Genomic DNA, 111,628 nt, shown 5'->3' with positions numbered 1-111,628 from the left:
CTGTATCCGCATCCGTATGCGCTGGCGATCGGATCGCTGGCGCTGTTGCCGTGGTGCGCGGTGCTCATCGTCATGCTGTCGCACGGGCTGATCGCGTTCGACACCCGGCGCAACGATGCGCGCCCCAACGTGGCGATGGTGCTGATGCTGCCGGGCATCGTGCTTGGCCTGCGCGCCATCCTGGACGTCCACGTGCTCGACGCCATGCCGGTGCTTGTCTACGGTTTCATCGCGGGCCTGCCGCTGGTGCTGGTGGCATGCACGATGGCGCCGCGCGATGCGGCGAAGCCATGGGGATTCCCGCTGATGTTGCTGCTGCTGGTCGCGCTGCCGTACGGCGGCGGCGGACTGCTGCTCGCCGATGTCGGGCTCGATCACCAGCCCGCGCAGGAGTTTCCCACCCAGGTACTGCGCAAGTACATCTCCACCGGCAAGCATTCCTCGCCGCATCTGGTGCTGGCGCCGTGGGGTCCGCAAGTGATGGGCGAGGACATGGCGGTGAACCGCGCCTACTACGCGCATGTCGACGAGGGCGCGAGGGTGTGCATGAGCCTGCACCCGGGCGCGTTCGGCGTGCGCTGGTACGCGTTGGGCGATTGTGCCGCCGCGCCGACGGCCGCGGCCACCCGGGCGCCCTGATCGCGCCGTTCAAGCCATGACGTGCGCCCCATCGACGATCGCGATGTCGCCCGTCCGCAGCGCGGCGCGGGTGGCATCGTCGCTGGCCGGCGTAACCGGGCGGCTGAGATCCCACAGCAGGCTGGCGCGAAAGCCGAGCTCCACGGCGTCCTGCGCGGTCCACAACACGCATACGTCGCGCGCCAGTCCGCACACGAACACTTCGTCCACGCCGCGCTCGCGCAACCAGCCGGCCAGGCCGGTGCTGGCGCGCGCGCCGGCCGGGCCATGGTTTTCGCGGAAACCGCTGTAGGAATCCACGGCCGGGGCGCTGCCCTTGCGGATCACCGCGTCCAGCGTCGACCAGTCGACCGCGGGGTGCAGCGCCGCCCCCGGGGTGTCCTGCACGCAATGATCCGGCCACAGCGTCTGCGGCTGGCTGTTGAGCGCGATCTGCTCGAACGGCGCACGCCCGGGATGCGAACTGGCGAATGACCTGTGGCCAGCCGGATGCCAGTCCTGGGTGGCCACGACGTGGGAAAACAGGCGCGAGCGCAGCAGGCGGTCAATGCCCGGCACGATGGCGTCGCCCTCATGGCAGGCCAGCGCACCGCCGGGCATGAAGTCCGGCTGCACGTCGACCACGATCAAGGCGGCACGGGGCGAAAGGGTACGGCTCATGCTGGTCTCCGCGAAAGGCAGGCGGAGTCTAGCGCGGCACGGCCATGGCCAGCCGGCGGCCGCAGGCATAATGCGAGGGACATCCATCGAAGGAAGCCGTCACCACATGCATTACGACCAGAGCTGGATGGGCTACGGCATTGTCGGCGGATGGGAAGCCGGAGCCCTGTCCGCGCTGGCGGGGCTGCTGCTGTTCGGCCTGTTCCACTGGGTGGGCCGGCGCAGCGGCTGGAGTTACGGCCCGCAGATCGGCTGGTCGTTCCTGCTGGCGATGCTGCTCACCGTCAGCGGTGATCTGTGGGATCTGTTCTATTTCAACTACGCACGGCTGCAGTCACTGCAACTGCTCAAGGCGAAACTCGCGCAGGTGCACGACCCGGACGGCATCGGCACGCGGGTGCTGTGCGAGCTGCTGGGCGTGACGGCTGGGATCTATGTCGGCTGGCTGCTATGCCGCCGCCGGCATGGTGATCGCCGGCCGGATTGAGGCCCGGGCTGTGGGGCGCCGGCAGGGCTGGCGAAGCTGGCGGCAAGCGGGAACACCCGCATGAGGAGGGGCGCACGACCGGCGCGGCGCAGCATGGCTAAAGCAGCGGATCGAACAGCCGCGCCACGTGCATCGCCACCCGGCGCAGGTAGGGCGCGTCGCGGTAGTCGCATTCGTCCACGGCACGGGCCTGGCTGAAGTCCGCGGTCAGCATGGCGGCCACATCGGCGGCGAAACCCGGGTCGACCGCCAGGGCGGCGACCTCGAAGTTGAGCCGGAACGAGCGGCTGTCCAGGTTCATGCTGCCGATGGCGGCGGTGTCGCGGTCGATCAGCATGACTTTCTGATGCAGAAACCCGGGCTGGTAGCGGAACACGCGGATGCCGGCGCGTACCGCGTGATGGGCATGCAGGGTGGAGGCCAGGAACACCGTGTGGTGGTCGGGCCGCGACGGGATCAGCACGCGCACGTCGACGCCGCGCAGCACGGCCAGTTGCAAGGCGGCGCGCACGGCGTGGTCGGGCACGAAGTACGGCGTGCTCAGCCACACGCGCTGACGCGCCGCGTTGATCGCCGCGGTGAAGAACAGCGAGCCGGTTTCCTGCGGATCGGCCGGCCCGCTGGCCACGATCAGCGCACTGGCATGGCCGTCGGCCGCCGGGGTCGGCAACAGCGGCGGCGGCGCGCCGGTGATCCATTGCCAGTCCTGCGCGAACAGTTGCTGGAGATCGCCCACCGCCGGTCCCTGCAGCTCCAGCTGGGTGTCGCGCCAGGGCGCCAGCGGGGACTTCAGGCCGAGATATTCGTCGCCTATGTTGAGCCCGCCGACGAACGCGCACGCGCCATCCACCACCACGATCTTGCGGTGGTTGCGGAAGTTCAGCTGCAGGCGGTTGCGCCAGCGATGCGTGGCGAACGGGTGGATCGCCACGCCGCCGGCGCGCAGCGTATCGACGTAGCGCTGCGGCAGCGCATGGCTGCCGATGCCGTCGAACAGCACGCACACGCGCACGCCCGCCGCCGCGCGTTCCAGCAGGATCTGCTGCAGCCGCCGGCCGAGCGTGTCGTCGTGGATGATGAAGAACTGCACCAGCAGGCAATGCCGGGCCGCGGCCATGGCCGCCAGCATGGCGTCGAACGCCGCGTCGCCGTCGATCAGCAGGCGCAGACGGTGGCCGCTGCGGAACGCGCGGCCCTGCAGCGCGCCGATTGCCGCGAAGCGGGCGCAACCCGGCTCGATCGGCGCATCCGGGGTTGCGGGAAGCGTGCGCGGCGGCGTTGCCGGGTACGTGGTGCGATAGCCGAGGAAGCGGCTGGAACCCAGATACAGGTAGGGCAGCAAGGTAAGGTAGGGCAGCAGTATCAGGCCAAGTGCCCAGCCGATCGCCCCCTGCGGCGTGCGCGTGTGCATCACCGCATGCATCGCCGCGAACACGCCGAGCAGGTGCAGCAGGACGATGCCGGAGGTGAGCGCGCTGGCGGTCATCGCGGCGCGGCGGGCCGGTCAGGGGGCCAGCAATTGATCGGCCAGGTGGCGTGCCTGCTGGCGAATCTCCGGCATCGCGGTGGACTCCCACAAGGTGCCGCGCAGCAGACTGCCGATGGCGAAAACATGGGCCCAGTGCGTCGGCGCTTCCCGGGTGCCATCGCGCTGCAGATGGCCGTCCGTATCGGCCAGCACACCCAGGCCCAGCGGGTCGGCCGCGATGTGCGCGTTGGTCAGCAGCTGGCTGATCAGCCGATGCGGGGTCCGCCGCACATCGGTGTTCAGGCCAACGGTCTGGATCACCAGATCGGCGGCCAGCGTTTGGGAGTGGCCGGCGTGGTCCAGGTGCAGCACCACGCCATCGCCGGCCACATCGACCGATTGCATGCGACCGCGCCGGCGCTGCAGCCGGCCGTCCCGCTCGAGTGCGGTGAGCGCGTCGCGGATCTGCGGCGGCATGCGGTGGCGAACGCGCTCCCAGGCCCAGCGCGCGTGGCGCATGAAACGCGCGCGTTGCTCCAGCGGCAGTTCGGCCCACAGGCCTGCGGAATGCGGACGCAGGCTGTCGACGATGGCGCGCCATCCGCTGCCCTCCTGCGTGGTCGCCTCGCGCAGCAGGTGCAGCCAGTGGCGGATGTCCGGCGTGTCGCGCATCGCCTCCACCAGTCCGGCGCTGTCGTCGGCCGGCGCGCTGGCGGCATGCAGGTGCGCCTCCGGCAGCAGGCCGTGGCGCGAGATCGCGGTGAATGTGGTCTGCGGCCAGTGCGCGGACAGTTCCAGCAGCACGTCGACCGCGGTCAGGCCCAGCCCTAGCACCACGACGTTGCGCGGCGGTTGCGGCCAGGCGGCGCGGTCGGCCAGCAGGCGCCACGGATCCACCACGTAGCGGCCGCTATCCAGCGCCGCCGCGCTGACGCCCGGCAGTGGCTGCGGCGGCAGCGCGCCCAGCGCCAGCACGGCGGCATCCACACGACGGCTCTCCTCGCCATGGATCACAGTGACGCCATCGCGTTCGGGTACCAGCGCGTCGGCGGCGAAAGGAATGATGTTGACGTCATGGCCGTGCGCCTTGCCCTGTTGCAGCGCGCGCGCCACCTCGGCTTCGAGGTAATCGCCGTAGCGGCGGCGGGGCAGGAAGTCGGTGCCGGCAATGGCCGGGTCATCGCGCTGCGCGAAATCCAGAAAACCGCGTGGCTTGCCGGCGAACATGCTCATCGACGCCGCCCGCACGTTCAGCAGGTGGCGCTCCGACGCGGTGCCATAAGCGACCCCGCGCGCGGAAGCTTCGCCGCCCGTATACCAGTCCAGGTGCAGCGACTGCGGCGACTGGCGCTCCAGCAATTCGCTGAGCAGCGTGGCGGCCGCGGCACCGCCGCCGATGATGGCGACCCGTCGAAACATGGAATCCCTCGGTTGAGTATCGTGCCGGTCAGTGCTGCAGGCGGCCGGCGAGGGCGCTGCGTTGCGGTTGGGCGATCCATCGCCCGGCCGGCTCCGCCTGTTCATAGGCGAAGTACTCCGCCAGATCGCCCCCGTAGACGTGGAGCGTGAGCGCCGCGTCGTAACGGGACAGGTTGCGGCAGCGATGCGCGCAATTCTGGTCGCCCTCGAACCAGGTGCCGTCTCCCGGCCCCAGCCAGTCGCGGCCCTGCATGCGCAGCTCGCCCGAAAGCGGATCGCGCGTATACGACTGCACTTCCACGGCGCCGTGCAGGGTCATCTCCAGGCCCCACAGCCCCGCGTGATCGTGCACCGGCGTGTGGTGATTCGGCGGCCATGCCATCACCAGCACGCTGATCGGCGGCTTGCTGCGTTCGGCCAGCAGCCAGCGCTCGAAGCCACGCTTGCGCGCAAGCAGCGGCGCCAGTCGCGTGGCCAGCGCGGCTGCATCCTGATGTACCACGCGGCCCAGCTCGCGCGCCATCGAGGCGAGGTCGGGCGATCCGGCGGCGGCATGTTCAAGCGCTATCGCGCGCAGGGTTTTCAGGGAGTGAAGATGCTTGCCCATGCGTGAAACCTGGCAGGGTGAATGGGCGCCAGTGGAGCATGCATATCGTTAAAGACGCGTAAGCCGAGGGGCCTCCGCGGCCCTGCCGACGTCGACGGTCGCGTCGGCAGGGAAAGCGTGGCCCGGATGGCCGCTGCATGTCATTCGCGCAGGTTGAAGTTCACCGGCACGCGGGCCCACGCGCGCACCGCGCGCCCGTCGACCATCGCCGGCTGGAAGCGCCAGCCCGCCAGCACCTGATCGCACGCGCTGCGGTCGAGCAGGGCATGGCCGCTGCCGTGCTCCACCAGCACCTGCAAAGGCTTGCCGCTTTCATCCACCAGCACGCGCAACAGCACCGCCCCATGCATGCGCTGGCGCAAGGCCACGGCGGGGAAGTGCAGCGGCGCCGAGCGATAGGCCAGGCTGGCCTCCACCGGCGCAGGCACCGCCGGGCCCGGTATGGCGTGGCCGGGCACCAAGGTGGGTTCGCTGTGCGGCGGTGCAGCGAGGCTGCCCTGCGCGGTGGGCGTCACCAGCGGCGGGCCGAGCGGCAGCGCGACCGGGTGAGCTTGCGGCAGCGCGGGTGGATGCGGCAGCGGCTTCAACTCGATCGGCGGCGGGGGCGGCAGAGCCGGGGGCGCCGTAATCAGGCGAACCTGCTGGACCGCGGCGGGCTGCTGGATCAGGGCGAGTTGCGCCGGGGTGATCGGCCGCGAGGCGATCACGAGCACGGCGAGGTTGAGTGCGATCGCAGCGCTGAGCGCAGCGATGCGTGCACTGTCGGGATGGGTACGATGAGCAACGGCCAGGCTTGCGGACGACATGGGCGACCTCCTGACAACGATGGGGTTGTGGCGGCAGTCGCGCTGCCTGAGCAGGGGGATCGCGCTGTCGCGATGGCAGCGTATGCCCGTCAGGCGCGCCCGTGCAAGTGGACGGATGGACGGCCATCGTGTGGCGACGGCAGCTGGGCCTGCGTGGGCTGGCAGGGCAGGACCCGACGGACCGGGACGCTGCGCCGCAAAAGATTTCGCCCGACCTCGCCGGCGGCGCGGCAGTTCCTGCAACAATCCGGGTTTCGGCAGTGGGCCGCGCAGACGGGAGAGCGACGCATGGGCATGATCAAACGGGCCTGCATGCTGGCGCTGATGTGCGGCGGGATGCTGCTGGGCGCGCCGGTGCGGGCCGGCGATCTTTCCTGCAAGATGAGTTTCCGGTTGTCCGGCTGGTCGGTGTTCTACAAGGCCGCCGAGACGCAGGCGCTGACCAAGGGCAACGTGCCGCTGGCGCTCAGCAGCGAGGGCAGCGGCTGGAACCTGGGCGTGGCGTCCGGCGCGTTCATCATCAAGTAGGCCGGCGTCGGGCGCCGTCCGATGTCGCCAGGAGCGATTCATGTCCCTACCATCCGGCGCGGTGATCCCGCGCTACCGTTTAGGCGACGAGCTCGCCAGCAGCCTCATCCATGGCGTCGGCATCGCGCTGAGCATCGCCGGGCTGGCCGTGCTGGCGGCAGTCGCCGCGCTGCATGGCAATGCGCTCACCGTGGTGGCCTGCGCGGTGTTCGGCACTTCGCTGGTGCTGCTGTACACCGCCTCCACCCTGTACCACTCGATTTCCGTGGCGGCGGCCAAGCCGGCGTTGCGTGCGCTCGACCACATCGCGATCTACGTACTGATCGCCGGCACCTATACGCCGTTCACCCTGATCGCGCTGCCAGGCGCCTGGGGCTGGAGCCTGTTCGTGGCGGTGTGGACGCTGGCGCTGGCCGGCAGCGCGCTTGAGCTTGGCCTGCTCAAGCGCTACCACAAGCTGGCGGTGCTGCTCTACGTGGGCATGGGCTGGATCGGCATGGTTGCGTTCGAGCCGCTCAGCAAGCACTTGCAGGCCGGCGGCACCGCGCTGCTGCTCGCCGGTGGCCTGGCCTATACGCTGGGCGTGCCGTTCTACCTGTGGCGGCGGCTGCCGTACCACCATGCGCTGTGGCATGTGTTCGTGCTGGCCGGCAGCGTGCTGCATTTCCTGGCGGTGCTGCTGTACGTGATTCCCGGCGCGCCGGCGTGAGCGTGCCGGTGACACTCGACGTCATGCGTGGCGAGCTTGAGGATGCGGCAGCGCATCTGGGCAGGCTGCACGACCTGCGCATCAGGCCGATGTTCGGCGGCCTGATGGCCTGGCTCGATGAAAGGCCCTGCGCCTGGCTGACGCCCGAAGGGCTGGCCCTGAAGCTGGCCCCCGCCGATCAACCGGCACTGCTGCAGCTGGCGGGGGCATCGCGGCTGATCGCCAAGCCAGGTGCGGCGCCGAGCCGGCACTACATCGTGCTGCCCGCGTCGCTGAGCCGCGACACCGTGCAACTCGCCGGTTGGCTGGCGAAGAGCGCGCGTGCGCCGGCGAGTTCGCGACCCTCCGTGTCGTCGCCGAGGCGGCATCGCTGACGCCGCGCCGGCATGCGGGTGGCAACGGCCGCAGGGCCATCGCCGCGCGATGATCGATCAGGGTTTGCGTCGTGCCGGCACGAACTGGGTGCGCACCGCTTCGGCAAGCTGTTGCGGTGGCAGCAGGCCCTGGCCGATCACGAAATCGTTGAATGCCATCCGGTCGAATGCCGGCCCCAGGGCCTGTTCGGTCTGCAGACGCAGTTGCTGCAGGCGCATGTAGCCGTAGAAATAGGCGGTGGCCTGGCCGGGCGAATCGAACGTGTAGCGATTGATCTCCTGCCGCGCCAATGCCTCGGACAGGCCAACGTCATGAACCAGCACGTCATGCGCGCGTTCGGGCGTGATCAGGCCCAGGTTGAGCATCGGGTCGAGCCAGGCGCGCGCCGCGCGCATCAACCGGTTCTGCAGCGCGATGAACTGACCCGCCGGCGGTTCGTACGGCAGCATTTCCGCCTCGGCGTACAGCGCCCAGCCTTCCACGTTGACGCTGTTGAACGCGAACAGGCTGCGCGCCAGCGACACGCCGCGCTCGACCATCGCGGCGAACTGCAGTTCGTGCCCCGGCCGGCCCTCGTGCGCGGTGAGCGTCCACGCGGCCGCCTTGAACGTGAAATCGTCGTAGGCCTGGCTCTTGTCGCCGGTCGTACCCGGGTTGCCCATGGTCAGCACGAAAGTGCCCTGCTCGCCGTGGTTGTTGACGAACGGCGGCGGGTCCATGTGCGGTGCAGGCACCTGTGCCGCCTCGGCCTCCGAGGCCAGGCGCATCTGCATCTTGCGTTGCGGCAGGGTGACGATGTGTTCTCGCCGGATGATCTGCTCGATGCGCCCGAGCACCTCGTGGTACCACGGCACCACCCGGTCCTTGCCGAGCTGCTGTTTCTTCAGCGCCTTCAACACGTCGCGGTAATCGGTGGCGTCGATGCCTTCGGCCTTCGCCACGGTCGGAGCCAGCACCTGCAGCATGCCGCGCAGCTCGACGAACTCCAGTTGCGCCTGCTGGATCAGCTGCTGCGGTGGAATGTCGATGCCGACCTGCCTGAGGTTGTAGGCATAGAGCGGTTCGGGCAGGCGGAAATCGGTGCGGGCGCGCGGCAGCACGGTGCTGCGTACCCAGCTGTCGTACGCCTTCAGCTGCGTGTCGAGCGCATCCAGCGCGGCCTTGCCGTCGGCATCGTCAAGCTTGTACTTGGCGAACAGCTGGCGGATGCCGTCGACATAACGCCGGCTGTTGGCCAGCTTCTGTTCCACTTCGCCCCTGTAGGGACCGAGCAGCGCCTTGTCGCCGAGCCTGGCGGTGGTCTGTGCCCTGGCCAGGTCGGTGATGGGCGTGCAGCCCGGTGCCTTGCCGACGTAGCACTGAAGCCGCTTCAGCGCGGAGGGGCGCCGCGCGGCGGCGACGTCGTCCTTCAGCAGTCCAAACTCGCCGCTGAAAACCAGCTGGCCGACATCGTTGTAGGGCAGCAGGTATTTCCGGTTGAGATCGATGCCCTCGATCTGCTCGTCGGCGGCCTTGACCAGAATCTGCAGGTCCTGCCGCACATTGATGTCCTGCTCCGCGGCCAGCCGTGCCTGCAGCTTTCCCTTCGCGGCGACCAGTGCGGCGCGCGAGCGTTCGTCCACACCCGGCTTCAGATCGGCCACCTTGTCGTCGTAGCCGGCCACGCCAAGTTGCGATGCGGATTCCGGGCTGAAGCGCACGATCTCGTCGAGCAGGATCTTCGAATCAGCGTCGCTGCGTGCGATCCATGCGGGCGGTGCGGTCTGCGCGCGCGCTGCACCGGCAGCGACAAGCGTGGCGGCTAAGGCGACAACGAGGCGTCTGGACATGAGGTGATGGCTCCCTTGGATGGCTCACCCTAAATGGCTGTCGCCATGCACGCCATGTGCCGAAGGTCGGGGCGAAACAAGTTCACGCCGCACTTAGCCGAACAGCATCGCCAGTCCGAACAGCCCCACCATCACGAACGAGAGCACCAGCTTGATCAGCGTGCCGAACAGCAGGCCTAGCCAGGTGCCGATGCCGACATGCGCCGATCTCAGCACGCTGGTGCCGGACGCCAGCTCGCCGGCGAGCGCGCCCACGAACGGGCCGAACAGCAGGCCGGGGATGCCGAAGAACATCCCGACCAGGGTGCCAAGGCTGGCGCCCCACAGGGCCAGCTTGCTGGCTCCCACGCGTCTGGCGCCGAGCGTGCTGGCAACGAAATCCACGATGACCCCGACGCCGCCCAGCGCACCGATGATCAACAGCCACCACAGGCCCAGGTGCTGATAATCGTCCAGCGCCGCCACCAGCCAGATCCCGCCGAACAGCATCGGTATGCCCGGCAGCGTCGGCAGCACCGAACCGGCCAGGCCGCCCACGATCAGCAGCGCAGCGAGCACGTACAGCGTGATTTCCAGCATGGAGGACCGTCGCGTGATCTGGCGGCGCAGTTGCCGCAGGTCGCACAACCATAACCGGTTGGGACACTATGGCGGCCAGTGGCGTGCCGTTCGCGCCCATCGGAATCCCGTGGATACTGCCCAACCCATCCTGCTCAAGGCCGACGAACTGGGCCGCATCGAGATCATCGAACGCGACGGCATGCGGATGATTCGCCGCGACGTCGCCGCGGCCCGCTGGTGGGCACGACTGTTCGCCCGTCGCGCGGCGGCGCGCGAAGCGCGCGCCTTGATCCGCCTGGCGGCTATCGACGGGGTCCCCGCGCTGCTGGGCTGGGATGGTCGCGAACTGTTGCGCGGCTACATCGTCGGTGCGCCGATGCAGCAGGCGCAACCGCGGCAGCGCGGCTACTACCGCGACGCGTTGCGCCTGCTCGCGCAGTTGCATCGCCGCGGCATCGTACACAACGATCTGGCCAAGGAGCCGAACTGGCTGGTGCGCGCGGACGGTTCGCCGGCCCTGGTCGACTTCCAGATCGCCTGGACGCGCGGGCGCCGGGGGCGGTTGTTCCGCCTGCTGGCGCGCGAGGATCTGCGTCACCTGCTCAAGCACAAACGCACCTATTGCGCCGCGGCGCTCAGCGCGCGGCAGCGGGCGATCCTGGAAACCCCGGCACTGCATTCGCGTTTGTGGCGCGCCACCGGCAAGCGCCTGTACAAGCTGATCGCCCGGCGCGTGTTCGGCTACTGGGACAACGAAGGCCAGGGGCGAGTGCGCGATTGAAGCCGTGCCGCCTCACTTCTCGACGAAGGCGCGCTCGATCACGTAGTCGCCCGGCTCGCGCGTGCGTGGCGAGGGCTGGAAGCCGCGGCCCTCGAGCAGGCCGCACAGGTCGTCCAGCATCGCCGGGCTGCCGCACAGCATCACGCGGTCGGTTTGCGGGTTCAGCGGCGGCAGGCCGATCGCCTCGCTCATCACGCCGTCGACAATGGCGTCGGTGATGCGGCCGCGATGTCGAAACGCCTCGCGCGTGACGGTGGGGTAATAGATCAGTTTCTCGCGCACCAGCTCGCCGAGGTACTCGTGCTGCGGCAGTTCGTGTTGCAGATAGTGCGCATAGGCGAGGTCCTCGATGCGGCGCACGCCGTGGGCCAGCACGACGCGGTCGAAGCGCTCGTAGGTCTCCGGGTCGCGCACGATGCTGAGGAACGGGGCCAGGCCGGTGCCGGTGCCGAGCAGGTACAGGTTCTTGCCGGGCTTCAGATCGTTCAGTACCAGCGTGCCGGTGGGCTTGCGCGTGACGATCAGCGGATCGTCCGGCTTGAGGTGCTGCAGGCGCGAAGTGAGCGGGCCGTTGGCGACCTTGATCGAGAAGAACTCCAGGTGTTCCTCCCAGCTGGCGCTGGCGATGGAATACGCGCGCATCAGCGGACGGCCGTCCGTTTCCAGCCCGATCATCACGAACTGGCCGCTGTCGAAACGGAAACCGGGATCGCGCGTGGTGCGAAAGCTGAAAAGCGCGTCGTTCCAGTGCCGCACGTCGATCACGTGCTCGGTTGCCATTGCCACCATGATGGGGTCGTCTCGTGGTTGCCGCGTGGAGCGGGGAAATCTGCCTGCTCAGCCACCCGGCGTTCCGGCGGCGAGACTGGAGGGGGAGGTGTCGCCGCCGCGCGTCTGCGAGTGTCCGCATGGCCGCGATGACGACGGCCTAAGGATACGCGAGCGGGTGTTCGGGCGGGAGTGCCGGTGCCGTAACCGGCGTCTGTCCGGGGTGCTGCCGGCGATGCAACGCTTCGAGAGTGGCCAGGCATCAAGCCGGCCGAGCCTGTCACTTCGCCGGGGACATTCTTGAACTACGACGTTGAAGCTGCGCATACTTCCATCGTTGCTCCGGCTTGGCGCGCCACGGCCAGATCGGAAGGGATTACCGAGGGGGATTCCGTTGCGCGCCGTTGATGGCGCGTCGGGTTTCTTGATGGTGACTTCGGGGACGGATGATGCCGATGCTCGGCCAATCCCAGGCAATCCAGGCAATACGCGCGCAACTGCAGCGCTACGCCAGTTGTGATGTGCAGGTGCTGATCGAGGGCGAGACCGGTACCGGCAAGGAGCTGGCGGCGCGGGAAATCCATTACGCCAGCGCGCGTCGCGACCATCCGTTCGTACCGGTCAATTGCGGCGCGATACCCGACAGCCTGATCGAGAACGAGCTGTTCGGCCATGATCGCGGGGCCTTCACCGATGCCAAGGGTGCCCAGCCCGGGCTGATCGATCACGCGCGCGGCGGCACGCTGTTCCTGGATGAGGTCGATGCGCTCTCCGACAAGGGCCAGGTGACCCTGTTGCGCTTCCTGCAGGACAACGAGTACCGGCCCGTCGGCGGCGGCGCCGCGCGCGTGTCGGATGCCCGCATCATCGCGGCGACCAATGCCTGCCTTGAGCAACAGGTGGCGGCCGGGCGATTCCGCCGCGACCTGCACTATCGCCTCCATGCGCTGTATCTGCGGTTGCCGCCGCTGCGCGAGCGCGACGATGACGTGGCCCTGCTGGCCGCGCACTTCATCGAAGCCGTGGCGGCGCGACTGCATGGGCCGGCCAAGTGCTGGGGCGAGGACGCGATGCAGGCGCTGGCCGCGTACGCCTGGCCGGGCAATGTGCGCGAACTGGACAATGTCGCGCTGCGTGCCTACATGTGTGCCGACGGGGCCGTGATCGGCCTGGCCGAACTGCTCGCGGCGGAGCCGGCGTTCGCCGGGACGGCGGCCATCCCGGACTGCCGCGCGAATGCGCCGTCGCTCGGTTTCAGCGCCGCCAAGACACACGCCATCCGCAAATTCGAGCACGACTACCTCACCGATCTGATGCAGCAAGCCGGCGGCAACATCAGTGCCGCCGCTCGCCTGTCCGGTACCGAGCGCCGGCAGCTCGGCAAGCTGCTGCGCAAGCACGGCATTGGCACGCAGCAGTTTCGTCCCCACTGACCGGCGTCGATCCATCCGCCAGGGCCGTGTGCGACCCGGGTGCAATTGCTCCCATTGCGCCTGCAAATCGGGTCAGTCCTGACCCGGAGGTCCGCCACGAACGCGACCAGGATCGCGGCGTCAGGCCGTTTCGGCCGATCCCACGACTGGCATGTTCATTGCCAGCGTCTCCGTGTGTGCAGAGAGGTGTCATGACGAAACAACCGTGCACAGAGACCGCGGAAGACCAGGGTGAGATCGAATCTTCGGTACTCGCGTATCTGCACCGTCACCCGCAAGCCGCGGACACCCTGCGCGGCATCGTCAACTGGTGGTTGCCGCAACAGCGTTATGAAAGTGGCTGCCAGCGGATCGAGCGGGTGCTGAGCGAGCTGGTGGCCCGTGGCGTGCTGCGACGCGATCCACTGCCCCACGGTGATGTGCTGTACGCGCTGAACCGTCCCGCTGGGCCACCGCAGTCGCCGTGACTGCATCGAGCGTTTCCACGACGGAGGACCGATCCCATGCCATCTGCGCTCACCTATCCGGGCGTCTACATCGAGGAAATCCCCAGCGGCGTGCGCACGATCACCGGGGTGTCCACGTCGATCGCGGCCTTTGCCGGCTGGGCGCCGCTCGGCCCGACCGATCGTGCGGGGCTGGTGCTCGGCTTCACCGATTTCGCGCGCAAGTACGGCGGCCTCGACAGCCGCAGTGTGCTCGGCTACGCGGTCAACCAGTTCTTTGCGAACGGCGGCCAGCAGGCCTACATCGTGCGTCTGGTCGACGCCACCGCGAAGGCGGCCAAGGTGACCCTGGACGGCAAGCTGCTGCTCACGGCCCGCAGCGAAGGCCTGTGGGGGAACGACTTCGCCGTCGTCATCAAGAAGTCGACCTTCGATGCCGCGAGGTTCCGCCTGACCGTGGCGAAGTGGTCGGCCGATCCGGCCGGGGTGGCCGTGGAGGTATTCGACAACCTGTCGATGAAGTCCGATGACGCGCGCTTCGTCACCAGCGTGCTGGCGAATCAGTCGGCTTATGTCACCGCCGCCGTGCAGGGTGGTGCCACCGATCCGCCGGCGGATACTGCCGCCGGCAACATTCCCGACGCGGCGAAGCTGACGGGGGGCATCGATGGCGCGGTGCTGGCGCCGAACGATCCCGCGTTCGAGACCGCGCTGCAACCGGTATCCGGCACCGGTGGCCTGTATCAGCTCGATCGCGTCAACCTGTTCAATCTCCTGTGCGTGCCCGGCGAAACCAGCGCCGGCGTGATCTCCAGCCTGCAGAAGTTCTGCCGCGACCGGCGTGCGTTCCTGATCGCCGACAGCGCCGACGGCGCCACCCTCGACGCGCTGGAGAACGGCCCCGGCGGCATCACTGGCGACGATGCGATCAACGCGGCGTTCTATTACCCGTGGATCACCGCCGCCGACCCGCTGCAGCAGAACCGACCGCGCGCGTTTCCGCCGTGCGGTTTCGTGGCCGGCATCTATGCGCGCACCGATGCCACACGCGGCGTGTGGAAGGCGCCCGCGGGCAGCGAGGCCAGCGTCACCGGCGCCCTGGGCGTCAGCGCGATGCTCACCAACAACGAGAACGGCGTGCTCAATCCGCTGGCGATCAACTGCATCCGCACCTTCCCGGTCTACGGCACCGTGGTCTGGGGCGCGCGCACCTTGCAGGGCAACGACGAGCGGGGCTCGGAGTGGAAGTACGTGCCGGTGCGGCGCACCGCCCTGTTCATCGAGGAGAGCCTGTACCGCGGTACCCAGTGGGTGGTGTTCGAGCCGAACGACGAACCGCTGTGGTCGCAGATCCGCCTCAACGTGGGCGCCTTCATGCAGAACCTGTTCCGCCAGGGCGCGTTCCAGGGCAAGACCCCGAACGATGCGTACTTCGTGAAGTGCGACAAGGAAACCACCACGCAGAACGACATCAACCTCGGCATCGTCAACATCGTGGTCGGCTTCGCGCCGCTCAAGCCCGCCGAGTTCGTGGTCATCCAGCTGCAGCAGATGGCCGGGCAGATCCAGACCTGAGGACACATCCATGGCTCAGTTCAGCGTCAATGCGCAGCGCTTCGATCCGTACAAGAACTTCAAGTTCCGGGTGAAGTGGGACGGCCGCTACGTGGCCGGCATCAGCAAGGTGTCGGGCCTGAAGCGCACCACCGAGGTGGTCAAGCACCGCGAGGGCGGCGACCCCAGCAGCACGCGCAAGTCGCCCGGGCGCACCGAGTACGAGGCGATCACCATCGAGCGCGGCGTCACCCACGACACCGAGTTCGAGAAGTGGGCGAACAAGGTGTGGAACTTCGGCGCCGGGCTCGGCGCGGAAGTCTCGCTGAAGGACTTCCGCAAGGACCTGATCCTCGAGGTCTACAACGAGGCCGGCCAGCTCGCGCTCGCCTACAAGCTGTATCGCTGCTGGGTCTCGGAGTACCAGGCGATGCCGGACCTGGACGCGAACGCGAATGCGGTGGCGATCCAGCACCTGAAGCTCGAGAACGAGGGTTGGGAGCGCGACGTCGGCGTGCCGGAGCCGGCCGAGCCGAGCTTCACCGTACCCGCCGGCTGAGCGCCATGCACACGCCCACGCCCGCGCAGCTGCTGCAGGTCTGGGAACGCGGGGGCGACCCGTCCGCCGCGGCACGCGGACTGTTGCTGCTCGGCTGCAGCTGCGACGAATACTCCGCCGAAACGCAGGCGGCCTTGCCGCTGGGCCGGCGCGATGCGCTGCTGCTGGAGTTGCGCGAGCGCCTGTTCGGCGCCGCGATCGACGCGGTGGCGACATGCCCGCAATGCGCGGCCACGGTCGAGGCCACGTTCCGCTGCGATGACCTGCGGCTGCCGGATGCGGAAGCCGCCGCTACGCTGGAACATGCCGCGCACGGCATCCGCGTGCAGTTCCGCCTGCCCGACAGCCGCGACCTGCTGGCATTGGAAAACTGCGGCGATGCCGGGGCCGCGCGCGCGCTGCTGCTCGAGCGTTGCGTGCTCGCCGCGCAGCGTGGCGGCGAAGCGCGGGAGCCGTGCAGTTTGCCGCACGAGCTGCAGGCGGAGATCGCGCAGGCGATGGCGCAGGCCGATCCGCAAGCCGACCTGCAACTGGCGTTCCGCTGCCCGGACTGCGGTCACGAATGGCAACCGTTGTTCGATATAGCGCGCTTCCTGTGGCAGGAGCTGCACGCCTGGGCGCTGCACATGCTGCGCGAGGTGGACACGCTGGCGCAGGCCTACCACTGGGCCGAGGCCGACATCCTCGCGCTGAGCCCGCGCCGCCGCCAGGCTTACCTGGAGCTGTGCACGCCATGAGCGATTTCCTCGACCGGCTGGCGGCACGCGCGATCGGCAGCGAAACCACGCTGGCGCCGCGGCTGCCATCGCTGTTCGAGCCGCTGCAGCGCGCGCCGATCATGCCGCCGGCCGATGTAGACGAGGCGCCGCCGGACCGGCGCAATACCGCACCTGCCATGCGCGCGGTGCCGGTGGAGGCGCCGACAAGTGTCACGCCCGCGAGCACGTCGGCGCCGCCGGCCGCAGTGCCCGTCATGCCCATCGAGCACGTGGCGGCGGCGGGGTCGGCAAGCGCTGCCACGAGCGCAGCGCGGCACGCCTCGGCACCGTTGATCGTCAGCGAGCGGGCCGCCACGCCCGCCGTCGACCGTCCCGCAGCGCCATCCGTGTCGGTGCGTCCGGCCATGCCCGCATCGCCGCTGCCGGTCCAGCCGCAGCGGGCGCGCGTCGCGCCGGATCGGCAGGAAACGGCGCGGACGCCGGCGTCGAACGGCGTGTTGTTGCCCGCGCCTGCGCCGGTGTTTGCCGTAACGCTTGCGGCGCCCGCACGACCCGGGCGCACCGTCGCCGCGCGGGCCGCGTCGGCGCGAACCGAAGGCAAGGCTGATGCAGCGGGCGAGCCGGTGGTACACGTCAGCATCGGCAGGCTCGAAGTGCGCGCCGCGCCGGCCGCCGCCGCGGCGTCGCGGCGGCGCGACGGTCCGCAGCCCGGCAGCCTCGATGAGTACCTGCGCCAACGCGGCGGCAAGGCCTCGCCATGAGCAACGTGCTGGCGATTGCCGCGACCACGCGCACGCTGCGCAACCTGCTGCTGGCGCAGGTGCCGGTGCTGGATGCGGAACTGAGCGACCTGGAAGTGACCCTGCAGCCGCCGGACGTGGCGCGCAGGGGCATAAGCAAGGCGCAGCTCAACCTGTTCCTGTACCAGGTGGTCGCCAATGCCGCCTGGCGCAACCTCGACCTGCCCGGGCAAGTGCGTCCCGGCGAGACCGCGCCGCCGCCGCTGGCGCTGAACCTGCACTACGTGATCACCGCCTGGGGCCGCGGCGAAAACGACAACGATGCGATCAGCCACCGCGTGCTGGCCGCCGCGATGAGCACCCTGCACGACCGCGGCGTGCTCGACGGCAACGACATCCGCAATGCGCTGCCAGACAACGACCTGGCCAGCCAGGTCGAGCGCGTGCGGGTCACCCCGCTGGCGCAGAGTGTGGACGAGCTGTCCCGGCTGTGGACCGCGTTCCAGACCAACTACCGCGCCTCGGCCGTCTACGAGGCGGCGGTGGTGCTGATCGACGGCCAGGCGGCGATGCGCGCGCCGCTCCCGGTGCTGCGGCGCGGACCGCAGGATCGCGGCGTGATCGCCGCCGCGTCCGCCGCCGCGGTGCTGGACGCGCTCGACTACCCGCGCCATCAGGCTGCCGTGCGCCTCGGCGAGGACATCGTGCTGAACGGTCGCCGGCTCGTGACGGATCACGCGCTGGCCCGCTTCAGCAGCCTGCGCCTGGACGTGCCGATCGATCTCGCGCCGCTGCCCGGCGACGCGGCCGGCACGTTGCGCGTGCATCTCGCCGACACCGCCGACGATGCCGACGCCGTCGCGCGCTGGGCGCCGGGCATCTACACCGTGGCCCTGCTGGTGCAGCCGCCAGGACTGCCGCCGTTGCTCAGCAACGAGCTGCCGCTGGTGCTGGCGCCGCGCATCACGCTCGGCTCGCTCGCCGCCGCGGCCGGCGACTTCGCCTTGAACCTGACCTGCACGCCACGCATCCGCGACGGCCAGCGCGTGTTCCTGCTGTTCGGCGATCGCCTGCTGGCGCCGGCCAGCCTCGGCAATCCGGCCGATACGCACCAGCCGACCGCGCTGGTCTTCCAGCTCACCGGCGTGGCCGCGGGCAGGTACACCGTGCGCCTGCGCGTGGATGGCGCCGACAGTATCCCGGTCGACTTCAGCGGCAGCGCGCCCGTGTTCGCCGTGGACCAGCAGGTGGTCGTGTCATGAACGACTACGCAGCCTGGCTGGAAGCGAACGACCATTACCTCGCCGCGGCGCTGGCGGATCTGCGCGCGCGGTTGCAGCGCGCCGCACAGTCGCAGGACGTCTCCGCCGCGGCCGCCCCGGTGCCGGTCGCGGCAGCCACCGCGCTGATGGAGTCCGCGCCGGCGGTGAGTGCGCCGAGCGGGCCGCGGCATTCCTGGTTCGCGCGGATGTTCAGCAGCCAGCCGGCGCGCGCGCCAGTGAAGGTCATCGGTCCACCGCCGCCGGCGCAGCCGATCGTCGTCGAAGTGCCCGATGCCGGCACGGCAGCAACCGATGCCGCGGCGTCGCCAGCCAACAGCGTCGCCGATGACAGCAAACACACACCGGCACTGAGCGTGCTGGCGAGCCGGCTCGGCCTGTCCGCGTTCGAACGCGAGCTGCTGTTGCTGTGCATCGGCATGGAACTGGACACGCGTCTGCCTGCGCTGTGCGCACTGGCCCAGCACGATCCCGCCAGGCCGTATCCCACGTTCGCACTGGCCTTTGCGGTACTGGACGAGCCGAGCTGGGATGCCTTGTCGCCGGAGCGGCCGCTGCGCTACTGGCGCCTGCTCGACATCCACCAGCCCGGCGCGCAGCCGCTGATCGGTGCGGCGCTCGGCGCCGACGAGCGGGTGGTCAACTTCGTCAAGGGCATGAACTACCTGGACGACCGGCTGACGCCGCTGCTCACCGCATTGCCGCCGGCCACGCTGCCGCCGTCGCAGCAGGCGATCGCCGACCAGCTGCTGGACAGCCTGCACCACGTGCCGCCGGGCGAGCCGCTGCCGCTGGTGCAACTGCTGGGCAGCGACAGCGTCAGCAAGCAGGCGATCGCGCAGGCGATCGCCGCCGCGTTCGGCGCGCAGGCGTACCGACTCTCGGCCGAGCTGTTGCCCGCCGCGACCGCCGAACAGGAAATCCTGCTGCGGCTGTGGCAGCGCGAAAGTCAGCTGCTGCCGCTGGCGCTGTACCTCGACGCCGCCGAGGTCGAGCGCGGCGACGCCACCGCCATGCTGGTCAAACGCTTCCTTGCCCGTGCCGGCGGACTCACCTTCGTCGATGCGCGCGAACCGTGGGCGAGCGCGTCCACGCATGCGCTCAGTGTGGACGTGGCCAAACCCACCGCGGTCGAGCAGCGCGCGCTGTGGCAGCGGCTGCTCGGCGACGCTGCCGGCGCGCAGCCGCAGCAGCTGGCCGGCCATTTCGATTTCAACCTGGGCCGCATCGAGCAGATCGCGCACGGTGCGCTGGCGGCGGCCGAGGGCAAGCCCGCCGCGCTGGCGCGGACGCTGTGGCAGGGCGCGCTGGCGCAGACGCGGCCGGCGCTGGACCAGCTCGCCCAGCGGATCGAGCCGAAGGCCGGCTGGGACGACCTGAAACTGCCCGACAGCGAGAAGGCCCTGCTGCGCCAGATCGCCGACCAGGTCGGCCAGCGCACGACCGTCTATGACGACTGGGGTTTCCGCCAGCGGATGAATCGCGGGCTGTCGATCAGCGCGCTGTTCACCGGCGAAAGCGGCACCGGCAAGACCATGGCGGCGGAAGTGCTGGCGCGCGAACTGGGCCTGTCGCTGTACCGCATCGACCTGTCGGCGGTGGTCAGCAAGTACATCGGCGAGACCGAGAAGAACCTGCGCAAGCTGTTCGACGCGGCCGAGGACGGCGGCGCGATCCTGTTCTTCGACGAGGCCGACGCACTGTTCGGCAAGCGCAGCGAAGTGAAGGACAGCCATGACCGCTACGCCAACATCGAGGTGAACTACCTGCTGCAGCGGCTGGAGTCGTTCCGCGGGCTGGCGATCCTGGCCACCAACATGAAGGGCGCGCTGGACAGCGCGTTCCTGCGCCGGCTGCGCTTCGTCATCAACTTCCCGTTCCCCGGCACGGCCGAGCGCCGCGCGATCTGGGCCTCGGTGTTCCCGGCGCAGGCGGCGGTGGGCGCGCTGGACTTCGACCGGCTGGCACGGCTCGCACTCACCGGCGGCAGCATCCAGGGCATCGCCCTCAACGCCGCATTCATGGCGGCCAAGGCTGGCGTGTCGATCGGCATGCCGCTGCTGCTGGATGCCGTGCGCACCGAATACCGCAAGCTGGACAAGCCGATCAACGAGGCGGACTTCCGCTGGCTGGAAAGCGCCGGAGGCAAACCGTGAGCATCGAGCTGCACATCGAGCGGCTGGTGATCGACGAAGCCGCGCTCGGCGGCGAGCGCGCTGCAGACGTGCGTGCCGCGATCGAGCGCGAGCTGGCCCGGCGGCTGGCGCAACCCGGCGCCGTCGACGCGCTGCGCGGTCTCGGCGCAGTGGCCACGCTGCCGCCGGCGACGCTGCCGACTGCCGGCCACCCGCACGAGCGCCTCGGCGTGCGCATCGCGACGGCGGTGCAGCATGGCCTCGGCATCCCTCCCGCCGCGCGCGTCGCGGGCAAGGAGCAGTGACATGAAAGCGATCCCCAAACCCCGCCCCGACGGCATCGTGCGTTTCGGCAAACGGAAGGCCAAACGCGACGACCGCAACCTGCTGTTCGCCACGCTGCTGAAGGCGCCGCCGGTGCTGCCGGCCGAGTACGACTTCGACGTCGTGCACCACGGCATCCCCACGCCGATGTTCGGCAACGACCAGTACGGCGACTGCGTGATCGCCGGCCGCGCGCACCAGACCCTGCGCTTCGAGAAGGCCGAGCAGAACAAGCTGATCGCGATCGGCGACAACGACGTGCTGCACGAGTACTTCGGTGAAACCGGTGGAACGGACAGCGGCCTGGTCGTGCTCGATTCGCTGAAGGAGTGGCGCAAGCAGGGCTGGCTCGCCGCGAAACGGCGCTACAAGATCAAGGCCTTCGCGCAGATCGACCAGGTCAAGCGCAGCGAGGTCAAGCGCGCGGTGTTCATGGACATCGGCGTGGGCCTCGGCTTCACCCTGCCAGACGCGGCGCTGACCCAGTTCTACGCCGGCAAGCCGTGGGCGGTGGTGAGCGGCAAGGCCGGCCAGCCGAACCCGCGCAACGGCCACTACGTCTACGTGCCCGGCTACACCAGGAGCGGCCCGGTCTGCGTCACCTGGGGCCGCAAGCAGCAGATGAGCTGGGCCTTCCTCGTCAAGTACTGCGACGAGGCCTACGCGGTCATCGACGCGATCGACACCGCGAAGAAGAGGCGAGCGTTGGATGCGAAGAAGCTCGATGCGTTCCTGGGTTCGCTGAATGCGAAGGCGGCGGCGCACGGCGCGGCGAAGCCCGCAACCACGACCCGCCAGCGCGTAACGCACGGGCCTCGGCATGACTGAGCACATCGCCAGCGTCGCGGCAAAGCCGTCTGCGCCGGCGGCCGCCAGCAGCCCGCTGCAGCGCAGAGGCGCCTGCGGCAACCATGTACGCGACGGCGGCGTCTGCCCGCGTTGCCTCCCCGGAAGCGGGTTCCTGCAGCGCCGAATGGCGATCGGACACAGCGACGATCCGCTGGAAATCGAGGCCGACCGCATGGCCGGCCAGATGCTTGCCCTTCCCGGGGGATTCCGCAGGCCGCTGTCGCAGCCTCGCCCGCGGCCGATATCCATTTCGCGATTGCCGCGCGCGCAGCCCCCGTTGCCCGCCAGCGTGGAACGGTTGCTCGCCGAAGCGGGTGGTCCGCTGCCGCCGCTGCTGCAGCAGGACATGGAACATCGCTTCGGCCACGACTTCTCGCAGGTGCGCGTACATGCCAGTCCGCTGGCGGAGCGATCCGCGCGCGAGGTGCATGCACAGGCGTATACCGTCGGGCACCACATCGCCTTCGGCAGCGGCCGCTACATGCCGGCGACTGCGGAGGGTCGGCATCTGCTCGCCCACGAACTGACCCACGTCCTGCAGCAGGGGACGGGTCCGGCGATGGCGCTGCAGCGCGTGCCGGATGCCGGCGTGGAAGCACCCGCCGGCGACGCGCCGCTGCAGGACGCGCCGACGACTCCGGACGCGTCGAGCCAGGGCGTCTCGCCGCCGGGCGACGCGGCTGCGGCTTCCGGCGCCCCCGCCGCGCCGGCGCCGCCGACCCGTGTCCCGGCCAACGAGGACGAAGCCAGGCAGGACACCGACAAGGTTTTTCCCACCGATGCCGACGTCGGCGCGGCGATCTCGGGCCTGCCGGAGGTCGTCAGAAAGGAGCTGGGCGCGGACCCGGGCTACCAGCGCAAGTTCCTCTACCGCACGTCGATGTATCTGGGTGCGCACCCGCGGCCCGTCGAGCATTTCAAAGGGATCGCCGAGTTCCAGTTCGCCGACCGGACCAAGCTTCATCTGCATGTCGATGCGATCAGCCATCTGCTCGATGTGCAAAGCGTGATCGGCGCGAAGAACATGCCGTCCACCGGCACCGGCTTTGCCCTGCGCGACCTGATCCGGCGCAGCGACGTGCCGCCGCCCGGACTGATGGTGCATGCGGTGGGCTACGCGATGGATTTTCGCGCCGCGCTCAATCCGCATTTCAAGGATGCGCGGCTGGTGGCCGTGCAGGCGCTCTACACGCCGGGCCCGACCAACTTCCGCATGGCGACCGGAGCCTGGACCACCCGCCGCGACACGATCAAGAAGATGGGGCGCGGGGAACTGGCCGAGAACTCGCAGGAGCGCACCGACTTCATCACGCGGTTCCGCCAGGAGGGAGCGAAGGACCTGCTGGGAAATTTCATCATCACCCATGAGCTGGCGGCGACGGATCTGGCCAGGCTGAAAGCGCTTCGTGGCGAGTACCTGCAGCTGCTTGCCCGGCGGCGGGATTTTCTCAAGGAGGCGGCAGCGGCGAAGCGGAAACTGAAAAGGGGCGAATCACTCGACCCCGGGTTGTCCGACATCATCGGCGCCGTGCTCGGCCCCGGCAACGAACGCGAAAAGCTCCTCGCCGAGAAGCTGCGGATCATGCAGGCCCGCCGCTCGATCATCGAAAGGACGCGCGCCATTCTCGTCGGCCTGATCGGCAAGGCCGATACCGACATCCAGGCCATGAAGGCCATTCCTCATGTGGCGGAGACCGACAAGGAGTACGCGGCGGCGCTCGACAGGCTCGGCCAACGCAAGGCCGCGGCCCATCGCGCCGTGCTCTCGGCCGAGCGGGCAGCGGCGAAAGCCACGGCCGAACTGAACCGGCACGCGCGAGCGGCCGAGCGCCTCAAGGCCCGGATCCGGACCGAACGGAACGCCAGCCGCCGCGCGAGGCTCGAATCGCAGGAGCAAACCGAGGCCGCGGCGCAATCCAGTGCGTTCGGCGACGCCCTCTCCGCCGTGGTGAAGCGAAGGTTGGCGGTAAGCGCGGAGGCAAGCGCGGGCGAGGACCTGGACGAGGCGAAGGCGGTCAAGGGCAAGCGCCGCTGGCTGGGCCAGCTGGAAGATCTGCAGCGTGGGTTGTCCGTCGATGATTTCGACGTGAGGCTGGTGTTCGGTATTGGCGACAAGGATGCCGAGGCCGACAAGGCGGTGCGCGACCCGTCGCTGATCCAGCTGTTCTCCAAGGGCTTCTTCAACGTCGATCCGCCCGCGCCCGCGCCCGCACCGACGGCTGCGCCCGCCGCAGGCACGAGCGCGCGTGCCCGCCCGGCGGGTGCGTCGACGCCATTGCACGGGTTCGATCTGCACTTCATGGAGGAAATGGCCAAGCACGGTTTCGACCAGGGCTCGCAATGGGAGGCCGGCGGCGTCGACTCCATGCATTTCGAGTTCGCCGAAGGCGTCGACAAGCTGCACTTCCCGTCCGACGCCAAGGGCGGTTCGCCGAAGGCCGCGGCGCCTTCCAGCGGAGGCACGCCATGATGCGGCTCGCAGGCGCGCCCATGGCGGACACTTCAGCCACGGCGCACAAGCACGACGCGCCACGGGGCGGACATGGCTGAGCGCCTCGCCCATGCCGCGATCGGGCCAGCCGCGCTCGCGCGGGTCGCAGGCATGCGGCTGCAGCGCAAATGCGCCTGCGGAACGCACACGTCGCACGGCGGCGAATGCGCGGATTGCAAGGGCAAGCTGCAGCGCCTTGCCGGCAGCTCGGCGCAGGCGGGGTTGTCGCCGCCGAACGTCGAGGCGGTGCTGAACCAGCCGGGGCAGCCGCTGCAGGGCAGCGCCATGGCGTTCTTCGAGTCGCGCTTCGGGCACGACTTCAGCCGTGTACGCGTGCACACCGACCGGGACTCCGCCGACTCGGCCAGGGCCGTTGCCGCACGCGCCTATACGGTGGGCGAACACATCGTGTTCGGCGGCGGGCAGTACGCCCCGGATTCCAGTGCGGGCCGCTTGCTGCTCGCGCACGAGTTGACTCACGTACTGCAGCAGCGCCCCGGCTTGAAGCGGGCGCCGGCGCGCGATCATGCCATTGCCGCGATGGCGGTGAGTCACGCCAGCCAGGGAACCTTGCGCAGGCAGCCTTATCCGGGCGCGATCGGCCGCTGCCACGCGATGGGCGTGCCATGCCCGGCACCGTATTTCCATCACGGTTCGGTCGGCCGGCTGGTGGATTGCCATGCGGCCGCCACGGCAAACCTCCCATTGGCCATATCGCCTGGCGTCTGCGTCTACCACTTTGTGGACGGCAAAGTCTGCGCGTGCGTGCTGGTCGGCTCCAAGACGTCGGCCATGTGCACCTTCACCTTCTGCGACCAGGCCGGGCCGGGCAGCGCGGACATCGACCCCAGGGGCGTGGCGGATCGCGCGGTGGCTATGGCTGCCGAACAGCGCGGCAACGCAGGTGGCGCGGAGCCAGCGGGTGCCCCTGTCTCCGGCGCCACCGCACCCATCGCGCAGGCGCAACTGGAGATCGGTGCGGTCGACGATCCGCTGGAGTCCGAAGCCGATCGCGTCGCGCACCGGATTGTCGATGCCGTGGAGCGGCCCCGTGCCGTGGCGCCTGCGCGAGCAGCGCCGCCGATGCGGACCGCGCTGCCGGTGTCTCCACCGGACGAGCGCATGCCGCGCTCCGGTTCCGCCCGGCTGTTGCGCCGCATCCCCGACCTCACCGGCGACCACGGCGACGACGAGCATCGCTCGCGTGGCGGCACGTTGTCCTACCGCGATGCGACCGAGTTGCTGGCGTGTGTGCGGATCATGGGCGAAGCGAACATGGACTATTGCCGCGAGCAGGTGCTCGGCGAAAAGCCGCCGGCGCCGCCACGCTTCACACAGGTGCCTGGCATCACCTCGCCGCAGCCGCGCGGAACACAGGTACGCCCCGACGGCTCGACCAACTTCCCGGTCGGCAACGTCGACACCACGTTCAAGCCCGACGCACAAAGTACCGATCCCAAGCTCGCCGGGGGCGCGGAAACACGCATCGAGCTGAGCTGGGGCGGCATCCACTACGAGACGAACCCGGCCGGGCGAATCAAGTCGTTCACCGGTCCCGGCATCGCCCAGGCAAGCATCCAGACCACCTATGGCAGCGGTGCGGCGCCCGCCGGCAGCAGCGGCTACGGGCGCGGCACCACCGTCGCCGACAAAGCTGCTGGCAATACCAGCCTGGGTTTCCACGAGGGCAACCATGGCATCGACTTCATGAACTATCTCGCCGCGCACCGGTTCCCGGACTTCACCGGCCGCATCGGCATGACCGAGGCCGCCTTCAAGGCCGCGATCGCCACCTATACGGCTGCGGCGAAGGCCTATTACGCAAGCATCAAGGATTACTCCGTGCAGCAGACGGACTGCGTCGGCTACTCCATCGACGCCTCCAACGCGGCCGCTGCGAGCACCCATGGCGGCTCCGCGACAGTTGCCGTGTGTCGGCAGGTGCGGCCATGAACGCGGCCGTGCTGCGTGCGGCCAGGACGGACGGCCACCCATGAGCGACGGGGCGACGACGATGGATACCTTGCGCAGGAACGACCAGGGACCGCCGGTGCGGCAGCTGCAGAAGCTGCTGGCGCAGCGTGGCTACGCGGTCGATGCCAATGGCACGTTCGACACGAAGACCTGGCAGGCGACGCGCGCGTTCCAGGCGCAGAACCTCGACCAGCACGGCCAGCCGCTGGTGGTCGACGGCGTGGTCGGGCCGCTGACGTGGTGGAGCCTGCGCAACCCGAAGCCGTTCATCCGCACGCCCACGGCGGTCGACTACGCCACGCTGCCGGCCAGCGGCGGCAGCAAACTTGGCCGCGCCGCACTCGCCGCGGCGATCGGCGAGCTGAAGGCGAACGCGCGCGAGGTCGGCGGCAACAACCGCGGTCCGTTTGTGCGCAAATACCTCGCGCCGGCCGGCCTCGACGAGGGCAGTTCGTGGTGCGCCGGTTTCGTCAGCTGGTGCTTCATGCAGGCAAGCGGTGGCGACAAGGCGGCGATGCCGTTCACCTATATCGCCAGTGCGCGCACCTTGCTGGCCGAGTTCAAGCAGCGGGGCTGGGCGTCGGCGCCGGGCAGCGGCTACCTGCCGCAGCCGGGCGACGTGGTGGTGTGGTGGCGGGTCAGCCTGGCCGGCTGGTTGGGCCATACCGGCCTGGTGCACTCGGTGCAGGACGGCATGCTGTACACGATCGAGGGCAACCGCAGTCCGCGCGTGCAGGGCTTCTCCTATGTGCTGAGCCGGATCGACAAGCTGCTCGGCTACGGCCACGTGCCATGAGCGCGTTCCCCGGCTCCCCGCGCATCCTGAAGGGCGGCATCGTGCTGATCGACGCGGCCAGCTCGGCGGTGCTGCGGGTGATCGCGTTGCAGTACAACCCGGATTCGCTCACGCGCTCGCTGCAGGTGCAGGCGGTCAGTGCGGACGGCGGCGACCGCTCCGAGGTGCTGCGCCTGAAGGGGCCGCCGGTGGAAACGCTGAAGCTGGAGGCGGAGATCGACGCCACCGACCAGCTGGAATTTCCGGAGCAGAACGGCGGCGTCGCCCAGTCCGGCATCTTCGCCCAGCTGGCCGCGCTGGAGACGATGGTCTATCCGAGCAGCGGGCAGCTGCGCGCGAACGACCTGCTGGCGCAGATCGGCACGCTGGAGATCGTGCCGATGGAAACGCCGCTGGCGCTGTTCGTGTGGAGCAAGTCGCGCATCCTGCCGGTGCGCGTCACCGAGTTCGGCATCACCGAAGAGGCGTTCGACACGGCGCTGAACCCGATCCGCGCCAAGGTCAGCTTGGGGTTGCGCGTGCTGTCGGTGAACGACGTGCCGTCCGGGCACAAGGCCGCCAGCCTGTTCATGAGCTACCTGCAGCAGAAGGAGCGCCTGGCCGGCGGCGCCGGCGACCAGTTGTCCGCGCTGGGTCTGAGCGGAGTGCCGTGATGAATGTGATCTTTCCCCCCACCAGCCGCTACGCGTTGACGCCCACCGCGAGCTTCGTGCGCGCGGACGGCACGCCGGTGACGTACCTCAAGCGCCGCTTCGTGCCGCCGCCGGAAAACCTCGCCCTGCTGCAGTGGCATCGCGTGGTGCAAGGCGAGCGGCTGGACAACATCGCGGCGAAGTACCTGGGCGATCCGGAACAGTTCTGGCGGCTGTGCGACGCGAACCGCGCGCTACGGCCGGAGGAGCTGACCGAAACCATCGGCAGGAAGCTGCGCATAACCTTGCCCGAAGGCATCCCGGGGGTGCCGCATGCTTGAGGGAATCCACCTGACCTTGCTGGTCGGCCCGGTGGTGCCGGTGCCGGTGCCGCAGCTCGTGCTGGATGCGCTGACCCGGATCGAGGTGAACGCGCCGGACGAAGCGGCCGGTGCGTTCACCCTGCAGTTCACGCTGAGCGTGCAGTCGCCGCTGCACACGCTGTTCCTGCTCTCGGGCGGCGGTGTGGTGCCGCTGCTGCGGGTGATCGTGGTGGTCACCGTGAACGGCATGCCGCAGGTGCTGATCGACGGCGTGGTGACCCGCACCGAAGTGGTGCCGGGCGCGGACCAGCGCCACACCACCTTGCAGGTCACCGGCGACGACCTCACCGCGGTGATGACCAAGCTGGAATTCTCCGGCCTGCCCGGCCTGCCGTATCCGGCGATGCCGGCCGAGGCGATCGTGGCGCTGCTGCTGGCGAAGTACGCGTTCCTCGGCATCGTGCCGCTGGTGATCCCCAGCATCGCGATCGACGTGCCGATCCCGACCAACCGCATTCCCACCCAGCAGGGCAGCGACCTGGAATACATCCGCCTGCTGGCCGAGCGCGTCGGCTACGTGTTCTACCTCGACCCCGGCCCGCTGCCCGGCATGAGCACCGCGTACTGGGGGCCGAAGATCAAGGTGGGCGTGCCGCAGCCGGCGCTGAACGCGGACATGGACGCGGCGAGCAACGTCGACGAGCTCAGCTTCAGCTACGACGGCAACGCGCGGCAGCTGCCGGTGGTCTACATCCAGAACGAGCAGACCAAGGTGCCGCTGCCGTTGCCGATCCCGGACATCGGGCCGCTCAATCCGCCGCTGGGCCTGATCGATCCGCCGCCGCAGCAGTTCCGCCCGCTGCCGGAGACCGCGAAGTATTCGCCGCAGCGCGCGCTGCTGCTGGGCATGGCCGAGGCGGCGAAATCCGCCGACACCGTCACCGGCCGCGGCAGCCTCGATGTGGTGCGCTACGGCCGCGTGCTGAAGCCGCGCCAGCTGGTCGGCGTGCGCGGCGTCGGCCCTGCGTTCGACGGCCTGCACTACGTCACCCAGGTGCGCCACACGATCCGCCGCGGCGAGTACAGGCAGAGCTTCCAGCTGTCGCGCAAGGGCCTGGTTTCCACCGTGCCGCTGGTGCCGTCATGAGGATGCCGCCATGAACCGGTTCTACGGCAAGTACCGCGGTACGGTGATCCAGAACGTGGACCCGGAACAGCGCGGGCGCATCCAGGTGATGGTGCCGGACGTGTCCGGGCTGATCCCGTCGAGCTGGGCGATGCCGTGCGTGCCGATCGCCGGCAAGCAGAGTGGCGTCTACGTGGTGCCGCAGATCGGCGCCGGCGTGTGGATCGAGTTCGAGCAGGGCGATCCGGATTATCCGGTCTGGGTCGGCGGCTTCTGGGGTACGGCGGCGGAAGTGCCGGCGCTGGCGCTGGCCGGCAATCCGGCCAGTCCGAGCGTGGTGCTGCAGTCGGGCCTGCAGAACACCATCGCGATCAGCGACGTGCCGGGGCCGGCCGGCGGCATCCTGCTGAAGAGCGTCACCGGCGCGATGATCATGGTCAACGAGGTCGGCATCACGATCTCCAACGGCCAGGGCGCCACCATCGTGCTCGCGGGGCCGACGGTGACGATCAACAACGGCGCGCTGGTCGTGACCTAGGGAGATGCATGATGCCGGGCTTCCTCATCCATGTCGGCGCCAGCGTGCTCTGCTCGCACGGCGGCCAGGCGCAGGCCACCGCACCGAATCCGCGCGTCACCGTCAGCGGCCAGCCCAGCGTGACGATGCCGGCGCCGTGGCTGGTTGCCGGCTGCGCGCTGCCGCCGCCGACGGCGGCAAACGGGCCATGCGTCAGCGCGCAGTTCGTCACGGCCGCCACCCGGGTGACTTCCAACGGACAGCCGCTGCTGCTCATCGACAGCCAGGCGATCTGCGCGCCGACCGGCACGCCGCTGCTGATCGTCACCAGCCAGACGCGCGTCACCGCGATGTGAGGACGCCATGAGCACCGTGATGAACATCGATTACCCGTTCCATTTCGACCCCCGCGGCCGCGTCGCGGAAACCGGCGACGACGAGCACGTGCGCGACATGATCGAGCAACTGCTGTTCACCAGCCCGGGCGAGCGGGTGAACCGGCCCGACTTCGGCAGCGGCCTGCTGCAGCTGGTGTTCGCGCCGAACAGCCCGGAGCTGGCCGCCGCGCTGCAGTTCACCCTGCAGGCGGCGTTGCAGCGCTGGCTCGGCGACGTGATCGACGTGGGCAAGCTCGAAGTCAGCAGCGAGGACGCCACCCTGCGCGTCGACCTCAGCTATACCGTGCGCGCCAGCGGCGACACGCGCAGCGACAGCTTCGTGCGGAGCCTGCCATGAACCGCGCGAACGTCCATGCGAGTCTCGGCACGATCGGCTGCGCGCCGCTGCCGGCCTGCAGCGTGCCGGCGCGGCGCGAGAAGCTGCGTCAGGTCGGCACGCTCAACGGCATCGACTACGTCGAGGTGAGCGACGACGGCGTGAGCCTGTGCGTGCACCTGTTCGGCGAGATTCCGCAAGGCCTCGGCGTGGCCAACGTGCGGATCAGCGGCGGCGACCGCATCACCGGGCTGCGCGTGCTCAGCGTGAACCCCGAGCTGGAGCCGGAGCTGCACGACGACGCCTGCCTGCGCGTGGTGCTCGATCGCGAAGGCGACCACACCGCGTACTGCCTGTGCCTGGTGGATGCGGCCTCGGGCAGGGACGCGGCGAGCTGGCAGGCCTATCCTGGCTTCGACCCGCGCTACGCCTGCGTCACGCTGCACTTCCGCCTGGACTGCGCGAAGACGCTGGACTGCGCCGACGAGACGCCGTGCGTGTCGCCGCCGTCGCCCGCGCCGGAGATCAACTACCTCACCAAGGACTACGCCAGCTTCCGCCAGCTGTTCCTCGACCGCCTCGCGCTGGACCTGCCGGCATGGCAGGAGCGTCACGTGCCGGACCTCGGCATCGCGCTGGTGGAGACGCTGGCGTACACCGCCGACTACCTCAGCTACTACCAGGACGCGGTCGCCACCGAGGCCTACCTGGGCACCGCGCGCAAGCGCATTTCGGTGCGCCGGCATGCGCGGCTGGTCGACTACCGCATGCACGAAGGTTGCAATGCGCGCGCCTTCGTCACGCTGGCATCGAGCAACGACCTGAGTCTTGAGCTGGACAACCTGCTGTTGCTGGTGCCCCCGCCGGGACAGGATCATCCGCAACCCGGCGTGATCGACGCGGCCCAGCTCGACGCGGCGCGTGCGCAGGGTGCGCTGATCTACGAGCCGATGCCGCTGGACGGCATGACCACGTTCGACGTGGTCGCCGCGCACAGTGCGATCCGGCTGCACAGCTGGGGCGACGAGCTGTGCTGCCTGCCGCGCGGCAGCACGCGCGCCACCTTGGTCGACACGCCGCCACCCACGCCGGAAGCGCCGCCCGTCGTGCTGCTGGCGACAACGGACACCGCAAGCGCGCCGACGCGCGCGCTGAAGCTGGCCGTCGGCGACCTGCTGATCTTCGAGGAAGTGCGGGGCCCGCAGACCGGCAACCCGGCCGACGCCGATCCCGCGCATCGGCACGCGGTGCGCCTCACGGACGTCCGGACGTCCATCGATCCGCTCGACGGCACGCTGCTGCTGGAGGTGGCGTGGGATCCTTGCGACGCGCTGCCGTTCGACCTGTGCCTGTCGGTGCGCACGCCGGCACCGGAATGCGCGTGGCTGCACGACGTCAGCCTGGCGCGCGGCAACGTGCTGCTGGTCGACCACGGCGAGCACGTGCGCGGGCAGTGCACGTCCACCGCGATCTGCATGCCCGACGGCAGCGACGGCGACTATCCCGGGCTGACCGCCGCGCTCGCCGCGATGCCGGATGCCTGCACGCGCTGCGGCACGCTGGCCGAGGACTGCTGGCTGGTGCCCGGCGGCACGCAATACGGCTGCTGTCATTGCGACGGCGCGGTGCAGGACGTCCGCCGTCCGCCGTCCGACACCGGCCACGTGCTGCCGGACACGCCGCTGACCTGGGCCGAGCCGTTGCCGCCGCACGCGCCGGTGTGTCAGCTGCTGGCGCGCGATCCGCGCCAGGCGCTGCCGCAGCTCACCGTCTACGGCGGCGCGTTCGACGAGGTGCTGGTGGCCGGCACGCCCGATCCGCGCTGGCAGTGGCTGCCGCGCCAGGACCTGTTGACGAGCGGCCCGGACGACCGCCACTTCGTGGTCGAGATCGACGACGACGGCGCCGCGCACCTGCGCTTCGGCGACGGCATGCTGGGCGCGCAGCCGCAGGCCGGCGACTTCTTCCGCGCCGCCTCGCGCATCGGCAACGGCCCAGCCGGCAACGCGGGCCGCGACAGCATCGTGTGGCTGGCGTTGAAGTCGGGCGTGCTGTCCGCCGAGCTGCAGCCGCGCAACCCGCTGCCGGCCGGCGGCGGCACCGCGCCGGAGAGCCTGGCCGAGGTGAAGCTGTACGCGCCCGGCGCGTTCCGCGCGAAGCCGCTGCGCGCGATCGTCGCCGACGACTACGCGAGCTTCGCCGCGCAGGCGCCGCAACTGCAGGGCGCCGCCGCCGCGCTGGCGTGGAGCGGCAGCTGGTACGCCGCCGACGTGGTGGTCGACCCGCTGGGCCGCGAGAGCCTGCCGGCGGGACTGGCGCGGCGGATCAGGGCGCAACTGGAGCGCTACCGCCGCATCGGCCACGACGTCGAGGTGCATGCGGCCTGCTACGTGCCGCTGCGCATCGCGCTGTTCGTCTGCGTGCCGCCGGACTTCCTCGTCGCCCACGTCGAGGCCGAGCTGCGCGACCGCTTCAGTTCGGGCCTGCGCCGCGACGGCACGCCCGGTTTCTTCCATCCGGACCGGCTGAAACTGGGTGCGCCGGTGTTCGCCAGCGCCCTGCTGGCCGAGGCGCAAGCGATCACCGGCGTCGCCCACGTCGAGGTCACCACGCTGGTCCTTGCCGAAGGCGACGACGACGGCGTGCCCGAGGATGGCGTGCTGCATCTCGCCGCGCACGAAATCGCCCAGGTCGACAACGACCCGGATCATCCCGACCACGGAAGCATCGCGTTCACGCTGGGAGGTGGCCGATGAGCTGCTGTAGCGCCTGTGGCACGCATGCCTGCGCCTGCGGTTGCGGTTGCGGCGCGACTGCCGGCACGCCGTTGCCGCTGTACAACCGGCCGGGACTGGCCGGCCTCGCGTATCGCGTCGGCACGTACGCCGACTTCCGCGCCACCATGCAACGCGACCTCAGCGCTGCCGCACTGCCGGCGCTGGCCGCGCTGCGCACGCGCGAGCAGGACGATCCGGCGATGGCGCTGCTCGACGCGTGGGCGGTCGGTGCCGACGTGCTCACGTTCTACCAGGAGCGCATCGCCAACGAAGGCTACCTGCGCACCGCCACCGAACGCCGCTCGGTGCTGGAGCTGGCGCGGCTGGTCGACTACCGCCTGCGTCCCGGCGTCGCCGCCAGCGTCTACCTCGCCTATACCGTCGAGAAGGATTCGCCGCCGGTGACCATCCCCGCCGGTGCGCGCGCGCAATCGGTGCCGGCCCCCGGCGAACAGATGCAGACGTTCGAGACGGCCGAGCCACTGGATGCGCGCTTCGAATGGAATGCACTGCAGCCGCGGCTGACCCGGCCGCAGAACATCACGCTCGACAACGTCGCCGGCCTTGATGCGCTGTGGGTAGCCAGCACGGCCACCGGCCTGAAGGCGAATGACCGCCTGCTGTTCCTGTTCGGCGACCTGGCCAGCGGCGTGCAGGCGATCCGCCTGGTGCAGTCGGTCGAGGTGCAGCAGCAGAGCGGGCGCAGCAAGGTGCTGTTGCAGCCGGTCGATGCGGCGACGGTGGCGATCGTGGCGGCGGCGAGCAAGGCGATCGCCGCGTTGAACGCGTCGGCCGCCGGGCCCCATCGCGAAAGATGGCTGGAAGGCATCGAGTCCGCGCGCAGGGATCTGCTGCTGGGCGGCGACAACGGCGGCAGCTTCGACGCGCTGATGAGTCGCCGGCTGGATGGCATTCCCGCCGGTCCGCCGGCCGTCGACGATTTCAAGAGCGCGGTGGACACGGCGTTCGGTACGGTTTCGGTGCCCGCCGGTCCGCCGGGCGGCTTCGGCGCGCTGTTCGGCGCGCTGACGCTCACGCCGACCTTGCAGCCGGCCAGCCGTTTCCGCCTGCAACGCAACATCGCCAGCGCACTGGGCAAGGCCAGCGACGTGCGCCCGCAGCTGCTGCTGAATTTCGAGGTGCGGCTGGCCGACAACTTCTACCGCGCCTGGACCAGCGTGCCGCAGGGCGAACCTTCGCCGGCACTGAGCGGCGTCCATGTGCTGCGCATGTCCGCGCCGCTGTTCGGCTATAACGCACCGCACATCATGGGGCTGGGCCTGAATACGGACGCCGACACCAAGGCGACGGTGCCATATGTGTCCAGGCCCGACGGCGACTGGACGGCGGCCGAGGATGACGACCGCGTGCAACTGGACAACGCCTACGACGGCGTGCTTGCCGGCAGCTATCTGCTGATCCAGCCGAGCAGTGATGACGTGCCCGCGGTGGCGAAGGTGAAGAGCGTGCGGATCCATCCGCGCAGCGACTACGGCATCAGCGGCAAGACCACCGACATCGTGCTGGACGATCCGTCGACGGGTGGTGGCTCGCCCGTGTGGCGGGCACCGGACATGGCGATGCTGCGCGGCACGCAGGTGCATGCGCAGAGCGAACCGTTGCCGCTGGCCGAACTGGCGATCGCCGATACGGTCGGCCGGGTCGCCGATAACGGCACGCCGCGTACGACCGGGGACAGCGCCACCCGCCTCACCCTCGCCACCGCCGTCGACGGGCTCAAGGCCGGTCGCTGGGTGATCGTCGAGGGCCGGCGCAGCGACGTGCCGGGCACCGACGCGGTGACGGCCGCCGAGCTGGTGATGTTGGCCGCGGTGGAGCAGGGCACGGATGCGAACCTGCCGGGCGACACCGTGCACAGCACCCTGGTGTTCGCCAACCAGGGCCTGGCATACAGCTACGTGCGCGACAGCGTGGCGGTGCATGCCAACGTAGTGCGCGCCACCCATGGCGAGACGCGCAACGAGGTGCTCGGCAGCGGCAATGGTGCCGCGACGATGCAGGTGTTCGTGCTGAAGCAGTCGCCGCTGACGTACGTTTCCGCCGCCACCGTCGATGGCGTGCAGAGCACGCTCACGCTGCGCGTCAACGACATGCGGTGGCACGAGACGCGCAACCTCGCCTTCGTCGGCGCGGCCGAGCGCAGCTTCGTCACCGCCATCGACGACGGCGGCAAGACCACGGTGCAGTTCGGCGACGGCACGCATGGCGCGCGTCCGCCGACCGGCATCGAAAACATCGTCGCCACCTACCGCAACGGCATCGGCACGCCGGGCAACGTGCGCGCACGGCAGGTCAGCCTGCTGGCGACCCGGCCGCTCGGCGTCAAGGACGTGATCAACCCGCTGCGCGCCTCCGGCGGCGCCGACGCGGAGACGCGCGACCAGGCGCGCCGCAACGTGCCGCTGGCGGTGCTGGCGCTGGATCGGCTGGTCTCGGTGCCGGACTACGCCGACTTTGCGCGCACCTTCGGCGGCGTCGGCAAGGCGGCGGCCATCAAGTTGGGCAATGTGGTGCAGATGACCATCGCCGGTGCCGCCGATGCGCCGATCGACCCGACTTCCGACCTCTACCGCAACCTGCTGCAGGCGCTGCAGCAGTACGGCGATCCGTCGCTGCCCGTGCGCCTGGACGTGCGCGAGCTGCTGGCGCTGACCGTGAGCGCGAAGGTGGGGCTGCTGCCGGACTTCGCGTGGGAATCGGTCGAGCCGGCCGTGCGCGCGGCGCTGCTGGATGCGTTCGGCTTCGAGCGGCGCGCACTGGCGCAGGCCGCCTACCTCAGCGAGCTGGTCGCCTGCATGCAGGCGGTGCGCGGGGTGGCCTGGGTCGACGTGGAAGCGTTCGGCAGCCTCGACGAGGCGACCCTGCTGGCCGGCTTCGGCGTGGGCGACAACGGAAAGAATGGTGGCGACGCCGCGGTGACGACGCACGCCTTCGCCGCGACCACCACGACGGTACCGCCGCGCGTGCAGGTGCTGCCCGCCCGCTACGACGACACCGGCGCGCTGCGCCCGGCGCAGCTGGCCTACCTGCCGGCAAACGTCCCCGACACCTTGCTGCTGCAGGAGGCCACGCCATGAGTGCGCAACCGGATCGGCTGTACGACCTGCTGCCGGTGGTCTACCGCATGCGCGATGCGGAGCAGGGCTGGCCGCTGCGCGATTTCCTGCGCGTGCTGGCCAGCCAGGTCAACGTGCTGGAGCACGACATCGCGCGGCTGTACGACAACTGGTTCATCGAGACCTGCGACGACTGGGTGGTGCCGTACATCGGCGACCTGCTCGGTTACACCCTGTTGCCCGAAGCGGCCACGCTGGGCGAGGACGGTCGCCGCGACGCCAGCCTCGGCCGCGTGCTGGCGCCGCGCGCCGACGTGGCCAACACGATCGACGCGCGCCGGCGCAAGGGCACGCTGTCACTGCTGGAAGACCTGTCCCGCGACGCGGCGGGCTGGCCGGCACGCGCGGTGGAGTTCTATCGCCGGCTCGGCTGGATGCAGCATCTCGACCACCTGCATCCGCGGCGCGGCGGCACGGCCGACCTGCGCGATCCCGGGCGGCTGCAGCGGCTTGGCTGGGCGAACGGCGCGTTCGATCCGTTCGCGCACAGCGTCGACCTGCGGCGCATGGGCAGCGCCCGTCGGCGCGGCCGCCACAACATCCCCGCGGTCGGCGTGTTCGCCTGCCGCCTGCGCAGCTACCCGGTGACCTGCACGCCGGCGTACTGCATCGAGGAACGCGGGCCGCAGTGTTTCAGCTTCAGCGTGCTCGGCAACGACACGCCGCTGTTCCAGCGTCCGCTGGAAGAGAGCGAGCCCACCCACATCGCCGACGAGCGCAACCTGCCGTTGCCGTTGCGCCGTCGGCGTTTTGCCGAGCGCGGGCCATTGGCCGACTACGCCAGCGTGTCCGCGGAACTCTATGGCGACGGTCGCAGCGTGCAGGTGTGGGCGCCGGACTGGCCGGCGAAAGGCCAGGGCGTGCCGGTGCCGCGCGAGGCGCTGATCCCGGCCGACCTGTCCGGCTGGCGCGGCCAGGTGAAGCGCGGGCGCGTGGCGATCGATCCCGAGCGCGGCCGCCTGATGTTCCCGGCCAACCAGCGGCCGAAGCGCGGCGTGTGGGTGTCGTATCAGTACGGCTTCGCTGCCGATCTCGGCGGCGGCGAGTACGCGCGGACCACGCCGGAGCTGGAAGGCGCCACCCGCTACGTGGTGCATGCCGCGTTGCCGGATCGCGCGGCGAGCGGCAGTTGGCCCGCCGGCCACTTTGGCAGCATTGCCGGGGCGCTGGCGGCGTGGGCACAGGCGAAAGCGGCCACGCCGGCGTTGCGCGCGCTGGTGGTCGAGCTGGCCGAGAGCGGCGTGTACGAGGGCAGCATCGATCTGCAGCTCGATGCGGGCGAGGCGATCCAGCTGCGTGCCGCCGAACGCACGCGGCCGGTGCTGCGCCTGCTCGACGTGCGCGCCAGCCAGCCGGATGCGCTCAGCGTCAGTGGCCGCGCCGGCAGCCGTGTGCTGCTGGACGGCCTGCTGATCGTGGGCCGCGGCATCGAGGTGCACGGGCCGGGCGACGAGGCCGCCGTGGACGACGATCTGTGCGAGATGCTGATCCGCCACTGCACCCTGGTGCCGGGCTGGGCGCTGCAGTGCGACTGCGACCCGAAGCGTCCGGGCGAACCCAGCATTACCCTCGACGGCACGCGCGCGGCGCTGCGCGTCGAGCACAGCATCCTCGGCGCGATCATGGTGATCAGCCCCGAGCGGCGCGGCGAGCCGCCGCTGCTGGAACTGTGCGACAGCATCCTCGACGCCACCGGCGTCGAGCGCGTGGCGCTGGGCGCACCGGACGAGGCGGTGGCGTACGTCGAGGCCAGCTTCCGCCGCTGCACGGTGATCGGCGAAGTGCAGGCGCACGGCATCGCGCTGGCCGAGGACTCGATCTTCGCCAGCCCGCTGCGCGTGCTGCGCCGGCAGCAGGGCTGCGTGCGTTTCTGCCACGTGGCGGACGGTTCGCGCACGCCGCGTCGCTTCCACTGCCAGCCCGACCTGGCGCTGGCCGCGGTGGCGCCGGAGCAGCGTGCGCACGAACGGCTGCGCGTGGTGCCGCAGTTCCGCAGCCGGCGTTACGGCACGCCGCATTACCTGCGTCTGGCCGATGGCTGCTGCGCGGAGATCCGCCGCGGTGCGTCCGACCGTTCGGCGATGGGCGTCTACCACGACCTGTACGAACCGCAGCGCGAGGCGAACCTCGCGGCGCGGCTGGCCGAATACGTTCCGGCGGGCACGGACGCCGGCATTCTTTTCGCGAGCTAGGAGATCGACCATGAAAGGCGACTTCGCACGTGTCACGTTCGATCCGTCACGGCATTACAGCCAGGTCTTCCAGCAACAGGGCCGCGTGTTGCTGGAGGCGGACTGGAACGAGCAGGCGCACATCCAGCTGCATCTGTTGCGCACGCTGGTGCGCGACCTGGTTGGTCCTTGCTGGGCGGCGGGCGGCGGTTTCGGCATCACCAGCACGACGACGAATGCCGATGGCAGCAGCAAGCCGTTGCCTTTGGCCGACTGGCAACTGGCGCCGGGACATTTCTACGTGGACGGCATCCTGTGCGTGAACGACGCTGCCTGCAGCGTGGCCACGCAGCCGCAGGCGCCCACGCCTGACTACGGCGTGGGCGATGGCAAGAGTGGTTTCGAGAATCCGCAGGCGGGCTTCGTGCTGTGGCTGGATGTGTGGGAACGGCATGTATGCGCGGTGGAGGCGCCGACGCTGGCCGACGTCGCGCTTGACGGCGTCGATACCGCCTCGCGCGCGCAGGTGGTATGGCAGCTGCGCATGCTCGATCGAGCGCGGGCGGACCAGCGGCTCGACGACATCACCAACGCGCTGAAGACGCGGCAGAAAGCCAGCACCCAGACCGCCGACATCGCCACCATCACGCAGCAACTGATCGACGTGGGCAACCTGCGCAGCGGCATCGATGGCCAGGGCAACGCCAACCTTTCTCCGTGCATGCTGCTGCGCGAGCTGCTCGGCGCCCGCGCGCTGTATGCGCTGCCGCGGATGCGCGCCGAGCTGGGGCCGGTGGAGTCGGACAACGATCCCTGCGTGATCGCTGCCGACGCGCGCTATCGCGGCTGCGAGAACCAGCTGTACCGGGTCGAGATCCATCAGGGCGGACTGGCCGGCACCGCGACTTTCAAATGGTCGCGCGAGAACGGCTCGGTGGTTTTTCCGATCACCCGCAGCGTGCCTGGCGCCACCGCGGACGATGGCAGCACGCAACTGGTGGTGACGCTGGGCCGGTTGGGTCGCGATGCGCGACTCGGACTGGCGGTCAACGACTGGGTCGAGCTGGTGGACGATGCCTACACCTTGGGCCAGCGCGCGTTTCCGCTGCTGCAGGTGATCGCCGTCGATGTGGCGGACTGCAGCGTCACTCTGCAGGTGCCGAAGAACGTGACGCCATGGCAGCCGAGCAGCGATCCGCGCCAGCATGCGCTGCTGCGACGCTGGGACCAGGTCGAGGCGGTGGGCACGCAAGGCGTGCTGGCGCTGGACGAGGGCGCGCCGATCGTGCTGGAAGATGGCATCCAGGTCACGTTCGAACCAGGTGGCGTCTATGCCACCGGCGAGTACTGGCTGATTCCCGCCCGCGTGGCCGGCAACGGCCAGCTCGACTGGCCGCGGCTGATCGCCGCGGACGGCACCACGGACGTTGCCGCCGCGTTGCCGCCGCGAGGGTTGCATCATTACGCCGCACTCGGCGTCACCGACGACAAGGGCGGCTATCAGGAATGCTGCTGCCGCATCGACTCGCTGTGCGCGCTGATGCAGGCCGGGTTGAACAAGCACCCGCCCGGTGGCGTGAACCCGATGATGAAGCCGCAGGCATCGGCTGCCCATGCCACCGCTGCCAGTGCGAGGAAGGCCGGCCAGGCTGCCAGGGCAGCGAAAACCACCAGGGCGACGAAGAAGGCCAGGCCGGGATGAAGGCGCCGAAAACCGCCGATGGCCCGATTCGATGACGTCGTCGCGTGGCATCGATGCCGCCGACCTCCGGTTTTCGGGTCGCTTCGTGCGCGGGCGCCGCGGGCGACGACGACGATGTTCTCGGGCAGAATGCCGCAGTCGACTCAAGCGGAGTGTTGTATGGAAACAGGCGTGCCACTGCCCGTGAAGGGGGCTCACGTCCAGCAGCGCCATCTGGACCGGCTGGTCATGTTGTCCGATGGCATCTTCGCCATCGCGATCACCCTTTCAGCCATCGAGATACGGCCCGAGCTCAAGCCCGGCCAGTCGCTGTGGCAGGCCTGGTCGGGGCCCTTGACGGTCTACTTCCTGAGTTTCCTGCTGATCGGGGTGATCTGGATCGGGCACCGGCGCATCGTTTCGCATCTTCGCGACATCGATGGCGTCGGCACCGCGATCAACCTGCTGCTGCTCAGCCTGGTGGCGCTGATGCCGGTGGTGATCCGTTTCTCGCTCACTGATTCGACGCAGGACCTGGGCTTCGTGGTCTATGCGGTGGCGATTGCCGTGACGTTCGCCTGCATGGCGGCGCTGTGGTTCCACGTGGCATTCATCGCGCACCTCGCGCCCGATCTGGAACCGCAGCTTGCCCGGATCTGGCTGCTGGAAATGATCGCGGCGCCGTTGATCATCGGCGCCACGGCGTTCTACCAGATGCATCTCAGGCTGATGGCACTGGCCCTGACCGTCGCCGCCGTGGCCGTGTGGCTCGGCAAGGGCTGGATGGAGCACGTGCGCAAGCGCGGCCGCTAGCCGGAGCAGGGCGACCGACAGCGCCTACAATGGCGGCATGCCCCACACGACTTCCCCCCGCTCCGCTCCATTGCACGCCGACGACTGGCGCATCTGCGTCGCCCCGATGATGGACTGGACCGACCGGCACTGCCGTTATTTTCATCGACTGCTGTCGCCGCGGGCGCGGCTGTATACCGAAATGGTGACCAGCGCGGCGCTGGTGCGCGGCAAACAGCTGCGATTGCTGGAGCACAGCCAGCAGGAGCATCCGCTGGCGCTGCAGCTGGGCGGCAGCGACCCGCGCGAGCTGGCGCAGGCGGCGCGTCTGGGCGCCGAGGCCGGTTACGACGAGATCAACCTCAACGTGGGCTGCCCGTCGGACCGGGTGCAGTCGGGTCGCTTCGGCGCCTGCCTGATGCGCGAGCCGGCGCTGGTCGGCGACTGCGTCAAGGCGATGCGCGATGCGGTGAATGTGCCCGTTACGGTGAAGTGCCGCATCGGGGTGGACGACCAGGACGATTACGCCGGGTTGCAGCACTTCACCGAGCTGATGCTGGAAGCCGGCGTCGAGGTTCTGGCGGTGCACGCGCGCAAGGCCTGGCTACAGGGGCTGTCGCCCAAGGAGAACCGCGAGATTCCCCCGCTGGATTACGAGCGTGTCTACCGGCTCAAGTGCGAGTTTCCGCAGCTGGTGGTAGTGATCAACGGCGGCATCACCACGGTGGAGCACGTGCAGGAGCATCTGGCCCGACTGGACGGCGTGATGCTGGGGCGCGCGGCCTATCACGATCCGTACCTGCTGGCGCAGATCGAGGCAGCGCTGTATGGCGAGCCGCAGCCGCCGCGCGAGGACGTGCTGTGCCGCATGCGCCCGTATGTCGAGGCCGAGCTGGCGCGCGGCACGGCGCTCAAGCACATCAGCCGGCATCTGCTCGGGCTGTACCAGGGCGAGCCGGGCGCACGCGCATTCCGGCGCACGATCAGCGAGGGTGCGCACTTGCCGGGTGCGGGCTGGGCGTTGCTTGAACAGGCGGCCGCGCCGCGGTCGGTGGCGGCGTGACAGCCGCCGCCCGTCCGGTCAGTATTCAGGCCTGATTGCCTAGGCTGGACGCTACGGCAGGTGCCGGGTGGAATACTCACGATGACAACGCACAAAAGCTTCATCCTTGCTCTGTTCATATCGGTGTTCACCGGGTTGTCCGGGGCGGCTTTGGCGCAGTCGGCCAAGTCGGCGGTGACGCTGGACCAGGCGGTGTTCAGGGTGCAGCAGGACACCGGCGGCAAGGTGTTGTCCGCCGAGCAAAGGGGGGTTGGGCATCGGCAGGAGTACCGCATCAAGGTGCTCACCCCCGACGGTCACGTCAAGGTGATGGTGGTCTCTTCCGAATCGGGCAAGAATCCGACATCCAACCAGTCAACCAAGAGTCCGCCCGCGAAACACGCGGGCAGCAAGGAGAAACACTGATGCGCATCCTGTTGGTGGAGGACGAGGCACCGTTGCGCGAGACGCTGGCGGCACGCCTGAAACGGGACGGCTTTGCCGTGGATGCGGCGCAGGACGGCGAGGAGGGCATCTACCTCGGCCGCGAGGTGCCGTTCGACCTGGCGATCATCGACCTGGGCCTGCCCAAGATGTCCGGCATGGAGCTGGTCAAGGCATTGCGCGAGCATGGCCAGCGCTATCCGATCCTGATCCTGACCGCGCGCGGCAGCTGGCAGGACAAGGTCGAGGGGCTGAAGTACGGCGCCGACGACTACCTGGTGAAACCGTTCCACGTCGAGGAACTGCTGGCGCGCATCAACGCACTGGTGCGCCGCGCCAGCGGCTGGTCGAAGCCGATCCTGGCCTGCGGCATGATCAAGCTGGACACCACCGCGCAGACGGTGACGGTGGAGGGCAAGCTGGTCGACCTTACCAGCTACGAATACAAGGTGCTGGAATACCTGATGCTGCATGCCGGCGAGCTGGTTTCCAAGGCCGACCTCACCGAGCACATCTACCAGCAGGATTTCGACCGCGACTCCAACGTGCTCGAAGTGTTCATCGGCCGGTTGCGGCGCAAGCTCGATCCGGAAGGCACCCTCAAACCCATCGAGACGGTACGTGGACGCGGATACCGCTTTGCCATCCCGCGCACCGACGGCGACGACGAGTAACGAATCCGCATCGCCCGCGCACCGTCCGCTGTCCCTGGCGGCGCGCGCGGCGATCGCGACGGGATTCGTGCTGGCGGGGTTTCTCGGGCTGGTCGGGCTCACCTTGTCGCAGGCGAACAAGCAGCGCGCGCTGAGCGCGTTGCATGATCGGCTGCAGAATTTCGCGATCGCGTACATCACCCATACCGACGTCAACCGCTACGGCAAACTGCTGCCGCCGATCGACACGCTGCCGGATCCGAATTTCTCGGGGCCGGGATCCGGCCTGTACGCGGTGGCGATCGGTGACCGCGGATACCGCTGGGAATCCTCCTCGGCGATCGGGCGCGACTTCAGCTTCCTGAAACCGCTGGAGCCGGGCCAGAGCCAGTTCGTCGGCCCGATCGACACGCGCATGGGCCGGCTGTATTACTACAGCTACGGCGTGGCGCTGGACATGGAAGCGGGCAAGTCGGTGCGCCTGACCATGACGGTGGCGCAGTCGGAGGATCAGCTCGAAGGCGAGAACGCCGTATTCCGCCACACGCTGGTGATCTGGCTGTCGATCCTGGGCGTGATGCTGATCGTGCTGCAGCTGCTGCTGCTGCGCTGGAGCCTGACCCCCTTGCGCAAGGTGGCCAGCGACATGACCCGGGTCGAGCGCGGCGACAGCGAGCAGCTCGACAGCCAGTATCCGATGGAGCTTACCGGCCTGACCGAGCGCATCAACGCCTTCATCAACAACGAACGCGAACAGCGCACGCGCTATCGGCATACCCTGGCCGACCTGGCGCACAGCCTGAAAACGCCGCTGGCGGTGATCCGCTCGCAACTCGAATCGCCCACCGCGGACGAGCCGACGCGGCTCAGCAGCGTGCTCGACCAGGTGCGGCGAATGAACGAACTGGTGGCCTACCAGTTGTCGCGCGCCGCCACCTCCGGGCGGCCGACGTTTGCCAGCGCGGTGCCGATCGCCGGGCACGCCGAAGATCTGGTGCAGAGTCTGGAGAAGGTATATGCAAGCAAGAACGTGCTGTGCGAATTCGACATCGCCGACGGCGCGGTGTTCTACGGCGAACAGGGCGACCTGCTCGAACTGCTCGGCAACCTTCTGGAAAATGCGTTCAAGTGGGCCGGCCACCGCGTGCTGCTGGTGGTGAAGATGCAGCCGCAGGCCGGCCGGCAGCGCCCGGGCCTGCTGTTGTGCGTGGAAGACGACGGCCCCGGCATCGCCGAGGACAAGATCGAGAAGGTGCTGCAGCGTGGCGTGCGTGGCGACGAGCGCGTGCAGGGTCACGGTATCGGTCTGTCGATCGTGCAGGACATCGTGCACGCCTACCAGGGCGAGCTGACCGTCGACCGTTCAACGGAATTCGGTGGCGCGCGCTTCTGCGTGAGACTGGCGGCAAGCTGAGCGGCGATGTCGCTTCAAGAAGCCGGCCGATCCTCGCTCCGATTTCCACTGATGCCGTAGCGCCCGGGGCAGGCTCCGGACCCCTCCGCGGAGGGACGGAAAATCTCAGCGCGCACGGCAGAAGCCAGCCGGCTCGCACCCCTCCGCCGGCGAGCGGCCGTAGAACGCCTCGAGCAACCCGGCAATGGCCGGCTCCGCCTGGCGCAATAACGCCGGTTGCGAATAGTGCAGTTCGCTGACCACGGCGAAGTATTCGCTGGCACTTTCCATGGCGTAATGATCGATCGGGCTTTCGCAGCTGTCCGCCGGCATGCTGACCAGGCGGTCGTAGGCCTGCTGAAACTGCACGATCCAGCGCCGCCGCGGTATCTCCACCAGCGGCGGCACGCCGTCGGGCGGGCCATCGAGCATATCCAGCTTGTGCGCCATCTCGTGCACGACGACGTTGTAGCCGTCCCATGGCTGCTCCAGATCCAGCTGCACGTCGGCCAGCGACAGCACCAGCGGCCCATGTTCCCAGGCCTCGCCGGCCAGGACCTCGTCGCCTGCGGTGACCACGCCGGTACGGTCATCATGATGACTGCGGCGCACCTTGAACTCCCCCGGGTAGATCAGCACGTCGCGCCAGCCGCGCAGGCTGGCCGCCCCTTGCTGCAACGCCGGCAGGCAGGCCTGCATGGCGATCAGCAGCCGCCAGTAGTCGTCAAGCACGGCGCCAGCGAGGGCATGAAAGCGTTTGCGCGCGAGAAACAGCGCGGCGAGCCGGCGCAGTTGCTGCTGCCGTTCGGGATCGAGCCGGCGTGCCAGCGGACAGGCGATCAGCGCTCGCCGCCAAAGCGGGTCGGGCACCGGCGCCGGTTCAAATCGCGTCAGCAGCGACGGCCACCAGTGTCCCGGCATGACGCCGAGCGCTTACTGGATGGAACCAGGCAGCAGCGATTGCCAGCCCAGGTGCAGCCGGCGGGTTTGCGTCGGCGTCGAGGATGCGCCGCCGGAGTGGTCGTTGCCGCTGCCCGAGGTGGTGCCGGAGGTATCGCCGCTGCCGCCGGCCGGGGGGCAATCGCGGGCAAGCCCGAGTGCATCACCGCCGCTGGCATTGCCGCCGCGCGCACTGGCACTGTCGGCCGTCGCGTGCGGGGAGCTGTCCAGATCCTGGGTATCCATGCTCGTCGCGGTGGCAGTGCCGATCCCGGCGATGCACAAGGCGCAACCGATAAGCCAATGGGTGGCACGCATGGCGATCGAACTCCCGGACAAGCAAGCGAAGACTCCGGATCGTCTCAGAAACACCGGTGCTCTGCCAGTGCTGCGACCTAAGGCCTGCGCACCATGCCGAGGGCCGGATGCCGCGCAGTGGCGTGCCGGGCTAAAATCCCGGAATGCTCATTCCGTCTCGTGTCTCCACTCCTTGCCGCCTCGCGACCTTCCTCGCGGCGTCGGGCACCAGTTGATGCAGCCGGCACAGTTGCTGGAACGGCTCGCGGCGGGCGAGCCGCTCTCCGGAGCGGCTCTTGCCGCGCAGGCTGGAGTGACCCGCGCGGCGATCTGGAAACAGGTCGAAGCGCTGCGCGCCCGCGGGGTGCCGATCGAGGCACGCGGGTCGGCGGGGTACCGCCTGCCGTGGCCGCTGCAGATGCTTGATGCCAGCCGGATCCAGGCTGCCCTGCCGGCACCGCTGGCAAGTTCACTGGGCGCGCTGGAGCTGCATTGGGAACTGGATTCCACCTCCAGCGAATTGCAACGCCGCGGCGCTGCCGCCCACGATCTCAGCATCGTGCTGGCGGAAACCCAGACGGCGGGCCGCGGCCGCCGTGGCCGCGCGTGGCTGTCGCCGCCGGGGCTGAACCTGTATCTGTCGTGCCTCAAACGGTTCGACCAGGGCTTCGCCGCACTGAGCGGTTTGTCGCTGGCGATCGGGGTGATCGTGCTGCGTGCGCTGGAGCAGCTCGGCGTCGCTGGTGCGGCCCTCAAATGGCCGAACGACGTGCTTGCCGTCACGGCCGGCCAGGCGGGCGGCAAACTGGGAGGCATCCTGGTCGAGCTGAGCGGGGAGTACCAGGGGCCGTGCGCGGCGATCATCGGCATCGGCCTCAACCTGCGGTTGACTCCGGCGTTGCACGCACAGGCCGGGCAGCCTACTTGCGATCTGGCCACGCTGGCCGATGGCACGCCACCGGATCGCAACCGCGTCGCCGCGGCGTTGATCGCGGCGCTGGTGGAAGGCCTGCGGCAGTTCGAGCGCGAGGGTTTTGCCGGTTTTCTCGCCGACTACGGCCGCCACGACCTCTTGTTCGATCAACCGCTGCATCTGAGCGGCGCGCTGGGCACGTTCGACGGCGTCGGCGCTGGCGTCGATGCCCGCGGGGCGCTGCAGGTGTGCATGGCCGACGGCAGCGTGCGCCGGATCGACAGCGCGGACGTCACGGTGCGTGCCGCATGAGGCTGCTGCTGGACATGGGCAACTCGCGCTTGAAGTGGGCGCTGCAGGCGGCGCCGTCCGCGTGGCTGGCGCACGGGGCGGTGGATTGGCGGCAGGCCGATGTCCCGGCGCAACTGGCGTCAGCCTGGGCCACCCTGCCGCGTCCAGACAACGTATTCGTCGCATCGGTGGTCGACAGCGCGCGCGAGGCCGAGCTGGCAAACGTGATCGAGCGCCTGTTTGCGCGCGTGCCGCATTGGCTGCGCACGCCCGCCTACGCCGCTGGCGTGCACAACGCCTACGCCGAACCACAGCGACTGGGCGTGGATCGCTTCCTGACCATGGTGGCGGCCTTGGCCGATGGCCAGGCACCCTGTGTGCTGGCCAGCGTGGGCACTGCACTCACGCTCGACGCGCTGGCTACCGATGGCCGGCACCTGGGCGGGTTGATCGCGCCCGGCCCGCTGCTGATGCAACACTCGCTGCTGACCGCCACCGCGCGTGTGCGGCCGGAGCGGCCCGGTGACATTGTGGAACTGGCCGACAACACCGCCGACGCGGTGGCATCGGGCTGCTGGCTGGCGGCGGCCGCGTTGACCGAACGATTCGTGGCGCAGATGACCCTGCGATTTGGCAGTCGGCCCGCGCTGATCCTAGGCGGCGGTGATGCCGCCCGGCTGGCGCCGCTGCTGTCGGCGCCGGTGCGGCTGAAGGAGGACAGTGTGCTGCGCGGCCTGGCCGTGTGGGCGACCACACAACAGGCGACCACATCGCCCGACTAGAATGGCGATGGTTGCGGTTTGACGGGGGTCGGATGTTTCTGCGTCTGCTGTTTGTTCTCTTGAGCGCGCTCAATATCGCGGTGGGTGCCTGGTTGCTGCTGGGCCAGCCGTATGCCCGTGGCGGCAACCCCACCGATCCTGGCGTGGCCGAGCTGCGCCTGTTGTCCGAAATGCCCGAGGCAGACATCAGGGCATCGACCCCCGCCACCGTCGTCGCGCCGGCGACCGCCGCGGAACCCGAACCCAGCTACAGCTGCGTCGCGCTGGGCCCGTTCGCCACACCGCAGGACCTGCGCAACGCACGGCGGGCGCTGGCCACGCAGGCCACGCGCATGCGCTCGCGCCAGGAGCAGGCCAGCCAAGCCAATGGCTGGTGGGTATACCTGCCGGCCGCCGGCAGTCGCGCACAGGCGCTGGAACAGGCCCGGCAGTTGGGTGCACACCATATCGGCGACTACTTCGTGGTCAGCTCCGGCGACCAGCCCAACACGATTTCGCTGGGCCTGTTCAAGGACCCTGCGAATGCGCGCAAGCGCCGCGACGAGGTCGCCGCCGCCGGCTTTCCCGCCCGCATGAGCGAGCGCAGCGAAAGCGTTCCCGAATACTGGTTGGACCTGGTCGTCGCCGACCGTGGCCGTTTCGACTGGCGCAGCCGCGTCGCCGCCAGCGGCATCGGCTCGCACAGCACGGGCTGCTTTTGAGCATCAGCCATGGCGGCCCTGCTAGAATCCCCCACCTTCGCCGGCATAGCTCAGTTGGTAGAGCAACTGATTTGTAATCAGTAGGTCCCCAGTTCGAATCCGGGTGCCGGCACCAGAAAAAACAAAGGCTTGCATTGCTGCAAGCCTTTTTATTTTGGGTTGAGGCAACAGGTAGGCAACAGCGCTAGTGCGCTGGGGGAATAGCTTCTAGATTGCGGCAGCAGGCTCTGATGACCTGAGGCGACTCAGTGCGCGACTGCTTGAGCGCCGCGAGCATCTGATTGCGCGTGTCTTCGGATATGGAGCCCAAAAGCCAGTCCGGCGTCGCGACCAGTTGCCTCACAAGTTCTTCGGTATCGTAAGCGCGAACACGCGAACAATCGATATTCGAATCCCTTTTCATGAATGGATGTTGCGAAACAGGCATTGTGACTTGGCAAACCAAAAGGTCACGAGCCTTCAGGATGGCGTTTAGGTCGCTGTTGATGACCACTGTCAGTGTGTTGTCGCTCGAATCAAGCACGACGAAACGCTTCGGCTGGATTTCGCCATCATCCATTCTTGCTTCAAACCGAATGACTGTGCCGGGTACGAGGTTTTTCCGGACGTGTTGTTCTTGATAGGCCGGGGGAAACGCATCCTTGAGAGACACTGAATATCCTTATGCGGCCATGTACTCGAGAACTTGTTCGGCGTTGTCCAGCGTCCCCGCAATGGCGGTCAGGGGCATTTCACCCTGCCCTTTGCGACGACTCTCTGCTTCTTGCCAGCCCATTTTCCAAGCGTCGTCATGACTGAGGTCCGTTCTCTCCTTGAAGCCCATATTTCCCCAAAGGCGAACGGCTTCCCCCATGCATTCAATGTCTGCAGGCGACAACAGATCTAAATCGGGATCGCGCAGCGCCGTGACGGCATCGCCCGCTACAACGACCGTGCCAGCCACCAGCTGCGGATAGTTGGCCGGTATGAAACGCCCCCTCTCGCCCCGAGCCGCTTTGAGAAGGTCATATGTTTTTGACGCAACCGGGCCGAATTCCATCGCGACGTAGGAGTCTTTGCTAGCGACAAAGCCATAGCGCGACATATGAAGCTTGTCCGCGAAATAGCGAAGCTTCAAAATTTCATGGAGTGTTGGGTTATTGACCCTACGCGCGAGGAACAAAATCGACTCGACGGCGCTCCTTGGGTCGAACGAATTCTCACGCATTTGCGTGCTCTCCCGGGCGGTAACGTGCGTATTGTGCACCACTATGCACAGGTTATCCACAGGGCAGTTTAGGGACGTGAACGCTGCTACAGGTTGGCCTCAGCGCGTGAGACACCGCGCCGCTAACCTGTGACGATGGCCCGCAAAGTCCACCGCGCGAAATCCTTCTCCTATGACCTGCTGGCAGACTGGCGGCCGTACGCTGTGCCGCCGGACCAGGTGCGCAACGTGTTCGGCTGGACCTACCACGGTACGGTTACGCTCGAGGGCGTTACCGGTGCGCTGGCGCATCGGCAGGGATGGTTCGGAATCGCGGTCGGCAGCTCCGAAGTACGAGAGCTGGGAATGTGGGAACGCATCCGAATAGGCGATGACATCCGGTCCAGGAGCGTCCCAGGTTGGGACACCGCGCCGACGTATCCAGAGACGCACCCAACGCCAGCCGCGGGCCGCTAGAGCATTACGCTCACATTGACGCCGCGATTGGCAGGGCAAGCAGGGCCAGAAATAGCAAAACTGAAACTCCAATCACCAGAATACACAACGCGGCATCCACCGCGCGCCCGACCTTCGTCCACATGGATTTTCCCTGTTACCCGGCGCGCTTTGTACCACAACTTCAGCGGCCGTCAGAGGCTTGCGGAGCTGACACGATTATCGGCAATCCCTGACAGCACAATATTGCCGACCCAAGCACTATGGTTACGCCCCGCGAGTCTGGCCCGAGCCGACAGGTGTCTGGCGCAAGCCGACGCTGCAACGTCAGGTGGAACCGACGAACCGGGGCATTCTTCATGGTGGGGCTTTCATTCCCCGAAAGCCTCGACCCTTCGCGCCTGAAATCGGGCGCTGGATGCGGTGCCGTTGGTGTACTGAAAGCCGTCGCGTGTAGTATCCCGGGCAAGAACGCGGTGGGAGTCGCCGCGTCGGATAGCTCATTCCCCGGGGGGAATCATGCGCAGATCAGCGGCATTTTTGGCGTTGTGCCTCGGCCTTACGGGGTGTGTTTCGATAACGCCGCGAGCGGAGAAAATTCAGCTTCATCCGTCCACCAGCAATTTGCTCGAACACTGTGAACGCCTGGGCCCGGTGTCGGCGGAGGCCTCCGCGTGGACCCAGCCAAACTGGGGTAGCGTAGACCAGCAGGTGACGAACAATCTCCGGCAAAACGCTGCGGCGAAGTGGCCGGACAAAGTCGATTCCGTTGCACTGATAAATATCGACCACGAAAACACGAAAGCGACCGCGAACGGCGTCGCCTACAAGTGTTTTTGATCAGGCGGCTATCTGGCGATAGAAGGGGCGCGCGGAAACCATCAAGCCGCGCCACCGGTGGCAGCGAAGCACGCCGCGGCCATCTCGTGCGCGCGGCCCATTGCATCGGCATCGACCAGTTCCCGCTGCATGCGCTGAGTCAGCTGTGACACTGAAATCGTGTTGCCAGGTTCCCCATCAGGATCCGGCACCCGCAGATCGCCGTACTGGCTGGTAAGTCGGTCGATGCGGTATTGCGTGGGCGCATCGAATTGCACGGGTGAGGGCTTGCCTTCGGCATCCGGCGGGATCGGGCCCAGCGGTTCACCGCCGGTGCGCGCAGGCGGCTCTATCTCGGCGATTGGCGTCACGGCATCCGCGAACCCCGGCAATTCAGCGTGAGCTGCCTCCGTGATCATCGCGGCCGTGTCGTGGCTGGGATCGCGCAGCGTGCCCTCGGCTAGCGTCCGCGCGTCGTCCGCAGATACCTTCGGGGTGTCGCCGTTGGCTACGCTGTCCAGCGCCTCGGACATCACGCGAACGTGGGTGTTCGCCGCAGCCGGGTCGACGGCAACTCCCGTCGATGATCGTTCAAAGTGGTTCTGTGCCAGCACCGCGGCCGACGTGTCGACGTCCGCCGGATTGACGTCAGCGGGCTTGATGCCGCGCGTTTCTGCCCAGTGACTGTGCACGCCGAACGCCAGGCCCATCAAGATGTCCGCGCGCAACGAATCCCTGTCAAAAATCTTTTGCTGGTCCGCCGCCACATCGTACCCGTTGGCTTTCAGAACGCCCCAGGTGGCAGCCCTGCCGCCCACATCGAGCGCCTGATTCACGATCATGCCGGAGAGGGCTTTGCCGATGAGCGTTTTGCCAAACATCGGCACTGAAGCGAAAGCCGCAGACGTCGCTCCGGTCACCGCCGCCTTCTCGGCGGCCGTGTTTGGGTCCAGGCCGGCGGCGACGTCTGTCTGGTAGCTATCGTGCGCTTCGGTGCTGCCATACAGCGCGGCGGCACCCCAGGGGCCGACTACCGGCGTAGCACCGGAGATAATCCCCACCGCCTTGACCGGTCCAAACACCGTGCGACCCAGCGCGCCAGTGATGCGCGGATCTTCGCCAGTGGCCGCCCATTGCTGCATGACGGCAGTAGCTGCGTTGGCTGAGGCACGTGCCTGCGGATCGAACTCCGGCATTGTCTCGTAACCCAGCAGCGACTTCATGCTGCTGTTCAACTCGTCGATGCTGCCGACCGCGTTGCTTACCGACTCACCTACCTGAGTATCTGCGAGCGAGTCTTTGGCCAGGCCGCCGAGCGCGCCGGCCGCAGACACCAGTGCCTTAGGCACTGTAGTGAGCAGGCCGTCTAGACCGCTGGCGCCCGGCAGTTCCGTTGTGACGTTGCCGCCCTGCGCCATCGTCTGCAGGTTGTATTCGTCGTCCGGCTGCGTGTTCAGATAACCCATGTCAGTTCCTCACCATTGCGGGATGTACCACGGGCCCGAGCCACCAGTCACGGGACCGGAACCCACGAAGAGGACGCGGGCGCTCAGCAACAGACAGGCGTCCGTATTCGTATCGGTGGCGCCGTTGCGGATGATGCGCAGCAGCAGGTTGTCGCCAGCCGCCACCGTCAGCGGCGTGGTGAACGTCATCGTGTATGCCGCGATGGTGTACTGCGCCGGAGCCGTTACCGTGTAGGTCTGGCTTACGAGCGGAGTCACCACCGACGACTTGTTGCCATCGGCGGCGTTGGATGCCTGGACTTGGAAGCTCAGGTTTCCGCCTGACGTTCCGTTGGTGCTGACGCGCAGTTCAATGCCGGTGATCTGTCCGGCCTCGCAGTCGTAATCCGGCGACAGGATGGCGGTCATGGCCGAGCTTACGGCGTCCGGCCAAGTACGGCCCAGCCACTGCGATGAAAGCTGGAGCGTTGAAGTGTTGGTGTCCGCAACCCAGTCCGCACTGTTGATCGAGATTTTCTTGCGCAGCTTGAAGAAGTGGCTCCGGTGTTCCTTGCCGTTCGTGTAGTCCACCAACGAACCCATCCACGAGGACGTGCCGGCAAGCTGTGCGATAGAGCCGCCTTCCGCGCTGTAGTGCAGAACGTGGTTGCCAAACAGGCCATTGTCCCAAGCCGTGTACCCGCCGAGCCACTTGAAGGTGTTGTTGTTCGCCGGCTGCGCGCCGACGTTCAGCACCTTGAGCGTGCCGCCTGTACCGCCAGCCTGGCGCGTACCGGAGATGAACTCGAATTGGCAGTTGTCGGCCTCCTGCATGATGACCATGAAGCCGTTGTACAGAAGCCCGGTCACTGGGCCGATGAAATGCTGCGTTGCCGGCGCCGTGCTGCCGTTGCCTCGAATGGAAAGTCCGTGGGCGTTCTGGCACGCGACGGTGCTGCCCCAGATAAAGTCCATTCGCTCGACGATGTTGTGTTCCGAGAACACGGCGGCCGATCCGCTGTCCGAACACAGGTCCACGCCGGCATGCCGTACCTGTCCGACGCGGCCTTCAAATTTTGTATTGCGGCAGTTGTCGAAACGCACCGCGTAGCCGATGTTGCCGTTGCCGTTCCACGCGATGCCACGCGTACCGCCGCCGAAGATGCAGTTACCCACCGTCGCGGGCTTGATGGTGAACATCACACCAAAGTCATCGACGGCGCCCGTCCATAGAATGAGCGGCGTATTCGCGCCCGACCCGTTGGTGCTCGGCGAGTTGTCGTACATGGTGTCGCTCTGAAGCAGCACACCAGAGTTCGCCACGACCTTGGTGGCCCACGCGTACTGGCCAGGAAGAACGCGCACGATGCCGCCATTGGGGAGTGCGTTGATGGCTGCCTGGAATGCGGGGCCGTCATCGGTCACGCCGTCGCCGATCGCGCCGTAGTCAAGGACGTTGACGGTGTCGCGAAGCTTGGCCTGCACCGTGCGAGCTACGGCGCCCGTGCCACTCTGTATGAAGCCGAGAAGCGCGGAGCCTGCCGACGCGGCGAGTGCCGACAGCGTGGCAATGAGGCTTGGCACGATGCCCGTTGCCGCAGACGTCACCAAGGTCTGCACTTGCAAAAGATTCGGCACGTCAGTGGGGTTGACGGCCGTCGCCACGTTGCTGATCGTGTTGCCGTCGGCGTTGTAGGTCGCGACCAATGGATCCCGGAACAGTCCGAAGTTCAGCTTGGCGATGATCTGTTGCACCAGCATCGTCAGCCGATCGAGCGCGCGCTCGTGGCTGGCGGCCGGGAACGGGCTGTTGGACGGGTACGCCGTTTCCTGTACCGCCGCGACGTTGCGCGCGATGTACAGCGTGTCGGGCGTGCCGCCGCCAGCGGGGGCCACCGTCATGGTCAGGCTCCCACCTGCCTCGACGCCCGCCCCGACCAGCACATAGTCCGTTCCCAGCGCCAAGGTGTTGACGCTGCCGGTGGCTCCGACTTTCTGCAACACCTGCAGATCGGTGTTTGCCAGGAAGTAGAACGGAACTGGGAAGGTGACGGTGACCCCGTTACCCGTGTAGGTGGCCGTGCTGGTGGCGGTGTTGACGGTCATGTGGTGATTCCGGGGGCTGATTGTGTGTTTCGTACGAAAAAAATTTCGGAAGTTCGTTGGTGAGCTGGCCCTGGGTGAAACTGAGCGCGAGAATCCGGGGTGCCGGCCATCCGGGCCGGCCCTTTCGGTGTTGGATGGGACCCGCTGGATTCATAGATCCCAGTCCAAGCCGTTGGTAGTGAAATCGCGCGCAGCTGATTCGCTATCAATTGGGCGATCGGTCGCAACGCCAGGCACAGCAACAAAGTCGCCTTCGATGGTTGGGTCTGAGTCGCACCTGAGTCGCAATTGCGCGCGCTCTTTCGCTTCAGCCAGTGCTCCAGCCAGGTCGACACGCTCTATCGTGATGTCGACTTTTTCGCGCAGCAGGCCGACAAGACGCATCTTCAATTCAACGGCGCGAACGTAGGCATTGGCGTTGTCTGTCTTGACCGCGAACGCCATGCCGCTTTCACAGTCGGCCATCGCCTTCGCGCCGTTGTATTCCGCTTCGGCGACAAGCTTCTCACGCAGCTTGTCCAGCTCGGCGCGGACAAGCTTGTTCTCGTGCATGAGCGAATAAGCGGTGTGCTTGGCGGAACGCGGCGAATAGCCAGCTTGCACGGCGGCCTGCGCGGCGGGCATTCCGGTCTGGAAGGCGGCAACGAAGGCGATCTGTCGTGGCGTCAGCTCCCTAGGCACGTCACTTACCGAAGTACGCTTTGTGGTGGCGGGTCATGCCGCGATTCGCCAGCGCCTTGATCAGCGCCAGGTTGTTGCCGGCGCCGCTGCGCTCGGCCAGGTCAACCAGCTTGGGATTCGCCGCGGCCAGGTGCTGGAATTCGCGGCGAGCCCATTCGACCATCCAGCCGGCTTTCTCTTGGCCGTAGATCCCTTCAAGGTGCTGCAGGGTTTCGGCGCATTCCTGGGCGTTCTGCTCCGGCGTCGGCGCACGCGCCAGGCCCATCTTCACAATGCATTCGGCGCCGCCGGCGTCCTTGGCATCAATCCCAACGGCGTCGAGTGTCGACTTCATGTCGGCAAGCGCGGCGTATTGGTTGAACGGTTCGGCGCCTTCCGCGGCGGCCTCGCCTTCGTGCTCCGCGTCCCCTTCGGCCAGTGCGGCGGCGGCCTGTTCCTCGGTCCAGTGGCCACCAGCAACGAGCGCCTGAGCCATGACGGCGTCGGCGGTGTCTCGGCTGGCAGTGGCGGCTGCGGCAGGGGCCAGCAGGGCGCTGGCGTTGGGTGTGTTGAGGGTGGCAGGGGTGGGCGTGACCGTGTTGGGTGCTGCAGTGGCCGCGGCGCCTCCGGTTACGGCGGGTGCCTGGTCGCTCATTCGGACAGTCCCAGGATGTCCGCGCGGCGGCGGCGCATCACGTCCACGGACTCGTGGAACTTGACGGCAAACGGCCGATGGTCGCGCCAAGGCGGCGGACCACCGAACATGTGTAGCCGGTCGAATTCGGAAATGACCGAAACGCGCAGCTCGTCGGCCTCAAGGTAAAGGCCGTCACGGCGTGCGGTGCCGAAGTCGGCAGGTAGCGCGATTTCCAGCGCGATCTCGGCTTCACGCTGCGCGGCAATTTTCTCGGCGAGATTCTTGGTGGCGGCCTGGGTGGCGTCGGCAGCCTTGGCGCGCCGGTCGGCCAGGTCGACGCAATGCAACAGAGCCGCGTCCTGTTCGTCGCGCGCCTTCGCCCGCACCTGTTCCGCTGCCCGCGCCCGCGCAGCCTCCAGCGTCTGTCCTGTGCGGCTGTGGCGCTGACTGGCGGCGATGAGTGCGCCGTGCGCCTTGTCCGCCTCCTTGGCGTCGGCCCGGCCGTCAGCAACGGCCAGCGCCAGCTCGTCATACTTTCGGCGGGCAACCGAAACGTCTGCAGCCTCGGCGGCCAGCTGCGCCGTGAGGAGCGGCACCACGTCGCGGGGTTTGGTGGTCAGTTTGCTCAGGAAGGTGTCCATCGAGGTGGCGTCCGCAAGGTGTGAATGTGGCCGTTTGTTGCCTCATGTTGCCTTTTGAATAGCCATGTACGGTGGGCAATAGTCGGTAACTGATTGTATTATAACGTGAATAGCTCACGATAACCACCGGATTCCGACGGTCTGCCTACTCTTAACATAGCAGTAGGCTGAGTCGATTCAGGCGCCGGAGAGTCGTCAGGGCTATGCGGTGCGGACTTCTTCACGCACACGCGCCCGCGCGGGGCGGTCGGGTTAAAGCTGGCTATCTGGTGCAGAAGTAGCAACGGTTGCTGTTGCTAAAATAACAACAAAAACAATAAGTTGCATGACAATACGTCTCGGAGTAGCGTTCCCGTTCGCAGCCGTCCCGGCTGTGCTACCTGGGGAATCCGAATATGTTCACCCTTCAGATTCAGTGCGCCACCCTTGATGATGCCGAGCAGATCATCGAGGCCCTGAAATCCAGCCATGACCGCGCCGTGGTCGAGGCCCTGGCGGCCAGCGAACGCGCAGACACGTCCGTGGCCATGGCTGGCGACGCGGCGTGACCGTTCTGCACCTCACACCCGATGATCTGTCTGCACGCTGGCAGGGCACCATCAAGGTGCAGACGCTCACCGGGTGGCGGAACAAGAGAAAGGGGCCGCCGTTCGTGAAATTTGGCAGTCGCGTTCTCTATCCGCTGGACCGACTAGAGGAATGGGAAAAGAAACACACCGTGGAAACCAGGGATTGATCCCTTTAGAACCTCCCACCGCACCATGCGGAAAAAGAGCCGCCCCCTATAGGGTGGCGGCTTTTCCTTTCCGCACCCATGAAGATGCGGAAAAGCCTTTCCGCGGCATTTTCCGCATTTTCCGCAACGGCTCGCAGCCCTTGTGCCGCAACGCCTGGCCGGAAAACCTCAAACCGCAAATCTTTTCCGCAGTTTTTCCGCACTCTGGCCAAAAGTGCAGAAAAAGGCTTTTCCGCGGAAAAAGCCCATTTTCCGCATTCTCACGACTCTATGAGACGATCCGATAGCCACTTTGGCTCTTTTTCTTCTCTACCCTGACGAGCTTTTCCGCGGTCAGCCAGTCCACGGCATTGGAGAAATTCCGGGTTCGGCTGTTCCGCGCCGTCCGCAGTTCATCGCCTTCCAGGGCATCGCCGATCGGCACCAGTTCGAAGTAGGCCGCGCGCCAGTCGTCGATGCTGCACACGCCCTCGTCGTCCCAATTCACCGCGCCGAACCGGGAACGATCAAACGCGGTTCGCAGTGCCTCCAGGGCGTTGGTGCGGTGTGCCGTCCAGTTGCGTGCTTTGCCGGTGGCGCCGACCGTCGCGCGTTCCAAACCTTCGACGACGCAGGACGCATCGCGCTCGGATGGATCCGCGTCCGGGTCGTGGTCCCTGGTGGCGCCCAGGTCGACCACCTTCAGCCGAAACGCGAACCGCGCGCCGTCCTCGCCATCCTTGACCTTGGTCGCCTCCAGGAAACGTGCCTCGCCGTTATCGCCGCGGCGCACTTCCAGTTCGGCATCCGCAGCGCCCAGCAGGGACGAGTGCCCGCGGGCTCCCTTGCCTGCATCCTTGCCGGAGTGGTGGACGAACACGCACAGGCAATCGAGCGCTGCCGATACCTCGCCGGCGCAGCGGATGGCCCGGCCCATGTCCTCGCTGGCGTTCTCGTTGCCGCCGGGCATCGCGCGGTTCAACGTGTCCACCACCACCATGGCCACCGGGCCGAGGTCGGCGCCTTGAATATCGGCAATCAGCCGGCCCACGTCGGCGCGTTCGTCTTGCAGCAGGTTCAATCCTTGCCGCTCGATCACTTGCAGCCCGGCCACGTCCGCCGCCTTCAATTCGCGATCGCGCAGATAGGCCGCCACGCGCGGCCCCATCTGGCCCTCCAGCCCGACATACACGACGGCGCCACGCTTCACGCGTTGCCCCGCCCAGGGAATGCCGCGCGCGATGGCCGCGGCAAGGTCCAGCACGAGGAAGCTCTTGCCGCTACCGGGGGCGCCGTAGACGACACCCAGGCCGCGCGCCGGCAACAGACCGCGCACCAGCCACGACGGCGGTGCCCTGTTGAGCAGATCGCCCACGGAAAGCAGGTTGTAATGCCGCGCGGGTTTGTTTTCCGGCACCGGCTCGAATTGTGCTTCGGGTGCGTCGCTCCCCGGTGCATTGAGCATGTACCGGGCCGCGTTACCTACCTTTTCGGCGAGCCGGTCCGCGCTCCATCCGCATCCGTGCTCCCAGTGTTCCGACAGGAGCAAATCCAGCGCCGCCGGTTCGTCCATGCCGAGCGCCAGCAGCTTCGCCGCGATGGCATAGGCGCATTGATCGCCGCCGGCCCCTTTCACCGATCGCGGCGCGGTAGCTAAGTATTCGATACCACGCTGCAGGGCGCGTGCAGGATCCACGCCGGGCAGGGGCGTGCGGTCTGTGGTGGCCGTGCGTGGCGTACCGCACGCATCAATGAGCCAATGCGGCGCCGGCGCGATCGGCGCGGAGCGCTCCACGCCATACGTGCCGGCAGCAACCACCGAACCCGGCGCCACGATGTAACCGCCGTGGCTACGCACATCGAGCCCATTTCCGAGAACATCGACGCCTTGCCGAACCGCGGCGCCGACGCGGTAGACGAGATGGCGGCCACCGGTGGGCGTTGCGTTCTGCAGCGTTACCGGAAATTCGCGGCCGTCGAGCTCGAGCGCAAGCATGGTCTTGCCGCCGTCCTTCTTGCCGGCGCCGTGGCTCGGGCTGTCGACGTCGACCACGAGCAACGCCTCGTTGTCGCCGAATTTCGCGGTGCTCACGCCAATGTTGTAGCTACGGCCGGTCCACCATTTGCGAATGGCCGCCTCGTCACGCGTCGCCTTCGCTGGCCAGTTCTTGATAGCCGGCGTTTTCTTGTTCGGAGCGCAGGGGAATACCCAAAACCCTTGCTTTGCGAGGTCGAGCGCGGCAGACAATTGCGCGTTCATCGTTCACCCCCGCGCAGCCGCCACGCTTCGGCCAACAGCTTGCCGATCGCATACGTGGCCGCGTCGAATGCGCCCGGCGCAAATGGATCCGCCAGCGCGGTCCGCGCGACGCTGACCACGAGGCGGCCCGAGCCATCAAGCAGCTTCCGCAACGCGCCTTGCGCCTTAACTTCAGCACGTACAGCGTGCTCCGACGTCGCCCCGGTTTCGGCCATGACGACGTGCACCACCGCACGCAATCCGGCTTCCGTCACCGCCGTCTGCATGGTGGTTGCCGCGTCGTCGTACTGCCGCCGGTATTTCTCGATCTTCCTTTCTGCGGCGCCGATCATGCGTCGGGCTCCTTCTTGCGGCATTCCCATGCACCGGCGAGCACGGCCCCGGCACCGATCAACGGCCAGGTAGCCGGGTCCGCTGCCAAAGCTCGTAGCGCATCCAGCTGGCCGTTTGAGTTCCGCTCCACTCCCCGCAACAGGCCGGCAGTGCTTCGGCCTTCGCGTTCGAGCAACGCCGAGCGGCCGGCCGCCGTGGCCATGTCACCCGCTACGCCGTCGATGTCGCCCATTTCGCGCTCAAGCTTGGCGACCCTGCCGAGTAGGGCGCCAACGGGTACACGGATGTGATCGCTGCCCGGCTCCGCCGCGTGAAGCCATACGAAGTGCGTGCGTGGGTCGGCTTCCGTCGAGTCGATGCGGATAAGGAACGAACGCACACCGGATGTGTGCGGCGGGGCCGTTTCGGTTTGCACGTCGAGGTCGAAGCACGAAAGCAGTTCGACATGGACGCCGCTGCCCTGGCCCTCGTTGATCGCATCGTTGACCAGGCTTCGCGCGTACTGCAGTCCGACGTCGGAGAGGCACGGGTTGCCGTCTGCGTCGCATTCTTCGGATAGCATGCCTTGGGTGATGTCGATGCTCATGCGCCACCGCCTACACGCGCCGCAGCACGGGAAGCCATCCAGGCGCGGAGCTCACTCGCGAGCCAGCCGATATGGTGGGATGACACAGGAACGCGCTGAGGAAACTGGCCGACCTTTTCCAAGCGGCCCAGGTGAACGCGGGAATACTTGATGCCGAAATCGGGCTTCAGTTCGGGATACGTGATGATGCGATCGGGGTTTGCAACGTCGGTCATTTCGGAGGCTCCGCAAAGGGAGGCCATTACCGAGGGCGCGCGTGCGCCCCTGAACTCCGCGGCCAAAAAGGCGGAGGCTCAGGGGCGGTGACAAGGATCCTTAGCCGCGTTTACCGTCGTTCGCTCGCCCGCTCGATGGGGCAACGCTTTTTGCGGGGGAACCTTGCTCGCGCCCACCGGTAAAAACACGAAGCGACGGTGTGCAGTTCCAACCTAATGACCACAACTTGAGTCGTCAATAGGTAACACTGTGAACCTTCAGTGTGCAGCAATCTCGCGAACAAGATGCGTGCACTGGCGTTTATATGCAGCAACACAGATCGTTGCGGAGCGCTCTGCGTTACGTGTTCGATTTGCCGATCAGAATCTTCCCCAGGACTTCATCGAACTTGTCGAGCGCGCGCTTTTTCTCCGGCAGGTAGAGCTCGGGGTTGTTCCGGTAGTGCGTGCCGGTCACGCCCGCTACGCCGTGACTCTGCAGCCGATCGGCTTCGATGTCCGGTATGCCGGCGGCTTGCATGATCTGAGCGCATGTCCTGCGAAGATCCCGCGGCGTGAATGGCGCGATGGGTACGCCGTCGATGAACGCATGCTCCGACTTCAGGAAGTACCGCACAGCGCTGGCCGGCGACGCGATGTCGATCGGCGCGCGGGTGCTGGTCGACCATGGCCATTTGTTCTGGCCGCTGTGGAGGTGGACCGACTTCAATATCCCGACCATGCGCGATGTCATCGGCACCAGGTGCACGCGCTTCATACCGCCGCGGCCCTTGCGGTCGACCAGGGACAGCACATGGTTCTGCGTGTCGTAGGAAGCCCAGGGCTCGCGGGCCAGCTGGTGCGCGCGCTGGCCACCGCTGGCGATGGTGAAACGCAATAGGCCGGCCATGACCGGGCCGACCTTCGCCACCTGGTCAATGCTCCACCAGAACTGCCGCAGCTCGGCGGCCGACAATGCGCGCGTGCCTGGCGTCGACTTGGCCTCCCGTGGCACCGGTGCCGCTGGGTTGTGTACAAGCCCATACCGGCGCGCGGTCTTGCGGGCGACGGAATGCTCGGACGACAGGCCATGGGCGAACGCGGCGCGCAGAAACGTCTGGACCTTGTCAGCGGCTCCCTGCGCGCCGTCGACGCTGCGGCGGCCACCACTGCCGCGCCCGGATGTCGGGCGAGCGGTGCCGTGGTGGAATATGGGCCGGAGCAGGGCGACGATGTGCGCGGGCTCCACGTCGCGCGCTGGCATGTCCAGGATCGCGCCGGCCTGGTTGTCCAGCAGAGCGATGATGCGGTTCCATTCCTTGATCTGGCGTTCGCCCGCCGCGGCGCGCTTCTCGGATCCGGCCTCTCGGAAAGTCACGTAGTCGTGCAACAGGTCGCGAAAGGATCCCAGCGCCGAATCGACCGCGCGCACATGCTTGGCGAGCTCCTTCTCTTTTGCCGGGCTGCGGCCTTCCGCGATCATGGCCAGTACGCGCGCCGCTTCCTCGCGCGCCTGCTTCAGCGACAGCGACTGATAGCCGGCCGGGAAGTGCGAGCGATCGACAGGTGCGGCTTGCTGCGCCTGGCCGGTGTAGCGGCCCAGGACGATGCGCCGGACGCCTTCCGGTAAGCGCTTGACCAGGACCCAGGTAAGCGCACCACCAGGAGACGAACGCAGCGCCAGCCCTCGCAGGAAACCGTCGGGGTAGTCGACCTGTTTCGCGCCGGGCTTGATGGTGTCGAGAAACTTCTGTGTGAGCGGTGCAGGCGGGACGCGTGCGGTCATTGAGGCAACACCAGGCAACAGTTAAGGCCGTCTAGCCAGTTATCACCATGTTGCCTGAAGTTACATCACGCGTCGACAAATGGCGTAGCTAGGCCATGTACCCGCCGCCGGATGTACTACCTTGAATCGTGGCGAATACATCGAAGTACGGCTTTGTAATCAGTAGGTCGCGGGTTCGACTCCTGCTGCCGGCACCAGACTCAGGGTTCACAGCACGGCGTGCAGTTTCTCGTTGCCTGGCCCCCGGAATTGGATGCTCGTCTGCTGCGGCCATCGTGGGCGAGCGGGCGTTTCACCGACGCAAAAAAGCCCGCCGAAGCGGGCTTGTCCATCTGCGCCGGGGGAGGCTTGGGATTGAACGCCTCACGGCGGAAGTACAGGGGTGATGCAATTCACATTTACGCATGATCGGCGGCGTCGATCCGTGATGTGCGTCACGAATGGCCAAGGCGCTCAGCTCGGTGTCCGTGCACCGTGGCCAGGACGATCGGCCTGGCGCCGAAGGGTCCAACCTGTACGCAGGTTCAGCTTCCACGGATGTTTAACCCGGTTCTCGCGACCCGTGCACCACCGGCATCGGAACCTTCCCCAAGACCGAGCGCGAGGGCATTTCATGGGTACGCTTTATGTGGTGCAGGCATTCCACGAGGCGGGCGGCGACGTCATTGCCGACAAACCCATCCTCCACGGCATGGAAAACTTGGCGTTGACGCGAGCCGAGATGCTGGCAGGCGAACGCGATGGCGTGCTGGTATACGCGCAGACCGCGAATGTCGACCGGGACGAGTATTCGCAACCGGTCATTCTGGCGACCTACGGGCATGTTCCCCACCCGGAACAGCAGAGCCTGCGTCAGTTGAGATAGGCCTTCCGGCGCGGCAGCCTGGCTGGCGGCCGCGCGAAACGACCCCTTTCGTTGCCTTGGCCCCCCTGCAGCATCGCCGTATGTCCGTCGTGCTACGATCGGCGCGGCGGCCGCACAGGGGCGGCCTTGGGATACCGAAATGCAAACGCTTCTTGCACATTCCGCCTTCTGGCGTGGAGTGTCGATGTTTGCAGGGATGCTGGTAGGAAAGGTCAACCACTATGCAAGAAACCCGCCCACGCCCGTTCGCGACGAGCTGGTGACGTGGTGCTCGGGAGCGCGATCGCGCCGTGAGGATGAGTTGGCGCGAAGTCGCCAGACCATGGTGCACTGAACGATCCACGCCCTGGCAATGGTTCACGGCGAAGCGATCGCCGCCGGCTACGCGCGGCAGTGCATACGCTACCCGCTTCCAATGCCCCTTCCATCGTCGTTGCCTGCTGTCTGCCCCCGCCGGGCGGGCGATGCGTGCCGGGCGTCGGCAGGACCGTTCCGCTAAACTTCATCGGTTGGCGATGAACACCGTATCGCGAAGCCACCTTCCAGGGCGATGACGATGGATGCCGCGGCGACGGCGTCCGGTCGCCATGTCGAGGTGGGCTGTATGCGACCGTCATCCGCTGCGTCCGCACGCGATCAGGCAATGAAGGTAAATCATGAGCGAACAGACCATTTCACTGATCGGCGTGCCGACCGACATCGGTGCCGGCCATCGCGGCGCAGCGATGGGGCCGGAGGCATTACGGGTAGCCAATCTGGCTGCGCGGCTGGAACGCAACGGGCGGAAGGTGATCGATCGCGGCAACCTGCAGGGGCCGCTCAATCCGTGGCAGCCGCCCGTGCAGGGCTATCGCCATCTGGATGAGGTCGTTGCCTGGAATACGGCCGTCTATACGGCCGTGCACCAGGAGCTGCAGTCCGGCCGCCTGCCGATCATGCTCGGCGGTGACCACTGTTTGGCGATCGGTTCGATCTCGGCGGTGGCCCGTCATTGCCTCGACGAAGGCAAGCAGCTGCGCGTGCTGTGGCTGGATGCACATACCGATTTCAATACGGCGCAGGCCACGCCGACCGGGAATATCCACGGCATGCCGGTGGCCTGCCTGTGCGGCGTCGGTCCGGATCAGCTCACGGGCCTGAGCGGCCATGTGCCGGCGACCGCGCCGGACGTGTTCCGCTACATCGGCATCCGTTCGGTCGACGAAGGCGAGAAGCGGCTGGTGCGCGAGGCGCACATGCAGGTGCACGACATGCGCCATATCGACGAGATCGGCATGAAGCGCGTGATGGAGGAGGCGCTGGCCGGGATCGACGACAACACCCACCTGCACGTGAGCTTCGATGTCGATTTCCTCGATCCCAGCATCGCGCCGGGCGTAGGCACCACCGTGCGCGGCGGACCGAACTATCGCGAGGCGCAGTTGTGCATGGAGATGATCGCGGACACCGGCCGGATGGCGTCGCTGGACATCGTCGAGCTGAACCCGGCATTCGACAAGCGCAACCAGACGGCAAAGCTGGCGGTGGACCTGGTCGAGTCGCTGTTCGGCAAATCCACGCTGATCCGTTGATTGCCTCTCATCCGAACACACCACAAGCGAACATCATGCAGACCCGAGTACTGACCGGCATCACCACCACCGGCACGCCGCATCTTGGCAACTACGTGGGCGCGATCCGCCCCGCCGTCGAGGCCAGCCGGCGCGACGACGTCGACGCGTTTTACTTCATGGCCGACTATCACGCGCTGATCAAGAGCGACGATGCGGCGCGGATCGAGCGTTCGCGGCTGGAGATCGCCGCCACGTGGCTGGCGGCGGGGCTCGACCCCGCGCGGGTGACGTTCTATCGCCAGTCGGACATCCCGGAAATCCCCGAGCTGACCTGGTTCCTCACCTGCGTCGCCTCCAAGGGCATGCTCAATCGCGCACACGCGTACAAGGCGGCGGTGGAGCGCAACACGGAAGCCGGCGAGGATGCCGATGCCGGCATCACCGCGGGGCTGTACATGTATCCGGTGCTGATGGCGGCCGACATCCTCGCCTTCGATGCGCATCAGGTGCCGGTGGGTCGCGACCAGATCCAGCACATCGAGATGGCGCGCGACCTTGGCCAGCGTTTCAACCATATCCACGGCCGCGAGTTCTTCGTGCTGCCCGAGGCGTTGATCGAGGAACAGGTAGCCACGCTGCCTGGCCTGGATGGCCGCAAGATGTCGAAGAGCTACGACAACACGATTTCGCTGTTCGCCGGTGGCAGTCGGCAGTTGCGCGAGACGATCATGCGCATCGTCACCGACTCGCGTCTGCCGGGCGAGCCGAAGGACCCGGACAACTGCGCACTGTTCATCATCTTCCAGGCGTTCGCCGACGAGGCCGAGACGGCGGCGTTCCGCCGGGCGCTGCTCGACGGCATCGGCTGGGGCGAGGCGAAGCAGCTGTTGTACGAGCGGATCGAGCGCGACGTGGCACCGATGCGCGAACGCTACGAGGGTTTCATGGCCGATCCGGCGGCTATCGAGGCGATCCTGCAGCAGGGCGCGCAAAAGGCGCGCGCGATCGCCACGCCGAAGATTGCCGCGCTGCGAGAGGCGCTGGGCCTGCGTTCGGCCGGTGCGCTCACGTCGATGTTCAGCCAGCCCGGCACGACGCCGAAGCAGGGCAAAATGCCGCGCTTCGCCAGTTTCCGCGATGCCGATGGTAAGTTCCGTTTTCGTCTGTTCTCCGCGGCCGGCGAGGAGTTGTTGCTGTCGGTGCCGTTCGCCGATCCGAAGGCGGCCGGCGCCTTGCAAAAGCGCCTGAAGACACTGGGGGCGACTGCTGCGGTCTTGCAGCTCCGGCCGCTGGGCATGACGCTCGAACTCGACGGTGCCGCGGTCGCCAGCACGCCGGATTACGGCGACGAACCGACGCGTGACAACGCCCTCGCGCAATTGCGCGAGGCTCTGGACCAGCTCGCCGCGCAAGACTGACCCAGTTCTGCCGCCGACGGAGTGTGATCGACCGATGCGTTACCTTGGCATCCTGCTGCTCGCCCCGTGGCTGCTGATTCTGTGCTGGGCCTATTGGGCCTATCCGAAGAGCCTGCCGCGCACGTCGACCCGACGCGTTTTCGATGCGGTCATTCTGCTGCTGGCGGCGATCGTCACGGTGTGCGCCGCGGCGATCGGTTTCGATCGCGTCCACTTGCCCACGGTCGATGGCTTCGGCCGCGCAAGCGGGGCAATCTGGCAACAGGTGTCGCCCGCGTTGTACGGCTACGGCGCATTCGCGGCCGTGCTGGTGCTGGCGATGCTGTTGCGCCATCTGATCTGGCGGCGGCGCTGAGCGGGCGTCGCTGCTGAGTCGCACCGAAGAGGTGCGAGCTCCCCGACCGCGGCGCCCAAACCGGGTCAGCCACAAGTCATGCGTGACTTATGGCTGTCGATGACAGCTAAACGCAACGGGCATCCTGCGCATCCATCCGCTGCGGCGAATCTGCCTCAGCTTGCGCAATCGGGCGCAACCTCATCTGGAAATCCCCACGACATGCGCATCGCATGCCTGCCGCTCTTGATTCTTGCCGCATCGTCGGCGCCCGCTCTGGCGGTGAACATCGATGGGCATATCCGCGCCGATGAATGGAAGGGCGCGCGCCACGTCGCCAACTTCCGCCAGACCCAGCCGCTCAGCGGCAGGCCTGGTTCGCTGCATACGGAGGCATGGATCCTGGCTACACCAAAAGGCCTGGCGGTGGCGTTTCGCTGCGACCAGCCGGCGGATGTTCCGCGCACGCGGCAACGCGTGCAGCGCGACTTCGAGGATCAGGTCGATCGCGTCAACCTGATGGTCGACTTCGATGGCGACGGACGCACCGGCTACGACTTCGTGGTCAGTTCCACCGGCGGCGTCAACGATGCGGTCGTCACCAACGAAACCGTTTTCAACAAGGACTGGGACGGCAGCTGGCAGCACGCAGTCAGCGAGGACGCCGCCGGCTGGACGGTGGAAATGCTGATCCCCTGGTACATCGCGCCGATGCACACCGCGCACGATGGTCACCGCACGCTCGGGATCTATCTCGACCGCGTCGTCGGTTCCACCGGCGAACGCGATTCCTGGCCGGTCGCCAGTTTCACGCGCCCGCGCTTCCTGTCCGAGTTCAGTCGGGTCGAGATGCCGCAGTACAGCCAGTCGCTGCTGGCGGTGACGCCCTATATGTCCGGCCTCTACGACAACGTGCGCGGGCGCAGCCATTTTCAGGAGGGCGCCGACCTGCTGTGGAAGCCGAACGGCCAGTTTCAGCTGACCGCCGCGCTGCATCCGGATTTCGGCCAGGTCGAGAGCGATGACCTGGTGGTGAATTTCGGCGCCACCGAAACCTATGTGAGCGACAAGCGCCCGTTCTTCACCGAGAACCAGGGCATCTTCGATTTCAGCCTGCTCGACGACAACAGCCAGCTGGTCTACACCCGCCGCGTCGGCGGGCCATCGGATGACGGCCACGGCGCCGCGGACATCAATGCCGCGGTCAAGCTCAACGGCAGTTTCGGCACCACCAGCTACGGCGTGCTTGCGGCGGGCGAGGAAGGCGAAGCGGGCCGCGTCTTCGGCGCGGCCCGCGTGACCCACGACTTCGGTGACCAGAGCCTTGGCATGTTGCTGACCCGCGTGGACCGCCCCTGGCTGGACCGTGAAGCCACCGTGCTTGGCATCGACCATCACTGGCATCCCACGCCGCAGCTCACCATCGCGAGCAACTTGGTCGGCAGCGAGATCGTGCAGTCCGGCACGCATACGCGTGACGGTGGCGGCACCGTCATCGCCGACTACGAGATGGGCGGTGGCTGGCGCCAGCAATGGTTGGGCATGCACTTCGGCGACCAGCTGCAGATCAACGATTTCGGCTATCTGCAACGCAACAATTTCAACTACGGCCATTGGGAAGTGCGCAAACGCTACACGGCCCTGCCGGTCGATTCGGCGTACAGCTCGCACGACTGGCGTTTCCGCATCGACGCGCTGGACAACGACCACGGCCTGCGCCTGCGCCGCCAGCTGCGCATCAGCCGCAACAGCGATCTGCGCAACGGCGGCAGCGAAATCGTGCAGCTCAATGTCAACAGTGCGGGCTGGGATGATCTGCTCACCCGCGGCAATGGCGCGTTGTTCCTGCCGCCGTCGCTGGACCTGGTCTATGAGCGGATCAGCCCGCGCCATGGCGATTGGGCGTTCAAGCTGGACGCGGAGGCCATCTCCGGTGGTCTCGCCGGCAATCGCCGGATGGGCTATGACGTCAAGTTCATCCCGACCTATTTCATCAACGACGCTTTCAGCGTTTACGCCGGTCCGTACTACGAGCACATTCCCGACTGGCTGGTATGGCAGCGCGACAGCGGCGTCGTCGGCCGCTTCAACGAGCATTCCCTGCAGCTCGACGCGGGCTTCGACTGGAGCATCGACAGTCGCCAGGAACTGCGCCTGAAACTGCAGGCGATCGGGCTGGATGCGCGCGTACGTGGCGTCTATCGCGTTGGCGCCAACGGCCGGGCCATCGCCAGCGGCGAGCCGGTCGACGACTTCAGCGTGCGCAACCTGGGTCTGCAGATCCGCTATCGCTACGAGCTGGCGCCGCTGTCATACCTTTACGTGGTGTATGGGCGCGGCGGCTACGCCCAGGACGAGTTTCCCGGCACCACCACCACCGACGCGCTGCGCAGCAGCTTTGCGCTGCGCGACGACGAGCAGGTGCTGGTGAAGCTGAGCTACCGCTTCGACATCTAGCAGCGGCGCCATCGGGGGCGCCGCCGCGCCGGGCTGGTTGCGCCGGGGCGCGCAACGACCGCGTTGCCGGCACGACTTTCCGCCAGCGCTGCGGCATGATCGTGCGGTGGCCGGGCACCGCCCTGGATCCGGCGCAGGAGTGGCTGCATGGGTGTCGTTTTCTCCTGGACCGGTTTCGCGATCGCGCTGGCCATCGGCCTGCTGATCGGCGCCGAGCGCGAGCGTCGCAAGGGTGGCGGCGGCAGCGCGGTGGCGGGCATTCGCACGTTCGCCCTGGTGGCGCTGCTGGGTGCGATCAGCGCGAGCTTCGGTGCCGCCATGCTGCCGCTCGCGCTGGCGGCGCTGGCGGCGCTGCTGGCGATCGCCTATGCGCGCGATACCGACAGCGACCGCGGCCTCACCACCGAGGTCAGCCTGCTGCTTTGCCTGGTGCTGGGTGCGCTGGCCATGCGGCAGCCGCCCATGGCCGCGGCCCTGGCGGTGGCGGTGACGATTCTGCTGGCGGCACGCGAACCCATGCATCACTTCGTGCGCGGCGTGCTGAGCGCGGACGAGCTGAACAACCTGCTGGTGCTGGCCGCCGCCACCCTGCTGGTGCTTCCGCTGCTGCCGGATCGGCAGCTCGGGCCATTCGACGCGATCAACCCGCGCGCGCTGTGGCTGATCGTGATCCTGATCATGTCGATCGGCGCGGCGGCCCACACGCTGCTGCGGCTCGTCGGCAGCCGCATCGGCTTGCCGCTGGGCGGCTTGCTCTCCGGCTTCGTGTCCAGCGTGGCCACCATCGGCGTGATGGGCACCAAGGCGCGCGAACTGCCGGCATGGCGAGGTGCGGCCATCGCGGCGGCGGTGCTGTCCACCGTGGCCACCTTCGTGCAGATGGCGGTCGTGCTCGCGGTAACCGACGTGGCGACACTGCGCGTGCTGGCCGTGCCGCTGATCTGCGGCGGCATCACCGCGGCGATCTACGGCGCGCTGTGGACATGGAAGAGCCTGCGCCTGCGCGCGGCCGATCCGGTCCAGGGCAGCGTCGTTTTCAGTGTCAGGGCATCGCTGTTGCTGGGGCTGACGATCGCCGCGGTGCTGCTGGTGTCCGCCGCGATGCGAGTGTGGCTGGGCGGGCGCGGGCTGGCCATCGTCGTGGGCGTCGCCGGGCTGGCCGATACGCATGCGGCCGCGGTGTCGGTGGCGACGCTGGCCGCCGCGGGCAGGATCGAGCCCACGGCCGCCGCCGTGCCGATCCTGATCGCGTTGACCAGCAATACGGTGTCCAAGGCCGTGGTCGCATCGATCGGCGGCGAGCGGGAGTATGCGCGCCCGGTGGTGGCTGGCCTGGCGGTGGTGCTCGCGGCAACCTGGCTGGGTTGGTGGCTGGGCTGAGCTGAGCCGTCGACCAAGAAGCGCTGTTGCCGTGCGCGGGAGCGGGTGCGGCCGGGCGCGCCGATGCGCGTGAGCCGGCGCGATGCGAGAATGGGCGGCATGACCGCGCTGAAATATCTCCAGGCGTACCCTGCCGCGCTGCAGGACAGGGTGCGCGATCTGATCGCGCGGCAACGCCTGGGCGAGCACCTGGCACAGCGCTACCCGGCGCGCCATGACGTGCAGAGCGACCGCGCGCTGTACGGCTACACGATGGATCTCAAGCAGCGGCATCTGAAGAATGCGCCGGGCATCGACAAGGTGCTGTACGACAGCAAGCTAGACGTGGTGCGCAACGCGCTCGGCCTGCACACCGCGATCTCGCGCGTGCAGGGCAGCAAGCTCAAGGCGAAGAAGGAGATTCGCGTGGCTGCCCTGTTCAAGGCGGCGCCGCCGGAATTCCTGCAGATGATCGTGGTGCACGAACTGGCGCATCTCAAGGAGTACGAACACAACAAGGCGTTCTACCAGTTGTGCACGTACATGCTGCCGGACTATCACCAGCTGGAGTTCGACTTGCGCGTGTACCTGACCTGGCGCGAATTGCCTTCGAACGACACCAACGACGCGCGGGGATGACGATGGACAGTGAGGCGCTGCAGAAATACCTGTTGCGGTTGTTCGAGCGACACGATGTCGAACTGGAAGCCGATGAGGACGGCTGGCTGGTCACCGATGGCGATTTTCCCGCCATCCGTGCCGAATGGCATGAGGGCGTGGCTGGCGGGCCGGGCCGTCTGGATGTCGACATCGTGCTGAGCGAAGCGCGCCGCATCGAGGAGAGCTTCGTTGGCTTCGGCGATGCGCCGGCGGGTTGCTGCCAGGCCTTGCAGGCTTTCGAGCACAACGCGTTTCATCCGCTGCTGGCGGCGTGCTGGTATGTCACCGACGACCGCAGGATGCGCATCGCCGCATGGGACATCGGCTTGCGTACGTGGGATGTCTTCATCGGCCCGTTCACCGTTCGCGGCGATGGGGATCTCGCCGTTCCCGCGGAAGTGATGGATGCCATCGAGGCCGCCGTGAAGCGCGAGTCGCTCACGCCCGAACTGCACTGGCTGCGGCTCACCCATCGCCACAGCCCCGACGACTCGCGTTGCGAGGCCCTGCTCGACAACGAACCGTGGACCGCCGGAACGCTGGCGCTCGATGCGGTGGCCTGGCCGGGTGGGGTCGGCTACAGCGCCAGCTGCTTCATGTTGCTGGACGTGCGCGATTACTGAGCGGCTGATGAAAGAACGGGCGCCCGAAGGCGCCCGTTCTTTCGATCACGAAAACCCGGCTCAGTGCGGCATGGCCAGATCGTCCAGCATCGCCTTGAGGAACCTCGCGGCTTCGCCGCCGGTAGCGGCGCGGTGGTCGAAGGTCAGCGACAGCGGCATGCGGCGATGCACCTCGATGCCGCCGATCACCGCGACCACGTCGTGGCTGAGCTTGCCGGCGCCCACGATGGCGACGGTCGGCGGCACCACCACCGGCGTGGCGTAGCGGCCGGCGAACATGCCGAAGTTGCTGAGGCTGATGGTGTAGCCGGACAGCTCCGAGGCCGGGATCGTGCGGTCTTCGACCTGCGAGCGCAGGCGCTTGATCGCGGCGCGGACGCCGGCCGCGTCGAGCACGTCGGCGTTGCGCAGCGCCGGCACGAACAAGCCGTCGTCGGTGTCCACCGCGATGCCGATGTCGACCTGCGGGTGCAGCGTGCGGGTGAGGTTCTTGCCGTCGAACCAGGCGTTCAGCGCCGGCACCGTCTTGCAGGCGAACACGATGGCGCGGATCAGGCGCGCAGTGATGTCCTGCTTGCCGATCCAGGCGTGCAGGTCGGCGTCGTCGACCAGGGTGGTCGGCACGACCTGCGCATGGGCGTCGGCCATCACGCGGGCCATGTTGCGACGCACGCCCTTGAGCTGCTCCGGCTGGCCGCTGGCCTGCTGTGACGGCGATGTGGTGCGCACCGGCTTGCCGGCGAGCGAGACGGGGCCACGCTGCGGTTCGGGCTGCGGCAGTTCCGGGGCCAGGTGGCGGCCGGCGGAGGCGGGCACGGCACGCGCCGGCGCGGCGCCGAGCGCGGCCGAGCCATTCGCGGCGGCGTCCTTGACGTCCTTCATCGTCACCACGCCGTCGGCGCCGCTCGGACGCACGCGGGTCAGGTCGACCTTGAGCTTCTTCGCCAGCGCGCGCACGGCCGGCACGGCTTTCACGCCGCCGATGCTGGCGGCCTGTTCGACATGCACGTGGCTGCCGCTGACCATCGCGCCAACCACGGTGCCTTCGTCTTCGCGATCGGCCTTGCCGTTGCTCTCGACCTCGCCGCCTTCATCCGAGGCGACCACCTTGCCGCCATCGTCGGGCGCCGGGCTGCCGACGCTCTTCTTCGGGCCGTGGTGATGGCCGGTTTCCTGCGACTCGGCGCGCTGCTTCGCGTTCGGATCGGGTTCGAAGTCGGCCAGCGCGGCGCCGGTCTCGACGATGTCGCCGGCTGCGCCGTGCAGCTTGACGACCTTGCCGGTGTACGGCGAGGGCACGTCGACCACCGCCTTGGCGGTTTCCATCGAGCACAGCGGCGCGTCGAGCTTGATGGTGTCGCCCACCTTCACGTGCCACTCGACCACGGTTGCGTCGGGCAGGCCTTCGCCGAGGTCGGGGAGGTAGAACGTCTTGATGTCAGCCATGGGATTTCATCCGGGAATGGGAAACAGGGAACGGGGAGCGGGTTGGGTTTGCGGGAACTTGATGTTCCCGTTCCCGGTTCCCCGCCCCCCGGTCAGATCAACTGACCGCCAGCGTACGCTTCGCCGCGTCGACGACGCGTTCCACGCTCGGCAGGTATTTCATTTCCAGGCGGAACAGCGGGATGTGCGTGTCGAAACCGGTGACGCGCTCGACCGGGGCAAGCAGGTCGTACAGGCATTCCTCGGCGACGCGCGCGGCGATCTCGGCGCCGAAGCCGGCGGTCTTCGGCGCCTCGTGCACGATCACGCAGCGGCCGGTCTTCTGCACCGATTCGGCGATGGTGTCGAAGTCCAGCGGGGTCAGCGTGGCGACGTCGATGACTTCGGCGCTGATGCCCTGGCTGGCCAGTTCGTCGGCCGCTTCCAGCGCTTCCTTCACCTGCGCGCCCCAGGTCACCAGGGTCACGTCGGTGCCATCGCGCAGCACGAAGCACACGTCCAGCGGCAACGCCTCGCCGTCGTCCGGCACTTCTTCCTTGTACTGGCGGTAGATGCGCTTGGGCTCGAAGAACATCACGGGATCAGGATCGCGGATCGCGGCGAGCAGCAGGCCATAGGCACGTGCCGGCGAGGACGGCATCACCACGCGCAGGCCGGGTATGTTGGTGAACAGGTGCTCGTTTGCCTCGGAGTGGTGCTCCGGGGCGCGGATGCCGCCGCCCCACGGCGCGCGCCACACGGCCGGCACGGTGAGGCGGCCGCGGGTGCGGTTGCGCATGCGCGCGGCGTGGCAGGCGATCTGTTCCATCATCGGGTAGATGAAACCTTCGAACTGCGCCTCGGCGACCGGTTTCATGCCCTGCACGGCGAGGCCGACGGTGACGCCGGCGATGGTGGTTTCGTCCAGCGGCGTGTCGAGCACGCGCAGTTCGCCGAATTTCTCCTGCAGGCCCTGGGTGGCGCGGAACACGCCGCCGTTGACGCCGACGTCCTCGCCCAGCACCACGACGGAGTCGTCGTGCGCCATTTCGTAGGCCAGCGCCTGGGTGACCGCTTCGATGAGAGTGATTTGTGCCATGACTCAGTGGCCCTTCTTGGATTCGAGCTGGGTTTCCAGCGAGAGGACGTAGTCGCGCTGCTTGGCGAGATCGGCGGGGACTTCGGCGAAGATGTAGTCGAACATCGCCGTGACCGGCTGCGTCTTGGTCTCGAGGTAGGCGTTCACCTCGTTGTCCATCCACTCGTCGCACTCGGCCTTCCAGGCTTCTTCCTTCGCGTCGTCCCAGACGCCCTTGGCCACCAGCCAGTTGCGCAGGCGCTTCATCGGCTCTTTGTCCCAGCCGTCCTTCACTTCCTGCTCGCCGCGGTAGCGGCGCGCGTCATCGGCGGTGGTGTGGTCGCCGAGGCGGTAGGTGACCGCCTCGATGACGCTGCCGCCCTGGCCGTTGCGGGCACGTTCCAGCGCATCTTCCATCGCCTTGCGCACGGCGATGATGTCGTTGCCGTCCACCTGGATCGAGAACAGGCCGGCGGCGATGCCCTTCTGCGCCAGCGTAGGCGCGCCGGACTGGATCTTGCGTGGCACCGAGATCGCCCACTGGTTGTTGACGATGACGCAGACCAGCGGCAGGTTCTGCGCGCCGGCGATGTTGATGGCGCCGTAGAAGTCGCCCTTGGACGAGCCGCCGTCGCCGATCGTGCACACCGCCACGCGCTTCTCGCCGCGGATCTTGAACGCCAGCGCCGAACCCGCTGCATGCAGGCACTGCGTGGCGATCGGCACCGACCAGGCGAAGTCGTGCCGTGCCGGTTCCTTCTGGTAATCGTTGCCGCGTTCGTCGCCGCCCCAGTACATGTACACCTCGCGCGGCTGCACGCCGCGGTACAGCTGCGCGCCGTATTCGCGGTAGCTCGGCGCGTAGACGTCTTCGGGCTTCATCGCGCTGCCGATGCCGACGTGCGCCGCTTCGTGGCCGAGGCAGCTGGCGTAGGTGCCGAGCTTGCCGGTGCGCTGCAGCGCGATCGACTTGGCGTCGAACACGCGCGTGGACAGCATCAGCTTGTACAGCTCGACCATGTGGCCGAGGTCTTTCGCGAACTCGGGCAGGTCATCACGTACCTGCTTGCCCTCGGCATCGAGGTATTGCAGGTATTCGATTTCAAACTTGGCGGCGATGGTCACGACTCGCTCCGGAGTGGGTAATGGGAAAGCTGGGAGAACCTGCGCACCGGCAATCCATGGCGCGCAAACGACCGAACAAGACCGCGCTTGATAACAGGCCGGCATGTTGCGCTGCAAGGTACGGCGCAGCATTCGTGGGCGTACGGGAAGTCGTTGCGGCAGGGTTTCCAGGCCGCCCAGGCGCGCTGTAATCGGCTTTGCCGCGCAGGCTGCAGGGATTCACGGTGGCGCCAGGCGGGAAGACCAAAGCACCCTTCAACCGTGACGCCGGCCATCCGGCTTGCCGCCCTGCCATCGGGTTCCGCCTTCGCGGGAATGACCACGGGGTGTTCCGGCGACTTCGCGTTCGATGCCGTTGGCGGCCCATGCGTCGGGTCAAGGTCGGATCGACGCGCAGCCGTTACCATGGTCGTTCTCCGAAGACGTGACGGACCAGCATGAGCGAGAACCAGCGTGACATCGAGGCAGGCATCCAGACCGACCTGAATGGCCAGATGACCTATGGCGGCTACCTGCATCTGGAGACGCTGCTGTCGGCGCAGCAGCCGCTGAGCCAGCCGCCGCATCACGACGAGATGCTGTTCATCGTGCAGCATCATGTGTCCGAGTTGTGGATGAAGCTGCTGATCCACGAGCTGAAGGCAGCGGTGACGCACCTGCAGGCGGACGACATCGACGCCTGCCTGAAGATACTGGCGCGGGTGAAGCAGGTGCAGCGCCAGCTGTTCGAGCAATGGGCCGTGCTGGAAACGCTGACGCCGTCCGAATACCTGGAGTTCCGCGGCGTGCTCGGGCCCTCGTCCGGCTTCCAGTCGCTGCAGTATCGGCAGATCGAATTCCTGCTGGGCAACAAGAACGCCGGCATGCTCAAGGTGTTCGCGCATGATCCCGCCGCGCAGGCCGAGCTGCGTGCGGTGCTGGAAGCGCCCAGCCTGTACGACGAGTTCCTGCGTTACCTGGCGCGGCGCGGCCATGCGGTGCCGGCCGGGCTGCTGCAGCGCGACTGGACCCAGGCCTACCGGCGCAACGAGGCGCTGCTGCCGGTGCTCAAGCGCATCTACGAGCAGCGCGCGGAGTTCTGGCCGGAATACCACATGTGCGAACAGCTGGTGGACGTGGAGGGGAGTTTCCAGCTGTGGCGCTTTCGCCACATGAAGACGGTGGAACGGATCATCGGCCATCGGCGCGGCACCGGTGGCTCGTCCGGCGTGAGTTTCCTGAAGAAGGCGCTCGACCTGGAGTTCTTCCCCGAGCTGCTGGACGTGCGTTCCGTGCTGGGCAGCTGAGTCGGGCGACGGCGCGTTTGGCGCGGCGCGCGGGCAACGGTTGCACCTTCCGGCATGAATCGCGATTCTGGGCGCACGTGCCGCACCGACCCGGACCACACAGGGGAACCCATGAACCAGGCTGCCGAAACAAGCGCTGCACCGAACTATCCGCAGATGCTGGGCCATCCGCGCCCGCTGTGGATGCTGTTCATGACCGAGTTCTGGGAGCGCTTCGCGTTCTACAGCGTGAGCTGGGCGCTGGCGTTGTACATCGTGGCGCATTTCTACAACGGCGACGCCTCCGGCCAGGCCTGGGCCAGCAGCATCTTCGGCGCGTATACCGCACTCATCTACGCCTCCAGCATCTTTGGCGGCTACGTGGCGGACAAGGTGATTGGCTACCAGCGCTCGATCCTGCTCGGCGCGCTGGTGATGGCGCTGGGGTTGTTCGTCGTCATGCTGCCGAGCCGCGAGGTCTTCCTGGTCGGCCTGGCGATGGTGATCGTCGGCAACGGGCTGTTCAAACCGAACATCTCCACCATGGTGGGGCAGTTGTATGGCCGCGACGATCCTCGCCGCGATCGCGGCTTCACCCTGTTCTACATGGGCATCAACGGTGGCGCGCTGCTGGCGCCGCTGCTGACCGGCTGGATGGCCAGCTATTTCACCGATACACCGATGCAGCAGAACTACCGCATCGTGTTCGGCGCCGCCGGTGTCGGCATGCTGCTGAGCCTGCTGTGGTTCTGGTTTGGACGACGCGGCCTGCAAGGCGTGGGGCGTCCAGCGCCGGAGGCGGCCGGCCGGGCGCGTGTGGCGTGGGTGTTGATTGGCATGATCGTCGCGGTGCCGCTGGTGTATCTGCTGCTGGCGTTCGTCACCGCCGGACTGTCATGGATGCTGGGCGTGTTGTTCGGCGGCGTCGCGGCGATGCTGCTGGTCGAGGCGGTCAGGCATGGCCGGGTGCAGGTCGACCGCGTGGTGGCGATGCTGATCATCTTCGCCTTCAACATCCTGTTCTGGATGTTCTATTTTCAGCTGGGCACGTCGTTCAATTTCCTGGCGCAGAACCTGGTCGATCGGCAGATGTTCGGTAGCTGGGAGTTTCCGGTGGGCTGGTTCCAGTCGGTCAGTCCGCTGGCGATCATCCTGCTGGCGCCGCTGGTGAGTCTGGTGTGGGCGCTGCTCGCGGCACGCCGGCGCGAGCCTTCGATACCGCGCAAGTTCGGCCTGGGCCTGGTCTTCAACGGGCTGGGTTTCGCGGTGTTGATGTATGCCTTGTCGCAACTGCTCGATGGCCGTGGGCTGATCCCCTTCTGGCCGCTGGTGCTGTGCTACGTGCTGCAGACCGTGGGTGAGTTGTGCCTGTCGCCGATCGGCCTGTCGATGGTGACCAAGCTGGCACCGCCGCGGCTGGTTGGCCTGGCGATGGGGGGCTGGTTTCTTTCGCTGGCGGTGGGCGGCAACCTGTCCGGGCTGCTGGCCGGCCACATCAGCGGCGACAGCGGCATGACCGCGGCGTCGGCGCTCTCCGGCTTCACTTTCAGCTTCTGGCTGCTGGCCGGTGCCGGTGCGTTGCTTTTGCTGATCTCGCCGTTGATCAACAAGCTGATGCACGGCGTGCGCTGATCGGGGCGGGGCACCGGCGCCCCCGGGTCGCCCTTTCATCGGCGCGGCACATGCCGCCGGATCGACGGTCGTGCTGCGGTGCATTTGACGCACGGTGCAGTCGCCGGGTACACCTTCTCGCAAGAAATTGCGGGTCCGCACGCGAGGTGCCGACCCATTACCGGGGAAGTCCATGAACCAGGCCACCAAGACGACGCCGCGCGCCGCGCCCGATTTTCCCCAGCTGCTCGGCCATCCGCGCCCGCTGTGGATGCTCTTCATGACCGAATTCTGGGAGCGCTTCGCGTTCTACGGCGTGCGCTGGGCGCTGACGCTTTACATCGTGGCCGAATTCTTCGGCGGCGATCCCTCCGGACAGGCCCCGGCCAGCCGCATCTATGGCGCGTACCTCGCGCTGGTGTACGCGGCGGCGGTGTTTGGCGGTTACGTGGCGGACAAGGTGCTGGGCTATCAGCGCTCGATCCTGGTTGGTGCGGTGGTGATGGCGGCCGGGCTGTTCATGATCATGTGGCCGAACCAGCAGGTGTTCCTGCTCGGCCTGTCCACGGTGATCGTGGGCAACGGCCTGTTCAAGCCCAACATCTCCTCGCTGGTGGGGCGGCTGTATGGGCTGGGCGACCCGCGCCGCGACCGCGGCTTCACCCTGTTCTACATGGGCATCAATGGCGGCGGGCTGGTGGCGCCGCTGCTGACCGGCTGGCTGGCCAGCCATTTCACCGGTACGCCCATGCAGCAGAACTACAAGCTGGTGTTCCTGGCGTCGGGCATCGGCATGCTGGTGAGCCTGGTGTGGTTCCTGGTCGGGCGGCCGCAGCTCAAGGGCATCGGCCAGCCGGCGCCGGAGCAGGCCAGCCGCATGCGCATGCTGTACGTGCTGATCGGTTGCGTGCTGGCCGCGCCGCTGGTGTATCTGCTGATGGCGAAGGCCGGCGCGATCTTCCTGCAGTGGCTGCTCAGCGTGATGTTCGTCGGACTGTCGCTGATGCTGCTGGTCGAGGGCGTCCGCGAAGGCAAGGTGCAGCGCGACCGGGTGATCGCGATGCTGCTGATCTTCGCGTTCAACGTGCTGTTCTGGATGTTCTACGAACAGGCCGGCAGTTCATTCAATTTCCTGGCGCAGAACATCGTGGACCGGAAAATGTTCGGCGGCTGGGTATTTCCGGTCGGCTGGTTCCAGTCGATCGCGCCGCTGGCGATCGTGCTGCTGGCGCCGCTGGTGTCGATCGCCTGGGCCTGGACCGATCGGCGCGGCGCGGAGCCGTCGATTCCGCGCAAGTTCGGCCTCGGCCTGCTGTTCAACGCGCTGGCGTTCACGGTGCTGATGTATGCGCTGTCGCAACTGGTCGACGACAGCGGCCACATTCCGTTCTGGCCGCTGGTCCTGGTTTACGTGATGCAGGTCGTCGGCGAGCTCTGCCTGTCTCCCATCGGCCTGTCGATGACCACCAAGCTCGCGCCGGTGCGCATGGTCGGCTTCGCCATGGGTGGCTGGTTCCTCTCCACCGGCATCGGCAACAACCTGTCGGGCATCTTCGCCGGGCACGTCAGCGGCGAAACCGGCATGACGGTGCAGTCGGCGCTGGGCGGCTTCACGTTCAGCTTCTGGCTGCTGGTGATTCCAGGTGCGTTGCTGTTCCTCGCCGCGCCGCTGATCAACAAGCTGATGCACGGGGCGCGTTGAACGCGGGTCGCCCGGTTCCGGTCAGGAAAGCAGTTTGTCCAGGATGCGCGTGAGCCACGCGCGCTCCTCGGCATCGAGCCTTGCCAGCACCTCGCGCTCGCGTGCGCGGGCCATCGGCGCTACCTCGTCGTGGATGGCCCAGCCCGCTTCGGTGAGGTCGAGCACCGAGCGGCGCTTGTCGTTGTCGTGCATGCCGCGGCTGACCCGCCCGGCCTCGACCAGGCGCGCCAGCGCGCGGCTCACCGCCACCTTGTCCATCGCGGTGCATTCGGCCACCTCGCGGGCGGAGAGCCCCTCGAAACGCGCCAGCACCGCCATCACGCGCCATTCGGTCACGCTGAGGTCGTAGCGTTGCTGATAGTCGTCGGCGATCGCCTGGCTGATCGTATTGGACAGGATCGACAGCCGATACGGCAGGAAATGCTCCAGCTGCAGCGGCGCATGTTCTTCGGTGGCGGGTGTGGGCTTGCGCTTGACGGACACGGCTGCCGTGCTCCTTGCAAATGGTTTCATACGAAACTATAAAGATGGATGGATTGTCCCGACGTGGCATCGCTGCGCATTGCGCGGCGCTGCCCGCACCCAGCTTAGCGACAACGCACCGCAGGAGAGCGCCATGAACGCCCAGCCGAATCTTGGCATGCAGGTCACCACGTTCGAGAACCCGATGGGTATCGACGGTTTCGAGTTCGTCGAATTCGCTGCCCCGGTCGGTCGCGCCGATGAACTGCACGACCAGTTCAAGCGAATGGGCTTCACGGCCGTGCTGAAACACAAGACGCGGCCGATCACGGTATATCGGCAGAACGGAGTGAATTTCCTGGTCAACGAGGATCCGGACTCGTTCGCGGCGGACTTCGCCAAGGCGCACGGTCCCAGTGCCTGCGGTTTCGCCATCCGCTTCCGCAAGCCCGGCGTACAGGTGCTGCAGGCGGTGCTCGACAACGGTGGCGAAAAGATCGACCACAAGGAAGCCAGCAAGGCGGTGAACGCGGCCGCGATCAAGGGCATCGGCGACTGCATGCTGTACCTGATCGACCGCTACGGTGACGTGGGCAGCATCTATGACGCCGACTACGAGGCGATCGAAGGCGCCGACCCGCACCCGAAAGGCTTCGGCCTGACCTTCATCGACCACCTGACCCACAACCTGTACTTCGGCAACATGCAGAAGTGGTCGGACTACTACGAGCGGCTGTTCAACTTCCGCGAGATCCGCTACTTCGACATCAAGGGCGCCAAGACCGGCCTGGTCTCCAAGGCGATGACCGCGCCGGACGGCATCGTGCGCATCCCGCTGAACGAGTCGAACGACCCGAAGAGCCAGATCAACGAATACCTCGACGCGTATCACGGCGAGGGCATCCAGCACATCGCCTGCTTCACCGACGACATCTACACGACGGTGGAGAAGATGCGCGCCGCCGGCGTGGAATTCCTCGATACACCGGATGCGTATTTCGAGGTGATCGACGAGCGCGTGCCGAACCACGGCGAGGACGTGGCGCGGCTGGCGAAGAACAAGATCCTGATCGACGCCGACCTGGAGACCAAGCAGCGCAAGCTGCTGCAGATCTTCACCCAGAACGCGATCGGCCCGATCTTCTTCGAGATCATCCAGCGCAAGGGCAACGAGGGTTTCGGCGAGGGCAATTTCCAGGCGCTGTTCGAGTCCATCGAGCGCGACCAGATGAAGCGCGGGTTCCTGTAAGGAGCAGTTCCCATGGCGATGATCGTCAGCAACGGCTACCAGTCCGGATTCGGCAACGAGTTCGCCAGCGAGGCCATTCCAGGCACCCTGCCGCAGGGGCAGAATTCGCCGCAGCGGGTGGCGCACGGCCTGTATGCGGAGCAGCTGTCCGGCACCGCGTTCACCGCGCCGCGCCACGCGAACCGGCGCAGCTGGCTGTACCGGATCCGTCCGGCGGCGGTGCATGAGCCGTTCCAGCCGCTGGCGCATGCCACCTTCCACAACCGTTTCGACGAAGCGCCCGCCACGCCGAACCAGCTGCGCTGGGATCCGCTGCCGCTGCCGTCCGCGCCGACCGACTTCGTCGACGGCCTGATGACCCTGGCCGGCAATGGCGGCCCCGCCGAGCAGGCGGGCATCGGTATACACGGCTATACGGCCAATCGTTCGATGCACGGCCGCTTCTTCTACGACGCCGACGGCGAGCTGCTGATCGTTCCGCAGCTGGGCCGCTTGCGGCTGGCCACCGAACTGGGCGTGCTGGAGATCGAGCCGCAGGAGATCGCGGTGATTCCGCGCGGCGTGCGTTTCCGCGTCGAGCTGCCCGGCGATGAGGCCCGTGGCTACGTCTGCGAGAACTTCGGCGCGCTGCTGCGCCTGCCGGATCTGGGCCCGATCGGTTCGAACTGTCTGGCCAATGCACGCGACTTCCTGACGCCGCATGCAGCGTTTGAGGATAGCGACGGCGCGTTCGAGCTGGTCGCAAAATTCCAGGGCGCGCTGTGGTCGGCGAAGATCGATCACTCGCCGCTGGACGTGGTCGGCTGGCACGGCAACTACGCGCCGTACAAGTACGACCTGCGCCGCTTCAACACGATCGGCTCGATCAGCTACGACCACCCCGATCCGTCGATCTTCACCGTGCTGACCTCGCCCAGCGACACCGCGGGCACGGCGAACATCGATTTCGCGATCTTCCCGCCGCGCTGGCTGGTGGCGCAGCACACGTTCCGGCCGCCGTGGTTCCATCGCAACGTGGCCAGCGAGTTCATGGGCCTGATCACCGGCGTGTACGACGCCAAGGCCGAGGGCTTCGTGCCCGGCGGCGCGAGCCTGCACAACTGCATGAGCGGGCACGGCCCGGACGCGGCCACGTTCGAGAAGGCGTCGCAGGCCGACCTGTCGAAAGCGGATGTGATCGGCGGCACCATGGCCTTCATGTTCGAGACGCGCAAGGTGATCCGCCCCACCCGGCAGGCGCTGGCTTCGCCGCAACTGCAGGCGAACTACCACGAATGCTGGCAGGGAATCGCCAGGCATTTCGATGGCGGCAGCAAGCCATGATGCGCGTCGGCCTTGTCCTGGCATGTGCGGCGGTGCTGGCCGGTTGTGGCAGTCCCGACCGTCCAGTGGCGCCCGCGGCCGCGGTCAACTCGGCCGTCGCTCCCGCGGTACCCGCCGCGCCCGCGCAGCCCGCTTCGCTGGCGCGCTACGACGGTTATGGCGATATGCGTTTCGGCATGGATGACGCGGCGTTCGACCGGGCGTGGGCCGGCGAGTTGAAAGCGACCACGCCTGCGGCGGGTTCGAGTTGCGTCAGCAAACGGCCTCGATGGGTGAAGGCGCCGGAGGATTTCGCGTTCATGTTCGAAGGCGGTCATTTCGTGCGTTACGACGTCGGCACAGCGAAGGAGATCGCGCCGGGCGGCGGCAAGGTCGGCATGAGCGGGGCGCAGATCCGCAGCCTGTACGGCGATCGTGTCATCGAGCAGCCGCACAAGTACGTGGCTGGCGCAAAATACCTGCGCGTCGCGGCAGCGCAGGGCAACAGCGTGCTGCTGTTCGAAACCGATGCGACGGGCAGGGTGACGCGATGGCGCGTGGGTGTGCCGCCACAGGTCGATTACGTGGAAGGTTGTGGTTGATGGATGCCGTCCTCGCCGACGGCGAAGAACAAACCGCCATCCCTGGCGGACTATCCAGAAGAGCCTGTAGATCTGCCAATCCGGAGTCCCAATGAAACTCGCTAGTCTCAAGGAAGGCGGTCGCGACGGCACGCTGATCGTGGTCAGTCGCGACCTCACCCGGGCAGTGCGTGCCACCGCCATCGCGCCGACACTGCAGGCAGCGCTGGACGACTGGTCGAACGCGGCGCCGCGACTCAATGCGCTGTCCGACGACTTGAACGAGGGCCGCGCCGCCGGCGCCTTTGCCGTGGACGTCGCAGCGCTCGCGTCGCCGCTGCCGCGCGCCTACGAGTTCGTCGACGGCAGCGCCTACCTGCCGCATGTCGAGCGCGTGCGCCGCGCCCGCGGCGCCGAGGTGCCGCAGTCGTTCTACACCGACCCGCTGATGTACCAGGCGACCAGCGCCGGGTTCCTCGGCCCGCGCGATCCGGTGGTGGTGCCGAGCGAGGATTACGGCATCGATCTGGAGGCCGAAGTCATCGTGGTCACCGACGACGTGCCGATGGGCGCCACGCCCGCGCAGGCGTCCGGGCACATCCAGCTGATCGGCCTGATCAACGACGTGAGCCTGCGCGGCCTGATTCCCGGCGAACTGGCCAAGGGCTTCGGCTTCCTGCAAAGCAAGCCGCGTTCGGCGCTGTCGCCGGTGCTGGCGACGCCGGACGAACTCGGCGACGCCTGGCAGGGCGACAAGCTGCACCTGCCGATGCGCACCTGGTTGAACGGCAAGTGGTTCGGCGAGGCCGAGTGCGGCGTCGACATGCAGTTCAGCTTCGCCGAGCTGGTTGCCCACGTGGCGAAGACCCGCCCGCTCACCGCCGGCACCATCGTCGGCTCCGGCACCATCGCCAACGAGGACACCGGCAAGGGCGCGTCGTGCCTGGCCGAACAGCGCACGGTCGAAACCCTGCGCGACGGCAAGCCGTCGACCCCGTTCATGAAATTCGGCGACAGCCTGAAGATCGACATCACCGACGCCGCCGGCGCATCGATCTTCGGCTCGATCGAACAGCGGATCGAAGGGCTCAACCGCTGACCCCGCGCGCTTCGGCTGCGCGCCTGCGGCGCCAGGCCGGGGCGGCCGGGCACGAGGTGGCCGTGGCAGGTTGTCGCAACCGGCGCGCAGGTTGATCCGGATCAAGGCACGCCGGCGACTGCCTCGACAGACTCGGCAACATGGCCAGTTTCCTTGCTCCTCCCGAATTCGATCCCGCGTTGATTGCCCGCTACGACGTGGCCGGTCCTCGCTACACCAGCTATCCGACGGCGCCGCAGTTCACGGCCGACTTCGACGAGACAGCCTTGCGCGCGGCGATTCGCACGTCCAACGAGGAGCCGATTCCACGTCCGCTCTCACTGTACGTGCACGTGCCGTTCTGCATGAGTCCGTGCTTCTACTGCGGCTGCAACCGGGTGATCACCCGCGACGTGGGCCAGGCCGATCGCTACCTCGAACGGCTGTACCGCGAGATCGAGCTGATCGCGCCGCTGTTCGACCGGGACCGGCCGGTGCGCCAGCTCCACTTCGGTGGCGGCACCCCCAACTTCCTCGACGCCACGCGCATGCGCGAGCTGATGGAATCGCTCGCGCGGCATTTCAGCTTCAGCCACGAGGCGGATCGCGAGTACGGCATCGAGATCGACCCGCGCTTTGCCGATGGCGACTATGTGCACGCCCTGGGCGAGCTGGGGTTCAACCGCATCTCGGTCGGCATCCAGGATTTCGATCCGGCGGTGCAGCAGGCGGTCAACCGCATCCAGAGTTTCGAGCAGACCCGCGAGGTGATCGACGCGGCCCGCGCCGCGCACTTCCGTTCGGCCAGCGTCGACCTGATCTACGGCCTGCCGCTGCAGACGATCGACGGTTTCAGCCGCACGCTGGACCAGGTGGTGGCGCTGGGGCCCGATCGCGTTGCCGTCTATGGCTACGCGCACCTGCCGGAGATGTTCAAGGCGCAGCGGCAGATCGACGCGGCCGAGCTGCCCGATGCGGCGACCCGGCTGGCGCTGTTCGGTTGCGCGCTGGAAAAGCTCGGTGCGGCCGGCTACGTCTATATCGGCATGGATCACTTTGCGCGCTTCGATGACGAGTTGGCGCGGGCGCAGCGCGCGGGCACGCTGCAGCGCAATTTCCAGGGCTACTCGACGCATGGGGATTGCGACATCGTCGGTTTGGGCGTGAGCGCGATCGGCCGCGTCGGCGACAGCTACAGCCAGAACGCACGCGACCTGATCGGCTACTACGCGGCGCTGGATGCGGGGCGCCTGCCGGTGGCGCGCGGTCTGCAGCTGGATGAAGACGACCTGATCCGGCGCGAGCTGATCGGCGAGCTGATGTGTCACGGCATGCTGGACAAGCGCGCCTTCGGCGCGCGCCACCGGCTGTTGTTCGACGAGTATTTCCTGCGCGAACGGCAGCATCTGGCGCCTTTGCTGGCCGATGGCCTGCTTGAGGAGGACACGCGCGCGCTGCGGGTGACCTCGCGGGGACGGTTACTGTTGCGTATCATCGCGATGTGCTTCGATGCCTATCTGGGCGACGCAGCGCAGGCTCCGCGATATTCGCGCGTGATCTGACCCTTGCAGCCATTGGCAATCCAATCACCTCATGCAATCCAAGCACCCGGCAGGCCGCCTGCCCGATCCGCCCAGCCCGATCGCCGATGACGGCGACGAGACGCATTTCTGCGGCACCTGTGCGTTCTCCAGTGCCTGCATTGCTGCCGGTTACCACAAGCCGGAACTGGCCGAGCTGCAGTGTCTGGTGGAGCACGTCGGGCCGTTCCGCGCCGGCGAGCACATCTTCCGCACCGGCGATCCGTTCCGCGCGATCTTCGCCGTGCGCGGCGGCACCGTCAAAACCCGCATGGTCGACAAGGAAGGCCGCGAGCAGGTGCTCGGCTTCTACCTGCCGGGCGAGGTGATCGGTCTCAACGCGATCTACCCGGAACACTTTCCATGCGACGCGGTGGCGCTGGACACCACCTTCTTCTGCCGTTTCTCGTTCCCGGCGATGAGCGCACTGGCCTCGCGCGTGCCGGCGGTGCAGCAGCACCTGTTCCGCATGCTCAGCAAGGAGCTGGGCACCGCCAGCCTGCTGGCCGGCGATCACAGTGCCGACGAACGGGTCGCCGCCTTCCTGATGGATCTGGCCAGCCGCTACGCCGCACGCGGCTTTTCCGCCACCCGTTTCCACCTCAGCATGTCGCGCGGCGACATCGCGAACTACCTGCGCCTGGCCGCCGAAACGGTGAGCCGCGTGCTCAGCCGCTTCCGCATCCAGAAGCTCATCCAGATAGAAGGCCGCGAGTTGCAGATCGTGGATCCCGCGGGCCTGCGCGTGATCGGGCAGGGTCTGCTGCCGGAGTGAGCCGCTGCGCGCTGGCCGGACCCCAGCGCGCGCATCCGCCCGCTAGTGCCGCATCAACACGGGGATGTCCGCACCTTCCAGCACCTGCCGGGTAGCGCCGCCAAAGAAGCGTTCGCGCGTCGGCGACTGGCCGTAGGCGCCCATCACCAGCAGGTCGACCTGCCCATCGCGGGCCTCCTTCAGCAGCAGATCGCCGGCCAGATCGGACGAGGCGCGAATGTATTGCGGCCGCGCGGTGATGTGGTGGCGCAGCAGATAGACGAACGGATCGAAGTGCGGCAGGCGGCCATACGCATTGCGCGATCCGCGCACGTCGCCATCGATCAGCGTCACCTGCTTGGCCATCCTCAGAAACGGCATGGCGGCGTGGATCGCGCGGATCGATTCGAGGCTGCCGTTGCAGCCGATCACGACGCGCTCGAAGCGGATTTCCCGGTTCCATCGCGGCGGCAGGATCAGGCATGCCAGCTGGCAGCCGAGGATCGCCTCGCCGAGTACGTCGAGCAACCCGGACTGCGCCACCATGTCCCGCTCGATGACCGCCAGGTCGTGCCAGGCGCCGAGATGCCGCAGCGTCTGGGCGACGCCCACGCCGCTGGTGGTCCAGGTCGCTGCGGCCACGCCGGATTGCCGCGCGAGCGAGCCGAAGGCGGCAAAGGCGTCGACGTCGTCGGCATGCGGCTCCGCCAGTCGGCCCGGTGCGGCGGGGCCGCCCTCGCCCTCGCTGTCGCGCAGCATTCGCGCCGAGGGCTCGATGAAACATCCAGTCAGGTTGCCGCCCCAGCGCGCCGCTATGGCCGAGCCGGCGACGGCGGCGGGACTCCACGGGTCGGTCGAGGTCACCAGCGCGAGCACGTCACCCGGGCGAGCGAACGACGCCGCCGGATCGAGGGCGAAGTCGGCCATGCCGGCATCGTGTTTTTGGGGATGCATGGACATGGCGGTATCCCGGCGGGGCAACGATCAGAGATCCAGCGTGTGGATGACCTGGGTCGAATCGCCCGGGTCGAGCCGGCGATGAAAACCGAGGTAGTTGGCCAGGTCGCGCATCGCCTCGTTGTCGGCGGCATCGAGTGAAACCATCTGCTTGAAGCCGTTCCTGCGGGCGAGATCGATCAGGTGCCGCATCAGCAGCGCGCCGAGGCCGCGCTGGCGCCAGTCGTCGGCCACGGTCACCGCGCATTCGCAGTGGCCGGGTTCGTCGGTGGCGCTGTAGCGGCTCACACCGACTTCGCGCAGCTCGCCGTTGTCGTGGGCCAACGCGACAAAGGCCATCCGCTGATCGTAGTCGACATCCATCAACTGCTTGATCAGTTCCGGGCTGGCCTCCTTGAATCCGCCCATGAAACGGAACCGGCGCGAGTCCGGCGACAGCCGGTGGATGAAGTCTTCCTCGCGCTCGCGATCCTCTTCCCGCAATGGGCGAATCAGCACTCGCGTGCCGTCGGTGAGGGATTCGATCCAGTGGGTGCCTTCCAGCTTCCCGAAGGAGATGGCGGAGGCGTCGTCAGCGCGGGCTTGGGGTTGGGGGATGTCGGTCATGGCATGACTCTCGCTGCGGGTGATCGCGCGGCTCCGATACCCGGCTGGCGGGCACGGCGACCGGGTTTCTGCACGAATGCATTTGTACGCCGGCAGCGATCGATGCCAGTTGACCTCCGTCAAGTGGTGGCCATGTCACGCTGCCGTTGCGAGGCCCCTGTGCAGTGAAAGGACGATGGCGGCGTGTGACGCGAGAGCTCAGCCGGCGTCCTTGCGTTTCGATGCGGCATCGGCGCGGCAGAGACCGGCCAGCAGGTCGGGCCGCAGGACGCGCACGGACTTGCGGTTGACCTCGAGCACACCCATTTCCTCCATGCGCGAAAACAGCCGGCTCACCGTTTCGACCACCAGGCCGAGATAGTTGGCGATGTCGTAGCGCGACATCGGCAGGTTGAGCGCAGTGCTGTCGCGCTGCAGGCGCTGGTAGCGGTCGGCCAGGCTTCGCAGGAAGGTGGCCAGTTGTTCCTGCGCCTGCTGCCGGCCCATCATCACCAGATGCCGGTGTTCCTCCACCACTTCACGGCTGATCACCCGCATCAGTTGGCGATGCAGCGCGGGCACCTCGCTGGCGACCTGCTGCAGCTTGGCATAGGGCAGCTCGCAGACGCTGGAGCGCTCCAGCGCCTCCGCCTGGCTGACGTGCCGGTCCGATGCCAGCGCGTCGAAGCCGATGATCTCGCCGGGCAGGTGGAACGCGAGGATCTGCACGTCCCCCGCCTCGTTCTGCACGAAAGTCTTCAGCGAACCGGAGCGCACCACGTAAAGCGCATCGAACTTGTCGCCCTCGCGGTACAGCATGGCGCCGCGGTCCAGCATGCGCTTGTCCTTTACCGTGGCATCCAGCCGCTGGAGGTCGGCCACGCCGATGCCGGCCGGCAGGCACAGCTCGTGCAGTGCGCAGGAGCCGCAGCTGCGACGCAGCTGGTTGAGGTCGAGCACAATGGCGGCAGGTTCCATCGACGCCTCTCGCACGGGCGGGCACCGCCAGCCATGGGGGTTCCGGTCCCCGAAAACTTAGCACAAGGCTGTGGTGTTGCCGTGAGGACAGGCCGCATGCGGCAAAACGACGCGAATAGCGGCGCCAGCCATCGCTCGCGAACTTGACCGGGCTCAAATCGGCGCGCCGCCGGAGATGGCATGCTGGCGACGTATGAACCGGCCAGTGCGGGTTGGTCGTGGATCAACAGAGCGCGACCGAAACCGTTGCCGAGGATTGCCATGAACTGGAAGAACACCACCGATCGCTACGGCTCACTGTCGATCGCCATGCACTGGCTGATGCTGCTGTTGCTGGTGGGTGTGTATGCCTGCATCAACCTGCGTGGATTGTTTCCCCGCGGCAGCGACCTGCGCGAGGGCCTGAAGACATGGCACTTCATGCTGGGGCTGACGGTGTTCGCGCTGGTGATCCTGCGCCTGGCCATCCGCTGGCTGGGCGACGCGCCCCGCATCCAGCCACAGCCCGCGCTTTGGCAGCGGCGTCTTTCCGGGCTGATGCACTTGGCGCTGTACGTCTTCATGATCGCGATGCCGCTGCTGGGCTGGCTCACCCTCAGCGCCGCGGGCAAGACGGTCCCGTTCTTCGGTGTGCAGTTGCCGGCCCTGGTCGGGGCCGACAAGGCACTTGCCGATTCGGTCAAGGAGCTCCACGAAACCATCGGCACGATCGGCTACTACCTGATCGGCCTGCATGCGGCGGCAGCCTTGTTCCATCACTACGTGGCGCGCGACAACACCTTGTTGCGCATGCTGCCGCGACGGAGCGGACCGGGTCGCGAGGCTCCGCTCAGCCGATCTTGATCGGCTCGTGCAGGCCCGGCAGCTGGCAGCTCACGCCGCGCGTGGTCAGGCAGTCGCGCATCGCCTGCATGCCGCGTTCGTATTCACCGTGCACCAGCAGCACCTTGCGGCGGGGCGCGTCGCCCAGCCAGGCCAGCAACGCCGGTTGGTCGGCGTGTGCGGAGAATCCGTTGATCGTCCACACCTGCGCGCGTACCACGATCTCCTCGTTGAAGATGCGCACGGTCGCCGCGCCGTCGACGATCCGGCGCGCCAGCGTGCCCTGCGCGGCATAGCCGACAAACACCACGCTGCTGCGGTCGCGCCACAGGTTGTGCTTCAGGTGATGGCGCACACGCCCGCCATTGCACATGCCTGAGCCGGCCAGGATCACCGCGCCGTCCTCGATGCTGTTGATCGCCATCGACTCGCTGGTGTCGCGGGTGAAGTGCAGGCCGGGCATGGCGAACGGGTCGCCGTGCCGCAGTTCGGCAAGAAAGGCGTCATCGAAGCACTCCGGGTGGCGCCGGAAGATCTCGGTGGCGGAGATCGCCATCGGCGAATCCAGGAACACCCGCATGTGGGCCGGGATCGCTCCGTCGCGGATGCCCTGATGCAGGTAGTAGAGGATCTCCTGCGTGCGTTCCAGTGCGAAGGTGGGGATCACCACGTTGCCACGGCGGTTCACCGTATGGCGAATCGCCCGGTACATCTCCTCGATGGAATCGCGCACCGAGCGATGCGGGCGATCGCCATAGGTGGTTTCCATCACCACGTAGTCGGCCGCGGGGGCGGGCACTGGATCGCGCAGCATCGGCCGGCCGGGGTTGCCCAGGTCGCCGGAGAAAAGCAGGCTGCGGTGCAGCGTGCCGTCGTCGACGTCCAGCAGGATCGAGGCCGAGCCGAGGATGTGGCCGGCATCCAGGAAGCGTGCGGTGATGCCATCGGCGACGGGCACGGTTTGGTTGTAGACGACATCCGGGCCGAAGAAATCCAGCGCGTGCAGGGCGTCATCCAGCGTGTACAGTGGAGGCGTCGCCGCTTCGCCGCGGCGGTTGGCACGCTGCGAGCGGCGTGCGTCCTCCTCCTGCAGGCCGGCGGCGTCCAGCATCACCACCCGTGCCAGCTCGCGGGTGGCGGCGGTGGTGAGGATCCGTCCGCGAAAACCCCGGCGCACCAGCAACGGGATCCGCCCGCAGTGGTCCAGGTGGGCGTGGGTCAGCAACAGCGCGTCGATGGCGGCCGGGTCGAAGCCGAACGGCTCGGCGTTGGCCCGCTCGACCTCCTCGCCACCCTGGAACAGGCCGCAGTCGATCAGCACGCGACGGTCGTTGCAAGTGATCAGGTGGCAGGAGCCGGTGACCTGCTTGGCGGCGCCGTGGCAGCTGTAGATGATCATGAATGTATCGCCTGTGCCGGTAGCCGTTCGAACGGTTCACGGACGCACTGTCGCAGGGTGCGTCGGCGGCCGGGTTGACCGGCGTCAATCCGGAGGGTCGGTCGGCGGTGAAGGCAGTGCCGATCGGCACTGCCTTGTCCGGCGGTTCGTCGCCGCTGCCCGGTTGGAGATCCGCAGCGCGGCGATCGCGGCTGGGTATTGCCGCCCGTGCCGGCGGTCGGCCCTGGCCGCGCTTGCGGATGGCCAGCGTGGTCCCGGCATCGACCACCTGTTCGACGATCCGCGGCCGCGCCGATCCGGTCTGCGCTCCGGACCGCCAACGGTATCCGCGCGACGCTCCGGGTCGGCAGGCCTCTTAAGACCCACATAAGCCGTCCCGGTTGCAATGCACCCAAGGCAATCATGCCGAAACCGGAGGCACACCATGAAACGCATCGTCATCGCACCCCTGTTCCTTGCCGCCGCCGCGCTGTCGGCGTCCGCCTTCGCCGCACCGCAATGCACCAGCGCACCGCGTGCGCAGTGGCTGACCGAAGCGGCGATGAAGCAGAAAGTCCTCGACCAGGGCTACGCCATCAAGGTGTTCCAGGTCACCGGCAACTGCTACGAGATCTACGGCAAGGACAAGGCCGGCAAGAACGTGGAGATCTACTTCGACCCCACCGATGGCCGCATCGTCAAGAAGAAGGGCGGCTGATCAACCACTGACGCGAGGACAAGCCCATGAATGCCATGGTCAAGGTGTGGGACCCGCTGGTACGCGTGTTCCACTGGTCGCTGGCGGGCTTGTTCCTCGCCAATTTCTTCACCGAGGATGGCGAGCTGGTCCACCGCGGGATCGGCTACGCCGTGCTGGCCCTGCTCGCCGTGCGTTTCGTGTGGGGCTGGATCGGCACACGACACGCGCGCTTCGGCGACTGGGTGCCCGGCCCGCGCCGCGTGCGCGATTACCTGCGCGCACGCCTGGCCGGTCGGTCGCGGCGGCAACTGGGGCACAACCCGGGCGCGGCGGTAATGATCCTGGCCCTGCTCGCCGGCGTGTTGCTGGTAGGCGTGAGCGGCTGGCTGCAGACGACGGACACATTCTTTGGCGCCGGCTGGCTGGAGGACCTGCACGAAGTGCTGGCCTATGGCGTGCTGGCCCTGGTTGGCGTGCACGTGCTGGCGGCGGTGGGCGAAAGCGTCCATTACGGCGAGAACCTGATCGCCGCGATGATCCACGGCCGCAAGCGCGCGCTGGAGCACGACGATGCCGCAGACGAGCGCCTGCGATGAATTGCCTCAGGTCAAGCGGAGCGCGCGCACCGCTGACTAGAATCCGGCCATGCGCATCCTGCTAGCCGAGGACGACCGGGCACTGGGGCAGGCGCTGGCCGAAGGCCTGCGCCGGCTCGGCTATGCGGTGGACTGGATCACCGACGGCAGCCAGGCCGCCGCCGCGCTGACCGACACGACCTACGCCGCCGCGGTGCTGGACTGGAATCTTCCGCGCAGCAGCGGGCCGGTGATCATCGCCGGCATGCGCCGGCGCCGGGATGCCACCCCGGTGCTGCTGCTGACCGCCCGCGACGAGCTCGCCGACCGGGTCGCCGGGCTGGATGCGGGCGCCGACGATTACGTGGTCAAGCCGGTGCACCTGGACGAGCTCGCCGCCCGCCTGCGCGCGCTGCTGCGCCGGGCCGATGGCCAGGTCGAGCCGGCGATCCGCGTAGGCCAGCTCGAAGTCACCCCGGCCGCGCGCATTGCCACGCTGGAAGGCGCGGCGCTGGACCTGACCGCGCGCGAATACCAGCTGCTGGAAACCCTGGTGCGCCATCCCGGGCGTGCCTACTCGCGCGAGCAACTGGAAGAAGCCCTGTACGGCTGGGACCAGGAAGTGGCCAGCAACGCGGTGGAAGTGCACGTCCATCACTTGCGCCACAAGCTCGGGCCGGGCTGGATCCGCACCTTGCGCGGCATCGGCTACGCGATCAGCCGGCCCGATGGTCCGGCCGCGTGATGCGCCCCTCGCTCAACCGGCGGCTGGTGCTGCGGCTGGTGGCCGGCATCGTGCTGGTGTGGTGTGCCGCCGGCGGCTGGCTGGCCTGGCGCAGCCTGCACGAGGTCGACGAGATCTTCGACCAGATGCTGGTGCGCACCGCGGCCAGCGTGTTCGCGGTGATGCCCGACACGTCGGCACGGTTCGGCGCGGTGCGCCTGCCCGAGAGCCAGGCGCTGGACTCCGACGCCACCGCGCATCGACCCGCCATCACCGTGCGCGATGCCCGCGGCCAGCTGTTGGTCGGCAGTGCCGAACTGCCCGCGCTGAGCTTCGATCCGGGCGACGCGCACTTCCATTCAGTCGCCTACGGGCCGCGGCGCTGGCGGGTATTCCAGCGTTGGGATGCTCGTCGGGAGTATTGGATCCAGGTCGCCGCGCCGCTGGACGAACGTGACGAGCTGATGCGCAAACTGCTGGCGCCGGCGCTGCTGGCTCTGCTGGCTCTGCTGGTGCTGGTGCCGCCGATGGTGTTCGCCGGCTTGCGCAGCGGACTGAAACCGCTGCGCAAGCTGACCCGCAGCCTGTCCGCCGGAACCGGCCCGATGACGGCTTCGCTCACCGACGAACGCGTGCCGGTGGAGCTGGCGCCGTTCACCGAGGCGATCGATCGGCTGGTCGATCGCCTCAAGCTCAGTCTGGAGCACGAGCGCCGCTTCACCGCCGACGCTGCCCACGAGCTGCGCCATCCGCTGGCAGCATTGCAGCTGGAGCTGGACCTCACCGGGCGCAGCGATGATGCGGCCACCCGCGCGCTGCACCTGCAGCGATCGCAGGAGGCGCTCGACCGCATGCAGCGGCTGGTGACCCAGCTGCTGCTGCTGGCGCGCGTCGAGAAATTGACCGAGCTGGACGACGCTGGCCCGTTGCGCCTGGCGAGCGTGGCCGAAGCCGCGCTGCGCGACGCCAGCGAGCGGGCGGCGGCGCGCTCCATCGAGCTGTCGCTGGACCACGAGGGCAACGACTTCGTGCTGGGCAGCCGCGGCCTGCTCGGCATCCTGGTGCAGAACCTGCTCGACAACGCCTTGCGCCACGTGCCCGACCACAGCCAGGTGAACGTGCGCGTCGGTGGCCATGCCGACCGGGTCACCCTCGAGGTGGATGACGACGGCGCCGGCTTCGCGCCGGCCGATATCGCGCGGCTGGGCGAACGCTTCCACCGCCCCGACGGCAGCGTGGGCGAGGGCAGCGGGCTGGGCCTGTCGATCGCCCGGGCGATCGCGCAGTTGCATCGCGGCGAGCTGGCCTTCGGGCGTTCCGCGCTGGGCGGCGCACGAGTCGGCCTCAGCCTGCCGCGCATCGCCGGCACTGCGCCGCACGTACCCGGTTATGTCTGAGCCATCGGGGCCGCTCAGCCGGCGCCCACGGAGAATCCCATGACCGAAACCACCCGCAAGCTGAGCTTCCAGGTCACCGCACGTCGAACCGACGCCCACGGCAGCGTTGCCCGCTGCAAGGATGCCGAACTGTCGCTGGACACCGACCTGGCCGGGCGCACGGATGCGTTCAACCCCGCCGAACTGCTGCTGGCCGCGGTGTCGGCCTGCATGATCAAGGGCATCGAGCGGGTCACGCCGATCCTGAAGTTCCAGTTGCGCGGGGTCGAGGTGCGCGTGCGTGGCGTTCGCCAGGACGTGCCGCCGCGCCTGGAATCGATCGACTACGAGATCCTGGTGGACAGCGACGAGAGCGAGCAGCGACTGGCCCTGCTGCACGACAATGTGCGCAAGTACGGCACGGTGTTCAACACGGTCGCGCCGGGCACCCGCCTGTCCGGCGTGCTGCGGCGGGCAGGTTGAAAGCTGAAGCGCGGCCAGGGCCGTGGACTCGTGCGACATCGCCGCCATGCGCGGCACCAGCGCGTGCGTGGACAGCTCAGTGTGCCGCCGCCTCGCGCAGGCTGCCGCGCGTGCTGCGGCGCAGGAGTTCCAGCCACACCACGGCAGCAACCAGCATCCCGGCAGTGGCAAGCAGCATGAACACCCCGGGCACCGCCAGCCCCATCACCTGGCGAAAGAACGGTGCCCCGACCGCGATCCCCAGCAGCAGCGTCACGCCGCCGAACATCCGCGACAGCCAGGGGTTTTTCGCCGGGATGCGCGCCAGTGCGGGGCGGGACAGGTCGCGGTTGGCCAGGGTCAGCAGGAACAGGCCCAGCACCAGGGCGATGAACACGGCGCTGCGGCCTTGCGCAGCATCGAGGCCCCGGCCGAGCAGCAGGCCGTAACCGGAGAGCAGGATGCCGGCGAAGCCCAGTCCCTGGGTCACCGCGTAGCGCAGGTTGGCGGCGGCGAAGGGAGACTCCCATGCGGCGCGCGGCGGTCGGCGCATGATGTCATCGGCCGCGGGCTCGGCCTCGAACACGATCGAGCAGGCCGGATCGATCAGCAGTTCCAGCAGCACGATGTGTACCGGCATCAGCAGCACCGGCCAGTGCAGCAGGGCCGGCACCAGCGCGAGCGCGATGATCGGCACGTGCACGGCGAACACGAAGCGTGTTGCCTTGGTGATGTTGTCGTAGATGCGCCGGCCCTGGCGGATCGCGCTGACGATGCTGGCGAAGCTGTCGTCCAGCAGCACCAGCGCAGCGGCCTCGCGCGCCACGTCGGTACCGCGTTCGCCCATCGCGACGCCGACGTCGGCAGCCTTCAGCGCGGGTGCGTCATTGACGCCGTCGCCGGTCATCGCCACCACCTCGCCGCCCTCGCGCAGCAGCTGCACCAGCCGCAGCTTCTGCTCGGGCTTCAATCGTGCGCACAGGTCGACCCGTTGCAGCCGCAGGCGCAACGCATCGTCGTCGAGGGCGTCGATCTCCGGGCCGGTGATCACTTCGGCGCGGTCGCTCAGCCCGACCTGGCGCGCGATGGCGCGCGCGGTGACCGGGTGGTCGCCGGTCAGCATGATGATGCGCACCCCTGCACTGCGGCATTCGGCGATCGCGGCGGGTACCTCCGGGCGCGGCGGATCGATGAATCCCACCAGACCCAGGAAGCGGAACGTGAAGTCGTGCTGGTGCTGCGGCCATGTGCTGCCCTGCCACTCGCCGCGTGCCACGCCCAGTACGCGCAGGCCACGCGCGGCCATCGCCTCCACCCGGTCGTGGATCGCCGCGGCCTCGGCGGCAGGCAGGTGACACAGGTCGGTCACCGCCTCGGGCGCACCCTTGGTCGCCAGCAGGTGTTGTGCGCGCGCCTCGCCGCGGAACACGCGGGTCATCGCCAGGATGTCCGGCGACAGACCGTATTCCATTTCCGGCGACCACTGCGCGTGCACGTGCTCGGTGCCGGTGAGCCAGTGCAACCCGAAGTGGCTGATCGCCTTCTCCATCGGGTCGAAGGGATCGGCCGGGGTCGCCAGCATGGCGAACTCGACCAGTTCGTGGAACGGCTCGGGCAGCTCGGCTGCGTTCTCGTCGTGGCAGCTGTCGTCGGTCAGGCGCAGTTCGGCCACCTGCATGCGGTTCTGCGTGAGTGTGCCGGTCTTGTCCACGGCCAGCACCGAGATCGCGCCCAGCGTCTCCACCGCGGGTACGCGCCGGGTCAGCACCTTGTGCTTCGAGATGCGCCACGCGCCCAGCGCCAGGAACACGGCGAGGATGACCGGGATCTCTTCCGGCAGGATCGCCATGGTGAGCGCGACGCCCGACAGCACGCTTTCGATGAAGGTATGTCCGTCCCACAGCCAGCTGAGCAGGCTGTAGGCGATGGCCAGCAGCAGGCCGGCGATGGCGAGGTTGCGAACCAGCTGGCGGGACGCCTGCTGCAGGCGGGATATCGGTTCGGCAGTGCTGGCCAGCGCCTGGCCGATGCGCCCCACCGCGGTGGCGGTGGCGATCGCGCTTACTTCGGCGACACCCACGCCGCGGGTGATCACGGTGCTGGCGAACAGCTGGCCGCCTGCCTCGCCGGGCGACTTGGTGACCGGCGCCGACTCGCCGGTCAGCAGCGATTCGTCGACGTCCAGGTTGCCATCGCGCAACATCGCGTCGGCGGCGACCCGGTCGCCTTCGTGCAGCACCAGCAAGTCGCCGCACACCACCTCGCGTCCGGGGATGCGGATTTCCTGTCCGGCGCGAATCACCAGGGCGCGCGGCGCCGACAGTTCGCGCAGCGACTCCAGCGCGCGTTGCGTCTTGCGCTCCTGCACCAGGGTGATGCCGATGATCACGAATACCGAGGCGAGCAGGAACGCTGCCTCGGCGCGGTCGCCCAGTGCCAGGTACAGGCCCCCCGCCACCAGCAGCATCAGGAACATCGGCTCGGTGAGCACGTTGAAGGCGATCGCCAGGATCGGCTTGGGCGTGCTGCCCGGCAGCAGGTTGGGCCCCTGCGCGGCCTGCCGCCGCGCCGCCTCGGCCGGCTCCAGCCCGGTCAGACTGGCGAGGTGGGGAGGTTTCATGCTGCTCATGCGATCTCCTGGTGGGGCGCTTCGCTGTGCGGGGAGGGCGGTTGCCTGTTCACCCGGCCGCACCAGGCGCGACGCGTCGATCGCAGTGGGTGCCTGTATGTCAGCGACAGACCAGCACCGGCACGTCGGCCAGCAGCAGCGCCTTCTGCGTCACGCTGCCCAGCAGCAGTTTCTCGATGCCGTGCCAGCCGTGCGTGGCCATCACGATCAGGTCGCAGTGGTACTTGGAGACGGCGGCGGCGATGGCGGTATACGGGCGGCTGTCGATCTCGTGGCTGGTCGTGCAGGGTACGCCGGCGGCGTCGGCGCGCCGCTGCACCTCGGCCAGCACGCGCTCGGCGCTGGCCACGGCGCGCTCGACGTACATCGTCTCGTTGGCCTGGGCGATCGCCGCGAAATAGGTCACTGCCGGGAACGGTGGCAGCACGTGCAGTGCGTGGACGCGGGCGCCCAGAGCGGCGGCCAGCGCGATGCCGGTATCGACTGCGCGCAGTGACAACTCGGACCCGTCGACGGGCAGCAGGATGTGCTTGAACATTGGGTGACTCCTCGGATACATCGCGGCGTTCGGCCGGCGCGGACGCCGGTTGGCGCCAGTTCAACGGCAGACCAGCACGGGGATCTCGCTTTCCAGCAGCACCTTGTGCACCTCGCTGCCCAGCAGTAGCCGCGTGATGCCGCGCCAGCCGTGCGAGGCCATCACGGCCAGGTCGCAATGCTGTTCGCGCGCGGTGTTGATGATCGCCTCGTGCGGGCGATCGTCGAACACGTACTCGGTGGAGCACGCCACCCCGGCCGCCTCGGCCAGGCGGCGCACCTCGGCAAGGTAGTGCTCGGCGCGAGCGGTGGCGTCCTGGGTGTAGGTGATTTCGGTGGCCGCCAGCATTTCGGCCATGTAGGAAATGGTGTGATACGGCGCCACCACGTGCAGCGCGTACACGCGCGCGCCACAGGTCTTGGCCAGATCGATGCCGAGCTTGGCGGCGCGCAGCGACAGGTCCGAGCCGTCGGTAGGCAGGAGAATGTGCTTGAACATGGCAGTGTCCTCGTCAAGGGGGGGCCGCTTCAGCGGCAGGTATAGCCGCCATCGATGACCAGCTCGCTGCCGGTCACGAACTTTGCTTCGTCCGAGGCGAGGTAAACCACGCCCCAGGCGATGTCGTCGGGTTCGCCCATGTGGCCGAGCGGATGCAGCGCGCCCACCTCGCGCCGGTGCTGCTGCACGTCGCCGCCCATCGCACCCAGATGCTGTTCCACCAGCGGCGTCCAGATGAAGCCGGGGTGGATCGAGTTGACCCGGATGTGGTCGGCGGCGTAGATCAGCGCATCGGTCTTGGTCATCAGCCGCACCGCGCCCTTGGACGCGTGGTAGGGCGGCAGGTCGGGCGCGCCGACCAGGCCGTAGATCGACGACAGGTTGATGATGCTGCCGCCGCCGGCCGCGCGCAGCGGCGCGATCGCGTGCTTGGTGCAGAAGAACACGCCCTTCACGTTGACCGCCTGCACCCGGTCCCACTCGGCTTCGGTGAGCTCGTGGGTCGGCTTGTTGGCGCCGGCGATGCCGGCATTGTTGACCAGGACGTCCAGCCGTCCAAACGCCGCCACGGTGCCGGCGATCGCGGCTGCCACCTCGGCCTCCACCGACACGTCGGCGTGCAGGTAGCGCGCGTTGGCGCCGAGTTGCGCGGCCAGCTTGTGCCCGGTGTCGTCATGCAGGTCGGCAATGGCCACTCGCGCGCCGGCTTCGATCATGCGGGTGACGCAGGCCGCACCGATGCCCACCGCGCCGCCGGTCACCAATGCCACCTTGCCGCTGAGCCTGCCCATGGTCGTGTCTCCTCGAATGGTGCATGCAGCGTGCGCGAGGCGGTGCTCGCCGGTGTTGACCGGGGTCAATTGAACGCCACGTCGCGGGGCGCGGGCGGGGCGGCTGATGCAGGTCATGGCCGGTGCACCCGCCAATCTGCCACCATGGCGAATCGTTCTTATTCGAGCTGGCCCGTCATGGCTGAATCGCCCACTTCAACGGTCAAGCCAGCGACGTTCGCCGAACTGCCGGCCCTGCTCGCCTCGGCGCCGCACCGGCTGCTGTTTCTGGCTGGCTCCGTCGCGGTACTGCTGAGCATGGCGTGGTGGGCGGTGGAGCTGACCTGGATGCGTTTCGGGCTGGGCAGCTGGCCGCAGCCGACGATCCCGCCGGCGTATGCGCACGGCATGCTGATCCAGTACGGGATGTTTCCGCTCTTCATGTTCGGTTTCCTGCTGACGGTGTTTCCGCGCTGGTTGAACCGGCCTTCGCTGCCGCGTTCGCGCTACGTGCCGGTGGCTGGCCTGGTGTTCGGCGGCTATGTGCTCGCCAGCGTCGGTCTGCTGGACCTGCCGTGGCTGCTCAAGGCCGGCATCGCGATGATGCTGGCCGGCTACCTGCTCGGGTTGGCCACGCTGGCCTCGGTGCTGCGTGCGTCGCGTGACCGCAACGACCACGCGCGCTCGTGCGTGCTGGCGCTGGCGCTGGGCACGCTCGGCCTGATCGCGTTTCTGGGCTACCTGTTCGGCGCGCCGGACGAGTGCGCGCAGCTGGCCGTGCGGCTGGGCACCTTCGGCCTGCTGCTGCCGATCTTCTTCTCGGTGACGCACCGCATGCTGCCGTTCTTCAGCGGCAACCTGATCAAGGGCTATACGGTGGTGCGCCCGCGCTGGAGCCTGCCGGTGGTGTGGGTGCTGCTGCTGGCGCATCTGCTGCTGGACTGGCGCGGCGCACCGGGATGGCTGTGGCTCACCGATATTCCGCTGGCCCTGGTGTTCGCCTGGCACGCGCTGGCCTGGCAGCCGTGGAAGGCGATGCGGCCGGGCGTGCTGGCTGTGTTGCACCTGTCGTTTGCGTGGCTGCCGGTGGCGTTCGCGTTGTATGCCGTGCAGGACGTGATCTACGCCAGCAGCGGCCAGATGCTGTTCTTCCGCGCGCCGTTGCATGCGCTGGCGATCGGCTACTTCGGCTCGATGCTGGTGGCGATGGTGACGCGCGTGACCCAGGGCCACTCGGGCCGGCCGATGCAGATGGGAGCGGTGCCGTGGGTGTGCTTCGCGCTGCTGCAGTTGGTGGTGCTGGTGCGCATCCGCGCCGAGTTCGGCGGCGACGTATACCTTTGGCTGGTGATCGCCGCGTATGGCTGGCTGCTGGCGTTCCTGCCGTGGGTGCTGCGCTCGGCGTGGATCTACCTGACCCCGCGGGCGGACGGCAAGCCTGGTTGAGTCGGTCATCGTCGACTGCGGCAGGGTGACGCATCGCGCTGCCGAATCACTCCCGTTTGACCCAGATCAGACGGGTCATACTGCGTTCCCATAGGCTGGAAGCCGAACCCAGGAGAACGTAGATGACGCGTCCACACCTTTACCTCGCTGCCGCCGCAATGCTTGCGCTGGCGGCGTGTTCCGGCAAGCCGTCGGCCTCGTCCGGTCCGGCCGCCACCTCACCCACGGCAAGTACCTCGGTTGCCTCCGAGCGAGGCGACTTCGGTCCGCCGCAGGGCGAGCCGATCCACGCCGTGCTGACCAGCCCGCCGCATGTGCCGCCACCGATCCACCGCAACTATCCGGCCAAGGTGATCGTGGAGCTGGAGGTGATCGAAAAGGAAATGCCGATTTCCGAGGGTGTGAACTACACGTTCTGGACCTTCGGCGGCACCGTGCCCGGCAGCTTCATCCGCGTGCGCCAGGGCGACACGGTGGAGTTCCACCTGAAGAACAACCCCAACGACAAGATGCCGCACAACATCGACCTGCACGGCGTGACCGGGCCGGGCGGTGGTGCGGCGTCCAGCTTCACCGCGCCGGGGCACGAGTCGCAGTTCACCTTCAAGGCGCTCAACCAGGGCATCTACGTCTACCACTGCGCCACTGCGCCGGTCGGCATGCACATCGCCAACGGCATGTACGGGTTGATCCTGGTCGAACCACCGGAAGGCCTGAGCCCGGTCGATCACGAGTACTACGTGATGCAGGGCGATTTCTACACCACCGGCAAATATCGCGAAAAGGGCCATCAGCCGTTCGACATGGAAAAGGCGATCGACGAGCACCCGACCTATGTGCTGTTCAACGGCAAGGAAGGCGCGCTCACCGGCGACAACGCGCTCACCGCCAAGACCAATGAAAAGGTGCGCCTGTTCGTGGGCAATGGCGGGCCCAACCTGATCTCCAGCTTCCACGTGATCGGCGAGATCTTCGACAAGGTGCAGCCCGAGGGTGGCACGGTGGCGCAGCACAATGTGCAGACCACGCTGATCCCGTCCGGCGGTGCCGCGATCGTAGAGTTCCACACCGACGTGCCGGGCAGCTACGTGCTGGTCGACCACTCGATCTTCCGTGCCTTCAACAAGGGTGCGCTGGGCATCCTTAAAGTGGATGGCCCGGAGAACAAGTCGGTCTACTCGGGCAAGGAGGTGGACTCGGTCTACCTGGGTGACCGTGCCGGCAGCAACCTGCAGGCCGTGACCACCGCCGCCACGGCGCATGCCGCCGGTACGCTGACCAAGGAAGACCAGATCGCCGCGGGCAAGCAACTGTTCGCCGGCACCTGCTCGGTCTGCCACCAGGCCAACGGCGAAGGCTTGCCGAATGTATTCCCGCCGCTGGCGAAGTCTGATCTTCTCGCGGCTGATCCCAAGCGCGCCATGACCATCGTGACGCACGGCCTGACCGGCAAGGTCACCGTCAACGGTCACGAATACGATTCGGTGATGCCGCCGATGTCGCAGCTGACCGACGACGAGGTATCGAACATCCTGACCTATGTACTGAACAGCTGGGGCAACCCGGGTGGCCAGTTCAGCAAGGACGACGTGGCCAAGGCCCGTGCGGCCGCGGCACCGGCGCCGGCGCCGGCACACTGAGATGCGCGCACCGGCACTGGCATGGTTGTCGGCCCGGGCGGCAGGAGCCGCCCGGGCTGCCGAGCCCGCCGCGAGGCGCCCATCCGTGCCGCCTCATGGTTCGTGGAGCCGGCATGGGCTGGCCGATCGTCGAAAGTCTGCCCCTGCACGACGAGCCTTCCGCCTTGGGTGGCTGCTGCCCTGGGGATTCCTTGGTCTGCTGCTGGCGCTGCCGGCAGCGGCGGTGGAATACGCCGCGCTGCCGGGAGGCACGTTCACCAGCGTGTTGCCGGCAGACGGCAAGACGGCGCCAGCGCAGGTCGCGCCGTTCCGCCTGCGCACCGAGCTGGTGACCAATGGCGAGTTCCTGGCGTTCGTGAAGGGCCACCCGGCGTGGCGGCGCGACCAGGTGCCGCGCATTCTTGCCGATGCACGCTACCTCACCCAATGGGGGGCCGCCGACGCACTGGGCGACGAGGCGCTGCCGCGTCAGCCGGTGACGCGGGTCAGCTGGTTTGCCGCGCAGGCCTATTGCGAAAGCGAGCAGGCGCGTCTGCCGAGCTGGTACGAGTGGGAGTTCGCGGCAGCGGCCGATGCCACCCGCCGCGATGCGCGCGCCGATCCGGCCTGGCGCGAGAGCATCCTTGGCTGGTACTCGCGGCCCTCCAGCACGGCGCTGCCGGAAATCGGCGGGGCCGCCAACATCTACGGCGTGCACGACATCAATGGCCTGGTCTGGGAATGGGTCGATGACTTCAATGCGCTGATGGTCGCCAGCGACAGCCGCGACCAGGGCGATCCTGACCTGCTGAAGTTCTGCGGCGCCGGCGCGCTCAGCATGCAGGAAAAAGAAAACTACGCCGTGCTGATGCGCATCGCGATGCTGTCCGCGCTTAAGGCCGCCGACACCACCAACAACATGGGCTTCCGCTGCGCGAAGTCCGACTGAGGAACCTGCCATGAAACGCCTGCTGTCTTTTCTTGCCATGCTCCTGCTGCTGGGCGGCAGCGCCCACGCAGCGCAGCCGCTGCCGGGCGATTCGGTCTATCAGCTGCCGGTGCGGCTGACCGACCAGGACGGCCGACAGCAGATGCTGTCCGCGCGGCGCGGCCGGCCGCAACTGGTGACGATGTTCTATACCTCGTGCAAGATGGTTTGCCCGCTGATCATCGACAGCCTGCGGCTCACCCGCAACGCGCTGGACCCGTCGATCCGCTCGCAGATCGACCTGCTCGCGGTGAGCTTCGATCCGGCCAGGGACGACGTCGCCACCCTGCGCAGCTACGCCGACAAGCGCAAGCTGGATCCACGCTTCTGGACCCTGGCCCGCGCCGAGCCGGCGCAGGTGCGGCAGCTGTCCGGCGTACTCGGCCTGCAGTATCGGCAATTGCCGGATGGCGAGTTCAACCACAGCAGCGAGTTGATCCTGCTCGACGCCGAGGGCCGCATCGCGGCGCGCACCAACGTGATCGGCAGGCTCGACCCCGCCTTCGTCAAGGCGATCACCGAGACCGTTTCCAGGCATTGAGCCTCCCGCGATAGGGACGTCCATACGTCCGCCGTACATCCAGGCGCCGCCGTCATGGCGGCGTTCTCGTGTGCGTGGCCGTGGCGTGTTGTCACAGCCGGCGTGTTCATCGTGCCGGCCTGACCGCGGTCAATTTGCCGGTGCCCCGGTGTGCGCAGACTGCGCGCATCCACAAGGGGACACCACGATGAAAACGACACGCAGGATTCTTTCCGTCGCATGCCTTCTGGCCACGGCGATGGCCGCACCATCGGTCCGGGCCGACGGCGGCACGCAGGCAGCGCCGGTCAACGCGCCACTGCAACTGGAATGGGATGCCCGTCTGCGCCACGAGCAGGTCGACGACGACGCCTTCAGCCGCGATGCCATTGCCGACACCTTGCGTCTGCGGCTGGGTCTGCGCGCAAACTTCGGCGAAGGCTGGAGCGCGTTGCTGGAAGGCGCCGGCGTGGCCAGCGCCGGCCAGCACTACAACAGCGGCGCGAATGGCCGCATCGCGTATCCGGCGATCACCGACCCGCGCGGCAGCGAACTCAACCAGGCCTGGCTGGCGTGGCAGGGCGACGCGTTCGGCGTGACCGCGGGCAGACAGCGACTGCTGCTGGACAACCAGCGCTGGGTCGGCAACAGCGGCTGGCGCCAGCACGAGCAGACCTACGATGCGGTGGCGTTGCAATGGCAGCCGCTGGCCGCGTTGACGCTGCGCTACGACTGGCTCGATCGCGTGCACCGCGTGGCTGGCCGCGACGCGCTCAACCCGCTGGCGCGCGAGCGGCGACTGAATACCCATCTGTTGAACGCAGCGTGGATGCAGGGCGCGCAGCAATGGGTGGGTTATGCCTACCTGCATGAGGACCGCGACGTGGCCAGCGCGTCCAGCGAGACCTATGGCCTGCGCTGGACCGGCAAGACACCGCACGATAGCAACGGTCCGGGCTGGACGCTGGAGGCAGCGCGGCAAGTCGACTACGCCAACAACCCGTTGCACTTTGCGCATCGCTACTGGTTGCTCGAACCGACCTGGACGCTGCAAGGGATCACCGCGAAGCTGGGCTGGGAGCACCTGGGCGGCAACGGCCGCCATGCCTTGCAGACGCCGCTGGCCACGCTGCACGCGTTCAATGGCTGGGACGACCAGTTCAACGTCACGCCCGCCGGCGGCCTGGAAGATCGCTATGTGGGCGTCGGCGGCAACCTTGGCCATGCCGGGCCCGCCAGCAAGCTGGGCTGGGCAGTCTCGTACCACGACTACCACGCCGATCACGGTGGCCGCTACGGCAGCGAGTGGGACGCGTCGTTGAGCTATCCGCTGGCGACGGGTCTCGGTGGCTTGATCAAGGTGGCGGACTATCGCGCCGACGGCCTCGGTCGCGACGGCGCCAAGCTGTGGCTGCAACTCGAATGGCATGGACAACAGCCCTTGGCGAACGCGCGTTGAGCGGTGATGGCGACCTTGCCGCGGCGCGTTGACTCAAATCAGCGCGCCTGCACCCGTGTTGGGTTGATATAGCGCCATGCAAGCATTCCCGTCGTTGCACCCACGCCGCGCCGACAACGCCGTGCCGGCCGAACTCGATCTGCGCGGGCTGCCGCCTCCGGAGCCGATGCTGCGCGCGCTGGCAGCGGCCGATGCGTTGCTGCCGGGGCAGGCGGTGCTGGTGCTCACGCCGCTGTTGCCGATGCCCTTGCTCGATGCGCTGGCGTCGCGCGGGCTGCTCGCGTCGGCGTCTGCGCTACCCGCCGGCGGCGCGCGCGTGCTGATCCGCCGCCGGGAGGATGACGATGGCCCGACTGGCGATTGATCAGGCGCCCGCTGCCTCGCTGCCGCGCCGCTTCCTGCTGAGTGCGCCGCTGTGGGGGATGTTCGCAGGCGCGTTGTTGCTCGCCGACGGCGATGCCCTGCTGCGCTCGCGCTGGCATCCGGCCGCGCTGGCACTGGTGCACGTGTTCACGCTCGGCGTGCTCGGCAACGTGATGTTCGGCAGCGTGCTGCAGTTTCTTCCCGCGGCTGCCGGGGTGCGGGTGCGCGGCGGCATGCTGTGGGGAGCGCCGCTGCATGCGCTGTTCAATCTCGGCGCGTTGCTGCTGGTGGCGGGGCTGCATCAGAACTGGCATGCGGCGCTGCTTGGTGCCGGGGTACTGCTGCCGCTGGCTTTCGTGCTGCTGGCCGCGATGACCTTGCCCGGCCTGCTGGCAGCGGCCGGGCAGCGGCTGCTGCGCGCGGGGCTCGGCGTGGCGATCGCTTCCGGTGTGCTCACCGCGCTGCTCGGTGGCGCACTGGCGCTGGCTCTTGCTGATGGGCGGGCATGGCCGGTGATCGCCCTTGTCGACGTGCATGCCTGCTGGGGCGTGCTGGGTTGGATGGTGGTGTTGCTGGCCAGCGTGGCGCGGGTGGTGATGCCGATGTTCCAGGGCACCGCAACGCCTCCCGCGCGGTGGCAGGCGCTGTGGCTCGGCAGCACGCTGGCGATGCTGTGCGGCACGGCATGGTGGCGCTTGACCCACGCCGACGCCCGCTGGCTGGCCGATGCGGTGGCGCTGCATGCGACGCTGTTTGCGTGTGCCGCGCTGTGGCTGCAATCGCGCGTGCCGCGGCAGCGCCGCAACCCGCTGCTTGGGTGCTGGCGCGCCGGACTGGTCGTCCTGCTGCTGGCAGCGTTTGCCCTGGTCGCCGGGCCGCGCGGCGGACTGCTGGCGGGGGCACTGGGACTCGGCATCGCCTTGCCGCTGCTGCTGCTCGGCATGTCGCTTGAGATCATCGCCTTCATCGACTGGATCGACCTGCATCGGCGTTGCGGCCGTGGCGTGCACCTTCCCGGTGTGCAGCGCCTGCTGCCGGACAGCGACAAACGCGGTGTGCTGCTGGCGCAACTGCCGCTGCTGCTGTTGCCGGCCGCGGTGCTGTGGCCTTCGGCCTGGCTGGCGCGCGGCGCCGGGCTGGCGCTGCTGCTCGCGTGGCTCGGCGCGTGGTCGGCGCTGCGTGGCGTACGCAGGCGGGCGAATGGTTTTCTGTTGACGCTGGAGGATCGTCCGTGAGCACGAGGTTGCCGCTTGTCTATTCCTGTTCCGGCTGTTCGAGCGCGGCGCAGATGGCCAACCATCTGGCGCTGAAGCTGGATCGCGAAGGCATCGCCGAGATGTCCTGCATCGCCGGCGTCGGCGGTGGCGTCAGCGGCCTGGTGCGCACGGCGCAGAGCGGGCGTCGCATCCTGGCGCTGGATGGCTGCGTGCTCAAGTGCGCTGCGGCCTGCCTGGCGAATGCAGGCGTGGTCGCCGACACGCACCTGGTGCTGTCCGATTACGGTGTGCGCAAGCGCCAGCACGCCGATTTCAATCTCGCCGAGGCGCAGCGGGTATATGCGGCCGAGGTACGCCCGGCGGTGCAGGCCCTGCACGAGGCCATCACCACTCGACCATCCACGGAGCCCGCCGATGCTGCCGCCCAGCCCTGAGCGTCTCGCGCTGGCGCACGTGCGCGGTGTGATCGATCGTGTCGACGATGGCCTGATCGTGCTGCTCGCCGCCCGCCGTCGGCTGGTGCGCGTGGTGGCGGCGCTGAAGCCACGCGCCGGCGTGCCGCCGCGCGACCCGGCGCGCGAGCGGCAGGTGCGCAGGCGCACGCAGTCGCTGGCACATCGGCTGGATCTGCCGGCAGATACCGCGACGGGTGTGCTGGACCTGGCGATCGTCGATGCCTGTCGCCAGCAGGGCATGGCAATTGACCTTGATCAAGGCGCGCTCACGCCGTCTCCCGCCATGATGCCGCCCATCATGTCCGACACGCTTTCCTCCCGATCCCGCGCACTGCATTGGCTGCGCCTGCTGCCGCCGCCGCGCCGGTTTGCGCCGCTGCTGCGCACGCTGCCGCGGCGCTGGCAATCCAACCTGCTGGAGCGCGCGATGGCGCGCGTGCTCGCCATGCCGCTGCAGGACGGCACGCTGGATTTCATGCGTGGTCGCCGGCTGGGAATCGAGGTGAGCGACCTGCAACTGTGCTGGGTGCTGGAACTGCGCGATGGACGCCTGTGCGTCGGCGACGGCGCGCCCGAAGCCAGCGTGCGCGGCAGCGCCACCGACCTGCTGCTGCTGGCCAGTCGGCTGGAAGACGCCGACACGCTGTTCTTCCAGCGCGCACTGGAACTCACCGGCGACACCGAGCTGGGCCTCACCGCGCGCAACCTGCTCGAGCGGTTGCCGTGGGAGTCGGTGCCGCTGGGCCTGCGCATCGCGCTGAACCGCGGCGCGCGCTTCGCCCGGGCCGCCCGCGCCGCACACCGCGGCGAAGCCGCCTGAGCCATCCCGTTCCCTCCCCTGAAAAGCGATCACGATGAGCGCCTCCGCAACGCTGCCCGAGCCGGTCTGGCGCGACGAACTCGAACACGAGTACGCCGCGCTGGCCGAGCGCCTGGAACCGCTGGTGCCGTGCCTGGAGATACCGCTGCACCTGCCGTGGATCGACGCCATCAACAAGCTGAAGAAGCAGCGTGGCGCGGTGATCATGGCGCACAGCTACCAGTCGCCGGAGATCTTCCACGGCGTGGCCGACATCACCGGCGATTCGCTCGGGCTGGCCCAGGCCGCCGCCGACTGCGATGCCGACCTGATCGTGTTGTGCGGGGTGCACTTCATGGCCGAGACCGCGAAGATCCTGGCGCCGCACAAGACCGTACTCATCCCCGATCCCGAAGCGGGCTGTTCGCTGGCCTCGTCGATCACCGCTGCCGATGTGCTGGCACTGCGCGCGCGGCATCCTGGCGTGCCGGTAGTGAGCTACGCGAATACCTCGGCCGCGGTAAAGGCCGAATCCGATGCGATCTGCACTTCGGCCAACGCGGTGCAGGTGGTCGAGGCGATGGGCAGCGCCAAGGTGATCTTCCTGCCCGACGAATACCTGGGCCGCCATGTCGCCGGCCAGACCCGGGTCGAGCTGGTGTTGTGGCGCGGCCGCTGCGAGGTGCACGAGAAATTCACCGCACAGCAGGCGCGCCATGCGCGCGAACAGTTCGACGCCTTGCTGGTCGCCCACCCCGAATGTCCGCCCGAGGTGCTCGCCGAGGTGGATTTCGTCGGTTCCACCACGGCGATGGGCAAGTGGCTGGAACGCGAGAAGCCGGCACGCGTCGCGCTGATCACCGAGTGCTCGATGGCCGACAACCTGCGCGCGCAGTTCCCGGCCACCGAGTTCATCAAGCCATGCAACCTGTGTCCGCACATGCAGCGGATCACCTTGCCGAAGATCTACGAAGCCCTGCGTGACATGAAACACGCCGTGGAAGTGCCGTCGCACGTGGCCGGGCGCGCCCGCGCGGCGCTGCAGCGGATGCTGGCCGTGGGCCGGCGCGAATCCGTGTGAAGCGCGAGCGTCGACCCATCGTGGTGGTCGGCGGCGGCGTGGCCGGTCTGGTCACGGCGCTTGCCGCGGCGCCATCGCCGGTACGCCTGCTGTGCCGCGCGCACGATGGCAGCGGCAGCGCCAGCGCGCTGGCGCAGGGTGGCATCGCCGCCGCGCTCGATCCCGACGACAGCACCGCCGCGCACGCTGGCGACACCATCGAGGCAGGCGCCGGGCACAACGACGCGGCCGCCGTGCGATGGCTGACCGGCGAGGCCCCGGGCACCATCGCCTGGCTGCAGCAGCAGGGCGTGCGCTTCGACCGCGGCGCCGACGGCCGCTTGCAGCTGGGCCGCGAGGGCGGCCATGGTGCCGCACGCATCGTGCACGCCGGCGGCGACGCCACCGGTGCGGCGCTGGTGCACGCGCTGCGCGCCCGGGTGCAGTCGTCGGCGCATGTGCAGTGGCGCGGCGGCGTCGATGTCGACGCGTTGTTGTTGCGCGACGGCGCCGTGGTCGGCGTACGCACCTGCGACCAGCGTGGCCGCCAGCAACACATCGACGCCGCCGCGGTAGTACTCGCCACCGGCGGCATCGGTGCGCTGTTTGCACATACCAGCAATCCGGCCGGTGCGGACGGTGCCGGGCTGGCGCTGGGTCTGGCCAGCGGCGCCGCGCCTCGCGATCTGGAGTTCGTGCAGTTTCATCCCACGGCGCTGGATGTCGGCGGCCATTGTCTGCCGCTGATCACCGAGGCCCTGCGCGGGGCCGGTGCGCGCCTGCTCGATGCCGCCGGGCAACCGCTGATGCGCGGGCTGCATCCGCTGGGCGACCTGGCGCCGCGCGACGTGGTGGCCCGCCGTGTCTGGCAGGTGCAGCGCGCGGGCGGCCGCGTGTGGCTCGATGCGACGGCGGTGGGTGGCGACTGGAGCCTGCGCTTTCCCACCGTGCTGGCGGCGTGCCTGGCGCATGGTTTCGATCCACGGCAGGTGCCGTTGCCGGTGACGCCCGCCGCGCATTTCCACATGGGCGGCATCGCCACCGACCTGGATGGGCGCAGCACGCTGGCCGGCCTGCACGCGGTGGGTGAAGTCGCCTGCAATGGCGTGCATGGCGCCAACCGGCTGGCCAGCAATTCGCTGCTGGAAGGGGTGGCATGCGGCCGCCGGCTCGGCGCCGCGCTGGCGATTGCCGCGCCGGTGCGCGGCGGACCGGGCAGCCATCGCTGGGTCGAGCGTGGCGACGGCTTGCCGCCGGCATCGCTGGCCGCGTTGCGCACGCTGCTGTGGCGTGCCGCCGGCCCGGTGCGCGAGGCATCGTCGCTGCGCGATGCATGGCGTGCCTGCGCCGCGGCCGCGGACGCCGGCTGGCAGATGCGTCTGGCCAAATCGCTGCTGCGCGCGGCCGCGCTGCGCCGGGGCAGCCTCGGCGCGCATTGCCGGCTCGATCGCGGCTGCCCCGGCTGAGGTGGCGCGCTGCGGCGATATGCCCCACGCCGCAACGCCCGCCACGGCCACCACAGGCGGCGCTGGCTGACTATTGTCAAGACGCGCGCAGACCCAGTTGGGCATACTGCAGCTTCCTTATCCAGCGAGCTTTCCATGACCCGTCCATCTTCGTTCGATTATGAACAACTGCTGGCCTGCGGCCGTGGCGAACTGTTCGGCGACGGCAACGCGCGACTGCCGGCGCCGCCGATGCTGATGTTCGACCGCATCACGCAGATCGCCACCGAAGGCGGGGCCTACGGCAAGGGGCTGATCCACGCCGAACTGGACATCCATCCGGAGCTGTGGTTTTTCGGCTGCCATTTCATCGGCGATCCGGTGATGCCCGGTTGCCTCGGGCTCGATGCCATGTGGCAGCTCAGCGGGTTCTTCCTGCCCTGGCTGGGTGAGCCAGGCCGCGGTCGCGCCTTGGGCGTGGGCCAGGTAAAATTTTCCGGACAGGTGATGCCGGACGCGAAGCTGGTGCGCTACGAAATCGATATCCGCCGCGTGATGCGCGGCAAGTTGCGCATGGTGATCGCCGATGGCAAAACCTTCGTCGATAATCGTCTGATCTACGAGGCCAGTGACATGCGCGTGGGCCTGTTCCAGTCCACTGAGGGCTTTTGAGATGCGCCGCGTCGTGGTGACCGGCA

Annotated in this window: 109 protein-coding genes, 1 tRNA gene and 1 pseudogene (2 of these 111 cut by a window edge); 77 read left to right on the top strand and 34 right to left on the bottom strand. The window is 67.9% G+C overall.

From position 1 onward, the window contains the following. Window positions 1–639, top strand: partial view of a hypothetical protein gene (locus ACFPME_RS11435; RefSeq protein WP_377305309.1) — the 3' portion only. The gene continues 621 nt to the left of window position 1, outside the view; 639 of the gene's 1,260 nt are visible here — the last part of the coding sequence; its start codon lies beyond the left edge, outside the window; it ends in the stop codon at window positions 637–639. Window positions 640–648: 9 nt separating this feature from the next. On the opposite strand, the gene pncA is transcribed toward ACFPME_RS11435, so the two are convergent. Beyond that, a complete protein-coding gene (gene pncA, locus ACFPME_RS11430) occupies window positions 649–1,299 on the bottom strand; it encodes a bifunctional nicotinamidase/pyrazinamidase (protein WP_377305307.1) in 651 nt (216 codons plus the stop codon). A gap of 106 nt (window positions 1,300–1,405) precedes the next feature. On the opposite strand from pncA, the gene ACFPME_RS11425 reads away from it, so the two are divergent. Continuing rightward, window positions 1,406–1,786: a hypothetical protein gene (locus ACFPME_RS11425; RefSeq protein WP_377305305.1), complete on the top strand. Its 381-nt coding sequence runs from the start codon at window positions 1,406–1,408 to the stop codon at window positions 1,784–1,786. Between the two features lie 97 nt (window positions 1,787–1,883). Here ACFPME_RS11425 and cls read toward each other — a convergent pair whose 3' ends face one another. The 4 genes from cls to ACFPME_RS11405 all read right to left on the bottom strand — a co-directional run bounded on the left by cls (window position 1,884) and on the right by ACFPME_RS11405 (window position 6,086). Next, a complete protein-coding gene (cls, locus tag ACFPME_RS11420) occupies window positions 1,884–3,272 on the bottom strand; it encodes a cardiolipin synthase (RefSeq protein WP_377305303.1) in 1,389 nt (462 codons plus the stop codon). Window positions 3,273–3,290: 18 nt separating this feature from the next. Next, window positions 3,291–4,673 (bottom strand): FAD/NAD(P)-binding protein, encoded by a 1,383-nt coding sequence (locus tag ACFPME_RS11415; protein WP_377305301.1) that lies wholly within the window; start codon window positions 4,671–4,673, stop codon window positions 3,291–3,293. 28 nt (window positions 4,674–4,701) lie between these two features. Then, entirely contained in the window at window positions 4,702–5,280 is a 579-nt protein-coding gene (locus tag ACFPME_RS11410) for a cysteine dioxygenase (protein ID WP_377305299.1), read from the bottom strand. A gap of 140 nt (window positions 5,281–5,420) precedes the next feature. Continuing rightward, on the bottom strand, window positions 5,421–6,086 hold the full coding sequence (locus ACFPME_RS11405; RefSeq protein WP_377305297.1) for an energy transducer TonB: 666 nt from the start codon (window positions 6,084–6,086) through the stop codon (window positions 5,421–5,423). 288 nt (window positions 6,087–6,374) lie between these two features. Between ACFPME_RS11405 and ACFPME_RS11400 the strand changes: the two genes are divergently transcribed. From ACFPME_RS11400 to ACFPME_RS11390, 3 genes are read left to right on the top strand one after another with little or no spacing between them, the layout of a single operon-like run. Beyond that, window positions 6,375–6,614: a hypothetical protein gene (locus ACFPME_RS11400; RefSeq protein ID WP_377305295.1), complete on the top strand. Its 240-nt coding sequence runs from the start codon at window positions 6,375–6,377 to the stop codon at window positions 6,612–6,614. 40 nt (window positions 6,615–6,654) lie between these two features. Next, the gene (gene trhA / locus ACFPME_RS11395) at window positions 6,655–7,323 is read left to right on the top strand and encodes a PAQR family membrane homeostasis protein TrhA (protein ID WP_377305293.1); all 669 of its coding nucleotides are present in this window, start codon (window positions 6,655–6,657) and stop codon (window positions 7,321–7,323) included. Continuing rightward, window positions 7,320–7,697: a TfoX/Sxy family protein gene (locus tag ACFPME_RS11390; protein ID WP_377305291.1), complete on the top strand. Its 378-nt coding sequence runs from the start codon at window positions 7,320–7,322 to the stop codon at window positions 7,695–7,697. The genes trhA and ACFPME_RS11390 overlap by 4 nt, the downstream gene beginning before the upstream one ends. Before the next feature lie 57 nt (window positions 7,698–7,754). Here the strand turns inward: ACFPME_RS11390 and ACFPME_RS11385 are convergent, their stop codons facing one another. Beyond that, window positions 7,755–9,527, bottom strand: coding sequence for a DUF885 domain-containing protein (locus ACFPME_RS11385; RefSeq protein ID WP_377305289.1), 1,773 nt, complete (start codon window positions 9,525–9,527; stop codon window positions 7,755–7,757). Between the two features lie 93 nt (window positions 9,528–9,620). Beyond that, on the bottom strand, window positions 9,621–10,103 hold the full coding sequence (locus ACFPME_RS11380) for a DUF456 domain-containing protein (RefSeq protein ID WP_377305441.1): 483 nt from the start codon (window positions 10,101–10,103) through the stop codon (window positions 9,621–9,623). A gap of 112 nt (window positions 10,104–10,215) precedes the next feature. Here ACFPME_RS11380 and ACFPME_RS11375 point away from each other — a divergent pair, with 112 nt between their 5' ends. Continuing rightward, window positions 10,216–10,869 carry a protein kinase family protein gene (locus ACFPME_RS11375; RefSeq protein ID WP_377305287.1) on the top strand — a complete coding sequence of 218 codons (654 nt, stop codon included), beginning with the start codon at window positions 10,216–10,218 and terminating at the stop codon, window positions 10,867–10,869. 12 nt (window positions 10,870–10,881) lie between these two features. Here ACFPME_RS11375 and ACFPME_RS11370 read toward each other — a convergent pair whose 3' ends face one another. After that, complete coding sequence (locus ACFPME_RS11370; protein WP_377305439.1) at window positions 10,882–11,661, bottom strand: ferredoxin--NADP reductase; 780 nt, start codon at window positions 11,659–11,661, stop codon at window positions 10,882–10,884. A gap of 431 nt (window positions 11,662–12,092) precedes the next feature. Between ACFPME_RS11370 and ACFPME_RS11365 the strand changes: the two genes are divergently transcribed. From ACFPME_RS11365 to ACFPME_RS11225, 29 genes and pseudogenes are all read left to right on the top strand, one after another. After that, window positions 12,093–13,070: a sigma 54-interacting transcriptional regulator gene (locus tag ACFPME_RS11365; protein ID WP_377305285.1), complete on the top strand. Its 978-nt coding sequence runs from the start codon at window positions 12,093–12,095 to the stop codon at window positions 13,068–13,070. A 191-nt stretch (window positions 13,071–13,261) separates the two neighbouring features. Continuing rightward, window positions 13,262–13,537: a hypothetical protein gene (locus tag ACFPME_RS11360; protein ID WP_377305283.1), complete on the top strand. Its 276-nt coding sequence runs from the start codon at window positions 13,262–13,264 to the stop codon at window positions 13,535–13,537. Window positions 13,538–13,573: 36 nt separating this feature from the next. Continuing rightward, a complete protein-coding gene (locus ACFPME_RS11355) occupies window positions 13,574–15,091 on the top strand; it encodes a phage tail sheath subtilisin-like domain-containing protein (protein WP_377305281.1) in 1,518 nt (505 codons plus the stop codon). Between the two features lie 10 nt (window positions 15,092–15,101). Beyond that, window positions 15,102–15,629 carry a phage tail protein gene (locus ACFPME_RS11350; protein WP_007514723.1) on the top strand — a complete coding sequence of 176 codons (528 nt, stop codon included), beginning with the start codon at window positions 15,102–15,104 and terminating at the stop codon, window positions 15,627–15,629. Between the two features lie 5 nt (window positions 15,630–15,634). After that, on the top strand, window positions 15,635–16,366 hold the full coding sequence (locus ACFPME_RS11345; RefSeq protein ID WP_377305278.1) for a T4 family baseplate hub assembly chaperone: 732 nt from the start codon (window positions 15,635–15,637) through the stop codon (window positions 16,364–16,366). Next, complete coding sequence (locus ACFPME_RS11340; protein WP_377305276.1) at window positions 16,363–17,109, top strand: hypothetical protein; 747 nt, start codon at window positions 16,363–16,365, stop codon at window positions 17,107–17,109. The genes ACFPME_RS11345 and ACFPME_RS11340 overlap by 4 nt, the downstream gene beginning before the upstream one ends. Further along, window positions 17,106–18,350, top strand: a complete 1,245-nt coding sequence (locus ACFPME_RS11335; protein ID WP_377305274.1) for a Pvc16 family protein — start codon at window positions 17,106–17,108, stop codon at window positions 18,348–18,350. The genes ACFPME_RS11340 and ACFPME_RS11335 overlap by 4 nt, the downstream gene beginning before the upstream one ends. Next, window positions 18,347–20,524 carry an ATP-binding protein gene (locus ACFPME_RS11330; protein WP_377305273.1) on the top strand — a complete coding sequence of 726 codons (2,178 nt, stop codon included), beginning with the start codon at window positions 18,347–18,349 and terminating at the stop codon, window positions 20,522–20,524. The genes ACFPME_RS11335 and ACFPME_RS11330 overlap by 4 nt, the downstream gene beginning before the upstream one ends. Then, window positions 20,521–20,808, top strand: coding sequence for a hypothetical protein (locus ACFPME_RS11325; RefSeq protein ID WP_377305271.1), 288 nt, complete (start codon window positions 20,521–20,523; stop codon window positions 20,806–20,808). The genes ACFPME_RS11330 and ACFPME_RS11325 overlap by 4 nt, the downstream gene beginning before the upstream one ends. Before the next feature lies 1 nt (window position 20,809). After that, window positions 20,810–21,655 (top strand): hypothetical protein, encoded by an 846-nt coding sequence (locus ACFPME_RS11320; RefSeq protein WP_377305268.1) that lies wholly within the window; start codon window positions 20,810–20,812, stop codon window positions 21,653–21,655. Continuing rightward, a pseudogene (locus tag ACFPME_RS11315) lies at window positions 21,648–22,217 on the top strand (eCIS core domain-containing protein); the annotation flags it as partial. The gene ACFPME_RS11320 and the pseudogene ACFPME_RS11315, both read left to right, overlap by 8 nt. Before the next feature lie 18 nt (window positions 22,218–22,235). Next, a complete protein-coding gene (locus ACFPME_RS11310) occupies window positions 22,236–24,146 on the top strand; it encodes a hypothetical protein (RefSeq protein WP_377305449.1) in 1,911 nt (636 codons plus the stop codon). 72 nt (window positions 24,147–24,218) lie between these two features. Continuing rightward, on the top strand, window positions 24,219–26,120 hold the full coding sequence (locus ACFPME_RS11305; protein WP_377305266.1) for an eCIS core domain-containing protein: 1,902 nt from the start codon (window positions 24,219–24,221) through the stop codon (window positions 26,118–26,120). Between the two features lie 40 nt (window positions 26,121–26,160). Beyond that, complete coding sequence (locus ACFPME_RS11300) at window positions 26,161–26,937, top strand: CHAP domain-containing protein (protein ID WP_377305263.1); 777 nt, start codon at window positions 26,161–26,163, stop codon at window positions 26,935–26,937. After that, entirely contained in the window at window positions 26,934–27,590 is a 657-nt protein-coding gene (locus tag ACFPME_RS11295) for a hypothetical protein (protein ID WP_377305261.1), read from the top strand. Before ACFPME_RS11300 ends, ACFPME_RS11295 begins: the two co-directional genes overlap by 4 nt. Next, window positions 27,590–27,910, top strand: a complete 321-nt coding sequence (locus tag ACFPME_RS11290) for a LysM peptidoglycan-binding domain-containing protein (RefSeq protein ID WP_377305259.1) — start codon at window positions 27,590–27,592, stop codon at window positions 27,908–27,910. The genes ACFPME_RS11295 and ACFPME_RS11290 overlap by 1 nt, the downstream gene beginning before the upstream one ends. Continuing rightward, complete coding sequence (locus ACFPME_RS11285; RefSeq protein ID WP_377305257.1) at window positions 27,903–29,039, top strand: hypothetical protein; 1,137 nt, start codon at window positions 27,903–27,905, stop codon at window positions 29,037–29,039. Before ACFPME_RS11290 ends, ACFPME_RS11285 begins: the two co-directional genes overlap by 8 nt. Before the next feature lie 10 nt (window positions 29,040–29,049). Continuing rightward, window positions 29,050–29,556: a phage baseplate assembly protein V gene (locus ACFPME_RS11280; protein WP_377305255.1), complete on the top strand. Its 507-nt coding sequence runs from the start codon at window positions 29,050–29,052 to the stop codon at window positions 29,554–29,556. Between the two features lie 11 nt (window positions 29,557–29,567). After that, a complete protein-coding gene (locus tag ACFPME_RS11275) occupies window positions 29,568–29,891 on the top strand; it encodes a hypothetical protein (RefSeq protein WP_377305253.1) in 324 nt (107 codons plus the stop codon). A 7-nt stretch (window positions 29,892–29,898) separates the two neighbouring features. After that, the gene (locus ACFPME_RS11270) at window positions 29,899–30,270 is read left to right on the top strand and encodes a GPW/gp25 family protein (RefSeq protein ID WP_377305251.1); all 372 of its coding nucleotides are present in this window, start codon (window positions 29,899–29,901) and stop codon (window positions 30,268–30,270) included. Next, window positions 30,267–33,005 (top strand): putative baseplate assembly protein, encoded by a 2,739-nt coding sequence (locus ACFPME_RS11265; RefSeq protein WP_377305249.1) that lies wholly within the window; start codon window positions 30,267–30,269, stop codon window positions 33,003–33,005. Before ACFPME_RS11270 ends, ACFPME_RS11265 begins: the two co-directional genes overlap by 4 nt. Further along, complete coding sequence (locus tag ACFPME_RS11260) at window positions 33,002–36,124, top strand: putative baseplate assembly protein (RefSeq protein WP_377305247.1); 3,123 nt, start codon at window positions 33,002–33,004, stop codon at window positions 36,122–36,124. The genes ACFPME_RS11265 and ACFPME_RS11260 overlap by 4 nt, the downstream gene beginning before the upstream one ends. Then, on the top strand, window positions 36,121–38,355 hold the full coding sequence (locus tag ACFPME_RS11255; protein ID WP_377305245.1) for a hypothetical protein: 2,235 nt from the start codon (window positions 36,121–36,123) through the stop codon (window positions 38,353–38,355). The genes ACFPME_RS11260 and ACFPME_RS11255 overlap by 4 nt, the downstream gene beginning before the upstream one ends. A 10-nt stretch (window positions 38,356–38,365) precedes the next feature. Continuing rightward, window positions 38,366–40,036 (top strand): DUF6519 domain-containing protein, encoded by a 1,671-nt coding sequence (locus ACFPME_RS11250; protein ID WP_377305243.1) that lies wholly within the window; start codon window positions 38,366–38,368, stop codon window positions 40,034–40,036. Between the two features lie 18 nt (window positions 40,037–40,054). Continuing rightward, window positions 40,055–40,828: a TMEM175 family protein gene (locus tag ACFPME_RS11245; protein ID WP_377305241.1), complete on the top strand. Its 774-nt coding sequence runs from the start codon at window positions 40,055–40,057 to the stop codon at window positions 40,826–40,828. Between the two features lie 37 nt (window positions 40,829–40,865). Continuing rightward, window positions 40,866–41,870, top strand: coding sequence for a tRNA dihydrouridine(20/20a) synthase DusA (gene dusA / locus ACFPME_RS11240; RefSeq protein ID WP_377305238.1), 1,005 nt, complete (start codon window positions 40,866–40,868; stop codon window positions 41,868–41,870). A gap of 81 nt (window positions 41,871–41,951) precedes the next feature. Beyond that, window positions 41,952–42,275 carry a PepSY domain-containing protein gene (locus ACFPME_RS11235; protein ID WP_377305236.1) on the top strand — a complete coding sequence of 108 codons (324 nt, stop codon included), beginning with the start codon at window positions 41,952–41,954 and terminating at the stop codon, window positions 42,273–42,275. Further along, window positions 42,275–42,967, top strand: a complete 693-nt coding sequence (locus ACFPME_RS11230; protein ID WP_056391729.1) for a response regulator transcription factor — start codon at window positions 42,275–42,277, stop codon at window positions 42,965–42,967. Before ACFPME_RS11235 ends, ACFPME_RS11230 begins: the two co-directional genes overlap by 1 nt. Then, window positions 42,933–44,360, top strand: a complete 1,428-nt coding sequence (locus ACFPME_RS11225; protein WP_377305233.1) for an ATP-binding protein — start codon at window positions 42,933–42,935, stop codon at window positions 44,358–44,360. The genes ACFPME_RS11230 and ACFPME_RS11225 overlap by 35 nt, the downstream gene beginning before the upstream one ends. 105 nt (window positions 44,361–44,465) lie before the next feature. On the opposite strand, the gene ACFPME_RS11220 is transcribed toward ACFPME_RS11225, so the two are convergent. Further along, complete coding sequence (locus tag ACFPME_RS11220; RefSeq protein WP_465269173.1) at window positions 44,466–45,260, bottom strand: M90 family metallopeptidase; 795 nt, start codon at window positions 45,258–45,260, stop codon at window positions 44,466–44,468. A 12-nt stretch (window positions 45,261–45,272) separates the two neighbouring features. Further along, window positions 45,273–45,596: a hypothetical protein gene (locus ACFPME_RS11215; RefSeq protein ID WP_377305229.1), complete on the bottom strand. Its 324-nt coding sequence runs from the start codon at window positions 45,594–45,596 to the stop codon at window positions 45,273–45,275. 214 nt (window positions 45,597–45,810) lie between these two features. Here ACFPME_RS11215 and ACFPME_RS11210 point away from each other — a divergent pair, with 214 nt between their 5' ends. The 4 genes from ACFPME_RS11210 to ACFPME_RS11195 all read left to right on the top strand — a co-directional run bounded on the left by ACFPME_RS11210 (window position 45,811) and on the right by ACFPME_RS11195 (window position 48,377). Further along, complete coding sequence (locus ACFPME_RS11210; RefSeq protein WP_377305227.1) at window positions 45,811–46,800, top strand: biotin--[acetyl-CoA-carboxylase] ligase; 990 nt, start codon at window positions 45,811–45,813, stop codon at window positions 46,798–46,800. Next, on the top strand, window positions 46,797–47,561 hold the full coding sequence (locus ACFPME_RS11205) for a type III pantothenate kinase (protein WP_377305225.1): 765 nt from the start codon (window positions 46,797–46,799) through the stop codon (window positions 47,559–47,561). The genes ACFPME_RS11210 and ACFPME_RS11205 overlap by 4 nt, the downstream gene beginning before the upstream one ends. Before the next feature lie 32 nt (window positions 47,562–47,593). Continuing rightward, complete coding sequence (locus ACFPME_RS11200; RefSeq protein WP_377305223.1) at window positions 47,594–48,262, top strand: SPOR domain-containing protein; 669 nt, start codon at window positions 47,594–47,596, stop codon at window positions 48,260–48,262. A gap of 39 nt (window positions 48,263–48,301) precedes the next feature. After that, a tRNA-Thr gene (locus ACFPME_RS11195) sits at window positions 48,302–48,377 on the top strand. A gap of 69 nt (window positions 48,378–48,446) precedes the next feature. Here the strand turns inward: ACFPME_RS11195 and ACFPME_RS11190 are convergent. From ACFPME_RS11190 to ACFPME_RS11160, 7 genes are all read right to left on the bottom strand, one after another. Next, window positions 48,447–48,914, bottom strand: a complete 468-nt coding sequence (locus ACFPME_RS11190) for a hypothetical protein (RefSeq protein ID WP_377305221.1) — start codon at window positions 48,912–48,914, stop codon at window positions 48,447–48,449. A gap of 9 nt (window positions 48,915–48,923) precedes the next feature. Next, window positions 48,924–49,469 (bottom strand): Panacea domain-containing protein, encoded by a 546-nt coding sequence (locus ACFPME_RS11185; RefSeq protein ID WP_377305219.1) that lies wholly within the window; start codon window positions 49,467–49,469, stop codon window positions 48,924–48,926. Between the two features lie 1,316 nt (window positions 49,470–50,785). After that, entirely contained in the window at window positions 50,786–52,189 is a 1,404-nt protein-coding gene (locus tag ACFPME_RS11180) for a hypothetical protein (RefSeq protein WP_377305216.1), read from the bottom strand. A gap of 9 nt (window positions 52,190–52,198) precedes the next feature. Continuing rightward, window positions 52,199–54,274, bottom strand: coding sequence for a glycosyl hydrolase family 28-related protein (locus tag ACFPME_RS11175; RefSeq protein ID WP_377305214.1), 2,076 nt, complete (start codon window positions 54,272–54,274; stop codon window positions 52,199–52,201). A gap of 150 nt (window positions 54,275–54,424) precedes the next feature. After that, entirely contained in the window at window positions 54,425–54,955 is a 531-nt protein-coding gene (locus tag ACFPME_RS11170) for a terminase small subunit (RefSeq protein WP_377305212.1), read from the bottom strand. Between the two features lies 1 nt (window position 54,956). After that, a complete protein-coding gene (locus ACFPME_RS11165) occupies window positions 54,957–55,589 on the bottom strand; it encodes a hypothetical protein (protein WP_377305210.1) in 633 nt (210 codons plus the stop codon). Next, the gene (locus ACFPME_RS11160; protein ID WP_377305208.1) at window positions 55,586–56,212 is read right to left on the bottom strand and encodes a hypothetical protein; all 627 of its coding nucleotides are present in this window, start codon (window positions 56,210–56,212) and stop codon (window positions 55,586–55,588) included. Before ACFPME_RS11160 ends, ACFPME_RS11165 begins: the two co-directional genes overlap by 4 nt. A gap of 395 nt (window positions 56,213–56,607) precedes the next feature. Between ACFPME_RS11160 and ACFPME_RS11155 the strand changes: the two genes are divergently transcribed. Both ACFPME_RS11155 and ACFPME_RS11150 read left to right on the top strand, forming a co-directional pair. Further along, entirely contained in the window at window positions 56,608–56,760 is a 153-nt protein-coding gene (locus ACFPME_RS11155; protein ID WP_377305206.1) for a hypothetical protein, read from the top strand. Beyond that, entirely contained in the window at window positions 56,757–56,948 is a 192-nt protein-coding gene (locus tag ACFPME_RS11150) for a DNA-binding protein (RefSeq protein WP_377305204.1), read from the top strand. The genes ACFPME_RS11155 and ACFPME_RS11150 overlap by 4 nt, the downstream gene beginning before the upstream one ends. Window positions 56,949–57,216: 268 nt before the next feature. Here ACFPME_RS11150 and ACFPME_RS11145 read toward each other — a convergent pair whose 3' ends face one another. The 5 genes from ACFPME_RS11145 to ACFPME_RS11125 form a co-directional block, all read right to left on the bottom strand. Further along, window positions 57,217–59,187: an AAA family ATPase gene (locus tag ACFPME_RS11145; protein WP_377305202.1), complete on the bottom strand. Its 1,971-nt coding sequence runs from the start codon at window positions 59,185–59,187 to the stop codon at window positions 57,217–57,219. Continuing rightward, window positions 59,184–59,519, bottom strand: a complete 336-nt coding sequence (locus ACFPME_RS11140; RefSeq protein ID WP_377305200.1) for a hypothetical protein — start codon at window positions 59,517–59,519, stop codon at window positions 59,184–59,186. Before ACFPME_RS11140 ends, ACFPME_RS11145 begins: the two co-directional genes overlap by 4 nt. Then, window positions 59,516–60,106, bottom strand: a complete 591-nt coding sequence (locus ACFPME_RS11135; RefSeq protein ID WP_377305198.1) for a hypothetical protein — start codon at window positions 60,104–60,106, stop codon at window positions 59,516–59,518. The genes ACFPME_RS11140 and ACFPME_RS11135 overlap by 4 nt, the downstream gene beginning before the upstream one ends. Next, on the bottom strand, window positions 60,103–60,321 hold the full coding sequence (locus tag ACFPME_RS11130) for a helix-turn-helix transcriptional regulator (protein ID WP_377305196.1): 219 nt from the start codon (window positions 60,319–60,321) through the stop codon (window positions 60,103–60,105). The genes ACFPME_RS11135 and ACFPME_RS11130 overlap by 4 nt, the downstream gene beginning before the upstream one ends. Window positions 60,322–60,661: 340 nt before the next feature. Beyond that, window positions 60,662–62,086, bottom strand: coding sequence for a site-specific integrase (locus tag ACFPME_RS11125; protein WP_377305194.1), 1,425 nt, complete (start codon window positions 62,084–62,086; stop codon window positions 60,662–60,664). 613 nt (window positions 62,087–62,699) lie between these two features. Between ACFPME_RS11125 and ACFPME_RS11120 the strand changes: the two genes are divergently transcribed. From ACFPME_RS11120 to ACFPME_RS11085, 8 genes are all read left to right on the top strand, one after another. Next, on the top strand, window positions 62,700–62,951 hold the full coding sequence (locus ACFPME_RS11120; protein WP_377305192.1) for a hypothetical protein: 252 nt from the start codon (window positions 62,700–62,702) through the stop codon (window positions 62,949–62,951). 656 nt (window positions 62,952–63,607) lie between these two features. Further along, window positions 63,608–64,522, top strand: a complete 915-nt coding sequence (rocF, locus tag ACFPME_RS11115; protein WP_377305190.1) for an arginase — start codon at window positions 63,608–63,610, stop codon at window positions 64,520–64,522. 35 nt (window positions 64,523–64,557) lie between these two features. Then, on the top strand, window positions 64,558–65,922 hold the full coding sequence (locus ACFPME_RS11110) for a tryptophan--tRNA ligase (RefSeq protein ID WP_377305187.1): 1,365 nt from the start codon (window positions 64,558–64,560) through the stop codon (window positions 65,920–65,922). A 34-nt stretch (window positions 65,923–65,956) separates the two neighbouring features. Next, complete coding sequence (locus ACFPME_RS11105) at window positions 65,957–66,277, top strand: hypothetical protein (protein ID WP_377305185.1); 321 nt, start codon at window positions 65,957–65,959, stop codon at window positions 66,275–66,277. A gap of 201 nt (window positions 66,278–66,478) precedes the next feature. Then, window positions 66,479–68,713 (top strand): DUF5916 domain-containing protein, encoded by a 2,235-nt coding sequence (locus ACFPME_RS11100; RefSeq protein ID WP_377305183.1) that lies wholly within the window; start codon window positions 66,479–66,481, stop codon window positions 68,711–68,713. Window positions 68,714–68,860: 147 nt separating this feature from the next. Next, window positions 68,861–70,093, top strand: coding sequence for an MgtC/SapB family protein (locus ACFPME_RS11095; RefSeq protein ID WP_377305181.1), 1,233 nt, complete (start codon window positions 68,861–68,863; stop codon window positions 70,091–70,093). Window positions 70,094–70,192: 99 nt separating this feature from the next. Continuing rightward, window positions 70,193–70,711, top strand: coding sequence for a M48 metallopeptidase family protein (locus ACFPME_RS11090; protein WP_377305179.1), 519 nt, complete (start codon window positions 70,193–70,195; stop codon window positions 70,709–70,711). Window positions 70,712–70,713: 2 nt separating this feature from the next. Beyond that, complete coding sequence (locus ACFPME_RS11085; RefSeq protein ID WP_377305437.1) at window positions 70,714–71,355, top strand: DUF6348 family protein; 642 nt, start codon at window positions 70,714–70,716, stop codon at window positions 71,353–71,355. A gap of 60 nt (window positions 71,356–71,415) precedes the next feature. On the opposite strand, the gene ACFPME_RS11080 is transcribed toward ACFPME_RS11085, so the two are convergent. The 3 genes from ACFPME_RS11080 to pdhA all read right to left on the bottom strand — a co-directional run bounded on the left by ACFPME_RS11080 (window position 71,416) and on the right by pdhA (window position 74,983). Further along, the gene (locus ACFPME_RS11080) at window positions 71,416–72,801 is read right to left on the bottom strand and encodes a dihydrolipoamide acetyltransferase family protein (RefSeq protein WP_377305177.1); all 1,386 of its coding nucleotides are present in this window, start codon (window positions 72,799–72,801) and stop codon (window positions 71,416–71,418) included. A 97-nt stretch (window positions 72,802–72,898) separates the two neighbouring features. Then, window positions 72,899–73,879: an alpha-ketoacid dehydrogenase subunit beta gene (locus tag ACFPME_RS11075; RefSeq protein ID WP_377305175.1), complete on the bottom strand. Its 981-nt coding sequence runs from the start codon at window positions 73,877–73,879 to the stop codon at window positions 72,899–72,901. Window positions 73,880–73,882: 3 nt separating this feature from the next. Next, entirely contained in the window at window positions 73,883–74,983 is a 1,101-nt protein-coding gene (gene pdhA, locus ACFPME_RS11070) for a pyruvate dehydrogenase (acetyl-transferring) E1 component subunit alpha (RefSeq protein ID WP_377305173.1), read from the bottom strand. Between the two features lie 437 nt (window positions 74,984–75,420). Between pdhA and ACFPME_RS11065 the strand changes: the two genes are divergently transcribed. From ACFPME_RS11065 to ACFPME_RS11055, 3 genes are all read left to right on the top strand, one after another. After that, window positions 75,421–76,269, top strand: a complete 849-nt coding sequence (locus ACFPME_RS11065; RefSeq protein WP_377305171.1) for a tryptophan 2,3-dioxygenase — start codon at window positions 75,421–75,423, stop codon at window positions 76,267–76,269. 111 nt (window positions 76,270–76,380) lie between these two features. Further along, window positions 76,381–77,880 carry a peptide MFS transporter gene (locus tag ACFPME_RS11060; RefSeq protein WP_377305169.1) on the top strand — a complete coding sequence of 500 codons (1,500 nt, stop codon included), beginning with the start codon at window positions 76,381–76,383 and terminating at the stop codon, window positions 77,878–77,880. Window positions 77,881–78,052: 172 nt separating this feature from the next. Next, complete coding sequence (locus ACFPME_RS11055) at window positions 78,053–79,561, top strand: peptide MFS transporter (protein WP_377305167.1); 1,509 nt, start codon at window positions 78,053–78,055, stop codon at window positions 79,559–79,561. Window positions 79,562–79,582: 21 nt separating this feature from the next. On the opposite strand, the gene ACFPME_RS11050 is transcribed toward ACFPME_RS11055, so the two are convergent. Next, the gene (locus ACFPME_RS11050; protein ID WP_377305165.1) at window positions 79,583–80,044 is read right to left on the bottom strand and encodes a MarR family winged helix-turn-helix transcriptional regulator; all 462 of its coding nucleotides are present in this window, start codon (window positions 80,042–80,044) and stop codon (window positions 79,583–79,585) included. A gap of 157 nt (window positions 80,045–80,201) precedes the next feature. Between ACFPME_RS11050 and hppD the strand changes: the two genes are divergently transcribed. The 6 genes from hppD to ACFPME_RS11020 all read left to right on the top strand — a co-directional run bounded on the left by hppD (window position 80,202) and on the right by ACFPME_RS11020 (window position 86,588). Continuing rightward, entirely contained in the window at window positions 80,202–81,272 is a 1,071-nt protein-coding gene (gene hppD, locus ACFPME_RS11045; RefSeq protein ID WP_377305435.1) for a 4-hydroxyphenylpyruvate dioxygenase, read from the top strand. A 12-nt stretch (window positions 81,273–81,284) separates the two neighbouring features. Beyond that, entirely contained in the window at window positions 81,285–82,595 is a 1,311-nt protein-coding gene (gene hmgA, locus ACFPME_RS11040) for a homogentisate 1,2-dioxygenase (RefSeq protein ID WP_377305163.1), read from the top strand. Then, entirely contained in the window at window positions 82,592–83,176 is a 585-nt protein-coding gene (locus ACFPME_RS11035) for a lectin (RefSeq protein WP_377305161.1), read from the top strand. Before hmgA ends, ACFPME_RS11035 begins: the two co-directional genes overlap by 4 nt. A 91-nt stretch (window positions 83,177–83,267) precedes the next feature. Next, complete coding sequence (locus ACFPME_RS11030; protein WP_377305158.1) at window positions 83,268–84,254, top strand: fumarylacetoacetate hydrolase family protein; 987 nt, start codon at window positions 83,268–83,270, stop codon at window positions 84,252–84,254. A gap of 140 nt (window positions 84,255–84,394) precedes the next feature. Next, on the top strand, window positions 84,395–85,795 hold the full coding sequence (gene hemN, locus ACFPME_RS11025) for an oxygen-independent coproporphyrinogen III oxidase (RefSeq protein ID WP_377305156.1): 1,401 nt from the start codon (window positions 84,395–84,397) through the stop codon (window positions 85,793–85,795). A gap of 31 nt (window positions 85,796–85,826) precedes the next feature. Further along, a complete protein-coding gene (locus tag ACFPME_RS11020; protein ID WP_377305154.1) occupies window positions 85,827–86,588 on the top strand; it encodes a helix-turn-helix domain-containing protein in 762 nt (253 codons plus the stop codon). A gap of 42 nt (window positions 86,589–86,630) precedes the next feature. Here ACFPME_RS11020 and ACFPME_RS11015 read toward each other — a convergent pair whose 3' ends face one another. The 3 genes from ACFPME_RS11015 to ACFPME_RS11005 form a co-directional block, all read right to left on the bottom strand. Continuing rightward, window positions 86,631–87,527: a universal stress protein gene (locus ACFPME_RS11015; protein WP_377305152.1), complete on the bottom strand. Its 897-nt coding sequence runs from the start codon at window positions 87,525–87,527 to the stop codon at window positions 86,631–86,633. Window positions 87,528–87,551: 24 nt separating this feature from the next. Then, complete coding sequence (locus tag ACFPME_RS11010) at window positions 87,552–88,130, bottom strand: GNAT family N-acetyltransferase (RefSeq protein ID WP_377305150.1); 579 nt, start codon at window positions 88,128–88,130, stop codon at window positions 87,552–87,554. Window positions 88,131–88,328: 198 nt separating this feature from the next. After that, on the bottom strand, window positions 88,329–89,087 hold the full coding sequence (locus tag ACFPME_RS11005; protein ID WP_377305148.1) for a cyclic nucleotide-binding domain-containing protein: 759 nt from the start codon (window positions 89,085–89,087) through the stop codon (window positions 88,329–88,331). A 261-nt stretch (window positions 89,088–89,348) separates the two neighbouring features. On the opposite strand from ACFPME_RS11005, the gene ACFPME_RS11000 reads away from it, so the two are divergent. Further along, a complete protein-coding gene (locus tag ACFPME_RS11000) occupies window positions 89,349–89,930 on the top strand; it encodes a cytochrome b (RefSeq protein WP_377305146.1) in 582 nt (193 codons plus the stop codon). Here ACFPME_RS11000 and ACFPME_RS10995 read toward each other — a convergent pair. Next, window positions 89,917–91,308 carry an MBL fold metallo-hydrolase gene (locus ACFPME_RS10995; protein ID WP_377305144.1) on the bottom strand — a complete coding sequence of 464 codons (1,392 nt, stop codon included), beginning with the start codon at window positions 91,306–91,308 and terminating at the stop codon, window positions 89,917–89,919. The two genes, ACFPME_RS11000 and ACFPME_RS10995, sit on opposite strands and share 14 nt — an antisense overlap. A gap of 424 nt (window positions 91,309–91,732) precedes the next feature. Between ACFPME_RS10995 and ACFPME_RS10990 the strand changes: the two genes are divergently transcribed. The 5 genes from ACFPME_RS10990 to ACFPME_RS10970 are packed head-to-tail and all read left to right on the top strand — an operon-like array spanning window position 91,733 to window position 95,145. Continuing rightward, window positions 91,733–92,005 carry a PepSY domain-containing protein gene (locus tag ACFPME_RS10990; RefSeq protein ID WP_377305142.1) on the top strand — a complete coding sequence of 91 codons (273 nt, stop codon included), beginning with the start codon at window positions 91,733–91,735 and terminating at the stop codon, window positions 92,003–92,005. Window positions 92,006–92,031: 26 nt separating this feature from the next. Continuing rightward, window positions 92,032–92,583 carry a cytochrome b/b6 domain-containing protein gene (locus tag ACFPME_RS10985; RefSeq protein ID WP_377305140.1) on the top strand — a complete coding sequence of 184 codons (552 nt, stop codon included), beginning with the start codon at window positions 92,032–92,034 and terminating at the stop codon, window positions 92,581–92,583. Window positions 92,584–92,632: 49 nt separating this feature from the next. Further along, complete coding sequence (locus ACFPME_RS10980) at window positions 92,633–93,307, top strand: winged helix-turn-helix domain-containing protein (RefSeq protein ID WP_377305137.1); 675 nt, start codon at window positions 92,633–92,635, stop codon at window positions 93,305–93,307. Next, complete coding sequence (locus ACFPME_RS10975; RefSeq protein WP_377305433.1) at window positions 93,307–94,683, top strand: ATP-binding protein; 1,377 nt, start codon at window positions 93,307–93,309, stop codon at window positions 94,681–94,683. The genes ACFPME_RS10980 and ACFPME_RS10975 overlap by 1 nt, the downstream gene beginning before the upstream one ends. 39 nt (window positions 94,684–94,722) lie before the next feature. Continuing rightward, complete coding sequence (locus ACFPME_RS10970; RefSeq protein ID WP_377305135.1) at window positions 94,723–95,145, top strand: OsmC family protein; 423 nt, start codon at window positions 94,723–94,725, stop codon at window positions 95,143–95,145. A gap of 76 nt (window positions 95,146–95,221) precedes the next feature. Here ACFPME_RS10970 and ACFPME_RS10965 read toward each other — a convergent pair whose 3' ends face one another. The 4 genes from ACFPME_RS10965 to ACFPME_RS10950 all read right to left on the bottom strand — a co-directional run bounded on the left by ACFPME_RS10965 (window position 95,222) and on the right by ACFPME_RS10950 (window position 99,580). After that, window positions 95,222–97,753: a cation-translocating P-type ATPase gene (locus ACFPME_RS10965; RefSeq protein ID WP_377305133.1), complete on the bottom strand. Its 2,532-nt coding sequence runs from the start codon at window positions 97,751–97,753 to the stop codon at window positions 95,222–95,224. 100 nt (window positions 97,754–97,853) lie between these two features. Continuing rightward, window positions 97,854–98,291 carry a universal stress protein gene (locus ACFPME_RS10960; RefSeq protein ID WP_377305131.1) on the bottom strand — a complete coding sequence of 146 codons (438 nt, stop codon included), beginning with the start codon at window positions 98,289–98,291 and terminating at the stop codon, window positions 97,854–97,856. 60 nt (window positions 98,292–98,351) lie between these two features. After that, window positions 98,352–98,789: a universal stress protein gene (locus ACFPME_RS10955; RefSeq protein WP_377305128.1), complete on the bottom strand. Its 438-nt coding sequence runs from the start codon at window positions 98,787–98,789 to the stop codon at window positions 98,352–98,354. Between the two features lie 29 nt (window positions 98,790–98,818). Beyond that, a complete protein-coding gene (locus ACFPME_RS10950; RefSeq protein WP_377305125.1) occupies window positions 98,819–99,580 on the bottom strand; it encodes a glucose 1-dehydrogenase in 762 nt (253 codons plus the stop codon). A 177-nt stretch (window positions 99,581–99,757) separates the two neighbouring features. Between ACFPME_RS10950 and ACFPME_RS10945 the strand changes: the two genes are divergently transcribed. From ACFPME_RS10945 to fabB, 13 genes are all read left to right on the top strand, one after another. After that, window positions 99,758–101,005 carry an NnrS family protein gene (locus ACFPME_RS10945; RefSeq protein ID WP_377305123.1) on the top strand — a complete coding sequence of 416 codons (1,248 nt, stop codon included), beginning with the start codon at window positions 99,758–99,760 and terminating at the stop codon, window positions 101,003–101,005. Between the two features lie 122 nt (window positions 101,006–101,127). Further along, window positions 101,128–102,645 (top strand): copper-containing nitrite reductase, encoded by a 1,518-nt coding sequence (gene nirK, locus ACFPME_RS10940; protein ID WP_377305119.1) that lies wholly within the window; start codon window positions 101,128–101,130, stop codon window positions 102,643–102,645. 172 nt (window positions 102,646–102,817) lie between these two features. Beyond that, window positions 102,818–103,573, top strand: a complete 756-nt coding sequence (locus ACFPME_RS10935; RefSeq protein ID WP_377305431.1) for a formylglycine-generating enzyme family protein — start codon at window positions 102,818–102,820, stop codon at window positions 103,571–103,573. A 10-nt stretch (window positions 103,574–103,583) separates the two neighbouring features. Then, window positions 103,584–104,153 (top strand): SCO family protein, encoded by a 570-nt coding sequence (locus tag ACFPME_RS10930; protein WP_377305117.1) that lies wholly within the window; start codon window positions 103,584–103,586, stop codon window positions 104,151–104,153. Window positions 104,154–104,340: 187 nt separating this feature from the next. Continuing rightward, on the top strand, window positions 104,341–105,591 hold the full coding sequence (locus ACFPME_RS10925) for an alginate export family protein (protein ID WP_377305115.1): 1,251 nt from the start codon (window positions 104,341–104,343) through the stop codon (window positions 105,589–105,591). A gap of 76 nt (window positions 105,592–105,667) precedes the next feature. Beyond that, window positions 105,668–105,955 carry a DUF2249 domain-containing protein gene (locus ACFPME_RS10920; protein WP_377305113.1) on the top strand — a complete coding sequence of 96 codons (288 nt, stop codon included), beginning with the start codon at window positions 105,668–105,670 and terminating at the stop codon, window positions 105,953–105,955. After that, window positions 105,936–107,189 carry a hypothetical protein gene (locus ACFPME_RS10915; protein ID WP_377305111.1) on the top strand — a complete coding sequence of 418 codons (1,254 nt, stop codon included), beginning with the start codon at window positions 105,936–105,938 and terminating at the stop codon, window positions 107,187–107,189. The genes ACFPME_RS10920 and ACFPME_RS10915 overlap by 20 nt, the downstream gene beginning before the upstream one ends. After that, window positions 107,186–107,605 carry a putative zinc-binding protein gene (locus ACFPME_RS10910; RefSeq protein WP_377305109.1) on the top strand — a complete coding sequence of 140 codons (420 nt, stop codon included), beginning with the start codon at window positions 107,186–107,188 and terminating at the stop codon, window positions 107,603–107,605. Before ACFPME_RS10915 ends, ACFPME_RS10910 begins: the two co-directional genes overlap by 4 nt. Beyond that, a complete protein-coding gene (ubiT, locus tag ACFPME_RS10905; protein WP_377305107.1) occupies window positions 107,586–108,446 on the top strand; it encodes a ubiquinone anaerobic biosynthesis accessory factor UbiT in 861 nt (286 codons plus the stop codon). The genes ACFPME_RS10910 and ubiT overlap by 20 nt, the downstream gene beginning before the upstream one ends. 34 nt (window positions 108,447–108,480) lie before the next feature. Then, window positions 108,481–109,506, top strand: coding sequence for a quinolinate synthase NadA (gene nadA, locus ACFPME_RS10900; protein ID WP_377305105.1), 1,026 nt, complete (start codon window positions 108,481–108,483; stop codon window positions 109,504–109,506). Beyond that, window positions 109,503–110,951, top strand: a complete 1,449-nt coding sequence (locus ACFPME_RS10895) for an L-aspartate oxidase (protein ID WP_377305103.1) — start codon at window positions 109,503–109,505, stop codon at window positions 110,949–110,951. Before nadA ends, ACFPME_RS10895 begins: the two co-directional genes overlap by 4 nt. A 135-nt stretch (window positions 110,952–111,086) precedes the next feature. Further along, the gene (fabA, locus tag ACFPME_RS10890; protein WP_377305101.1) at window positions 111,087–111,602 is read left to right on the top strand and encodes a 3-hydroxyacyl-[acyl-carrier-protein] dehydratase FabA; all 516 of its coding nucleotides are present in this window, start codon (window positions 111,087–111,089) and stop codon (window positions 111,600–111,602) included. A gap of 1 nt (window position 111,603) precedes the next feature. Further along, a protein-coding gene (gene fabB, locus ACFPME_RS10885; RefSeq protein ID WP_377305099.1) for a beta-ketoacyl-ACP synthase I crosses the window boundary here: on the top strand, window positions 111,604–111,628 show its beginning. It continues 1,184 nt past the right edge of the window; the window shows 25 of its 1,209 coding nt (coding positions 1–25); its start codon is at window positions 111,604–111,606; the stop codon falls past the right edge of the window.

This window comes from Rhodanobacter umsongensis (genome assembly GCF_042654965.1).
Lineage (GTDB): Bacteria > Pseudomonadota > Gammaproteobacteria > Xanthomonadales > Rhodanobacteraceae > Rhodanobacter > Rhodanobacter umsongensis.
The sequence above is the reverse complement of the archived record's forward strand: the minus strand, read 5'-3'. Positions and strand labels throughout refer to the sequence as shown.

Excerpts from the sequence above, each read along its gene's own strand:
- ACFPME_RS11065 (WP_377305171.1), top strand. The coding sequence starts at position 75,421 with ATGAGCGAGAACCAGCGTGACATCGAGGCAGGCATCCAGACCGACCTG.
- ACFPME_RS11220 (WP_465269173.1), bottom strand. The coding sequence starts at position 45,260 with ATGCCGGGACACTGGTGGCCGTCGCTGCTGACGCGATTTGAACCGGCG.
- ACFPME_RS10945 (WP_377305123.1), top strand. The coding sequence starts at position 99,758 with ATGGCTGAATCGCCCACTTCAACGGTCAAGCCAGCGACGTTCGCCGAA.
- ACFPME_RS11030 (WP_377305158.1), top strand. The coding sequence starts at position 83,268 with ATGAAACTCGCTAGTCTCAAGGAAGGCGGTCGCGACGGCACGCTGATC.
- ACFPME_RS11280 (WP_377305255.1), top strand. The coding sequence starts at position 29,050 with ATGAACCGGTTCTACGGCAAGTACCGCGGTACGGTGATCCAGAACGTG.
- ACFPME_RS11100 (WP_377305183.1), top strand. The coding sequence starts at position 66,479 with ATGCGCATCGCATGCCTGCCGCTCTTGATTCTTGCCGCATCGTCGGCG.
- ACFPME_RS11075 (WP_377305175.1), bottom strand. The coding sequence starts at position 73,879 with ATGGCACAAATCACTCTCATCGAAGCGGTCACCCAGGCGCTGGCCTAC.
- ACFPME_RS11130 (WP_377305196.1), bottom strand. The coding sequence starts at position 60,321 with ATGACCGACGTTGCAAACCCCGATCGCATCATCACGTATCCCGAACTG.
- ACFPME_RS11145 (WP_377305202.1), bottom strand. The coding sequence starts at position 59,187 with ATGAACGCGCAATTGTCTGCCGCGCTCGACCTCGCAAAGCAAGGGTTT.
- ACFPME_RS11305 (WP_377305266.1), top strand. The coding sequence starts at position 24,219 with ATGGCTGAGCGCCTCGCCCATGCCGCGATCGGGCCAGCCGCGCTCGCG.
- ACFPME_RS11360 (WP_377305283.1), top strand. The coding sequence starts at position 13,262 with ATGACGAAACAACCGTGCACAGAGACCGCGGAAGACCAGGGTGAGATC.
- ACFPME_RS10990 (WP_377305142.1), top strand. The coding sequence starts at position 91,733 with ATGAAACGCATCGTCATCGCACCCCTGTTCCTTGCCGCCGCCGCGCTG.
- ACFPME_RS11310 (WP_377305449.1), top strand. The coding sequence starts at position 22,236 with ATGGCGCTGCAGCGCGTGCCGGATGCCGGCGTGGAAGCACCCGCCGGC.
- ACFPME_RS11215 (WP_377305229.1), bottom strand. The coding sequence starts at position 45,596 with ATGCGTGCCACCCATTGGCTTATCGGTTGCGCCTTGTGCATCGCCGGG.
- ACFPME_RS10995 (WP_377305144.1), bottom strand. The coding sequence starts at position 91,308 with ATGATCATCTACAGCTGCCACGGCGCCGCCAAGCAGGTCACCGGCTCC.
- ACFPME_RS11180 (WP_377305216.1), bottom strand. The coding sequence starts at position 52,189 with ATGGGTTATCTGAACACGCAGCCGGACGACGAATACAACCTGCAGACG.
- ACFPME_RS11035 (WP_377305161.1), top strand. The coding sequence starts at position 82,592 with ATGATGCGCGTCGGCCTTGTCCTGGCATGTGCGGCGGTGCTGGCCGGT.
- ACFPME_RS11085 (WP_377305437.1), top strand. The coding sequence starts at position 70,714 with ATGGACAGTGAGGCGCTGCAGAAATACCTGTTGCGGTTGTTCGAGCGA.
- ACFPME_RS11350 (WP_007514723.1), top strand. The coding sequence starts at position 15,102 with ATGGCTCAGTTCAGCGTCAATGCGCAGCGCTTCGATCCGTACAAGAAC.
- ACFPME_RS11015 (WP_377305152.1), bottom strand. The coding sequence starts at position 87,527 with ATGTCCATGCATCCCCAAAAACACGATGCCGGCATGGCCGACTTCGCC.
- ACFPME_RS11335 (WP_377305274.1), top strand. The coding sequence starts at position 17,106 with ATGAGCAACGTGCTGGCGATTGCCGCGACCACGCGCACGCTGCGCAAC.
- pncA (WP_377305307.1), bottom strand. The coding sequence starts at position 1,299 with ATGAGCCGTACCCTTTCGCCCCGTGCCGCCTTGATCGTGGTCGACGTG.
- rocF (WP_377305190.1), top strand. The coding sequence starts at position 63,608 with ATGAGCGAACAGACCATTTCACTGATCGGCGTGCCGACCGACATCGGT.
- ACFPME_RS10980 (WP_377305137.1), top strand. The coding sequence starts at position 92,633 with ATGCGCATCCTGCTAGCCGAGGACGACCGGGCACTGGGGCAGGCGCTG.
- ACFPME_RS10985 (WP_377305140.1), top strand. The coding sequence starts at position 92,032 with ATGAATGCCATGGTCAAGGTGTGGGACCCGCTGGTACGCGTGTTCCAC.
- ACFPME_RS10965 (WP_377305133.1), bottom strand. The coding sequence starts at position 97,753 with ATGAGCAGCATGAAACCTCCCCACCTCGCCAGTCTGACCGGGCTGGAG.
- ACFPME_RS11120 (WP_377305192.1), top strand. The coding sequence starts at position 62,700 with ATGGGTACGCTTTATGTGGTGCAGGCATTCCACGAGGCGGGCGGCGAC.
- ACFPME_RS11090 (WP_377305179.1), top strand. The coding sequence starts at position 70,193 with ATGACCGCGCTGAAATATCTCCAGGCGTACCCTGCCGCGCTGCAGGAC.
- ACFPME_RS10970 (WP_377305135.1), top strand. The coding sequence starts at position 94,723 with ATGACCGAAACCACCCGCAAGCTGAGCTTCCAGGTCACCGCACGTCGA.
- ACFPME_RS11230 (WP_056391729.1), top strand. The coding sequence starts at position 42,275 with ATGCGCATCCTGTTGGTGGAGGACGAGGCACCGTTGCGCGAGACGCTG.
- ACFPME_RS10960 (WP_377305131.1), bottom strand. The coding sequence starts at position 98,291 with ATGTTCAAGCACATCCTGCTGCCCGTCGACGGGTCCGAGTTGTCACTG.
- ACFPME_RS11110 (WP_377305187.1), top strand. The coding sequence starts at position 64,558 with ATGCAGACCCGAGTACTGACCGGCATCACCACCACCGGCACGCCGCAT.
- ACFPME_RS11285 (WP_377305257.1), top strand. The coding sequence starts at position 27,903 with ATGCTTGAGGGAATCCACCTGACCTTGCTGGTCGGCCCGGTGGTGCCG.
- ACFPME_RS10955 (WP_377305128.1), bottom strand. The coding sequence starts at position 98,789 with ATGTTCAAGCACATTCTCCTGCCTACCGACGGCTCGGACCTGTCGCTG.
- ACFPME_RS11365 (WP_377305285.1), top strand. The coding sequence starts at position 12,093 with ATGCTCGGCCAATCCCAGGCAATCCAGGCAATACGCGCGCAACTGCAG.
- ACFPME_RS11330 (WP_377305273.1), top strand. The coding sequence starts at position 18,347 with ATGAACGACTACGCAGCCTGGCTGGAAGCGAACGACCATTACCTCGCC.
- ACFPME_RS11210 (WP_377305227.1), top strand. The coding sequence starts at position 45,811 with ATGCAGCCGGCACAGTTGCTGGAACGGCTCGCGGCGGGCGAGCCGCTC.
- ACFPME_RS11340 (WP_377305276.1), top strand. The coding sequence starts at position 16,363 with ATGAGCGATTTCCTCGACCGGCTGGCGGCACGCGCGATCGGCAGCGAA.
- ACFPME_RS10930 (WP_377305117.1), top strand. The coding sequence starts at position 103,584 with ATGAAACGCCTGCTGTCTTTTCTTGCCATGCTCCTGCTGCTGGGCGGC.
- nadA (WP_377305105.1), top strand. The coding sequence starts at position 108,481 with ATGAGCGCCTCCGCAACGCTGCCCGAGCCGGTCTGGCGCGACGAACTC.
- ACFPME_RS11165 (WP_377305210.1), bottom strand. The coding sequence starts at position 55,589 with ATGAGCGACCAGGCACCCGCCGTAACCGGAGGCGCCGCGGCCACTGCA.
- hemN (WP_377305156.1), top strand. The coding sequence starts at position 84,395 with ATGGCCAGTTTCCTTGCTCCTCCCGAATTCGATCCCGCGTTGATTGCC.
- ACFPME_RS11205 (WP_377305225.1), top strand. The coding sequence starts at position 46,797 with ATGAGGCTGCTGCTGGACATGGGCAACTCGCGCTTGAAGTGGGCGCTG.
- ACFPME_RS11260 (WP_377305247.1), top strand. The coding sequence starts at position 33,002 with ATGAGCTGCTGTAGCGCCTGTGGCACGCATGCCTGCGCCTGCGGTTGC.
- ACFPME_RS11405 (WP_377305297.1), bottom strand. The coding sequence starts at position 6,086 with ATGTCGTCCGCAAGCCTGGCCGTTGCTCATCGTACCCATCCCGACAGT.
- ACFPME_RS11105 (WP_377305185.1), top strand. The coding sequence starts at position 65,957 with ATGCGTTACCTTGGCATCCTGCTGCTCGCCCCGTGGCTGCTGATTCTG.
- ACFPME_RS11320 (WP_377305268.1), top strand. The coding sequence starts at position 20,810 with ATGAAAGCGATCCCCAAACCCCGCCCCGACGGCATCGTGCGTTTCGGC.
- cls (WP_377305303.1), bottom strand. The coding sequence starts at position 3,272 with ATGACCGCCAGCGCGCTCACCTCCGGCATCGTCCTGCTGCACCTGCTC.
- ACFPME_RS11425 (WP_377305305.1), top strand. The coding sequence starts at position 1,406 with ATGCATTACGACCAGAGCTGGATGGGCTACGGCATTGTCGGCGGATGG.
- ACFPME_RS11300 (WP_377305263.1), top strand. The coding sequence starts at position 26,161 with ATGAGCGACGGGGCGACGACGATGGATACCTTGCGCAGGAACGACCAG.
- ACFPME_RS11000 (WP_377305146.1), top strand. The coding sequence starts at position 89,349 with ATGAACTGGAAGAACACCACCGATCGCTACGGCTCACTGTCGATCGCC.
- ACFPME_RS11175 (WP_377305214.1), bottom strand. The coding sequence starts at position 54,274 with ATGACCGTCAACACCGCCACCAGCACGGCCACCTACACGGGTAACGGG.
- ubiT (WP_377305107.1), top strand. The coding sequence starts at position 107,586 with ATGCTGCCGCCCAGCCCTGAGCGTCTCGCGCTGGCGCACGTGCGCGGT.
- ACFPME_RS11245 (WP_377305241.1), top strand. The coding sequence starts at position 40,055 with ATGGCCCGATTCGATGACGTCGTCGCGTGGCATCGATGCCGCCGACCT.
- ACFPME_RS11255 (WP_377305245.1), top strand. The coding sequence starts at position 36,121 with ATGAGTGCGCAACCGGATCGGCTGTACGACCTGCTGCCGGTGGTCTAC.
- ACFPME_RS11290 (WP_377305259.1), top strand. The coding sequence starts at position 27,590 with ATGAATGTGATCTTTCCCCCCACCAGCCGCTACGCGTTGACGCCCACC.
- ACFPME_RS11385 (WP_377305289.1), bottom strand. The coding sequence starts at position 9,527 with ATGTCCAGACGCCTCGTTGTCGCCTTAGCCGCCACGCTTGTCGCTGCC.
- ACFPME_RS11080 (WP_377305177.1), bottom strand. The coding sequence starts at position 72,801 with ATGGCTGACATCAAGACGTTCTACCTCCCCGACCTCGGCGAAGGCCTG.
- ACFPME_RS10920 (WP_377305113.1), top strand. The coding sequence starts at position 105,668 with ATGCAAGCATTCCCGTCGTTGCACCCACGCCGCGCCGACAACGCCGTG.
- ACFPME_RS11140 (WP_377305200.1), bottom strand. The coding sequence starts at position 59,519 with ATGATCGGCGCCGCAGAAAGGAAGATCGAGAAATACCGGCGGCAGTAC.
- ACFPME_RS11270 (WP_377305251.1), top strand. The coding sequence starts at position 29,899 with ATGAGCACCGTGATGAACATCGATTACCCGTTCCATTTCGACCCCCGC.
- hmgA (WP_377305163.1), top strand. The coding sequence starts at position 81,285 with ATGGCGATGATCGTCAGCAACGGCTACCAGTCCGGATTCGGCAACGAG.
- trhA (WP_377305293.1), top strand. The coding sequence starts at position 6,655 with ATGTCCCTACCATCCGGCGCGGTGATCCCGCGCTACCGTTTAGGCGAC.
- ACFPME_RS11160 (WP_377305208.1), bottom strand. The coding sequence starts at position 56,212 with ATGGACACCTTCCTGAGCAAACTGACCACCAAACCCCGCGACGTGGTG.
- hppD (WP_377305435.1), top strand. The coding sequence starts at position 80,202 with ATGCAGGTCACCACGTTCGAGAACCCGATGGGTATCGACGGTTTCGAG.
- ACFPME_RS11005 (WP_377305148.1), bottom strand. The coding sequence starts at position 89,087 with ATGGAACCTGCCGCCATTGTGCTCGACCTCAACCAGCTGCGTCGCAGC.
- ACFPME_RS11235 (WP_377305236.1), top strand. The coding sequence starts at position 41,952 with ATGACAACGCACAAAAGCTTCATCCTTGCTCTGTTCATATCGGTGTTC.
- ACFPME_RS11010 (WP_377305150.1), bottom strand. The coding sequence starts at position 88,130 with ATGACCGACATCCCCCAACCCCAAGCCCGCGCTGACGACGCCTCCGCC.
- ACFPME_RS11410 (WP_377305299.1), bottom strand. The coding sequence starts at position 5,280 with ATGGGCAAGCATCTTCACTCCCTGAAAACCCTGCGCGCGATAGCGCTT.
- ACFPME_RS11275 (WP_377305253.1), top strand. The coding sequence starts at position 29,568 with ATGCCGGGCTTCCTCATCCATGTCGGCGCCAGCGTGCTCTGCTCGCAC.
- dusA (WP_377305238.1), top strand. The coding sequence starts at position 40,866 with ATGCCCCACACGACTTCCCCCCGCTCCGCTCCATTGCACGCCGACGAC.
- ACFPME_RS11185 (WP_377305219.1), bottom strand. The coding sequence starts at position 49,469 with ATGCGTGAGAATTCGTTCGACCCAAGGAGCGCCGTCGAGTCGATTTTG.
- ACFPME_RS11355 (WP_377305281.1), top strand. The coding sequence starts at position 13,574 with ATGCCATCTGCGCTCACCTATCCGGGCGTCTACATCGAGGAAATCCCC.
- ACFPME_RS10975 (WP_377305433.1), top strand. The coding sequence starts at position 93,307 with ATGCGCCCCTCGCTCAACCGGCGGCTGGTGCTGCGGCTGGTGGCCGGC.
- ACFPME_RS11155 (WP_377305206.1), top strand. The coding sequence starts at position 56,608 with ATGTTCACCCTTCAGATTCAGTGCGCCACCCTTGATGATGCCGAGCAG.
- ACFPME_RS11265 (WP_377305249.1), top strand. The coding sequence starts at position 30,267 with ATGAACCGCGCGAACGTCCATGCGAGTCTCGGCACGATCGGCTGCGCG.
- ACFPME_RS10915 (WP_377305111.1), top strand. The coding sequence starts at position 105,936 with ATGGCCCGACTGGCGATTGATCAGGCGCCCGCTGCCTCGCTGCCGCGC.
- fabA (WP_377305101.1), top strand. The coding sequence starts at position 111,087 with ATGACCCGTCCATCTTCGTTCGATTATGAACAACTGCTGGCCTGCGGC.
- ACFPME_RS11095 (WP_377305181.1), top strand. The coding sequence starts at position 68,861 with ATGGGTGTCGTTTTCTCCTGGACCGGTTTCGCGATCGCGCTGGCCATC.
- ACFPME_RS10925 (WP_377305115.1), top strand. The coding sequence starts at position 104,341 with ATGAAAACGACACGCAGGATTCTTTCCGTCGCATGCCTTCTGGCCACG.
- ACFPME_RS11055 (WP_377305167.1), top strand. The coding sequence starts at position 78,053 with ATGAACCAGGCCACCAAGACGACGCCGCGCGCCGCGCCCGATTTTCCC.
- nirK (WP_377305119.1), top strand. The coding sequence starts at position 101,128 with ATGACGCGTCCACACCTTTACCTCGCTGCCGCCGCAATGCTTGCGCTG.
- ACFPME_RS11020 (WP_377305154.1), top strand. The coding sequence starts at position 85,827 with ATGCAATCCAAGCACCCGGCAGGCCGCCTGCCCGATCCGCCCAGCCCG.
- ACFPME_RS11200 (WP_377305223.1), top strand. The coding sequence starts at position 47,594 with ATGTTTCTGCGTCTGCTGTTTGTTCTCTTGAGCGCGCTCAATATCGCG.
- ACFPME_RS11295 (WP_377305261.1), top strand. The coding sequence starts at position 26,934 with ATGAGCGCGTTCCCCGGCTCCCCGCGCATCCTGAAGGGCGGCATCGTG.
- ACFPME_RS10950 (WP_377305125.1), bottom strand. The coding sequence starts at position 99,580 with ATGGGCAGGCTCAGCGGCAAGGTGGCATTGGTGACCGGCGGCGCGGTG.
- ACFPME_RS11060 (WP_377305169.1), top strand. The coding sequence starts at position 76,381 with ATGAACCAGGCTGCCGAAACAAGCGCTGCACCGAACTATCCGCAGATG.
- ACFPME_RS11135 (WP_377305198.1), bottom strand. The coding sequence starts at position 60,106 with ATGAGCATCGACATCACCCAAGGCATGCTATCCGAAGAATGCGACGCA.
- ACFPME_RS11400 (WP_377305295.1), top strand. The coding sequence starts at position 6,375 with ATGGGCATGATCAAACGGGCCTGCATGCTGGCGCTGATGTGCGGCGGG.
- ACFPME_RS11345 (WP_377305278.1), top strand. The coding sequence starts at position 15,635 with ATGCACACGCCCACGCCCGCGCAGCTGCTGCAGGTCTGGGAACGCGGG.
- ACFPME_RS11415 (WP_377305301.1), bottom strand. The coding sequence starts at position 4,673 with ATGTTTCGACGGGTCGCCATCATCGGCGGCGGTGCCGCGGCCGCCACG.
- ACFPME_RS11125 (WP_377305194.1), bottom strand. The coding sequence starts at position 62,086 with ATGACCGCACGCGTCCCGCCTGCACCGCTCACACAGAAGTTTCTCGAC.
- ACFPME_RS11250 (WP_377305243.1), top strand. The coding sequence starts at position 38,366 with ATGAAAGGCGACTTCGCACGTGTCACGTTCGATCCGTCACGGCATTAC.